The following is a 110,541-nucleotide window of genomic DNA, read 5'->3' on the forward strand; positions in this document are numbered from 1 at the left end:
CTGACCATGGCTGGCAAGCAGTTCGACTACAGCCGCCGCATGGAAAGCATGCTCACACAGCGCGTGCACAACATCCTGCAACCGGTATTGGGCAATGACCGCTACAAGGCGGAAGTGTCTGCCGACGTTGATTTCAGCGCCGTCGAGTCGACGTCCGAGCAGTTCAACCCGGACCAACCGGCGTTGCGCAGCGAGCAGTCCACCAATGAACAACGCACCGCCAGCAATGGCCCGCAAGGTGTGCCGGGCGCATTGAGCAACCAGCCGCCAGCGCCTGCTTCGGCGCCGCAACAAACCGGTCAGGCAACCGCCGCCGCAGGCATGGTGCAGCCGGGGCAGCCGCTGCTGGACGCCAACGGTCAGCAAATCATGGACCCGGCCACGGGCCAGCCGATGCTGGCGCCATACCCGGCCGACAAGCGTTCGCAATCGACCAAAAACTTTGAGCTGGATCGCTCCATCAGCCACACCAAGCAGCAGCAGGGTCGAGTCAATCGCCTGTCGGTCGCGGTGGTGGTGGACGATCAGGTCAAAGTTGACCCGGCCACCGGCGACGTCACCCGTGAGCCGTGGAACACCGATCAACTGGCGCGTTTCACGCGTCTGGTGCAAGACGCCGTGGGCTTTGATGCCAGCCGTGGCGACAGCGTGAGCGTGATCAACGTGCCGTTCTCCGCCGAGCGTGGCGAAGTGATTGCCGACATCCCGTTCTACTCGCAGCCCTGGTTCTGGGACGTCGTCAAGCAAGTGTTGGGCGTGCTGTTCATTCTGGTGCTGGTGTTCGGCGTGCTGCGCCCGGTGCTCAACAACATCACCGGTCACGGCCGCAACAAACAAATGGCGCTTGGCAGTGATGCCGAGCTGGGCGGTCTGGGTGGCATTGGCGGTCTGGATGGCGAGTTGGCCAACGACCGCGTCAGCCTGGGTGGCCCACAAAGTATTCTGTTGCCTAGCCCGAGCGAAGGGTATGACGCTCAGTTGAACGCAATCAAAAGTCTGGTAGCAGAAGACCCGGGCCGCGTGGCTCAGGTCGTGAAAGAGTGGATCAACGCTGATGAGTGACAACCGAGCCGCCACCAACCTCAAGCTGACCCGGGTCGACAAAGCCGCGATCCTGCTGCTGTCCCTGGGTGAAACTGACGCGGCCCAGGTGCTGCGGCACATGGGGCCTAAAGAAGTCCAGCGCGTGGGTGTGGCGATGGCGCAAATGCGCAACGTGCACCGTGAGCAGGTTGAGCAGGTGATGAGCGAGTTCGTCGAGATTGTCGGCGACCAGACCAGCCTTGGCGTTGGCTCTGACAGCTACATCCGTAAAATGCTGACCTCGGCACTGGGCGAAGACAAGGCCAATGGCCTGATCGACCGCATCCTGTTGGGGGGCAACACCAGTGGCCTGGACAGCCTGAAATGGATGGAGCCGCGCGCAGTGGCAGACGTCATCCGCTTCGAGCACCCGCAAATCCAGGCCATTGTGGTGGCGTACCTCGACCCCGACCAGGCAGGCGAAGTGCTTGGCCACTTTGACCACAAGGCGCGGCTGGACATCATCCTGCGCGTCTCGTCCCTCAATACCGTGCAGCCTGCCGCCCTTAAAGAGCTGAACCAGATTCTCGAGAAGCAATTCTCCGGCAACTCCAATGCCGCCCGTACCACCTTGGGCGGGATCAAGCGTGCGGCCGACATCATGAACTTCCTCGACAGCTCGACCGAAGGTCAGCTGATGGACTCGATTCGCGAAATCGACGAAGACCTGTCCGGTCAGATCGAAGACCTCATGTTCGTGTTCAACAACCTGGCCGATGTCGACGACCGTGGCATTCAGGCGCTGTTGCGCGAAGTGTCCTCGGACGTGCTGGTACTGGCGCTCAAAGGCTCGGACGACAACGTTCAGGAAAAAATCTTCAAGAACATGTCCAAGCGTGCGTCCGAACTGCTGCGCGACGACCTCGAAGCCAAAGGCCCGGTGCGTGTCAGCGACGTCGAAACGGCGCAGAAAGAAATCCTCACCATTGCCCGCCGTATGGCCGAAGCCGGAGAAATCGTTCTCGGCGGGAAGGGCGGCGAAGAGATGATTTAAGTGAGCAATGCCAAGGGTGAATCGCCCAGTGATGTGATTCGCGCCCGCGATGTCGGCGGTTTTGACGTGTGGTCATTGCCCAGCTTTGACCCGTTTCGCGAAGCGCCGGAACCCGAGCCCGAACCGGTCGAAGAACTGCCGGTCGAGAGCGAAGAAGTGCCGCTGGATGAAGTCCAGCCACTGACCCTCGAAGAGCTCGAAAGCATCCGTCAGGAGGCCTACAACGAGGGCTTCGCCACGGGCGAGAAAGAAGGGTTTCACAGCACGCAGCTCAAGGTCCGCCAGGAAGCCGAAGTGGCTTTGAACGCCAAGGTTTCAAGCCTTGAGCGTCTGATGGCCAGCCTGTTTGCGCCGCTGGCCGAGCAGGACGTGCAACTTGAAAAGGCCATGGTGGGGCTGGTCGAGCACATGACGCGTCTGGTGATCCAGCGCGAGCTGAAAACCGACTCCAGCCAGATTGAGCAGGTCCTGCGCGAAAGCCTCAAATTGTTGCCAATGGGGGCTGACAACATTCGCCTGTTCATCAACCCGCAGGATTTTGACCTGGTCAAAGCACTGCGCGAGCGGCATGACGCCGCGTGGCGGATCCTCGAAGACGACACCTTGCAGCCGGGCGGTTGCCGCGTCGAAACTGAACACAGCCGGATCGATGCCAGCATCGAAACCCGTATCAAGCTGGCCATGAGCCAGTTGTTTGATCAATTGCACGAACAGGCGCTGCACCCGTCTGCGCCGGACATTGACGTCGACCTGGACGCGCCTGATGCACCTTAAACGCACCAGTTTTGCCAAGCGCCTGAGCACGTATTCGCCGGCCATCACCTTGCCCGGCCAGCCGATTGTCGAAGGCCGCTTGCTGCGCATGGTCGGCCTGACCCTTGAGGCCGAAGGCTTGCGCGCCGCCATGGGCAGTCGTTGCCTGGTCATCAACGACGACAGCTTTCATCCGGTGGAAGTCGAAGCCGAAGTGATGGGCTTCTCGGGCAGCAAAATTTTCCTTATGCCGGTGGGCAGCGTTGCGGGCATTGCGCCGGGTGCCCGGGTGGTGCCACTGGCAGACACCGGGCGTTTGCCCATGGGCATGAGCATGCTCGGCCGCGTGCTGGATGGCGCCGGGCGGGCGCTGGACGGCAAAGGCGGGATGAAAGCCGAAGACTGGGTGCCAATGGACGGCCCCACCATCAACCCGCTCAAACGCAACCCGATCAGCGTGCCGCTGGACGTGGGCATCCGCAGCATCAACGGTTTATTGACGGTCGGCCGTGGCCAGCGCCTGGGCCTGTTCGCCGGTACGGGCGTGGGCAAGAGTGTGCTGCTGGGCATGATGACCCGCTTTACCGAGGCCGACATCGTGGTGGTGGGGCTGATCGGGGAGCGGGGCCGCGAAGTAAAGGAGTTCATTGAGCACATCCTCGGTGAAGAAGGCCTCAAGCGCTCGGTGGTGGTTGCATCCCCGGCGGATGACGCGCCCTTGATGCGGATGCGCGCCGCCATGTATTGCACGCGGATTGCCGAATACTTTCGCGACAAAGGTAAAAACGTCCTCTTACTGATGGATTCGCTGACCCGTTTCGCCCAGGCGCAACGGGAAATCGCCTTGGCGATCGGCGAGCCGCCCGCGACCAAGGGCTATCCGCCTTCGGTGTTCGCCAAACTTCCAAAACTGGTGGAACGGGCGGGTAACGCCGAAGCGGGCGGCGGGTCGATCACTGCGTTCTATACGGTGCTGTCCGAGGGGGATGACCAGCAAGACCCGATTGCCGACTCGGCGCGGGGTGTGCTCGACGGCCACATCGTATTGTCCCGGCGGCTGGCCGAAGAGGGCCATTACCCGGCCATCGATATCGAGGCGTCCATCAGCCGGGTCATGCCTTCGGTGGTCAGTGAAGAACACATGCGCCGTGCGCAGCAATTCAAGCAGCTGTGGTCGCGCTTCCAGCAGGCGCGGGACTTGATCAGCGTTGGCGCCTACGTGCCGGGCGGTGATCGCGAAACCGATACCGCGATTGCCCTGCAACCGGCGATGGTGGCGTACCTGCGCCAGGGGTTGAACGACAACATCAGCCTGGGCGAAAGCAGTGGCCATCTGGGGACCATTTTTGCCCCGGCGCCGGGCGGCTAATCCCCTATGGCCGGCGGTGGAAGAGCGGCGCGTCTGGCGCCAGTGGTGGACATGGCCGAAAGCGCTGAAAAAGCCGCGGCGCAGCGCCTCGGTCATTTTCAGGGGCAGGTGAACCTGGCCAACAGCAAGTTGGGCGACCTGGAAAACTTCCGCGCCGAATACCAGTCGCAATGGGTCGACCGTGGCAGTCAGGGTGTTTCGGGCCAATGGCTGCGCAGTTACCAATACTTTCTCAACCAGCTTGAAACCGCCGTTTCCCAGCAGCGCCAGAGTTTGGTCTGGCACGAAAACAACCTCAATAAAGCCCGCGAAACCTGGCAGCAGGCCTACGCGCGGGTCGAAGGTTTGCGCAAACTGGTGCAGCGCTACGCCGACGAAGCGCGGCAGCTGGAAGACAAGCGCGAACAAAAGCTGATGGACGAACTGTCCCAGCGCCTGCCGCGCCGCGACACGCTTTAAGCCCGCCGGATTCCCGTCAGGGGATGTGAAATTGTCATCGACGTCTATAGTTCTGGGCACTTGACCTCAGATAAGGATGCGTGCGCATGGCTGTGACAGCTGAACTCACTCCGGATGGTAAAAAACTGACGTTAGCGATCAAGGGTCGTTTTGATTTCGGCAGGCATCATGATTTCAGGGATGCCTACGAACGGCTGGAGCACACGCCTGATCAGTACGTGGTTGACCTCAAAGACACGACTTACGTCGACAGTTCCGCGCTGGGCATGCTGTTGCTGTTGCGTGACCATGCGGGGGGCGATGAGTCGGATGTGCGTATCGTCAATTGCAATCCTGACGTGCGCAAAATTTTCGCCATCTCCAACTTTGGCAAGCTGTTTGATATCAGTTGAAAGGGCCAGAATCTGATCTCCAGCCGCTCACCCTGCTGATCGCAGAAGACAGTGCGGTCGACCGGTTGCTGCTTTCGCGCATTGTCGGCAAACAGGGGCATCGCGTGCTGCTGGCAGCCAATGGCGCCGAAGCCGTGACGCTGTTTGCCGAGCAGCGCCCGCAAATGGTGCTGATGGACGCGCTGATGCCGGTCATGGACGGCTTTGAAGCCACCAGGCAGATTAAGGCGCTAGCGGGTGAGACGCTGGTACCGATCATTTTCCTGACCTCGCTTGAGCACACCGACGCGTTGACCCGGGCGCTGGAAGCGGGGGGCGACGATGTGCTGATCAAGCCTTATAACCCGCAGGTGCTGGCCGCCAAAATCATCGTCATGGACCGTATGCGGCGTTTGCAGGACACCGTGTTGCAGCAACGCAACCTGATCGCTCGGCACAACACATACCTGCTCAACGAACAGCGGGTGGCCAAGGCGGTGTTTGATCGGGTGGCGCACTCTGGCTGTTTAAAGGCACCGAACATTCAGTATTTGCAGTCGCCGTATGCCTTGTTCAACGGCGATTTATTACTTGCAGCCTACACCCCGACCGGCGATATCCACGTGTTGCTGGGCGACTTCACTGGCCACGGGTTGCCTGCCGCAATCGGCGCCATGCCGCTGGCGGAGGTGTTCTACAGCATGACGGCCAAAGGCTATGGCCTGGCGGAAATCCTGCGCGAGATGAATGCCAAGCTCAAACGCATCCTGCCCGTGGACATGTTCTGCTGCGCCACACTGGCCTGCGTGAGTGCCCAGCGGCGCATTGTCGAACTCTGGAATGGCGGCATGCCGGACGGTTATCTGCAGGTCCGGGCGACCGGCGAACGCACCCCGTTGCCCTCCCGGCATTTGCCGCTGGGCGTGCTCACGTCCGACGCCTTTGATGACGCCACCGATGTGCTGCCCATGGCGCCGGGCGACCAGCTGTTTTTACTCTCGGACGGCGTTATCGACACCCCGGGGCCTGATGATCAACTGTTTGGCGTGCAAGGGCTGGAGCGCGTGTTTGCCCGTAATCAGGACCCGGCGCGGTTGATCGATGAGGTGGTACAGGCGCTGCGCGATTTTCAGGGGCACAAGCGCGATGACGTGAGCCTGGTGCACATCACGTCGCAACTGCCGCAACCCTGGAACATACCGCCGATTCTCTATGCCGACAGCGGACGTTGCAGCCCGCTGGACTGGTCGGCCAGCTTTGAGTTTAGGGCCCAATCCCTGCAACAGTTCAACCCGTTGCCCTACCTGCTGCAGTTGCTGATGGAGGTCCATGGGCTGCGTGTGCAGGGGGCAGTGATCCATGCGGTTCTGGCCGAACTGTACGCCAATGCCCTGGAGCATGGCGTTTTGGGCCTTGACTCTCGAATCAAGCGCAACGCCGCCGGGTTCGCGCAGTATTACCTGAGCCGGGAAGCGCGGCTGGAAGCGCTCAAGGAAGGATTTGTCCGGCTGCATCTGCGGGTTGAGCCTATGCTCAATGGTGGACGTTTAGTGATACAGGTTGAAGACAGCGGAAAAGGATTCGATGTCAGCAAGGTATTGGCGCGTCCACTGGACAAAGGGCGCCTTTCAGGGCGCGGCGTGAGTCTGGTGCGTCAATTGTGCCCCGCGGCGCGTTGGTCAGACGATGGTCGCAGCGCGTACGTGGAGTTTTCGTGGGAGGCTCTGGCATAATCCGCCCATTCTTGATCAAGGAGTGAACAAGTGTCTGACTTACATATGGACCCAGCCGTAGTGAACGCGTTACGCGACGTGATGGAGGGTGGGTTTGCCGACCTGCTGGACACCTTTATCGCTGACTCGGACGAACGTCTGCAACACTTGCATCTGGCGCGCGGTCCTACAGAGCTGATGGGGGTTGCCCACAGCTTCAAAGGTAGCAGCTGCAACATGGGTGCCACTCGTTTGGCGCGGTTGTGCGGCGAACTTGAAGCCCGGGTGCAAAAAATGCCTTTGGTCGGCATCGAAGAGCTGGTGCTGAAAATCGACCATGAATATCAAACCGTGCGCCGGCTGTATTGCGCCGAACGCAAGCGCTGCGGGGCTGTGCACGTGGTTTCCCACTGATGCTGGCAAAGCTGGCCCGAACCTTGCTCTGAATCTCTCACCTGTACCTACGCCAGCCCGTACAGTGGAGACCTGACATGCCGCTTGCCGCCAACCCGCTTCTTCAGACACCTGCCGCCGCTGCGTCCAAAGCCGCGGCGGGCAATGCGTCCCAGACTGCCGTTGAGCCCAATAAAAACGGGGCTCAGCCCTTCTCGAAGGTGTACGCCAAGGCGTCGCAAGGCACGGCCTTCAATGCAGCCGATAAAGTGGCAAAACCGACCCGGGACAACCCTGCGCACGCGCCTGCCAAGCCAGACCTGCGCACTGACAAAGATGGCGTAAAACCTGCGAACGTTGCCGATAGCGGCAAACCCTTGCCTGGCGGCAAGCGCACGGACAACGCCGCTGCTGATCAGGACGACAGCGTGGCGAAACCGGTCGACGACGCGGCATCGACCGATCCCTCAGCACTGACGCCGGTCGCGCCGACGTTGCCCGTTACGCCGCCGGTGGTAGACATGCCGGTTGAAACAGTGCCGCAACAGCCACCAGCCGATGCGTCGCAACTGGCAGCGGCCGCCACTGCGGCGGCTGCGGTTCAGCCTCAACCGGTGGCCGATGACAATTTCGACCCCGAGGCTGATCCCCTCGACGACCTGCCTGCTGTGCGCCTGGCCATGGAGCAGGGCGGGCACGTGTCCGCCAGCAGTCAGGCACCCGCCAAAAGCGCTCCCGCCGAGAACACCGTCCCGACTGCCCAAACCCAGGGGCAGGCCAGCGGCACTGCCATGCTGATCGAGCCGAAGACCGATTCACACACCTCGGGCGAGGGCGGCGAAAAAGCCTTCAAGGGGTTGGTGGACGATGGCCTCAAAGACCTGAAAAGCGCTTCCAGCGACACCCGTGTCGATGACTTCGCCAATCGGCTGGCGGCATTGACCCAAGCGGCGGTGCCTAAAACGGCCAATGCCTTGCCGGTCAACCAGCCCTTGGCCATGCACCAGAACGGCTGGTCTGAAGAAGTGGTCAACCGGGTGATGTACCTGTCCAGCGCCAACCTCAAATCGGCTGACATTCAACTGGAGCCCGCCGAGCTTGGGCGACTGGACATTCGCGTCAACATTGCCGCCGACCAGCCGGCGCAGGTCAACTTCATGAGCTGTCACGCGGGCGTGCGTGAGGCGCTGGAGGGGCAAATGCACCGTTTGCGTGAGATGTTTGCCCAACAGGGCATGGGCCAAGTTGACGTTAACGTGTCGGATCAATCGCGTAATTGGCAGGGACCAGGTCAGGAGCAGCAGGGCCAGAACCGCGCCAACGGCACTGCCAACGGTGGGCGAGCGGACGGCGTTGAGCAGGACGAGCTGTCCGTGGCGGGCGTTGAAGCGGCTGCGCCCAGTGTGATTCTGGGCTCCAGTGCGGTGGATTATTACGCCTGATAACCAGGTTCGCAGCCTTGAGCGATGGCGACAGGTAAACGCGGTCGTCGCTGTCGCCCACAGCGCGGTTATCGCCGCGTTATCGCCCTCCAGCACCGCTGAAGCTAAACAATGCCCGTCCGACCCTCACTTCTGGCATAACACTTGCTCTTGCCTAGCCATGCACCTGTGAAAACCGAATAGTGACGGATTATTGGCATGGCGAAGAGCGACGCAGTGAAAGACCCCGCCCAGAAAGGCAAACTCAAGCTGATTATCCTGATCGTCGTGGCGTTGCTGCTGGCGATTGGTCTGTCGGTAGGCGCTACCTGGTATTTCATGCACAGCGCCCAGAGCACGCCTGAAGCAGTGGTCGACCCGAACGTTAAAGTCGCGGCGATCTACGAGCCGATGGCGCCTGCGTTCGTGCTCAACTACAACGCCAATGGTCGCCAGCGCTATATGCAAGTGAGCATGACCCTGCAAGCCCGTAACCAGGCCGACCTGGACGCGCTCAAGGTGCACATGCCCATGATCCGCAACAACCTTGTGATGCTGTTTTCCGGGGAAACCTTCGACAGCATCGCCACGCCGGTGGGTCAGGAAATGTTGCGTCAGAAAGCCACTGCCAGTGTGCAGGCCGTTGCGCAAAAAGAGCTCGGCAAAGTGGTGATCGATCAGGTGCTCTTTACTAACTTCGTATTGCAGTAGGATCACGACATGGCCGTGCAAGACCTGCTGTCCCAGGATGAGATCGATGCGCTGTTGCATGGCGTCGATGACGGTCTGGTACAGACCGAAATGGCTGCCGAACCCGGCAGCGTCAAAAGTTACGACCTGACCAGTCAGGACCGTATCGTTCGCGGGCGCATGCCGACCCTCGAAATGATCAACGAGCGTTTCGCGCGCTATACCCGCATCAGCATGTTCAACATGCTGCGTCGCTCTGCCGACGTGGCAGTGGGCGGGGTGCAGGTGATGAAGTTCGGTGAGTACGTGCATTCGCTGTACGTGCCGACCAGCTTGAACCTGGTCAAGATCAAGCCGCTGCGCGGCACGGCGCTGTTCATCCTGGATGCCAAGTTGGTGTTCAAGCTGGTGGACAACTTCTTCGGCGGTGACGGACGTCACGCCAAGATCGAAGGCCGTGAGTTCACGCCGACCGAGTTGCGCGTGGTGCGCATGGTGCTGGAGCAGGCCTTCATCGACTTGAAAGAAGCCTGGCAGGCGATCATGGAAGTCAATTTCGAGTACATCAACTCGGAAGTGAACCCGGCCATGGCCAACATCGTCGGCCCGAGCGAGGCGATTGTGGTCTCCACCTTCCACATCGAGCTGGACGGCGGTGGCGGCGATCTGCACGTGACCATGCCGTACTCGATGATCGAACCGGTGCGCGAGATGCTCGACGCCGGTTTCCAGTCCGACCTCGACGATCAGGACGAGCGCTGGAGCAAGGCGCTGCGTGAAGACGTGCTCGACGTCAGTGTGCCCCTCAGCGCCACGGTGGCCCGTCGTCAGTTGCGTCTGCGGGACATTCTGCACATGCAGCCCGGCGACGTGATCCCCATCGAGCTGCAGGACGAACTGGTCATGCGTGCCAATGGCGTGCCGTCGTTCAAGGTCAAACTGGGTTCGCACAAGGGCAATCTCGCCCTGCAAGTGGTTGAACCCATCGACCGGCGCTAAGCGCCGGTTTCAAGAATTCGCTCTGTAACTGATTGACTGCCCGCCGAGGACAAATGATGGCTGACGAACACGAAATGACTTCCGCCGAAGATCAGGCTCTGGCCGATGAATGGGCGGCTGCGCTGGAAGAAACCGGCGATGTGGGCCAACACGACATTGACGCGTTGCTGGCGGCCGATGCGGCCAAGGCCCCGTCGTCCAACCGCGTGCCCATGGAAGAATTCGGCAGCGTGCCGCGCAACAATGAGCCGGTTACGCTGGACGGCCCCAACCTGGACGTGATTCTGGACATTCCGGTGTCAATCTCCATGGAAGTGGGCAGTACCGACATCAACATCCGTAACTTGCTGCAACTCAACCAGGGGTCGGTGATCGAGCTGGACCGTCTGGCGGGTGAGCCGCTGGACGTGCTGGTCAATGGCACGCTGATTGCGCACGGCGAAGTGGTGGTGGTGAACGAAAAGTTCGGCATTCGCCTCACGGACGTGATCAGCCCAAGCGAACGCATCAAGAAGCTGCGCTAAGTGAAGCGGCTACTCGGCGGTTTACTGGCGTTACCGTTCAGCGTGCTGGCGGCCGAGCCGCTGGCCACTGCGACTGCGACTGCGGCGGCTGCGCCAGTGGTCGGTAGCGGCATTGGCGGTCAATTGACCCAGCTGGTGCTGGGCCTGCTGCTGGTGCTAGGCCTGATTTTCGGCCTGGCCTGGCTGTTGCGTCGGGTTCAGCACGCCGGGCCGCGCCAGGGGCAGGTGATTGAACTCATCAGTTCGCGTGCGCTGGGTGCACGTGATCGCCTGGTGCTGGTGCAGGTGGGCAATGAGCAGATCCTGCTGGGCCTGACGCCCGGTCGCATCACGCCATTGCATGTGCTCAAGGAGCCGGTGACGTTGCCGCCCACCCCGCAACCCGCCACGCCGGAATTTGCCAAGCGCCTGATGGAACTGATGGGCAATCAGAAGGACAAGCCGTAATGCGTTTAGTCGTTGCGCTGTTGTTGGCGCTGGCCGCGCCGTTGGCGTTCGGTGCCGATCCGTTGTCGATCCCGGCCATCACGTTGGGCACGGGTGCCGACGGCCAGCAAGAGTATTCGGTCAGCCTGCAAATCCTGCTGATCATGACGGCGCTGAGCTTTATCCCGGCGTTCGTCATGCTGATGACCAGTTTCACGCGGATCATCATTGTGTTTTCCATCCTGCGTCAGGCGTTGGGGCTGCAACAAACCCCGTCCAACCAGATCCTGACCGGCATGGCGTTGTTTCTGACCCTGTTCATCATGGCGCCGGTGTTCGACAAAATTAACGAAAACGCCTTGCAGCCGTACCTTGCTGAAAAGCTTTCGGCGCAGGACGCGATTCTCAAGGCCGAAGGCCCGATCAAGGACTTCATGCTGGCGCAGACCCGCACCAGCGACCTTGAGCTGTTCATGCGCCTGTCCAAGCGGACCGACATCGCCACCCCGGATGCCGCACCGCTGACCATCCTGGTGCCTGCATTTGTTACCTCGGAACTGAAAACCGCGTTCCAGATCGGCTTCATGATCTTCATTCCGTTCCTGATCATCGACCTGGTGGTGGCCAGTGTGCTGATGGCCATGGGCATGATGATGCTGTCGCCGCTGATTATTTCGTTGCCGTTCAAAATCATGCTGTTTGTACTGGTGGATGGCTGGGCGCTGATTATCGGCACGCTGGCCAGCAGTTTTGGCGGTGTGTAACGCCATGTCCGGGAGTAAGGCGCAATGACCCCAGAAGTCGCGGTTGACCTGTTTCGCAGCGCGTTGTGGCTCACCACCATCATGGTGGCGGTGCTGGTGGTGCCCAGCTTGCTGGTGGGCCTGATGGTCGCCATGTTTCAGGCCGCTACGCAAATCAACGAACAGACCCTGAGCTTCCTGCCGCGCTTGCTGGTTATGCTCGTGACCCTGATCGTGGCCGGGCCGTGGCTGGTACAGACGTTTATGGAATACATCCTGTCGTTGTACGGCAGCATTCCGCAGTTGATCGGCTAAATGTCGCTGCTGGCCCTGACGGACGCGCAGATCAGTACCTGGGTCGCCAGCTTTATGCTGCCGCTGTTCCGGGTTGGCGCGCTGTTGACCACCATGCCGATCATTGGCACGACGCTGGTGCCCAAGCGCATCAAGCTGTTTTTGTCGCTTGCCATTACGTTGGCCATCATGCCCAGCCTGCCGCCGTTGCCCACCGTCAACCCGCTGGACCTGAGCGGGCTGATGCTGATTGCCGAGCAAATCATCATCGGCGCGTTAATGGGTTTTTCGTTGCAGCTGTTTTTTCAGGCGTTCGTGGTGGCCGGGCAGATCGTCGCCATCCAGATGGGCATGGGCTTTGCGTCCATGGTCGACCCGGCCAACGGGGTCAATGTGGCGGTGATCGGGCAGTTTTTCACCATGCTGGTGACGTTGCTGTTCCTGTCCATGAACGGGCATTTGGTGGTGTTCGAAGTGCTCACCGAAAGCTTTACCACGTTGCCGGTCGGTGGCGGTTTATTGACCCTGCATTTTTGGGAAGTGGTCGGCAAACTGGGCTGGGTGTTGGGCGCCGCCCTGATGCTGGTGCTGCCGGCGATTACCGCGCTGCTGGTGGTCAACATTGCCTTTGGCGTCATGACCCGGGCGGCACCGCAGTTGAACATCTTCGCCATCGGCTTTCCGCTGACGCTGGTGCTGGGCATGGTGATCCTGTGGATCAGCCTGGCGGACATTCTCAATCAGTATCAACCGCTGGCCAGCGAGGCCTTGCAGTTCTTACGTGATCTGGCACAGGCGAAATAGCCATGGCCGAAAGCGAGAGTGGCGCCGACAAAACAGAAGACCCCACGGAGAAACGAAAAAAGGACTCCAGGGAAAAGGGCGAAATCGCACGCTCCAAAGAGCTGAATACGCTGGCCATCATGCTCGCCGGTTCAATCGGCCTGATCATCTTTGGTGGCGCGCTGGCGCAGGACATGATGGAAATCATGCGCTACAACTTCAGCATCAGCCGCGAAGTGTTGCTCAACCCGGATTCCATGGGCGCCTTCCTGCTGCATTCGGGCAAGATCGCGCTGATTGCGCTGCAACCTGTGCTTATCACCCTGCTGATTGCCGCGCTGGTGGGGCCGATTGCGCTGGGGGGCTGGTTATTCGCGGCGGGCAGCCTGGCGCCCAAATTCAGCCGTATGAACCCCGCAGCGGGGATCAAGCGCATGTTCTCGGCCAAGGCGCTGGTTGAACTGCTCAAAGCGCTGGCCAAATTCTTCATCATTCTGATCGTGGCCTTGTTGGTGCTTAAGGCCGACATCGACGACTTGCAGCGCATCGCCCATGAACCGCTGGAACTGGCGGTGATCCACAGCCTGCAAGTGGTGGCGTGGAGTGCGTTGTGGATGGCCTGCGGGTTAATCCTGATTGCCGCCGTGGACGTGCCCGTGCAGCTGTGGGAAAGCCACAAAAAATTGCTCATGACCAAGCAGGAAGTGCGCGACGAACACAAGGACCAGGAAGGGCGCCCGGAAGTCAAACAACGGATCCGCCAGACCCAGCGCGAGATGAGCCAGCGGCGCATGATGAGCGCCATCCCGGATGCGGATGTGATCATCACCAACCCGACCCACTTCGCCGTTGCCCTCAAATACGACCCCGAGAAAGGCGCTGCGCCGATGCTATTGGCCAAAGGCAGCGACTTTCTGGCGCTAAAAATCCGTGAAATCGGCGCCAAGCACGACATTCTGCTGCTCGAGTCCCCGGCGCTGGCGCGTTCGATCTACTACTCCACCGAGCTGGACCAGGAAATCCCCGCCGGCTTGTACCTGGCCGTGGCCCAAGTGCTGGCGTACGTCTACCAGATCCGCCAGCATCAGGCGGGCAAGGGCAAGCGGCCTGATCCGCTCAACGACCTGCCCATCCCGCCGGATTTACGGCGCGATGAGTGACGTGTTTTTCTGCGGGTCTAGAGTTGAGTCTCTCTAATCCTCGCGCCGGTCTCCGCAACTTCCGTGTATCTATGGACTTCAGGTAAGTTATTTATTCTGACTGTCACTTTTCGAGGTGTTGTCACTTCCTGTGCCTGGCTGATGGGGGTGTACTCAGGGACTTTGCCACGAGGCCCGCGCTGTATTTCAAGCGGCAAACTCTCAAACGTAGGAAGCGATGATTGTCGACTGTGTTGGGACGAAAATTGAAAGCCAGGGCGGGGGGGTAGATAGGGCGGAGAAGGTTCGAAATTGCGGTTAGGTATAAATCTGCTTGAATCATTTAAGGCCCCTTCCATTTCGTCCAGTGAGCTGAGTGAGGCCCGACTTGACAGCCCACGAAAACCTTGGCGGCTCGCACGTGCACCCGTCGTCATGGAGATAGCACCGAGCGTCGCGCTGGTGCCAGCCATGATTGCGCCAAGTCGTGTTCCCGGCAATCTGGCTGCAACGCCGCCACACAGCACCCCAAGCGCCCCGCTAAAATAAGCGGCCAGCGCTGGGCCGCTTGTGCGGGCAGGGCTACTGAGAGCAAGGGCTATGCCTCCCATCGATGAAGAAATACCCTGGACAGCCAAGAGGGTATTCCCGGAGGCAATAAAGTGCCCTGACGGGTCTCGATAGTTGATCGGATTATTCAAGCAGTAGCTGTAGCAATTGATCCCGCCCTTACCAAACGGACTCCAACTGTCGGGGCTGTTAAAGCGCATCAACACGGGATTAAACGCCCGATACCCGTTGCCCAATAAATAATGCCCGGTCACAGGGTCTGCGCATTCACCGTTAAATGCCAATAGATGCTCATTGGCGCCTGCTGTTGGATGGTGACCATAGGGTGAATAAGCCATTGCCCGTTGTTCTGAACTGCCCACCGTATGCAGCACGGAGTGCTGCGTGTCGGTGGCGAGCAGGGTGCTGGCGGTTGATGTTGAATCACTGCGCTGTTGCGCAAGCAACTGGTCGCCGTGCTGCAGGATGGTGTGCCGCACGTCGCCCTGGATGTCCGTGGCGAGCCTGTTTTGCCGATAAAAGCGTTGGCGTGGCGCCTGGGGGTGGGGTAGCAAGCCCGCCAGCCGATCAAGCGGGTCGTAGTCATAGTGGCACAGCAGTGCTTTTTTCATGGAAGCTCTCGCGCGCGTGGAGGAATGCTTGATGATGAGCGCGAGCAGGCGTCACGGGTACTGGCAGTTCTATCAGGTGGTCACCCTGTCAATGTTGCCAGTAGTCGGTTTGCCCAAACCTGCTTAACTAGGGATAGAGCGCGCCCTGGCGTTTGTTGACCGGCAATGGAGATGCGCGATGCCTATTGAGTTAACCCTGATTCCTGATGCGTCTGTCAAAACCTATGCGTTGAGTGATGCCCACGGTTTGGCCATGGCCGAGCTGGAGGGGTTGTTTCCGGCGTTCCCCGCGCTGGAGGGCACGTTTGCGATTTTTTGGCTGGATCAGGCGCTCGATCAACATGTGGTGGGGTTCAGCACCGAGGGCGCCAACCTGCTGGCGGTGATTTCGCTGCCGACCGTGCCGCAGGGTTGTGGCCACGAGGCGTATTACGCCGCCGTGCTGGAGCGGTGCGAGAAAGAGCGCGAAACGATTTTGCGATTTTTGCGCAAGTCATTGAGTTCGGAAGGGATCAATGGGATCTGTGCACGCAGTTTTATCCTGTGCAACCTGGTGCGCCCGTTGAAGCTCGACAGTGTGCCGGTGTGGAAGGATCGGCCGCACACGCGGGACGGGCGCTGCGGGGATATTCTGATTGGCGGGCGCGGGTCGGAGCGCTATCAGCCCAACCGCAAGATTGATGTGGTGTTCGGGGCCAGCAGCAGTGCGTGCCTGGTCATTGATTTGGGGGAGTGGCGCTGGAATTGAACCCTGCGTGAGTGTGCGGGGTCGGGTGTCTGGCGTGTGCATGCGGTCGCGTCGGCCCGCAGCATTATCAGCCCCTTCAGACAGGTTTGCTGCTTGCCGCGCCTCTGCGCAGGCGCTTATAGTCCGCGCTCGCCCACATGGCGACCGGGTTTGGCGACTCGGAACTTAACCGTAGATGCAGAAGCGTCATGAGTCTTTGCGCGTACAATCCGTGCCCTGTAGGACTTTATGGCGGTTGTGCGTGGGAGACTTTCGAGTCTGCCGGGTTTTTATGGTTAACCGGTTCGCCAACCCGCGCACAGCTGCCACCCCTTTGTTTGGCGACGAAAGGTGGCTTATGCATCTAACCATTGGACTTTCCTCATGCCGAACGCTCCCTATATCCCGCTGACTGCCATCGATTGCACCATCCCCACCTTACTGATTGACCGCAATGCTCCGCTGGACGTGCTTCATGCCAACGCCGCTGCACGCGTATTGGCCGTCACGCAGTTGATGGAAACCTTCGCCGCTCGCGATGTGGAAAACGCAGACGCGGTGGATCTCAAGCACCTGGCCACCACGGCCATGCTATTGCTGCGCGATGGGTGTGACCTGCTGGATGTGCTGGGGTGGCGGCTCAGGCCGGCGTAACGGCCCACCCCAGGCCCATGCGCGGGTGAGCGGCTATTTCACCCGCGCACGCCCGGTGCCTGCACCGGTCGTCAGTGGATCAGGGAGCAAGCGCGGGCGCTGGAATTCAGGGCTTTTTCATTCTGATGTGGCCATTTGCCAAAGTTGGAAGGGTTCTTGCAAAGGCAGGCTCCACGGCGCACATGGCGTCAAAAGTTTGCTAAAGGTTTCCCGCAATGTCATTGGATCGCTCTCAGTTAATCAACACCGCACGCAACGGTCTGACCGGTTTGGGTCAGGGGCAGTTGGGCGTGCCGTTGTTGTTGCTGGTGATGCTGGCCATGATGATGTTGCCTATTCCGGCATTCCTGCTGGATGTGTTCTTTACCTTCAACATTGCCCTGTCGATTGTGGTGCTGCTGGTTTGTGTGTACGCCTTGCGTCCGCTGGATTTCGCGGTATTCCCGACCATTCTGCTGGTGGCGACACTGATGCGCCTGGCGCTCAACGTGGCGTCGACCCGGGTGGTGATGCTCCACGGTCAAGAGGGGCACGGCGCCGCCGGTAAGGTGATTCAGGCCTTCGGTGAAGTGGTGATCGGCGGCAATTACGTGGTCGGTATCGTGGTGTTCGCGATTTTGATGATCATCAACTTCGTGGTGGTCACCAAGGGCGCCGGGCGTATCTCGGAGGTCAGCGCACGTTTTACCCTCGATGCCATGCCCGGTAAGCAAATGGCCATTGACGCCGACCTCAACGCCGGTTTGATCGATCAGAACCAGGCCAAGGCCCGCCGTCAGGAAGTCGCGCAAGAGGCTGAGTTTTACGGCTCGATGGACGGTGCCAGCAAATTCGTACGCGGCGACGCCATCGCCGGTCTGTTGATTCTGTTCATCAACTTGATCGGTGGCATGGCCGTCGGCATGTTCCAGCACGGCATGTCGTTTGGCGAGGCCGGTAAGGTCTATGCGCTGTTGACCATCGGTGACGGTTTGGTGGCGCAACTGCCTTCGCTGTTGCTGTCCACGGCCGCCGCGATCATGGTGACCCGTGCGTCGGGCTCCGAAGAGATGGGCAAGCAGATCAGCCGCCAGATGTTCGCCTCGCCCAAGGCGCTGGCGGTGTCCGCCGGGTTGATGGCCGTGATGGGCGCCGTGCCCGGCATGCCGCACTTCGCGTTCTTGAGCCTGGCCGCCGTCTCCGGTGGCGTGGCGTATTTGATGTGGAAGAAGCAAAACGTGGTCAAGGCTCAGGCGCTGCAAGAGGTTCAGCGCCAACAGGAACTGCTGCCGTCGCCTGCCCGTGCGCAAGACACCAAAGAGCTGGGCTGGGATGACGTAACCCCCATCGACATGATCGGTCTGGAAGTGGGCTACCGCTTGATCCCGCTGGTGGACCGCAACCAGGGTGGCCAATTGCTGGCGCGGATCAAGGGCGTGCGCAAGAAGCTGTCCCAGGATCTGGGCTTTTTGATGCCGACCGTGCACATCCGCGACAACCTCGACCTGGCGCCCAGCGCCTACCGCTTGACCCTGATGGGGGTGATTCTGGCCGAGGCTGAGATCTACCCCGACCGCGAGCTCGCGATCAACCCCGGTCAGGTGTTCGGCACGTTGAACGGCATTACTGCCAAAGACCCGGCCTTTGGGCTCGAAGCGGTGTGGATCGAAGTCAGCCAGCGCAGTCAGGCGCAATCGCTGGGCTACACCGTGGTGGACGCTAGCACCGTGGTGGCCACGCATTTGAACCAGATCCTCTACAAGCACTCTCATGAGCTGATTGGCCATGAAGAAGTGCAGCAGTTGATGCAGTTGCTGGCCAAAGCCTCGCCTAAACTGGCTGAAGAGTTGGTGCCGGGTGTGCTGAGCCTGTCGCAGCTGCTCAAAGTGTTGCAGGCGCTGTTGGCCGAACAGGTGCCGGTGCGCGACATTCGTAGCATTGCCGAAGCTGTCGCGAACAATGCGCACAAGAGTCAAGATACCGCCGCTTTGGTCGCGGCCGTGCGCGTTGGTTTGTCCCGCGCCATCGTCCAAAGCATTGTAGGCGTTGAGTCTGAGCTGCCAGTTATCACGCTGGAGCCAAGGTTGGAACAAATATTGCTCAATAGTCTGCAGAAGGCAGGGCAAGGTCAGGAAGAGGGCGTTCTGCTGGAGCCGAGCATGGCTGAAAAACTGCAGCGTTCGTTGATCGACGCCGCACAACGCCAAGAGATGCAAGGCAATCCGGTGATCCTGCTGGTGGCCGGCCCGGTCCGCGCGATGCTGTCGCGGTTTGGCCGTTTGGCCGTGCCGAACCTGCATGTGCTGGCGTACCAGGAAATCCCTGACAACAAGCAAGTCACCATCGTTGCGACAGTAGGCCCGAACGGCTGAGGTTTGGTTTATGCAAGTGAAGCGTTTTTTCGCCGCCGATATGCGTCAGGCCATGAAACTGGTTCGTGATGAGCTGGGGGCTGATGCCGCCATTATTGGTAACCGCCGCATTGCCGGCGGTGTCGAGTTGACCGCTGCGCTGGACTACAAATTGTCTGCGCTGGCGCCCCGTGTGCCGAATGTCGAACTTGAAGAAGAGCTGCGCAAGACCCAGTCGCGCATCGTGTCGGCCCAGGCCGAGTTGAGCATGCGTGCCGAGGGCGAGTCGGATGTCAGTCGGCAGTTGTTTGCCGGTCTGCCCCTGACCGCTGCTGAGCCGCTGATTGAGCCGACCTTCGAAGAGCCGCCGCGTCCCGCAGCCCCGGCCGCGCCGAGCATGGATCAACGCGCCTTCGACACCATGCGCTTTGAGCTCAATGGGTTGCGCGAGTTGCTGGAAGTGCAGTTGGGCTCGTTGGCCTGGAATCAGTTGCAAGGCAGCAAACCGGCGCAAGCCAATTTGTGGCGCCGTTTGCAACGCATTGGCTTGTCGGGCCCGCTGGCCCGTGACTTGCTGGAGCAAGTGACCGAAATTGACGAGCCGCGTCAGGCCTGGCGCATGCTGTTGGCGCATTTGGCCCGCATGATCGCGACCCCTGAAGTCGAGCCGCTCGAAGACGGTGGTGTGATCGCCATGGTCGGCCCGGCCGGCATGGGCAAGACCACCACGCTGGCCAAGCTGGCGGCGCGTTATGTACTCAAGTACGGCGCGCAAAACATCGCGTTGGTGAGCATGGACAGCTACCGGATCGGCGCGCAGGAGCAACTTAAAACCCTGGGCCGGATCCTCAATGTGCCGGTCACGCACGTGGCGCCCGGCCAATCGTTGGGGCAAACCCTGGAGCCGCTGGTGCGCAAGCGCGTGGTGCTGGTGGACACCGCGGGCCTGCAAGCCAGTGACCCGGCGCTGCGCTTGCAGCTCGAAAGCCTGGCGGGGCGCGGCATTAAATCCAAAAACTATCTGGTATTGGCCACCACCAGTCAGAAACAAGTGCTGGCGGCGGCGTACCACAGTTATAAACGTTGCGGGCTGGCCGGTTGCATCCTGACCAAACTGGATGAAACGGCGAGCCTTGGTGAAGTATTGAGTCTGGCCATCAGCCACGAGCTGCCAGTGGCCTATCTCACGGACGGTCCGCGTATCCCGGACGATCTCCATTTGCCGCGTCGTCACCAGTTGGTGAGCCGTGCGGTGAGTGTGCAAATGCAGGAAGAACCCAGCGAAGAGGCCATGGCCGACATGTTCGCTGATATCTACCACAGCCCTTCCAAACGGGTCGGCTGAGGCATTGATGATTACGTTGGAATGTACCTACATTGATGGTCTGCACATCCTGTTCCCGTTGAGGAACCCGCAGCCAACCTGTGTAGCCGCGTCTAAGTAAGACAAGGTAAAGAAAGATCATGGGCAGCATGCATCCCGTACAGGTGATCGCAGTGACCGGCGGCAAGGGTGGCGTCGGTAAAACTAACGTTTCAGTCAACTTGTCGCTGGCTCTTGCCGAGCTGGGCAGACGAGTGATGTTGCTGGATGCTGACCTGGGGTTGGCAAACGTCGACGTACTGCTGGGGCTGACCCCCAAATACACCCTGGCCGATGTGGTCGAGGGCCGTTGCGAGCTACGCGATGTGCTGCTGCCTGGCCCTGGCGGGATTCGTATCGTGCCGGCGGCGTCGGGCACTCAAAGTATGGTTCACCTGAGTCCGGCCCAGCATGCGGGGCTGATTCAGGCCTTCAGCGAGATCGGTGACAACCTGGACGTGCTGGTGATCGACACGGCCGCCGGGATTGGCGACTCAGTGGTCAGCTTTGTGCGCGCTGCGCAGGAAGTGCTGTTGGTGGTCTGCGACGAACCGACCTCGATCACTGACGCCTATGCGTTGATCAAACTGCTCAACCGGGACTACGGCATGAACCGCTTCCGCGTGCTGGCCAACATGGCGCAGAGCCCGCAGGAAGGGCGCAACCTGTTCGCCAAGCTGACCAAAGTCACCGACCGCTTTCTGGACGTAGCCCTGCAATACGTGGGCGCCGTGCCGTACGACGAAAGTGTGCGCAAGGCTGTGCAAAAGCAGCGCGCTGTGTACGAAGCGTTCCCGCGCTCTAAATGCTCGCTGGCGTTCAAGGCCATTGCGCAGAAAGTTGACACTTGGCCATTGCCTGCCAATCCCCGTGGGCACCTGGAGTTCTTTGTTGAGCGCCTGGTGCAGCAAACCAATGTAGGTACGTCTCCATGACAGCAAGCGGCTATCGCATGTACAGCAAGTCATCGCGCGACAGTCAGTACGAGCTGATCGAACGCTACGCCCCTTTGGTCAAGCGCATTGCCTACCACCTGCTGGCGCGTCTGCCGGCCAGTGTGCAAGTTGAAGATTTGATTCAGGCCGGCATGATCGGCCTGCTCGAAGTCTCGACCAAATACGACGCCAGCAAAGGTGCAAGTTTCGAAACCTACGCGGGTATTCGCATCCGTGGCGCGATGCTTGATGAAGTGCGAAAGGGTGACTGGGCTCCCCGCTCGGTCCACCGCAACACACGCATGGTCAGCGACGCAATTCGGGCAATTGAAGCAAAAACCGGCTGTGACGCTAAAGATCACGAAGTTGCGGCCGAACTCAATTTAAGCCTTGATGATTATTACGCCATTTTGAATGACACCTTGGGCAGCCGCCTGTTCAGCTTCGACGACCTGTTGCAGGACGGCGAGCATGAAGGGCTGCACGAGGACGGCGCCAGTGCGCACCTTGAGCCGTCGCGGGACCTGGAAGACGAGCGTTTCCAGGCTGCGTTGGCCGAAGCGATCGCCAACTTGCCGGAGCGCGAGCGGCTGGTGCTGGCGCTGTACTACGACGAAGAACTCAACCTCAAGGAAATCGGTGAGGTGCTGGGCGTGAGCGAGTCGCGTGTCAGCCAGTTGCACAGCCAGTGTGCCGCGCGTTTGCGCGGGCGCCTGGCGGAATGGCGAGCGCGCTGATACGCCGCCGTCCACACGATTTACCCCCTGTAGCCGCTGCCGCAGGCTGCGATAAGGCCGCAAGACCTTCTGTCACAGACGGTCGCTGCATCCGCGTCGCGGTCGGCGGTGGCGGCTACAGGGTTAAGGTTTACTGAATTGATTGAATGGCGCGCCCAGGTGCTGGGCGCGTTTTAAGACTGCTTGGAGGTCGAATTGGACAAGAATATGAAAATCCTCATCGTTGATGATTTTTCGACGATGCGGCGGATCATTAAAAACCTGCTGCGTGACCTGGGGTTCACCAATACCGTCGAGGCCGATGATGGCACCACGGCGATACCGATCCTCAATCAAGGTCATATCGACTTTCTGGTAACGGACTGGAACATGCCGGGCATGACCGGCATTGATCTGCTGCGCCACGTGCGCGCGGATGAAAAACTCAAGCACATGCCCGTGCTGATGGTGACTGCCGAAGCCAAGCGCGAGCAAATCATCGAAGCGGCGCAAGCCGGTGTTAACGGCTATGTCGTCAAGCCGTTCACTGCCTTGGCACTCAAAGAGAAGATCGAAAAGATCTTCGAACGCATCGGTTGATCGACTCGCCACGGGGGCGTTATGGAGCATAAAGAGGCTAGCCAGGGCGATTTTGAATCGACCTTGAAAAAACATGCTCGCGAGTTGGTCGACAGCCTTGAAAAAGGCCAGTTTGGCGACGCTGTGCAGCTGATTCACGAATTGAACCAGACCCGCGACCGGGGCCTGTACCGCGAAGTCGGCAAGCTGACGCGCGAGCTGCACAGTGCAATCGTCAACTTCCACATTGACCCGCACATGCCGCAAGCCGAAGAAGTGTCGCAGATCACGGATGCCACGGAACGTTTGTCGTATGTTGTGCGTTTAACGGAAGCGGCGGCCAACCGCACCATGGACCTGGTGGAGAACAGCACGCCCGTGGTCAACAGCCTGGGCGCCGAAGCCAAAACCTTGAGTGCGGAGTGGGGGCGCTTCATGCGTCGCGAGCTCAGTGCCGAGGAATTTCGAGATCTGGCGCGCCGGGTTGACGGTTTTCTGACGCGTAGCGAAGAAGAAAGCCACGTGGTCTCCGCCAACCTGAACGATATTTTGTTGGCTCAGGATTACCAGGACCTCACCGGTCAAGTGATCAAACGGGTCACGCAGCTGGTAACCGAAGTTGAAAGCAATCTGCTCAAACTGGTGCTGATGGCCAGTCAGGTTGACCGTTTCGCAGGGATCGAGCATGACCGCGAAGCACTGCGGGCTGAAAATAATCCGCAAAAAAACCTGGCGCAGGGTGAAGGTCCGCAGATTCATGCCGATAAGCGTGATGACGTCGTGTCCGGTCAGGACGATGTAGACGATTTGCTTTCAAGTCTTGGATTCTAAGGAGCACGTACATGAGCTTCGGCGCCGATGAAGAAATCCTTCAGGATTTCCTGGTTGAAGCCGGCGAAATTCTAGAGCAGTTGTCCGAACAACTGGTCGAGCTGGAAAGCCGACCGGATGATGCCGACCTGCTCAATGCAATTTTTCGCGGTTTTCACACTGTAAAAGGGGGCGCCGGCTTCCTCCAGCTCAACGAGCTGGTGGAGTGCTGTCACATCGCCGAGAACGTGTTCGACATCCTGCGCAAGGGTGAACGGCACGTCGATTCGGAGCTGATGGACGTGATCCTGGAAGCGCTGGACGCGGTCAACGGCATGTTCAGTGAAGTGCGCGAACGCGCACCGATCACGGCCGCGACGCCGGAGTTGCTGGCTGCCCTGGCGCGTTTGGCCGAGCCTGCGGCGGCACAAGCTGCCCCGGTGGTTGAGCCAGCCGCCGTGGCGCCTGCACCGCAACCGGTGGCCGAAGACAGCGGTGACATCACCGATAACGAATTCGAGCTGTTGCTGGACTCGCTGAATGCGGTCAAAGCTGAAGCAGCGGCTGGCGGGTCTGCGGTTGCTGCGGCGCCCGTTACCGCGCCTGGACAGTCGGCTTCATCTGCCCCTGCCAGCGACGAAATTTCTGACGCCGAGTTTGAGTCGTTGCTGGACCAGTTGCACGGCAAAGGTCAGTTTGCACCAGACGCCGTGGCTGCCACGCCTGCGGCTCAACCCGCAGAACCGGCCGCGACTGCCAGTAACGAAATCACCGACGACGAATTCGAAGCGTTGCTCGATCAGTTGCACGGTAAAGGCTCGTTCAGTGCCGATGCGCTGGATGCCTCGGCCTCCGTGGCGCCTGAGGCACCGGCGGCTGCCGCACCGGCCAACCCGGACCACATCACCGATCACGAATTTGAATCGTTGCTCGACGAGTTGCACGGCAAGGGCAAGTTCACCGAAGTCCCCGCCCAGCCTGTCGCGGCCAAACCCGCTGCGGCGCCTGCGGCAGCGGCCGCTGTGGCCAGCAAGCCTGAACCGGCAGCACGCCCGGTCGCCCCGGCCCGCGCGGCAGCGGCCCACCCGGACAAACCGGCCGCCTCGGAAGCGGAAACCACAGTGCGGGTCGACACGGCGCGCCTGGACGACATCATGAACATGGTCGGTGAGTTGGTGCTGGTGCGTAACCGTTTGGTGCGCCTGGGCCTCAACAGCAATGACGAAGCCATGTCCAAGGCGGTCTCCAACCTCGACGTGGTGACCGCAGACCTGCAAACCGCGGTGATGAAGACCCGGATGCAGCCCATCAAGAAAGTGTTCGGTCGCTTCCCGCGACTGGTTCGCGATCTGGCCCGTCAGCTCAAGAAAGAAATCACCCTTGAGCTGGTGGGCGAAGAAACCGACCTGGACAAGAACCTGGTAGAAGCCCTGGCCGACCCGCTGGTTCACTTGGTGCGCAACGCGGTCGACCACGGCTGCGAAACCCCGGAAGAGCGCGAAGCGGCAGGCAAGTCTCGCTGCGGCAAGGTAATCCTTTCGGCCGAACAGGAAGGCGACCACATCCTGCTGTCCATCTCCGATGACGGCAAAGGCATGGACGCCAATATTCTGCGCGGCATTGCCGTGAAGAAAGGCCTGATGGACAAGGACGCCGCCGATCGCCTGAGCGAGTCCGACTGTTACAACCTGATTTTTGCGCCGGGGTTCTCGACCAAAACCGAGATTTCCGACGTGTCGGGCCGTGGCGTGGGCATGGACGTGGTGAAAACCAAAATCGCCCAGCTCAACGGCTCGCTGAACATCTATTCGACCCTGGGCCAGGGTTCGAAGATTGTGATCAAGGTGCCGCTGACCCTGGCGATCATGCCGACCCTGATGGTGATGCTGGGCAATCAGGCCTTCGCCTTCCCGCTGGTCAACGTGAACGAGATTTTCCACCTCGACCTGTCGCGCACCAATGTGGTGGACGGCCAGGAAGTGGTGATTGTGCGCGACAAGGCGCTGCCATTGTTCTACCTCAAGCGCTGGCTGGTGGCGTCGGCTGCCCACGAAGAGCAGCGCGAAGGGCATGTGGTGATTCTGTCGGTGGGCACCCAGCGCATCGGCTTTGTGGTCGATCAGTTGGTCGGTCAGGAAGAAGTGGTCATCAAACCGTTGGGCAAAATGCTCCAGGGCACGCCTGGCATGTCGGGCGCCACCATTACCGGTGATGGCCGTATTGCCTTGATTCTGGATGTTCCGAGCATGCTCAAACGCTACGCCGCACGGCGTATTTGATTCTGGTGGAGCGGGGCGGTTGCGTCCCGCGCCGCCTAACGGAGTGTTTATGGTAGTCAAGGTCCTGGTGGTGGATGATTCCGGTTTTTTCCGCCGCCGTGTCTCGGAGATTCTGTCCGCTGACCCGACGATTCAAGTGATCGGCACCGCCACCAATGGCAAAGAGGCGATTGATCAGGCGCTGGCGCTCAAGCCGGACGTGATCACCATGGACTACGAGATGCCGATGATGGACGGCATCACGGCCGTGCGTCACATCATGCAGAAGTGTCCGACCCCGGTGTTGATGTTCTCTTCCCTGACCCATGAAGGTGCCCGCGTTACGCTGGATGCACTGGACGCCGGGGCAGTGGATTTCCTGCCGAAAAATTTCGAAGACATCTCGCGCAACCCCGAGAAGGTCAAGCAATTGCTGTGCGAGAAGGTGCACACCATCTCGCGCAGCAATCGCCGGTTTTCCGGCTATGGCGCTTCGCAGCCGCCAGCGCCGTCGCCTGCACCACGTCCGGCGGTCAGCGGTTTCGCGCCTGCGGCCACGCCTGCGTCCCCGGCACCGACCCGCACCACGCCGATTGCCAGCCGCAGTGCACCGGCGGCAACCCCGACTTCGCCAGCGCCCAAGCGCAAAGCCTACAAACTGGTAGCGATTGGCACCTCCACGGGTGGGCCTGTGGCCTTGCAACGGGTCCTGACCCAACTGCCGGGCAACTTCCCGGCGCCCATCGTGCTGGTGCAACACATGCCTGCAGCGTTCACCAAGGCGTTTGCCGAGCGGCTGGACAAGCTGTGCCGCATTAGTGTGAAAGAAGCCGAAGACGGCGATATGTTGCGTCCGGGCCTTGCGCTACTGGCGCCGGGCGGCAAGCAGATGATGATCGACGGCCGTGGCGCGGTACGCATCCTGCCGGGCGATGAGCGTCTGAATTACAAGCCGTGTGTGGACATCACCTTCGGTTCAGCGGCCAAGTCCTACGGCGACAAAGTGCTGGCAGTGGTGTTGACCGGTATGGGGGCCGACGGCCGTGAAGGCGCGCGCTTGCTCAAGCAGGGCGGCAGCAATGTCTGGGCGCAGGACGAGGCCAGTTGTGTGATTTACGGCATGCCCATGGCCATCGTCAAAGCCAACCTGGCGGATGCGGTGTACAGCCTGGATGACATCGGCAAGCACTTGGTCGAGGCGTGTCACTGATGGATGTACTGAGCCTGATCGGCATCATCATGGCCTTCGTGGCCATCATCGGTGGTAACTACCTCGAAGGCGGCCATCTGGGCGCGCTGGCCAATGGCCCGGCGGCCCTGATTGTGCTGGGTGGCACCATCGGCGCCGCGTTGTTGCAGTCGCCGCTGAGCGCGTTCAAGCGCGCCATGCAAACCGTGGTGTGGATTTTCTTCCCGCCGCACATCGATCTGGCTGGCGGCGTGGACCGCGTCGTCAACTGGAGCCTCACGGCGCGTAAAGAAGGCCTGTTGGGGCTGGAAGGCGTTGCAGATGCCGAACCCGACGATTATTCGCGCAAAGGCTTGCAATTGCTGGTCGATGGCGCTGAGCCCGAAGCCATCCGCAGCATTCTGGAAGTCGATTTCATGACCCAGGAGAGCCGCGATATCGAAGCCGCCAAGGTGTTCGAAAGCATGGGCGGCTATGCGCCGACCATCGGCATCATCGGTGCGGTGATGGGCTTGATCCACGTGATGGGCAATCTGGCCGACCCGACGCAGTTGGGCAGCGGTATCGCCGTGGCCTTCGTTGCCACTATCTATGGCGTGGCCAGTGCCAACCTGATTCTGTTGCCCATTGCCAGCAAGCTGAAGTCGATTGCCATGCGCCAGTCGCGTTACCGCGAAATGTTGCTCGAAGGCATTCTGTCGATCGCTGAAGGCGAGAACCCGCGTTCCATTGAGTTGAAGCTTCAGGGCTTCATGGATTAATGGAGAGTTTGCGCTATGTCCCGTCGCCGTCGGCAGCCTGAAGAACACGTCAATCACGAGCGCTGGCTGGTGTCCTATGCGGACTTCATCACCTTGCTGTTCGCGTTTTTCGTGGTCATGTATTCGATCTCTTCGATCAATGAAGGCAAATACAAAATCATCTCCCAGGCACTGGTGGGGGTGTTCAACGATGCCGAACGCACGATGAAGCCGATCCCGATTGGTGAGGAGCGGCCATTGACCACCCAGCCCGCCAAGCCTCTGGTCAAAGACAGCGAGCAGACGGATGCCGGCATCGGGCAGATCACCAGCGACCCGCTGAAAACCATTGCCGATGACATCACCAACGCGTTTGGCGACTTGATTGCGTCCAACCAGTTGACCGTGCGCGGCAATGAGTTGTGGGTCGAGATCGAGCTCAATTCCAGCTTGCTGTTTGGCAGCGGCGATGCGATGCCCAGCGATGTGGCGTTCAGCATCATCGACAAGGTGGCGGCGATCCTCAAACCGTTCGATAACCCGATCCACGTCGAAGGGTTTACGGACGACTTGCCGATCCGTACGGCGCAGTACCCCACCAACTGGGAACTGTCGTCAGCCCGTTCAGCGAGCATCGTGCGCATGCTCGCCATGCAAGGGGTCAACCCGGCCCGCATGGCGTCGGTGGGCTATGGCGAGTTTCAGCCAGTGGCCAATAACGCCACGCCAGAAGGCCGTGCACTGAACCGGCGGGTGGTGCTGGTGGTCTCGCGCAACCTGGATGTGCGCCGCAGCCTGACCGGCACCGGGACCGCCCATGCCACGCCGGATGCAGCCTTGAAGCGGGCTGGCACACAAACTGCACCGCCGGTATCAACGCCGCCGGTTCGCGGGAATGCCGTCAATTCTCCGTCGCCGGCCCTTTAACTGAATGCCAATTCTCGGCCAGGGTTTTTTGCCGCCGGGAGGAACACGCTAATGAGAGTCTGGGCAGTAGCCAATCAAAAAGGTGGCGTCGGTAAGACCACCACATCCATTGCTCTGGCCGGTTTGCTGGCCGAGGCGGGCAAGCGCGTGGTGGTGGTCGACCTGGACCCCCACGGCTCGATGACCAGTTACTTCGGTTACGACCCCGATGCCCTTGAGCACAGTAATTACGACCTGTTCCTGCACAAGGGGCAGGTGCCGGAAGGCTTGCCGGGGCAACTGTTGCTGCCGACCAGCCATGACCATATTTCGCTACTGCCTTCGAGTACGGCGCTGGCTACGCTGGAGCGCCAGTCGCCGGGCCAGAGCGGTCTGGGGCTGGTGATTGCGCGCGCGCTGGCGCAGCTTTGGCAAGACTACGATTACGCGATCATCGACAGCCCGCCGTTGCTGGGGGTGTTGATGGTGAATGCGCTGGCGGCCAGCCAGCAATTGGTGATTCCGGTGCAGACCGAACATTTGGCGGTCAAGGGCCTGGAGCGCATGGTCAATACGCTGGCAATGATTAACCGCTCGCGCAAGCAGGCGCTTCCGTTCAGCATCGTTCCGACCTTGTTCGACCGACGCACCCAGGCATCCATGAGCACCTTGCGGGTGCTGCGCGATTTGTACCCCGACACCATCTGGCAAGGTTACATCCCGGTGGACACGCGCTTGCGCGATGCCAGCCGGGCGGGCCTGGCACCCTCGCAATTTGACCCCAAGAGCCGTGGCGTGGTTGCGTATCGCGCCTTGCTCAAGCATTTGCTCAGCCGCCAGCTTTCACCGCAGGTGGCCTGAGGTGCCCATGCATTCAAGTAACAAAGTGATGCGGCCGATAACCTTCAAAGGTCACGCAAGCGCGTACGGGATGTGGGTCACGTTATGAAGCAACCTGTAATGATTCCTACGCGTCCGCAATTGGCGTTGCAGTCTTACCTCGACGGTTTGTTGCAAGAGGCCACTGAAGAGCTGTTGCTGGTCGAGCTTGAACCGATCATGCCGGTGCCGGTGCCGTTGGCAGAGCCGGTTGAGCGCGATGATTTTGCCGCCGCCGTGCTCGAAGAGCAGGTGCGCGATGCGGTGCCGTTGCGCACGCCTGAGGTTGTGCCTGCCGAGATTGCGCAGGTGGTCGACACGCAAGGCGCTGTGGCCCAGCCGCTGGTCGAGGTGCACCTGCCCGCCACGCCGGGCGGTAACGCGCCGCTGCGCAGCGACGGACGCCCGGCCTGGGCTGCCGAGCCTTTTGAATGCCTGTTGTTCGATGTGGCAGGGCTGACACTGGCCGTGCCGCTGGTGTGCCTGGGGTCGATTTATTCACTGGCCGGGCGTGAGTTGACGCCCTTATTCGGCCAGCCTGAATGGTTTCTCGGCATTCTGCCGAGTCAGAGTGGCAACCTCAAAGTGCTCGACACCGCGCGCTGGGTGATGCCCGACCGCTACCGCGACGATTTCCGCGAAGGTTTGCAGTATGTGATTTCGGTTCAGGGTTACGAATGGGGGCTGGCGGTGCATCAGGTCAGCCGTTCGTTGCGCCTGGACCCCAATGAAATTAAATGGCGCACCCAGCGTGGCCAGCGGCCATGGTTGGCGGGCACCGTGATTGAGCACATGTGCGCGCTGCTGGATGTGTCCGAACTGGCCGAGCTGATCGCCAGCGGCGCGGTCAAGCACATGAGCAAAGCGGCGCCCGTGCCACACACATAACACAACATTAACGACCGGGTCTCGGCGCGGTCAGACAGCACACTCGCCGCTTAAGCGGTATTTAGTCAGGGGTTTGGGGTATGAATCAGTCAAGTGCAAAGGCGTCGTCCGAAGATCCGATCCTGCAATGGGTTACCTTCAAGCTGGACAACGAGACCTACGGCATCAACGTGATGCAGGTCCAGGAAGTGTTGCGCTACACCGAAATCGCACCCGTGCCGGGTGCGCCTTCCTACGTGTTGGGCATCATCAACCTGCGCGGCAACGTGGTGACGGTGATTGACACCCGCCAGCGTTTTGGACTGTTGAACGCCGAGATTACTGACAACACGCGCATCGTGATCATTGAAGCCGACAAGCAAGTGGTCGGGATTCTGGTCGACAGCGTGGCGGAAGTGGTTTACCTGCGCCAGTCTGAGATTGAAACAGCGCCGAACGTGGGCAACGAAGAATCCGCCAAGTTTATCCAGGGCGTGTGCAACAAAAACAACGAACTGTTGATTTTGGTTGAGCTGGACAAAATGATGAGCGAAGAAGAATGGTCGGACCTGGAGAACATCTGATTGATGCTTGAGGGAGCGGTACTCGTCCTGGGCTTGTTGTGGTTGCTGACGGTGTGGATGTTCGTGTCCTACGTTCGCGGCCAGCGCCTGATCGCGGCACAACAGGCCGCAGGGGATGCGCTGCGCGATCAGCGCATCAAGGAACTGGGGCGGCGGCTGGACACTTACCAGAACGGCAGCGTGCAAATGGGCGAAGAATTGCATGAACTGCGCGCCGTGGTGGCACCGTTGCCTGAGAAGTTGACCCAGCTGGAACAGCGCGACCCGACCAGCCTGTCGTTTTCCCAGGCGGCGCGTCTGGTGGGCATGGGTGCCAGCATCGACGAACTGACCGAGTCCTGTGGCTTGACCCAGGCAGAGGCTGAGTTGATGAGCAAGATGCACAAAGGCTAGGCGTTCTGGATCTGGCACAGGTTTGCCCCGCGCTCTGCGGGGCAGGCGTGGGTCATTCGGGGGTGATGTCGCGCTCTTGCATGGGCGGGTTCGAATCAAAGCCAGTCGGAAATTTCCCTTTAAGCTGCCAGGCAAAGGCGATGATTTCAGCCAGTGTGCGGTACAACTCTTGCGGGATGCTGTCCCCCAGCTCCATGCGCGCCAGCAGTTTCACCAGCTCGGCATTCTCGTAAATCGGGACTTCATACTCGCGGGCGAGTTTGAGAATGGCTTCGGCCAGTTCGTCGTCGCCCTTGGCGGTGAGGGTCGGTGCCTGTTTGCCGTCATATTTGAGGGCAATCGCCTGACGCGGCGGGTTCGGTGTGCTCATGCGGTTTCGTCCACCCAGCGTTGTTCCAGTGGCCTGTGGTTGCCCTGAGGCGGTGTGCCCTGATGGCAGTCGAGGTCGGTCACGCTCAGGCCAGCGTCGTTCAGGCGCTGGCGCAAGAGGCCGAGTTGGCTTTCGATCAGGTCTGCGGTGAAGGCGTGTTGCGCCCAGAGTTGCCCCGACAGGTTGCCGCGCAACAGTTGCGCCTGCACGTGCAGCGGCCCGAGCGGGGCGAGGTCGAAGGCGAGTTCCACGCGCCACAGCGCGTCTTTGATTTCGCGGGTTTCACGCTTGTCTTCCGGGGCTTGTTCGGGCGGGTCTTCGCGCTGGAATTTCACTTGCAGTGGCACGATGTCGTGGGCGTTGCGCATGGGGATTTCCAGCTGCCAGGTGGTGAGGACGCCGCCGTCCGGGGTGCGACCGCTTTGTTCCAGACTGGAGAGTTGGTGGCTTTGCAGGCGGGAAATGGCGGCCGCCGCCAGTTTTAACAGGCTTTCGAGGCTGTCGTCACCTTCTGCGCTTTGCAGGGTACGGCCAGGCAGCGGGAAGCCGCCCGGTTGGGGCTTGGCACTGACCTGACCGAGCATGCCCAGGGCGTTGCGCACAAAGGTGGGCATGGCTTGGGCCTGTGCGCTGGCGGCCATGCCGGGGTTGAACGCACTGCTGGACGGAATGCCCGGTGCGATCTGGGCAATCAGGCGCAGCAAGGTGGCTTTGAGGTCGGGGGCCAGGCTTTGCGCTTGGCCGCCCAGCAGCTTGGCCTCAAGAAACCCTCCGCTGTTGAGCAGGGCATCGCTCAGGCCTTTGCCGGTGCTTAAGTGCGCAGGTGTTGGCAAGCTTGCGAGCAGTTTGTCGATGGACGCTCGCACGTCGGCGGGCAACGTGTCGCCGGGTGGCAGTTTTTGCAAGGCATTCAGCAGCCCTTCGAGCGAGCCCTGCGCGCGCTGTTGTGTGACCAGTTGTTGCGCAATCGCCAGTTGATCCTGTCGCCCGCTCAGGGGCACGAAATTGAGACTTTGCTCGCCTTGCACCCTGGCCGTGAGCAGGCTGCCGATGCGCAAGGGGTGCGGGCTGTCCAGTGCCAGCGTGGTGCCGCTCAGCGCGGTGTTGAGCAGGGTCACCAGTGAGCGGTAAAGGGCGGGCTGGCCCGTGGGTTGCGGCACGGGTTGGGTGGTCAGCACTTTGCCTTGCAGCAAGGTGCCTACCGGCAGTTGCCCGGTGTCGAGGCGGGTGAGGGTGGCGACACTGCTACTCAGTGCCTGCTGCACGCTGATGGCCAGGCTGCCGGAGGTCGGTTGGGTGACGGCCAGTTGCGTGCCTTGCGGCAAGGGAAACGGGCTGTTGGCTTGCACATGGGTTTGGCGCCCGCCCGCCAGTGTGAGTTTGAGCAACAGTTGAAACGCGAGGTTGTCCTGCTTGAGCGATAGCACTTCGGCCTGGGCGCTTTGGCCGGGGCCAATCAAGCCATCGAGGGGCTGCAACAATTTCAGCAGTTCACCGCCCACCACGCCTGCACGTGCACCGTTTGCCACGGCGGCTGGGAGCGGAGGAATATTCATGTCGCCTTTCATCGTTACAACCTGTCGAAATTGCCCTCTTTAGAGTAGGACATGGCATGTATAATGCCGCCCCGTCGTTCAGAGGGCAGCAAAACTTCAAAATTGTTTGATCCAGCTCTCTGAAACAGGCCGCAAATGCATTTATCCTGCATCACTTTAACGGCCGCGCCTGAGCCGACTTGAACCGTGAAGGCCTCAATTACGTGACCAGCCCTCTTCTAGAAGCCGTAGCGCTCGCCTGTGAGCGTGACTGGCGGATGTTGTTCGAAGACCTCGAATTGCGTCTGGCCAGCGGTGACATGTTGCAAATCAGCGGCCCCAACGGCAGCGGCAAAACCAGCCTGCTGCGCCTGTTGGCCGGATTGATGCAACCGACGGCGGGTGAAATTCGCCTCAATGGCCAGCCTTTGAGCGGCCAGCGCACTGAACTGGCCAGCAACCTGCTGTGGATCGGGCATGCGGCCGGGATCAAAGACCTGCTGACGGCCGAAGAGAACCTCAACTGGCTGTGTGCCTTGCATCGCCCGGCCTCGCGCGATGCCATTTGGGCCGCGCTGGCCGCCGTGGGCCTCAAAGGCTTCGAGGACGTGCCGTGCCACACCTTGTCGGCCGGTCAGCAACGGCGTGTCGCGCTGGCCCGCTTGCACCTCGACAGCCCGCCGCTGTGGATCCTCGACGAACCCTTTACCGCGCTCGACAAACAAGGTGTCGCCCAGCTTGAAGAACAGCTGGCCCGTCACTGTGAGCAGGGCGGCATGGTGGTGCTCACCACGCACCACACCTTAAGCCGCCTGCCTGCCGGGTATCGCGACATTGATTTGGGGCGTTGGGCCGTATGAGTGTGTTTGCTGTGCTGGTGGCGCGCGAGGCGCGCCTGTTATTCCGTCGTCCGGCTGAACTGGCCAACCCGCTGGTGTTCTTCGCCATCGTGATTGCCATGTTCCCGTTGGCGGTCGGACCCGAGACTCAATTGTTGCAAACCTTGTCTCCGGGGCTGCTCTGGGTGGCAGCCCTTTTATCGGTCCTGCTCTCGCTGGACGGGCTTTTCCGCAGTGATTTCGAAGACGGATCGCTGGAGCAGTGGGTCCTTTCGTCGCACCCCCTTGCTCTACTGGTGTTGGCCAAAGTACTGGCACACTGGGCGTTTTCCGGATTGGCGCTGGTGATTCTCTCACCCGTGCTGGCCTTGATGCTGGGGTTGCCGGTGGCGTGTCTGCCGGTATTGCTGATGTCGTTGTTGCTTGGCACGCCGGTCCTGAGTTTGCTCGGTGCCGTCGGCGCTGCACTGACGGTGGGTCTCAAACGGGGCGGTCTGTTGCTCGCGTTGTTGATCCTGCCCCTCTATATCCCGGTGCTGATTCTGGGCAGTGGCGCTTTGCAGGCGGCACTCCAGGGGATGCCCGCGACCGGTTATCTGCTGTGGCTGGGCAGCCTGACGGCCCTGGCAGTAACCCTGACACCGTTTGCGATAGCGGCCGGCCTGAAAATCAGCGTCGGCGAATAATGAGGTCTGGCCATTCATTGGCCAGTAAAGACCCTGGCTGGGATGGCACTCAACCTGCCGTGACCGGCACCGTGATGGAAACAGCGTGATGAACTGGACTTGGTTTCACAAACTCGGCTCGCCCAAATGGTTCTATGCCATCAGCGCACGCCTGCTGCCGTGGTTGAGCATCGCCGCCGTGCTGCTGATCGTGAGTGGTGTGGTGTGGGGGCTGGCCTTCGCGCCACCGGACTACCAGCAAGGCAATAGCTTTCGCATCATCTACATCCATGTGCCCGCCGCGATGCTGGCCCAGTCCTGCTACGTGATGCTGGCGGTCTGCGGCGTGGTGGGCCTGGTATGGAAGATGAAAATCGCCGATGTCGCGTTGCAGGCCGCCGCCCCGGTGGGCGCCTGGATGACCGCGGTGGCGCTGGTGACTGGCGCGGTCTGGGGCAAGCCGACCTGGGGCTCTTGGTGGGTGTGGGATGCGCGCCTGACCTCAATGCTGATCCTGCTGTTTCTGTATTTCGGCCTGATTGCCCTGGGCAATGCCATCACCAATCGTGACAGCGCAGCCAAGGCCTGCGCCGTGCTGGCGATTGTCGGCGTGATCAATATCCCGATCATCAAATACTCGGTGGAGTGGTGGAACACCCTGCACCAGGGGGCGACGTTCACCCTCACCGAAAAACCGGCGATGCCCATGGAAATGTGGCTGCCACTGCTACTGACCGTGGTGGGGTTTTATTGTTTCTTTGGCGCCGTGGTGCTGCTGCGCATGCGTCTGGACGTGCTCAAGCGCGAAGCTCGCACCCATTGGGCCAAAGCTGAAGTGTTGAAAGCGCTGGAGGGTGCGCGATGAGTTTTGCTTCTTTTGGCGACTTTATCGCCATGGGCCATCACGGTGTGTATGTCTGGACCTCTTATGGCATTTGCCTGGCGGTACTGGCGCTGAACGTGGCGTTGCCGATCATGGCGCGTCGTCGTTATCTGCAACAAGAGGCGCGTCGTCTGCGCCGGGAGAACACGAAGTGAATCCGCTGCGTAAAAAACGTTTGATCATCATTCTGGCGATTCTGGTCGGTGTCGGCGCTGCCGTGGCCTTGGCCTTGAGCGCCTTGCAGCAGAACATCAACCTGTTTTATACCCCGACCCAGATTGCCAATGGCGAAGCACCGCTGGACACGCGCATCCGTGCGGGTGGCATGGTGCAGGACGGCTCGCTGAAACGCTCCGGCGATTCGCTGGACGTCGAATTCGTGGTGACCGATTTCAACAAGTCAGTGACCATTCAATACCGCGGCATCCTGCCGGATCTGTTCCGCGAAGGGCAGGGTATCGTGGCGCTGGGCAAGCTCAACGCTCAGGGCGTGGTGGTGGCAGATGAAGTGCTGGCCAAACACGATGAAAAATACATGCCGCCTGAAGTGACCAAGGCGTTGAACGAAAGCGGTCAATCCGCGCCTGCACCGGCCAACGAGGTTAAGTGATGACGTTCGGACTGTTTATTCCGGAATTGGGCCAGTTGGCCATGATTCTGGCACTGTGCATTGCCATCGTGCAGGCCATCGTGCCGCTGCTCGGGGCGTGGCGTGGTGACAAGTTGTGGATGAGTCTGGCGCAGCCAGCGGCCTGGGGCCAGTTCGCCTTTTTGCTGTTTGCCTTTGGGTGCCTGACCTGGTCGTTCATGGCCGATGATTTCTCGGTGGCGTACGTGGCCAGCAACTCCAACAGCGCGCTGCCGTGGTACTACAAATTCAGCGCGGTGTGGGGCGCCCATGAGGGTTCGCTGCTGTTGTGGGCGATGATTCTCGGTGGCTGGACCTTCGCCGTGTCGATCTTCTCGCGCCAGTTGCCGCACGTGATGCTGGCGCGGGTGCTGTCGATCATGGGCATGATCAGCGTCGGTTTCCTGCTGTTTCTGATCCTGACCTCCAACCCGTTCACCCGCCTGCTGCCGCAAATGCCGGCCAACGGCAATGACCTCAACCCGTTGTTGCAAGACATCGGCCTGATCGTGCACCCGCCGATGTTGTACATGGGCTACGTGGGCTTTTCGGTGGCCTTTGCATTTGCTATTGCTGCCTTGCTGGGCGGGCGACTGGATGCAGCCTGGGCGCGCTGGTCGCGGCCGTGGACCATTGTGGCGTGGGCGTTCCTGGGCATCGGCATCACCCTGGGCTCGTGGTGGGCTTATTACGAGCTTGGCTGGGGTGGCTGGTGGTTCTGGGACCCGGTGGAAAACGCCTCGTTCATGCCTTGGCTGGTTGGCACGGCACTGATTCACTCGTTGGCCGTGACTGAAAAACGCGGCGTATTCAAAAGCTGGACCGTGTTGCTGGCCATTGCTGCATTCTCCTTGAGCTTGCTGGGCACGTTCCTGGTGCGTTCGGGTGTGCTGACGTCGGTTCACGCGTTCGCCTCGGACCCTGAGCGCGGGGTATTCATCCTGATCTTCCTGCTGTTTGTGGTGGGCGGCTCGTTGACGCTGTTTGCATTGCGCGCGCCGGTGGTCAAGAGCCAGGTCGGCTTCAACCTGTGGTCCCGTGAAACGCTGTTACTGGGCAACAACCTGATTCTGGTGGTGGCAGCGTCGATGATTCTGTTGGGTACGCTGTACCCGATGGTGCTCGATGCCCTGACTGGCGCCAAGATGTCGGTCGGCCCGCCGTATTTCGATGCGCTGTTTATCCCGTTGATGGCGGTGTTGATGGTGGTGATGGCGGTGGGCGTGCTGGTGCGCTGGAAAGACACGCCGGTCAAGTGGCTGCTGGGCATGCTGACCCCGGTGCTGCTGGGCAGTGCGGCGTTGTCAGCGATTGCCGGTGTGGCGTATGGCGATTTCAACTGGGCAGTCATGACCACCTTTATGCTGGCCTCGTGGGTACTGTTGGCCGGGGTGCGCGACATTGGCGACAAAACCCGCCACAAAGGGCTGTTCAAAGGCCTGCGCAGCCTGACCCGCAGTTATTGGGGCATGCAGATTGCGCACCTGGGCATTGCTGTATGTGCCATTGGCGTGGTGTTGTCGAGCCAGAACAGTGCCGAGCGCGACCTGCGTTTGGCGCCGGGCGAGTCCATGGAGCTGGGCGGTTATCACTTCATTTTTGAAGGTGCCCAGCATTATCAGGGCCCGAACTTCACTTCGGACAAAGGCACCGTGCGCGTGGTGCGCAATGGCAAGGAAGTCAGCGTATTGCACCCGGAAAAACGCCTGTACACAGTCCAGTCGTCGATGATGACTGAGGCCGGTATCGACGCCGGTTTCACCCGTGACCTGTATGTGGCGCTGGGTGAACCCTTGGGTGATGGCGCGTGGGCTGTGCGGGTTCACGTCAAACCGTTTGTGCGCTGGATCTGGCTGGGTGGCTTGCTTACCGGGTTTGGCGGGTTGCTGGCGGCGCTGGACCGCCGTTATCGGGTCAAGGTGAAAAGCCGCGTGCGAGAAGCGCTGGGCATGACAGGAGCCACCGCATGAGACGCTGGTTGATGCTGATTCCGCTGGCCATTTTTCTGGCCATGGCGGGTTTCCTCTATAAAGGGTTGTACCTGGACCCGACCGAGTTGCCGTCAACCCTGATCGGCAAGCCGTTTCCGGCGTTCAGTCTGCCCTCGGTCGAGGGTGACAAAACCCTCACCGAAGCCGACCTCAAAGGCAAGCCGGCACTGGTCAACGTCTGGGCCACGTGGTGCATTTCATGCCGTGTCGAGCACCCGGTGCTGACCAAACTGGCCGCCCAGGGTGTGGTGATCCATGGGGTTAACTACAAGGACGTCAACGCCGATGCGCAAAAGTGGCTCAAGGAATTCCACAACCCGTATCAACTGGACATCAATGACGAAGCCGGTTCGCTGGGTCTGAATTTGGGCGTGTACGGCGCCCCGGAAACGTTCCTGATCGACAGCCAGGGCATCATTCGTCACAAGTTCGTCGGCGTGATCGACGAAACCGTGTGGCGTGAACAACTGGCGGGCAAATACCAGGCGCTGGTCGACGAGGCTAAACCATGAAGCGCTGGTTTGCGGCCCTGGTCTTTGGCCTGACCCTGACAGGGGTGGCCCAGGCGGCCATCGACACCTATGAGTTCAAGAACGACGCCGAGCGCGACCGTTTTCGCGAGTTGACCAAAGAGCTGCGTTGCCCCAAGTGCCAGAATCAGGACATTGCCGATTCGAACGCACCCATTGCCACCGACTTGCGGCGCGAGATTTTCCGCATGCTGGGCGAGGGCAAGGACAACCAGCAAATCATCGACTTCATGGTCGACCGCTACGGCGATTTCGTGCGTTACAAACCGGCGCTGACCGGCAAGACCGCGATCCTGTGGTTCGGGCCGCTGGTCTTGCTGCTGGGCGGGTTTGTGGTCATCGGCGTGATCGTAGGGCGCCGTCGCACCCGCCGCGCCACCCGCACGGACACCCTTTCTGCCGAGGAGCGTCAGCGCCTCGACACTTTGCTGGATAAAACCAAAGATGATTGATTTCTGGCTTGCAGCCGGTTTGCTGCTACTGATCGCCCTCAGCTTTATCTTGATCCCCGTCTTGCGCGCTCGCCGCGCCCAGCGTGAAGAAGACCGCACTGCACTCAACGTCGCGCTGTATCAGGAGCGTGTGGCCGAGTTGCAGGCGCAACGCGATGACGGCGTGTTGACCGACGCGCAATTGGAGGCAGGCCGGGCGGAAGCTGCGCGTGAACTGTTGGCCGACACGGAAGGTGCTGCTCCGGCGCGGGTGTCCAGCCTCGGTAAATTGGTGCCCCTGCTGGCTGCCTTCATGGTGCCGGTGCTGGGCGTGGCGCTGTACATGCATTATGGCGCGAGCGACAAGGTCGAGCTGACCCGTGAGTTTGCCCAGCCGCCGCAGTCCCTTGACGAAATGGTGGCCCGCCTGGAGCGTGCTGCGGTCGCGCAGCCCGAATCGGCCGAAGGCCTGTACTTCCTCGGTCGTGCTTACATGGCGCAAAACCGTCCGGCCGATGCCGCCAAGGTGTTTGAGCGCACCGTAGCGGTGGCCGGTCGCCAGCCTGAACTGCTGGGGCAGTGGGCACAGGCGCAGTACTTTGCCGACAACAAGCAGTGGAGCGACAAGACCCAGGCATTGACCGATGAAGCGCTGAAGGCGGACCCCAAGGAAGTCACCAGCCTTGGGCTGCTGGGCATCGCGGCGTTTGAAGCCAGGCGCTATCAGGAGGCCATTGGCTACTGGCAGCGGCTGATGAACGAACTGCCTGAAGGCGATGCATCCCGCGCCGCCCTGGAAGGCGGCATTCAGAAAGCCCGCGAGCAGTTGCAGGCCAGTGGCGAGAAGGTTGAAGCGGCACCTGTTGCCAAGGCCGAAGCGTCGATCAACGTCAGCGTGGACTTGGCCGACGCGGTGAAAGCCCGTGTGCTGCCCACCGACAGCGTGTTCATTTTCGCCCGTGCCGTGACCGGACCGCCCGCGCCATTGGCGGTCAAGCGGGTGACGGTTGCTGATTTGCCGATCACCGTGGCGCTGGGTGACAGCGACGCGATGATGCCGCAATTGAAACTGTCGAACTTTCCTGAAGTCCAACTGGTTGCGCGCGTCTCTCGTGCTGGCCAACCGACAGCAGGCGAATGGGCCGGGCGCAGCAAACCGCTGTCCAGCAGCACCACTGCGCTGCAACAGCTGATCATCGACAGCCCGGACCAGTAGCCGGTCCACATTGTCCCCGCGGGCACGCGCGTGCATCGCGAAGCACCTGCGCGCCGGCGGGGACAATTAACGACAAGAGAACACCGTATGAGACCGCTTGCCCGCATCACCCTGCTCAGTTTCGCCTTAGGCCTGAGCGCCTGTGCGGTTCATCAGCCTTCGGATCAGCAGGCTCCAACCGCGCCTGCGCGCGTGCCGCAGCCGTCATCGCCCGCGGCAAAGCCGTTGCCCGACATGCCGATTCCCAAGCCGCCAAAACCGCTGCCGCGGACGTCGGCCACTTTTGCTCCGCCACCGGGCGGGCCAAGCCATTGGGATGCGCGTTTGGGGGTGTATGTCTTGGACGCTCAGCCGAACACGTTCTATCGCCAGCGCACGTACTACCGCTGGAGCAACGGCTGGAGCCGTTCTGTCAGCCCGAACGGGCCGTGGGAAGAGACCGACATCAGCGGCGTGCCGCCGGGGTTGAGCCGGCAGTTCAAGTAAGTTGAACGGCGACCTGCACAGGTCGCCGTTTTTTTATGGCGCGTCGTTAAAACGCGGCTTTGCCCACCGATGCACCGCCGTCAACGAACAGGGTTTGGCCCGTGATATAGCCGCTGTTTTCAGACAGCAAAAACGCAATCGCAGAGGCAATCTCGTGGGGTTGGCCCAGGCGCGCCATGGGTACGCCTGCCAGATAACGGGCTTCGCCTTCGGACCCCGGCGGGTTGTTGGCGCGGAACAGCTCGGTTTCGGTCGGGCCGGGTGCTACGGCGTTGACGGTGATCCCGGTTTGCGCCAGTTCCAGCGACCACGAGCGGGTGAAACTGACCAGCGCGGCCTTGGCTGCCGCATAGGCCGTGCGCTGCGTGATGCCCAGCACGGTCAAGCTGGAAATGTTCACGATACGTCCCCAACCCCGGGTGCGCATGCCTGGCAGCAGGGCTTGAGTGGCTTGTAAAGCCGAATGCAGGTTGACCCGCATGACGTCGTCGAAGGCTTCCAGATCAATCTCGCCCAACGCCTGCGGGCGCACCAGCCCGACGTTGTTAACCAGCCCGTCAAATGCAAAGCGTTCGCTCAGTTCGGCCAGGACCTGCGCACTGCGCGCACGGTCCGCCAAGTCCAGCGCCACCAGCGTGCCGGGGAAGGAAGGGTCGTCGGCATGGCGCGCAATGCCGACGACGGTGTGGCCTGCTTCTGACAGATAAATCGCCAGCGCGCGTCCGATTCCTTTACTGGCGCCGGTGATGAGAAAGGTACGTGCGGTCATGCTGAACTCCAGAGTGAAAACTGGCGGGGATAATACCTTGTCACGTGGGGCGCGAGATTCTATGTTGCGGGCTACCCGACCCAGCACCCGTGCGGGCACTGCCATGGGGGTGCGTATTTGACAGGAGTTGCGTGTGAATCAATTCGAATTCAAGCAAGTGGATGTGTTCAGCAGCAGTGCGCTCAAGGGCAACCCCGTGGCCGTGGTGTTAAACGCCGACGGCCTGAGTGATGCGCAGATGGCGGACTTTGCCCGCTGGACCAACCTCAGTGAAACCACCTTCGTACTCAAACCGCGCAACCCATTGGCCGATTATCGCTTGCGCATCTTCACCACCCTGCGCGAATTACCCTTTGCCGGGCACCCGACGTTGGGCAGTTGCCATGCCTGGCTTGAAGCCGGGGGGCAGCCCAAGGCACAAGAGATTGTCCAGGAATGCAGCGCCGGCCTGATCGGCATTCGGCGCGAGGCTGGACAACTGGCCTTCAAGGCGCCGCCCTTGTTGCGCAGCGGGCCGGTGGATGAGGCTCTGATGCAGCGCATCTGCTCGGGTTTGCGGATTGAACCGCAGGCGGTGGTGCGCGCGAATTGGGTCGACAATGGGCCGGAATGGGTGGCCATCATGCTGCGCGACCGGGCGCAGGTGCTGGCTTTGGAGCCGGACTACCCGCAACTGTTGGGGCTGGCTTTGGGGGTGATTGCGCCGTGGGACAGCGAGAAGGACGGCGATGACGCTCATTTTGAAGTGCGTGCCTTTATCGCCGGGGACGGTATGCAGGAAGACCCGGTCACCGGCAGCCTGAACGCCGGTCTGGCGCAGTGGCTGATGGCCGAAGGGCTGGCGCCGGAGCGTTATGTGGTGAGCCAGGGCACCGCGATGGCCCGGGCGGGCCGTGTCGCTATTGAGCGCGTCGGTGCAGATATTTGGGTGGGCGGCGCTGCCGTGACGTGCATCTCGGGCCGCCTGGCGCTTTAAGCACAAGGCTTGCAGCACAGGTGCCCGATCAGGCGCCTGTGGCCTTAACGGCACGTTTGGCCTTGGGTTTGCCTGCGGCTGCCTTGCGTTTTTTCTTCCACGGGGGGGCGCCCCCCGCCGGGCTGGCCGGGCCGCGCAGGGTCATTTGCAGGCCGCTGCAACGTTCGATGTGTTTGCTCATCCATGCCGCCTGTTTGGCGACGAAGATGTCGAGGCTCATTTCGCCGCTTTGCACCATGTCTAGCGCTTGTTCCCAGATCGCCGTGGTGCCGGGGTCTGCGATGGCGCGTGGCACGGCGTCGATCAGGCTGAAGGCCGCTGGCGTGGCCGCCAACGCCTTGCCGTTTTTGTTCAGATACCCGCGGTCCAGCAAGCCCTGAATGATCCCGGCGCGGGTGGCTTCGGTGCCGATGCCGGTGGTGTCCTTGAGTTTTTGCTTGAGCAGCGGGTCCTGGACCCACTTGGCGACGTTTTTCATGGCCTTGATCAAGTCGCCTTCGGTGAACGGCTTGGGCGGCTGGGTCCACAGGTCTTTGAGCAGTACGTTCGCCACAGCGCAATCGAGGCCCTCGTTCAGGCGCGGCAACGGCTGAGGTGCCGGGGCTTCGCGGCCCTTGGCAGGGGCGAGGGCTTCAGGCAGGGCGCGCTTCCAGCCCGGTTCGACAATTTGCTTGCCCACCGCTCGCAGCGCATGCCCCGCGCAGTCGAAATCCGCCTGAGTGCGATCGTACTCATGGTTGGGCAGGAATTGCGCCAGATAGCGCGCGCGAATCAATGTGTAGACGGCCCGCTGCTTACCGCTCAGGCGTTCGAGGTTTTTTGCGGCGGCCGTGGGGATGATCCCGTGGTGAGCGCTGACCTTGGCGTCGTTCCATGCCCGAGAACGGCGTTGCGGGTCCAGAAAACCTGCCAGCGGCTGCAAGGCTGGATCGGCCTGCTGCAACGCCCCGAGGATTGAAGCGGCTTCCGCGTGCTGGCTTTGTGGCAGGTAGCCGCAGTCGCTGCGCGGGTAGGTGATGACTTTGTAGGTTTCATACAGTGACTGGGCGATGTCGAGGGTTTCTTGCGCGCCCAGCCCCAATTTCTTGGAACATACTTCTTGCAACGTGCCGAGGTCGAACGGCAGCGGCGCGACTTCACGCATGCGCTCGGTGCGCAGTGAGATCACCCGTGCGGTGCTGGCGTTTTGCATTGCCATGGCGGCTTGCTGCGCGTGGGCCTGATTTAGGCAGCGGTCCTGATCGTCGCAGGTGTCAGGGGCGGCGCGCCATTGCGCGATAAACAGGTGCCCGTCATGGTTGAGTTGCACATCAATGGCCCAGTAGGCGACGGGGATGAAGTCGTTGATGCTGCGGTCGCGGTCCACCACCAGGCGCAAGGTCGGGGTTTGTACGCGGCCAACAGGGAGCACACCCTGGTAGCCCGACTGACGCCCGAGCAGGGTAAACAGGCGGCTCATGTTCATGCCGATCAGCCAATCGGCCCGGGAGCGCCCCAAGGCCGCGTGATACAGGTTGAAGGTCTCGGCGCCGGGCTTGAGCGCGGCCAGTGCCTTGCGGATCGAGGCGTCGTCCAGTGCCGACAGCCACAGACGCTGGATCGGCCCGCGATAGCGGCAGTGTTCGATCAGCTCGCGGGCGATCATTTCGCCTTCACGGTCGGCGTCGGTGGCGATTACCAGCTCCCGGGCTTCGCCCAGCAGGCGCTTGACGGCCTTGAACTGGCTGGCGGTTTTGGGTTTGACGCGCATCTTCCACTGCTGCGGCACGATGGGCAGGTCGGCCAGCACCCAGCGTTTGTAGCGCTCGTCGTAGGCGTCGGGCGGAGCGGTTTCGAGTAAATGACCGATGCACCAGGTGACGGTGGCATTGGGGCCCACCCAGCAGCCGTCACCGCGACGGCTGGCGCCGAGCACGGCCGCAATATCTTTGGCCTGGGAAGGTTTTTCACACAAAAACAGCCGCATCGTTTCACTCGTTCATGCTGCGCAGAAGGTGCACAGCATGGCAGAGATTGAAATCGGGGCAACTGTTTTTACTGTATTTATGTACAGCTCAAGGTGCAGGTGCTGTTGTCGCTGATGAGGCGCGAGGTGTCGATCAATGTCGAAGCCTCGCGTCACCTGACAGCCGTTGCGGCCGTGTCGCAGGGGTTAATTGGGCGAGTAGACCTGATCGAACACGCCGCCGTCATTGAAGTAGGTTTTTTGCACCTCGCGCCAGTCGCCGAAGGTTTTCTCCACAGAGAGAAAGTCGACTTTCGGGAAACGATCGCTGTACTTGGCCAGAATCTCCGGGTTACGTGGGCGCAGGTAGTTTTTAGCTGCGATTTCCTGACCTTCAGGCGACCACAAATACTTCAAATAGGCTTCAGCCACCTCACGCGTGCCTTTTTTGTCGACCACTTTGTCGACCACAGTCACTGGCGGTTCAGCTTCGGCCGAAACGCTGGGGTAAATCACTTCGAACTGGTCGCGGCCAAATTCACGGGCGATCATTTCCGCTTCGTTTTCAAAGGTCACCAGCACGTCGCCGATCTGGTTGGTCATGAAGGTGGTTGTCGCTGCACGGCCGCCGGTGTCCAGAACGGGCACTTGTTTGAACATCTTGCCGAGGAAGGCTCTGGCTTTTGCTTCATCCCCGCCGTTTTTCAGGACATAGCCCCAGGCGGACAGGAAGGTGTAACGGCCATTGCCCGAGGTTTTTGGGTTCGGCACGATCACTTGCACGCCATCCTTGACCAGGTCCGGCCAGTCTTTCAGGGCTTTGGGGTTACCTTTGCGCACAATAAACACGGTGGCCGAGGTGAACGGTGCACTGTTGTTCGGCAAGCGGGTGACCCAATTCTCAGGCACCAGTTTGCCGTTATCGGCCAGGGCATTGATGTCGGTGGCCATGTTCATGGTGATGACGTCAGCGGGCAGCCCGTCGATCACCGAGCGTGCTTGTTTGCTGGAGCCGCCGAACGACATTTGCACCAATTGCTTCCCGTCGTGTTGCGCCTCCCAGTGTTTTTGGAACGCCGGGTTGTAGTCTTTGTAGAAATCGCGCATGACGTCGTATGACACGTTCAGCAGCGGCTTGGGAGCGGCTTGGGCGATGCCCATAAACGCCAGGCTGGCGGCGAGCACAGAGGCGCTAAAAAGGTTTTTCACTGCTCATTCCTTGTTGTCGGTGCAAATTGCCAGCAACTATAGCCGCTGACGTTTAGTGCTTAAAAGATTAAAAAAATCAGTGCTTATGCATTTTTGGTAAAAAGTGCATTGCCGCAGCGCGAGCAAAAAGACGCCGATTGTTCATGGCGTTCTTTTTTGCAGGTGGGGCAGTTGTGTTTGAGCTGTTCGCCGCGCATGGCGTTGGCCAATTCGGCGGTGAAAATCCCGGTGGGCACAGCGATGATCGAGTAACCGGTGATCATCACCATGGCCGAGATAATTTGCCCGAACGGGGTCTTCGGCACGATATCGCCGAAGCCCACCGTGGTCAGGGTGACGATGGCCCAATAGATGCTGACCGGGATGCTGGTAAAACCGTTTTCAGGCCCCTCCACCACGTACATCAGGGTGCCGAATACTGTGACCAGCGTGGAAACGCTGACCAGAAACACGATGATTTTCTGCTTGCTGCCGCGCAGGGCCGAGAGTAGGTAATTGGCCTGACTCAAGTAGGGCACCAGCTTGAGTACCCGAAAGATTCGCAGCATGCGGATGATGCGAATAATCAACAGATACTGCGCATCGCTGTAATAGATCGCCAGAATTCCCGGCACGATGGCCAGCAAATCCACCAGCCCGTAAAAGCTGAACGCGTAGCGCAGGGGTTTGGGTGAGCAATACAGACGCAGGCCGTATTCCACGGCAAAGACAAACGTAAAACCCCACTCGATGTAGGCCAGCAGGTTGGCGTAATCGCGGTGGATGCTGTCGATACTGTCAAGGATCACCACCACCAGGCTGCACAAAATAATCAGCAGTAATGTGGTGTCGAAACGGCGTCCGGCGGGGGTGTCGGCTTGAAAAACCATCACGTAGAGCCGCTGGCGCCAGTCGTTGTTATTCATGTACGAAGCTCGAATCTCAAAGGTAAGAAGATTCGGGGATTAGCGCTCAATGCGCAACCGTGATTGCTCATTTGCCGGTTTTAAAAGGCGCACGCTGGCGTGTACCAGCCAGCAACTGAGAATAAATGGCGCGGTCAGCGCAGGCAGCCCGAGCGCGGCAAAACCGGGCGTGAGCAGTACGGCAAGCAGGATGCCAGCCAACGGTCGCCAGGGCTGACGCGTGTGCTGGCTCAACGCCAACGCTGCCAGCGCCGGGTTATAGCCCGCCAGTCCGCTTAATGCAGGGGCCGGGTCGTGCTGTAGCAGATGCAACCCCATCCCCGCGAAAGCGCCTGCCAGCGCCCACAGGGCAGCGCGGCGGCTGCTCAGCCACAGCCCGGTCACTATCAACAGGCCAGCGATGGGGGATTGCAGCAGCATGACTTGGCCGATGCCACTCAACAGCCCTTGCGTGAGCGTGAGCCCGCTCAGTTCTGCTACGGGGAGGGTCGCCGTTACGGATGCTGGATTGACGCTGAGCAGCAGCCACCCAAGACCGACGAAAGGCGCCGTATAAGCCATGAGGCGATTACCGTCAGGCGCCCGTTTGAGCCATTGATGGACCAGCATGGCGCTCAGTCCGGCACTGGCAATGATTAGCAAGGGCAGCATGGGCGACCACGGCAGTTGATGGCTCAGGAGCAACCCCAGCAACACGCCGTTGTAACTGTAGAGCCCGGCCTGCCGCTCGGGTTTGGGGTAACCGCGCCGTTGTGCGGTCAACAGACCGCTGATCCCGCCCAGCAGCGCGCCACCCAACAGCGCAGGCGCGCCGACCACAATGGCCAGCAAACAGAGCACGCCGCAGAGCGGGTGGCGTTGCAGGAAAATCTGGCTGAAGCCGTTGCACAGGGCCGTCGCCCAATCCGGACACGGCTGGCTGAATGAAGGGGCGTGCATGGTGATGACACACTTCAGAGGGGAAAGAGGTGTGCAGCCGCCGCAGGGGGCGGGCGGCGGCTACACGGGTGGCGTTACTGCTCGCGGATCGAGAAGTTGGCCATGTGTTCCAGGCCTTTGATCAGCGCCGAGTGATCCCAGTTGCTGCCACCGATGGCAGCGCAGGTGCTGAACACTTGCTGTGCGTTGGCCGTGTTGGGCAAGTTGATCCCCAGTTCGCGGGCGCCTGCCAGGGCCAGGTTCAGGTCCTTCTGGTGCAGGCTGATGCGGAAGCCAGGATCGAAGGTGCCTTTGATCATGCGTTCGCCGTGTACTTCAAGGATTTTGGAAGACGCAAAGCCGCCCATCAGTGCCTCACAGACCTTGGCCGGGTCTGCACCGTTTTTGGCGGCAAATACCAGCGCTTCAGCGACGGCCTGAATGTTCAGGGCCACGATGATCTGGTTGGCCACTTTGGCGGTCTGGCCGTCGCCATTGCCACCCACCAGGGTGATGTTTTTGCCCATGTTTTGCAGCAGGGGCAGGGCGCGCTGGAAGATCTGCTCCTGACCGCCGACCATGATGCTCAGGGTGCCCGCTTTGGCCCCGACTTCACCGCCAGAGACGGGTGCGTCCAGGTAGTACGCGCCTTTGGCAGTGATTTTTTCAGCGAACGCTTTGGTCGCGGTGGGCGAGATCGAACTCATGTCGATCACCACTTTATTCGGGCTCAGGCCTGCCGCGATCCCGTCTTCGCGGAACAGTACGTCTTCCACCTGTGGGGTGTCCGGCACCATGACGATGATGAATTCGGCTTCCTGGGCCACTTCTTTCGGGCTGGCCAGGGCGATGGCGCCTGCAGCCACCAGGTCGGCGGGGGCCGCGCCGTGGTGGGTCGACAGGAACAGGCTGTGGCCAGCCTTTTGCAGGTTGCTGGCCATGGGCGAACCCATGATGCCGGTGCCGATAAATCCGATTTTAGCCATGACAAATCCTCTTGTTTTTATTGGATAAACAGCCGTAGTCGCTGCTGTGGGCTGCCAAGGGGTGTGCAGCAGCCCGTGATACCGAAAGCCTTACACCGCGTTATGCGTCTTGAGCCAGCCCAGCCCGGCTTCGGTGCTGGTTAACGGCTTGTATTCGCAGCCAACCCAGCCTTGATAGCCGATGCGGTCAAGGTGTTCGAACAGGAAGCGGTAGTTGATTTCGCCGGTGCCCGGTTCGTGGCGGCCCGGGTTATCGGCCAATTGGATGTGGTTGATCTGCGGCAGGTGCGTTTGCAGGGTGCGCGCCAAATCACCTTCCATGATTTGCATGTGGTAGATGTCGTATTGCAGGAACAGGTTGGCGCTGCCGACCTTCTCCTGAATGGCCAGCGCCTGACGCGTGTTGTTGAGGTAGAAGCCGGGGATGTCGCGGGTGTTGATGGCTTCCATCACCAGTTTGATGCCCACGGCGTGCAGTTTTTCGGCGGCGTATTTGAGGTTGCTGACGAAGGTTTTTTCAATCAGTGCCTCGTCTATGCCCTGTGGGCGAATGCCTGCCAGGCAGTTGATTTGGTCGTTACCCAGTACTTGGGCGTAGGCGATGGCCAGATCGACCCCGGCGCGAAATTCTTCGACACGGTCCGGCAGGCAGGCAATCCCGCGCTCACCTTTGGCCCAGTCGCCCGCGGGCAGGTTGAACAGCACCTGGGTCAGTTTGTTGGCATCCAGTTGGGCCTTGATTTCGGCAGAGCTGTAGTCGTACGGAAACAGGTATTCAACGCCGTGGAAACCAGCGTTGGCAGCCGCTTGAAAACGGACAAGAAAATCCTGTTCGGTGAACAGCATGGACAGGTTGGCGGCAAAACGCGGCATGGTGGACTCCTGCAATTTTGGTGTCCCCTCTCCCCGTGGGAGAGGGGCAAGGCTTAACGTTAATCGAGCATCGAAATAGCGGTCGGGGCGTCGTTGCCCACCAGTGCCAGGTCTTCGAACTCGTTCACGGCGTTGATTTCGGTGCCCATGGAAATGTTGGTCACGCGTTCGAGAATAATCTCAACCACCACCGGTACGCGGAACTCTTTGATCATTTCTTGCGCCTGGCGCAGCGCCGGCTGGATCTGGCCCGGCTCGAACACACGCAGCGCCTTGCAGCCCAAACCTTCGGCCACGGCCACATGGTCAACGCCATAACCGTTCAGTTCCGGTGCATTGAGGTTGTCGAACGACAGCTGCACGCAGTAATCCATTTCAAAGCCGCGCTGTGCCTGACGGATCAAGCCCAGGTACGAGTTGTTCACGACTACGTGGATGTAAGGCAGGTTGAACTGCGCGCCCACGGCCAGCTCTTCGATCATGAACTGGAAGTCATAGTCGCCGGAGAGCGCCACGACGTTGCGGTTCGGGTCAGCCTTGACCACGCCCAGCGCAGCCGGAATGGTCCAGCCGAGCGGGCCAGCCTGACCGCAGTTGATCCAGTGGCGCGGCTTGTAGACGTGCAGGAATTGCGCACCGGCAATCTGCGACAAACCGATGGTGCTGACGTAGCAGGTGTCTTTGCCAAATACCTGGTTCATCTCTTCATACACGCGCTGCGGCTTGACCGGCACGTTGTCGAAGTGGGTCTTGCGGTGCAGGGTGGCTTTGCGTTGCTGGCAGTCTTGCAGCCATGCGCTGCGGTTTTTCAGTTTGCCGGCGGCTTTCCACTCGCGGGCTACTTCAAGGAACACGTTGAGGGCTAAACCGGCGTCGGAAACAATGCCCAGATCCGGGGTAAAGACGCGCCCGATTTGCGTCGGCTCGATGTCCACGTGAATGAAGCGGCGGCCTTCGGTGTAGACCTCGACCGAACCGGTGTGGCGGTTGGCCCAACGGTTACCGATGCCCAGCACCACGTCGGATTTGAGCAGGGTCGCGTTGCCGTAGCGGTGCGAGGTTTGCAAGCCGACCATGCCCACCATCAGCGGGTGATCGTCAGCAATCGAGCCCCAGCCCATCAGGGTCGGAATGACCGGAATGCCGGTCAGCTCAGCGAACTCCACCAGCAGTGCGCTGGCGTCGGCATTGATGACGCCGCCGCCGCTGACCAACAGCGGGCGCTCGGCCTGATCGAGCATGGCCAACGCCTTTTCGACCTGCACGCGGGTAGCGCTCGGCTTGGCCAGTGGCAGCGGTTCGTAGGCGTCGATGTCGAACTCGATCTCGGCCATTTGCACATCAAATGGCAGGTCGATCAGCACCGGGCCGGGGCGCCCGGAGCGCATTTCGTAAAAGGCTTTCTGGAAGGCATATGGCACCTGGCCCGGTTCCAGCACGGTGGTTGCCCACTTGGTCACGGGTTTGACGATGCTGGTGATGTCGACCGCCTGGAAATCTTCTTTGTGCATACGGGCGCGGGGGGCCTGACCGGTGATGCACAAAATCGGGATCGAATCGGCCGAGGCGCTGTACAGACCGGTGACCATGTCAGTGCCCGCAGGGCCTGATGTGCCGATGCACACGCCGATATTGCCGGCCTTGGTACGGGTGTAACCCTCGGCCATGTGCGAGGCGCCTTCCACGTGGCGAGCAAGTACGTGATCGATGCCGCCGACCTTTTGCAGGGCCGAGTACAGCGGATTGATGGCGGCGCCCGGGATACCGAATGCGGTATCGACACCTTCGCGACGCATCACCAGAACGGCGGCTTCGATTGCTCTCATTTTGCTCATTGCTTTGTGCCTCTTACGTTTTGTAATTGTATACAAGTGGCTGTGGGCTGAGTGTATTCATCCGCCCCGGTGCAGGTCAATGGCTTTTGTTCAATCAATTGTTGATAGACCGACACCCTTGTATTAGGCAGGTTTAGAGATTTTTAAGGGGAAAGCCGCCAAATAATTGTATACAAGATGAATATTTATTGTGTTCTATTGGTGTTGTCGAGACGTCTTCCAAGACGCCCTAAAGGCTTTCCAATAACAAGACGAAGGACGGCAACCATGAGTGCGTTAACTTTGAAACTGGCGTTAAACCTGGCCACCCAGGCCCTTGCGGCCGGGCGTCAGATCGCGGCTGCGCCGCTGGCGGTGGCGGTGCTTGATGGCGGTGGACATCTGGTGGCGTTGCAACGTGAAGACGGCGCGAGCCTGCTTCGCCCCAGTATTGCCATTGGCAAAGCTTGGGGCGCAATCGCCCTGGGCAAAGGTTCGCGCCTGTTGGCGCTGGATGCGCAGCAGCGGCCAGCGTTTTTTGCGGCACTCAATGGCATGGGCAAAAGTGATGTTGTGCCCGCGCCGGGTGGCGTGTTGATACGCGACGAGCACGGGCAGGTAATTGGCGCGATGGGGATCAGCGGCGATACATCGGACATTGATGAGCAATGCGCGATCAGCGCCATCGAGGCGCAAGGCTTGCGGGCAGATGCAGGGGTGGTGGTCTGACCGGCGTTGTGTAATGGCTGGCGCAGCCTGCGCCAGCCATTAAGGACTGAGCGGTATTAGTCGGGCGTACAGCCTTTGAGCACCAAGCGAATGATGGTCCGGGTCGCCGCCTCGTAGTCGCCGTCGTCGAGTTTGGCTTTGCCGGTGATGGCGGAAATCTGCCAGTCGAAGTCAGCGTAAGTCTGGGTGGCGGCCCATATGCTGAACATCAGGTGGTGCGGGTCGATGGGGGCGATCTGGCCCCGGTCGATCCAGATCTGGATGCATTCGATGTTGTGTTTGGCCTGGGCATTGAGCAACTCGACCTGTTTTTCACTCAGGTGCGGAGCGCCGTGCATGATTTCGCTGGCGAACACCTTGGAGGCAAACGGCAGGTCGCGCGAGATCATGATCTTCGAGCGGATGTAATTGCTCAGGACTTCGTTCGGTTCACCGTCGGCATTGAACGGGGTCGAGGCCCGCAGAATAGGGTCGATGATGCTTTCGAGGACCTCGCGGTAGAGGTTCTCTTTGGATTTGAAGTAGTAATACACATTGGGCTTGGGCACGCCTGCCTTGGCCGCGATGTCGCTGGTTTTGCTGGCGGCGAAACCCTTGTCAGCGAATTCTTCGCTGGCGGCGCGCAAAATCAGCTCTTTATTACGTTCGCGGATGCTGCTCATAAACCCGTATTTCCTTGCCTGCTGGGGCGGTCGGGCATGGTAGCACCGGGCTTGCAAGCGGCTCAAGATTGCCGCTTGAGGGGTGCCACGCGTTATGCTTGACGTCATTCAATTCACAAGGGACTGACACCCATGGCAGGCAGCAGTTTGCTGATGTTGCTCGACGACATCGCCGCCGTACTCGATGACGTTGCGCTGATGACAAAAATGGCCGCCAAAAAGACCGCCGGGGTGCTGGGCGATGACCTGGCATTGAACGCGCAGCAAGTCTCCGGCGTGCGGGCTGAACGGGAATTGCCGGTGGTGTGGGCAGTCGCCAAGGGCTCGTTTCGCAACAAGCTGATTCTGGTGCCCGCTGCGCTGGCGATCAGCGCGTTTGCGCCGTGGGCCGTGACGCCGTTGTTGATGGTCGGCGGCGCCTATTTGTGCTTTGAAGGCTTTGAAAAACTGGCGCACAAGTTCTTGCACAGCAAGGACGCCGATCATCAAGCACGTGCGGCCTTGTCTGACGCCGTGGCCAACCCCGATATCGACTTGGCGGCGTTCGAGAAAGACAAAATCAAAGGCGCGATACGCACCGACTTCATCCTCTCGGCGGAAATTATCGCAATCACCCTGGGCACCGTGGCGGACGCGCCGTTGATGCAACAAGTGGTGGTGTTGTCCGGGATTGCCATTGTGATGACGGTCGGGGTGTATGGCGTCGTGGCCGGTATCGTGAAGATGGATGACGGCGGTTTGTACCTGACCCAAAAGACCGGGGAGGGCAGTTGGCCGCGTTTTCAGCGCAGTTTCGGCCAAGGGGTGTTGAATGCCGCACCGTACATGATGAAAGCGCTGACGGTGATTGGCACGGCCGCGATGTTCATGGTCGGTGGCGGGATACTGGTGCACGGGGTGCCGCTGTTGCATCACTGGGTTGAAAGCGTGGCCCTGAGCAGTTCGCCGTTTGTAGGGCCGCTGTCGGTTATCGTGCCAACCCTGCTTAACGCCGTGGCCGGCATCCTGGCCGGCGCGGTGGTGTTGGCGGGTGTGACGGCGGCCAGTGCAGTATGGCGCGCCATCAAGGGCTGAGGATCAGTGGCTGAGGTTGTCGAGCAGGGCGCTGACGTTCAGGCTGGCGCTTTCCATGTCGTTGATCTCCAGCAGCACCTGGCTCCAGTTTTTCTCCTGAGCCGCGTGCAGGGCGTTGTGCGCGGTTTCATGCACAATCCGGTGCGGCTCGTTGAGTTGCTGGAAGTCGCGGTTGTCGCCATAGCGCGCCTGGGTTTCAGGCGCCAGGTACCATTTGCCGAGGCGGCATGTGGTGTGGGTCGACAGGTGCAGGTTCTCGTCCTGTTTGAACAGGCGCTGGTAAACCATCAATTTGAACAGCAAGTGATCGAGCTTCACCGACTCGCAGAACGAGCGCAGGGCGATGCCTTCAATCAACTGGCCCATGTGTTCGCCCAGGGTCATCATCTCGTCGAGGGTTTCGGCCGAGCGCGACACATCGCCTGACAACCGCGAGGCTTCATCCGACAGCACGCCAATGGCGTTGCTCGCGGCTTCGGTCTCCTGGTTGATGCTCGACACCAACTGGCTGATTTCCTGGGTTGCGCCGTTGGTGCGTTGGGCCAGGGCGCGCACTTCGTCAGCGACCACGGCAAAACCACGGCCCTGTTCTCCGGCGCGCGCGGCTTCAATGGCGGCATTGAGGGCCAGCAGGTTGGTCTGGTCGGAAACGGCCTTGATCAGCTCGACAATGCGGCTGATTTCCCCGACTCGTTGGCGCAGCACGCCGACGCTTTCGACGCTGCTGACACCCTGACCGGCCATATGCCCCAGCGAACTGGAAAAGCCGGCCAGCAGGGCCGAGGTTTGCGCAAACACGTTGCTGTTGTCGCGCAAATGAACGACTTCGCCTTGCAGGCTTTCGGCCTGGGCCACCACGCCATCGCGGGTTTTTTGCAAGGATTCGTCAAAACGCTCCAGCTTGCTGTGCAAGTCTTGTTGGTAGCGTTCGTAGTGTTCCAGCACTTGCTGCTGGTCGTGGTCTTGAATCACCTGTGCACGCAGGGCTTGAACCTCCTGTTCAAGGGCCTGTTTATCCTGCTCTAACGCATTGAGTTGCGTTTCAAGGTTGGCGCAGCGTTGGCGCCATCGGCGGTTGAACATCCGTTTGTACTCCCGAGGCTTGAGACAGAGCGTCTGATAAAAAAATACAGCACCCTGTTTATCGGCCGTTTGGGGGTAAACATAATAGCCACAGTAAACGCATTGTCTTTGTTGAATCGATGCGCCTGACAGCGCGCAGGCGCATCGGTGTGTATCAGGCCAGACGGGCCCCCTGCGGCACGGTGCTGTTGCTGAGCAGGCGATAGCCCAACACGGCGAACACCAGCACCCCGCATCCCGCCCCCAATGACACTGCGAACCCGGCTTGCGCCCCGTAAGCGTCAATCACCCAGCCGCCGAGTACGGCCCCCAGCGCAACACCGATGCCGAGTCCGGTAATCATCCACGTCAGGCCCTCGGTGAGCTTGGCGGCAGGTACGATGTTTTCCACCAGCCCCATGGCCGTGATCAGCGTCGGGGCGAAAAACAGCCCGGCGACAAACATGGCAGCGGCCAGCGTGGCGATGCTATTCACCCACATCAGCGGCAGCACGGTGATCGCGGTGGCCAGGGCGCCGATCAGGAACTGTCTGGGCAGCGGCATCTTCAGTTTCAGTGTGCCGAAAACCAGCCCTACCACGCAGGAACCCAAGGCATACACCGAGAGCACGATACTCGCAGCGGCGGGCTGACCCTGTTGTTGGGCGAAGGCGACACTGACCACGTCCACCGTTCCGACAATGGTGCCCATGCCCAGCAGTACCATCAGCAAAATCACCACGGCGCCCTGACGCAGCACGGTGCCACGCTGTTCAGTGCTGCGTGGGTGAACCGGCGGTTCGGTGCTGCGTTGCAACACAAACGTGGTCACGCCGATGGCCAGTAGCAGGGCAGCGGCCAATGGCCCGGCCTGAGGGAATACTGCGACGCTCAGGCCAACGGAAATCGGCGGGCCAATGATGAAACTGACCTCGTCAAGCACCGACTCCAGTGAAAACGCCGTGTGCAGTTTGGGCGAACCCCGGTACAGCTCGGTCCAGCGCGCCCGCACCATGGCCGGCATGCTGGGGATGAAGCCTGCCAACGCGGCAAACACGAACAGCGTCCAGTCGGGCGTACCCAAATGGCTGCACAGCAGCAGGGCCAGCAGCGAACTGACGCCCACCGCCGTGACGCCAGGCAACACGCGGCGTTGACCGTAGCGGTCAACCCAGCGGGAAATCTGCGGGGCGATCAATGCCATCGCCAGGGCAAACGTCGCGGCCACGGCACCCGCCAGCCAATACGATCCGCGCAGTTGCGCCAGCAACGTGATGATGCCGATCCCGGTCATGGAAATCGGCATGCGTGCGATCAGGCCCGCGGCGCAAAAGGCCAAGCTGCCGGGGGCGCGGAAAATCTCGCGATAAGGGTTAGCCATACACGCTCCGAAACAAAAGTGAGCCGCGTGTTCCTGCCCGCTGCTTGATGCAGCGGCACTGTAGACATCTGACATACGCGGCGTATGCAGAAATATACGCATACGTGACGTATGTCAATTAACATACGCGGTGTATCTAAAAATGCAGGAGGCCGACATGGCGCCCAAAGCGCGTTCACAAATGATAGAAGAAACCCGCAACAAGTTACTGGAGGCGGCACGCCAGGCCTTCGGCGCAGTGGGGTACGCGCAAACATCGATGGATGAACTGACGGCCTCGGCAGGGTTGACCCGCGGTGCGCTTTATCACCACTTTGGTGACAAAAAGGGGCTGTTGCAGGCGGTTGTGCAGCAGATCGACGCTGAACTGGACGCGCAATTGGCAACAACGTATGAGCAGGCGGCCAGTCCGTGGGAAGGCTTCAGGGGGCGCTGCCGGGTGTTTCTGGAAATGGCCACGCAAATCGAGGTGCAACGCATCATGTTGCGCGATGCACCCTCGGTGCTGGGCTCGGAATACTTGCAGAGTAGCCAGTCGGCGTGCAGCGCATCGCTGGCGGCGATGTTGCGCGACCTGATGGACACCCACGTGATTCAACACACTGACCCTGAAGCGCTGGCGCGTTTGATTCAGGGTGGGTTGATGGATGCATCGTTCTGGATCGCGGCCGATCAGCAACCGCCGCAGCGCCTGACCTCGGCGCTGGACAGTCTTGACTTGATGTTGCGCGGGGTATTGCGGGCGCCTCAGCCGTGAGGGCAGGCTGAGGCCCGTGTATTAGAAGTGGTACTTGACCAACAGGCTGGCAGTGTCTTGGTTGGTTTTGAATGAACCGCTGTCTTCGATGCCGTACTTGTTCTTCCAGTAGTCGTACTCGATACCGACGTACAGCTGTTTGGCGCCCCAGTTCAACGCTTTGCCCAGGTCGTATTTGACCTGCGGGTTGAAGTGCAGGTTGGCGTGGTAGGTGCCGCGCGAATTCTGGTCGTTGTCGACCACCCAGTCCATGTAGCCGTCGATCACCACATCGGAATTGCCCAGCGGCAGGGTGTAGGACCATACCGGGGTGATCTGCCATACGCCCTTGCCGGGCCGATTGCCTTCGGGGAAGCGTTGGTAGAAGTTCAGCTGGAAATAGTCGAAGCCCGGCACATTGAGGTCGAAGCCCGGGCCGATCAGGTAAGCCTCGGTGTCGCCTTCGCCGTACTCATACGTCATGGCCAGCAAAACATCTTTGATCGGGCCGAACTCAAACTTCTGGTCGAAGATTTTGCCGAAGGACAAGCGTGGCGTGAACTCGCCGTAATAGGTGTTCGGGCCGACGTTGCCGTCTTCCTTGCCGTTATAAAAGATACGGTCGAGGAAAAAGAAGTTATCGCCGTACTTCCAGCTGTCTGCGTGTTCGAACGTCAGGGTTTGTTGAATCGACGGATTGACCTGAAAGTTCTTGCCCCACAAGTAAGTCAGGCTGTTGGTCTGCCATTGCAACAGGTCGCCGGCAACGGCCGGGGCCCCGCCCATCAAGCTCCCCGCGAGCATCAGGCCGGTCAGTGTGCGCTTCATTCGGTTGCTCCAAAAAATAAGTGTTCCGCAGTGAATGGAACGCAGTGCTCGGTGTTGGCACTTTGGTTCCGTGTTTAAAAGTTGGCTCTTCGGTCAACTTTATTAGCCTGAGCAAGTCTCGGGCCACGCCTGACAATTGGCCAAGGAAAATCCCTCGGCTGCTATGGGCAGTTGAGTCCTAAGTTGCGTAACTACTTGATCTTACTGAATAAAGTTGGCTTTAAAGTCAGCTTCGAAACAGCGCCCATATGTGAGCGCGGCGCAGAATACTGGCTCTGCCTGCGGTACTCAAGCGTTGCGTCACCACCGTTGGGCGGACGGTGACGCAATGTGCACTGAAAAGGCGCTAGAAGTGGAACTTGATCAGGGCACTGGCGGTGTTTTGGTTGGTGTCCAGGCGGCTGCTGTTCTCAATCCCGTATTTGTTCTTCCAGTAGCTGTATTCGAGCCCGACATACAGCTGCTTCTCCCCGATATTCAGCGCTTTGCCCAGGTCGTATTTCACCTGCGGGTTGAAATGCAGGTTGGCGTGGTAGGTGCCGCGTGAATTGCGGTCATTGTCGACCACCCAGTCCATGTACCCGTCGATCAGCACGTTGGAGCGGCCGGCGGGGATGGTGTAGGAAAACGACGGTGTGATCTGCCATACGCCTGTACCCGGCCGTGGGCCTTCGGTGTGGCGCCGATAGAAGTTCAGGGTGAAATAGTTGAAGCCGGGCACGGCCAGGTCGAATCCGGGGCCGATCAGGTAGGCCTCGCTGTCGCCTTCGCCATACTCATAGGTCATGGCCAGCAACACGTCCTTGACCGGGCCGAACGCCAGCGTGCGGTCGAGGATCTTGCCGAATGACAGGCGCGGGCTGAACTCGCCGTAATAGGTGTGCGGGCCTTTGTTGCGGTCGGGTTTACCGTTGTAAAAGATGCGGTCGACGAACAGAAAGTTATCGCCGTACTTCCATTTGTCTGCGTGTTCAAAGGTCACGGTTTGCTGGATGGACGGGTTAATCGCAAAGTTCTTGCCGTAGAGGTAAGTGAGGCTGTTGGTTTGCCACAGGAACACATCCCCGGCCATGACCTGACCGGCAACCAATAACCCACCCGCGAGCGTAGCGCCCCAGTGTATGCACTTCATGAGTAACTCCTTTTTTATTATTTTTGCAGAGCTCAAGCCCTTCACCCTGAGCGTCTGCGGCATAGAAACGCTCAGGGTGAAGGTGGGTACATCAATGCTGGTGCACGTGGCCACTCAAGGCAGCGCGCTCGGCGCCGCCCAGCACGTTGAACAGCAAGTTGAGGCAGACCGCGCTGACGGCGGCCATGGCGATACCGCTGTGGGTAATAGGACCCATCCACAACGGCAAGTGGGCGAAGAACTCGGGACGGACCACGGGGATCAGGCCCATGCCGATGCTCACAGCCACCAGCAACTGGTTGCGGCGGTCAGCGATGTCGGCTTCCTGAAGGATCTTGATACCCGTTGCGGCGACCATGCCGAACATGGCAATTGCCGCGCCACCCAGTACAGCAGGGGGGATCGACGCCACCAGAAAGGCTGCTTTGGGCAGCAGGCTCAAGGTAATCAGGAACGCGCCGGCCATGATGGTCACTGATCGGCAGCGCACCCCGGTCATTTGCACCAGGCCGATGTTTTGGGCGAAGGAAGAGTGGGTGAAGGTGTTGAAGAAACCGGCGATAAACGAAGCGCCCGCGTCACACAGCAAGCCGCGACGCAACATGCGCGGGGTGACTTCCTGACCGGTGATTTTGCCCAGTGCCAAAAACATCCCGGTGGACTCAACGAAGATGATCACCACCACCAGGCACATGGAGAGAATGGGTGCCAGATGAAACTCGGGCATGCCGAAATGCAGGGGCGTTACCACTTGGAACCACGGCGCGTTGCCAATACCGGTCAGGTCGACCATGCCGATAGCACCCGACAATACATAACCCAGCGCCATGCCGATCAGCACCGAGATATTGACCCAGAACCCGCGCATAAAACGGTTGATCAACAAGATCGTGCCCAGTACCAGCGCGGCGATGCACAGAAACACCGGCGAACCGAATTGCGCGGCAGCACTGCCGCCACCGGCCCAGTTCACGGCGACCGGGAACAGCGACAAACCAATCGATGTGATCACGGTGCCTGTCACCAGTGGCGGGAAGAACCGCACCACTTTGGACATGAACGGCGCGATGACCATGCCGAAGAAGCCCGCCGCAATGGTGGCCCCGAAGATGCCGGTCATGCCAATCCCCGGCATCCCCGCCATGGCCACCATACTGCCGACGGCCGCAAAACTGGCCCCCATCATCACGGGCATTCGGATGCCCATGGGGCCGATGCCCAGCGATTGAACAATGGTTGCGATCCCCGCCACCAACAGGTCGGCGTTGATCAGAAACGCAATTTCTTCACGACTCAGGCCCGCAGCTTGTCCGATGATCAGGGGCACGGCGACAGCGCCACCGTACATCAGCAACACGTGCTGCAAACCCACCAGAATCAACTGTAACAACGGCAGCCGCTGGATGGGCGGCGGGGCGGTCACGGCGGGTATGCGCGGTTCGGTTAGATCGGACATGCAACACCTCGGTCATTTTTATTGTTGTGAACTAGTGGTGTGGTTTTGTAGCCGCTACCGAAGACTGCGACAGACCCGACAGACTGCAAAACGCATCGGATCGGGCACCCGTCAAGGGCGGTCGCAGCCTTAGGTAGCGGCCACAAAGTGTGTGTATCAGTTAGTTTGGGCTCCTGTGTTAATCCAGGAACCGATGAGTTCACGCTCTTGCTGGGTCATTTGCGTAATGTTGCCCAGCGGCATGATTTGACTGGCGACAGCCTGTGCCTGAATGCGCGGTGCCATGAGCTTGATCTGTTGCGCGGTGTCAAACATCACCCCGGCAGGCGCTGCGCTGAACAGCGGGCTGGTGGGTTTGGAGGAGTGACACACGGTGCAGCGCTCTTGAATCACGGCATGCACTTGTTCGAAGTCAACTGTGGCAACCGGGGTAGCCGGGGCGGCGGGTGCAGTGACCGGTGCCGGGGTGGCGTCGGGCTTGGCACCGCTGACAGCGGTTTCCGGAATCGGTTGGTACTTGATGACCTTGGCGGTTTCGGGGGCTGTCGGCGCCGTGTTCGGGCCGGTGACATACGCCAGGCAGATCATGCCCAATGCGGCGACCGGCAAGGTCCAGGCATATTTATGGCTGTCGTGGCGGGTGTTGAAGTAGTGACGAACCAACACGGCCAGCACCGCGATACCGGCCAGAATCAACCAGTTGTACTGGCTGCCATAGGTGCTCGGGAAGTGGTTGCTGATCATGATGAACAGCACGGGCAAGGTGAAGTAGTTGTTATGACGTGAACGCAGCAAGCCTTTGGCCGGCAGGGCCGGATCGGGGGTGCGGCCTTCCTTGATCGCGGCCACCAGTGCACGTTGGGCCGGCATGATGATGCGGAACACGTTACCCACCATGATGGTGCCGATGATGGCGCCCACGTGCAGGTACGCGCCACGGCCACTGAACACCTTGCTCAGGCCGTACGCCGCCGCTACCAGCAGCACGAACAGGATGAAACCGAGCAACGCCGGGCGTTTGCCGAGGGCGGAGTCGCACAGAAAGTCGTAAACAAACCAGCCGGCAATCAACGAGCCGATACCGATGGCCACCGCTTCAGGCCCGCTCAGGGTGCTGCCGGGGGCGATCAGGTACAACGCCGGGTTGAAGTAAAACACCAGGCAAAGCAGGGCGATCCCTGACATCCAGGTGAAATAGGCTTCCCATTTAAACCAGTGCAGGTTTTCCGGCATGGAGGGTGGCGCCAGCTTGTATTTTTCGAGGTGATAGATACCGCCGCCGTGGATGGCCCATAAGTCGCCGGACAGGCCGTCCTTGGGGTTGTTGCGGTTAAGGTTGTTTTCCAGCCATACAAAGTAAAACGACGCACCGATCCAGGCCACGCCCGTAATCATATGAATCCAGCGCACGCTCAGATTCAGCCATTCCATCAAATGTGCTTCCACAGTCTTTACCTCTACCCGTCGCTCTTTTTTGAGCGTTTGGGCCTTCTCTTATTGGTGGGGGGCGAGGATCAGCAACTCATCCTCTTTAAAGAAATGCTCATCGCAGTTATTGCCTGTGCCACTGCGATCAACCACCAGGAAGTCATCCCGCTTTTCGATCGTCAGCACCGGGTGGTGCCAAACGCCGCGATGGTAATTAATGCCCTGCCTGCCGTTGGTGACGAAGGCGCGGACCAAGCCTGATACAGGTTCATCGCCAAGTGGCGCGACCACGATCAGAAAAGGGTGGCCGAGCAGCGGAATAAAAGCCTGGCTGCCCAACGGATGTCGCTCCAGCATGCGCACGGTGAACGGCATGTCCTGCGCATCGGCGCGGAAGATGCTGATGATCGCCTTGTCTTCTGGAGTGGCTGTTTCAACTTCGGCCAGACGATGAAAGCGCATGGTCGAACCGTTATTGATCATGAAGTGGTCGCTGCCGTCGGTTTCGATCACGTCACCGAACGGGGCAAAAGCTTCTTTGGTCAAGGGTTCAATCGTTAATGTGCGCATGGTCTGTCTTCTTGTTCTGGTTTCTGTGGTGTGTAGCGTGTGCCGTCGCTGCCGCGGGTGGCGGCAGCGACGGCAGGTCAAGCCTTACTTCGCGACTTTGCCCAGTACGCGCAGGCGGCTTACACCGCCGTCCGGGAACAGGTTGAGGCGAATGTGGGTGATCGGGCCGAGGTCTTTCAGTTGCTCGCTGTAAGTGTGCTCAGCGTGCATTTCCATCTTCTGGCTCGGCAGCAGCTCACGCCAGAACAGGCTCTGGGTTTCGATCTGGCTGTCGGTACCGCCTTTGACGTAGGCGCCCTGGATCGAGCAGCTGTCCGGGTAGTTGCCCTTGAAGTGCAGGGTGTCGACGATGATTTTTTCGATCTCGCCCGGATGGCCCAGCGCCACGATGACCCAGTCATTGCCCGGTGTGCGACGGCGCGCAGTTTCCCAGCCATCGCCCATGTTGATGCCGCGGCCCGGGTTGAGGATGTTGCTCATGCGGCCGAAGTGTTCATCGGAGCAAGCCAGGGCACGACCGCCGTTCAGGGCAGCAGCCAGGTCAACCTGTTCGTTGTCGCCGATCGAAGACCAGTCGCGGAACGGCACACCGTACACGCGCAGACGGGCTACGCCACCGTCCGGGTAAATGTTGAAGCGCAAGTGGCTGAATGCCTGATCGTTGCTGATCTCGTGGTAGTGATGGCTGTTGCCTTGCAGCTCAACGGCGGACAGCACTTCAACCCACTGGGTGGTTTCAGTCGGCTCGCCTTCGGCCAGGAAGCAGGCTTCCAGCGAGGCAGACGGCGGGAAGTTGCCGGTGAAGAACGAAGTGTCGATGTCCACGCCTTTGATCGAGCCGGGAACGCCCAGGCGGATCACTGCGCTGTCGTAGCCTTCAAAGCGCTTGCGGCGTGACTCCCAGCCGTCCATCCACTTGCCGTTGTCATCGAAAACGCCCTCCTTCCATACGGCCGGGGTCGGCTGGAACATGCGGTTGGCGTCAGCAAACCAGTCATCGGTCACGGAGATGATTTTGGTACCCAAGCGGGCGTCGGCCAGGTTGACGAACTTCTCGAACGGTACGGCGTAAGCTTTCATTCTTCTTGTCTGCCTTTGAATAAGTGGCTGGAGATGCCTATCCGGCAAGTGCCGGTTCGGCTTAGAGCTGGAGTAATCGGAACAGGGCTATTTTGTTGATTTCTGCCAACGCGCACGTGAACTCGGCGTCTGCCTCGTTGTGGATGCGGGTTTCGAACGCGGCGAGGATCTGATGCCGGTCGCTGCCTTTTACCGCCATGATGAAGGGAAACTTGAACTTGGCCTTGTAGGCGTCGTTCAGCTCGGTGAAGCGTTGGAACTCTTCGGCCGTGCATTGGTGAATACCGGCGCCAGCCTGTTCATGGGTGCTGGCTTCGGTCAGTTGGCCCTGAACGGCAGCTTTGCCGGCCAGGTCCGGGTGAGCGTTGATCAGTGCCAGCTGACTGGCGTGATCGGCGCTCAACAAAATGTCACTCATACGCTGGTGCAGGCTTTCGATCTGATCGACGCTGGCATCCAGGCCCAGGTCGTAAGCCTTTTCAGCGACCCACGGCGAGTGCTCGTAAATATCGGCAAAGGCCTGGACGAATGCTTCGCGGCTCAGGGTTGAAGGCGTGAGGGTCTTGAAGGTGCTCATCGGGCATTCTCTGCTTTAAACGGGTGTGTGGCTTGCCAGTGGCGGGCGATGTCGACACGGCGGGTGATCCACACGTGGTCATGGCCTTTGACGTACTCAATGAAGCGCTTGAGGGCAGCCAGGCGGGCAGGGCGGCCGACCAGGCGGCAGTGCAGGCCAATGGAAAGCATTTTTGGCGACTCGGCACCTTCGGCGTAGAGCACGTCGAACGCGTCCTTGAGGTACTGAAAGAACTGCTCGCCGTTATTGAAGCCCTGCACCTGGGTGAAGCGCATGTCATTGGTATCCAGCGTGTACGGGATCACCAGGTGCGGCTTGCCGGTCGGGTTGTTGGGTTCCCAGTACGGCAGGTCATCGTCATAGGTGTCGCAGTCATACAGAAAACCGCCTTCTTCCATCACCAGACGGCGCGTGTTCGGGCCGGTGCGACCGGTGTACCAGCCCAGCGGACGTTCACCGCTGATTTCAGTCAGGATGCGGATGGCTTCGAGCATGTGTTCACGCTCTTGGGCCTCATCCATGTACTGGTAGTCGATCCAGCGGTAGCCGTGGCTGCAAATCTCATGGCCGGCGGCAACCATGTCTTTGATGACTTGCGGGTGACGCTGGGCTGCCATGGCCACAGCAAACACTGTCAGCGGCAGGTCGAATTCCTTGAACAGCTTGAGAATCCGCCAGACGCCGACACGGCTGCCGTATTCATAAAGCGATTCCATGCTCATGTTGCGCTCGCCTTGCAGCGGTTGCGCAGAGACCATTTCCGAGAGGAAGGCTTCAGATTCTTTGTCACCGTGCAGGATGTTGCGCTCGCCGCCTTCTTCGTAATTGAGGACAAACGACAGGGCAATGCGGGCGTTGTTCGGCCAGTGCGGGTGGGGAGGGTTGGGACCGTAACCGATCAGGTCGCGTGGGTAATCAGCGCTCACTACAGTCTTCCTTATTATTCGTGTTGACAGTCGATCGGCCACATCTGGCTTCACTGCGATGGCCTGATTGTATACAACTTAATAAACACTTTGTAAGCCTGATTTTTTGCTTTTTTAACATGAATTGTGCTCGATGTGTACAAGCAAGAAACCTGCCTGATCGGTCATGCCGTGAATATAAAGTCGTGGAGAGGGGCGTCGTTGACAGGAAATCGCTGTGAGGCCGCGTGAACCGGGGCCTGCGTAAATGTGTGATTTTAATTGTGTACAATTTTTTTGATAAATGTCTTAATCATGGCTTCGCTGGTGCCCAATCGTGCTCCATACGGGTGCAGCGGCCCTTTTTATCAACTGACACCGGGAGGCGCGAGGCCTGCACGATCGACGATTCGGCAGGCGCGCAGAATCAATGGGACGTTTGACCACTCACGTTTTGGATGCCGCACACGGTTGCCCTGGCAGCTCGATCAAGGTCGAGTTGTTTCGGGTTGAAGGTTCACAGTTGGAACTGGTTGCCACGGCCCTGACCAACAGCGACGGTCGTTGCGACGCGCCGCTGCTGGAGGGTGATAATTACCGCTCCGGGGTCTACCAGGTGCAGTTCAGTGCCGGCGATTACTACCGCGCCCGCGGTGTGCAATTGCCAGAACCGGCCTTTCTGGATGTTGTGGTACTGCGCTTCGGTATTGATGCCGAACAAGCGCACTACCACGTACCGTTGTTGATTTCCCCTTACAGCTATTCCACGTATCGCGGAAGCTAGTTTCACCCTGCGCATGTGGTTTTTTGCCCGCTCACACTGCGGGCTTTTTTTATTTCACGGCCCAATCATTCGTATGCCTTGAACACGCACCAGTACGCGTATCGGGCAGCGCCAGGCAGGGTCCAGACTGTCGCGCGCTTCGAGTTGGAATTCCCCCCAGTATTCGCCCATGCGCAAAGAGCCATTGTCACTCAGGTGGTACTCCAGGGTGAAAAACAGACTGGATCCCTCAGGGCAAGGCTGGTTGTTATTCATTGGGCTTTTAGCGCACCCGCCTATAGATCTGGAGGCTCTGAGTTTAACGCTCGTTTGGGCGCCTGAAGGCCCTGTCACGCTAACGTTCAGCAAGGTGAAATTTTGATCCTCGGCCCGATCAGTCAACTGGGTGGGGCCGACTCCCGAATTTAAGGCAACGACACCGGATTGGCTGAGTGCAGGTCGGGGAATCTTGATTTGAGCAGCGCTTAGAGGGCTGTTATCTGTGCTGAGTCGCGAGAGCACCATCAATTCTGTAGTGCTTTGATTCAACGGCTGCCATGTGCTGTTGAGCAGGGTGAAAACCACAGAGTCATTGTTACGTAATGCATAGCGAGCGCCTTCCGGGGCCACGATGTCGGCAGGCAATTGGGCGGAAGAAACCGCATGGATAACGGCATGTTCAGGCGTATTGGCCGGTAGCAGGACTTCTCGCGAATAGTGTCGATTCGACATCTTAAACGCGAGGGTTGGGTAGCGTGATGTGAGTGCGTGCACAGTATGGCGATCTGACTGGGTCGGATTCTCCACGGGGGAATGTAGTTTCCACCGCCGCAGTGCACCGTCATAGATAAAGAAAAAACAAAGGCCATTACTTAATGGCAGGTGCTCAACATTCAGGTCCAGATTGCTGCCATTGATAAGCGTGACGCGTTGGGCCGTTGACGTGATAACGATCGTGTCATTGTGTGATGCACTGCTGGAGAAGAATACTTCCCGGCACCATTGACCATCGTGGAGCACTATCGTCAGTGCCCGGTGCTCGCCGGGCATAATCCCTTTAACAAAATGACTGCTATCGGGGCTTAATTGCACCGCTGGCCTTAATGCAGCCACCTTTATCAGATTGGCATGTCGGCAATTACCCACGATGTAGCTTCTTAATGTCCAGTCCGTATTGATTATTCTAAATGTTTGAATGTAGCTGTTGATATCCTTCGAGGCGAACCATTGACCGACTTTGTCGGAGAAATCATCGGGTGTGGGTGGGAATTTATTATATTTTGCGCATTGGATGGAGCGTAATTCTCCCTCGGGTATGGTCTCCTGCGCGACGCTGTCCATGAACGTTTTCAACGCATCGGTCGAAGGGGAGAAGTCACCTTTCCAACGCTGATTGACACCCCCCCAAAATAGCGCGTCGCGCAGGCCTCTGTTATAGGCAATTACCGTATTCATGGGGCCTCTGGATTGAATCTGTTTTAGCGTAAAGGATCTGTAATGCGCAGGAATGAGCGCGTCAGTTCCCAGAGTCGTTTTAATAAGCGTAGCCAGTTCGGCATGTGCATCAGGGGTGAAATGTTCAAAGGTGTGGAAGTCCAGAATAACCAGTTCTTTGCCACCGGTGCGCTGGTGGAAACTGTTCAGTGCATCCAGAATGTCTCTTTTAATATTTCTTCCGGACCTTATGTGGTGAACCAGTAAGAAACGCTCTTGCTGCGTGCGTGCGGTCGGGTCGAACTCCACGCGCAAATCCAGAACGCGAACACCCCGGATAAGTTGGTTGAAGGGAGAATAATCTTGGCAGGTTCCGAAACTGGACGTATATAAAGCCTCACTGTCGACGCCCGAATTATGAGTGCCTGGCAATATAAGGTCTTCGATTCTTAAGTTCTGAATATCTGGCGTTTCTGAAATCCAGCGGTCCCAGCGATCAAGTTCAGTAATTTGAACACTTTGTGGTGTCATGGTTTCGCACGTCCTTGTGGAGAGAAAAACCATCATGGAAATGCGTGAGCGATTGCTCAACTGCCAATATGTAAGTTTGACGTGATTATAAGTCACAGCATATGTATTGCACGGTTAACGAAAAAAACCGTCGGGTTCAGGAAGGAGGGCACAAGCCAGACAATCTATGTTCTGGCTTGTTTGAAGTACTTAATGAATCAGCGGCTCAACAGTGACGCTGTTCCCGCGATACTGAACAGCCCTGCACTGACCCGGTTGAACCAGCTTTGGCCCTTGCCGCTGCGCAAGTACGACGCAGCCCCGTGGGCGCCCAGGCCATAGGCCAGTTTGCAAAGCAAGTCGAGTACGGTCCAGGTCGCAATCATCACCAACAACTGATTAAGGAACGGCAAGTCGGGATTGAGAAATTGCGGCAGAAAGGCGGCAAAAAACAGGATGTCTTTCGGGTTGCTCGCACCCAGCACAAACGCGCGCCCGAACAGTGCACTGAAGCGTGGCTTAGGGGCGGCTTCAGGCACAGTGGCTACTTGTGCGGGCTGGCGCGACTGCTTCCAGCTTTGCCACGCGAGGTAGAACAGGTAGAGCGCGCCCACGATCTTAAGCGCGCTGAACAGTTGCTCCGAGGCCAGTAGCAATGCGCCCAACCCCAGCGCCGATGCGCTCAACAGGCAAATCGAGGCGAATACCCCGCCCAAAAAGGCCGGGTATGAACGGCGCAGGCCGTAGTTCAAGCTGTTGCTGATCATCAATAACGACAACGGCCCCGGAATCAGGATTACCACTAATGCCGCGCTGCTGAACAGCAGCCAGGTTTCCAGACTCATCACTTCCTCCATGTCACATGCGCCCCGCACAGCGGCGGGGCAGGTTGATATCACCCCGTTTACAGGTAAATAAACTTGGCGACGAAAATGGCGCACAGCACCCACAGGCTGATAGAGATTTCACGGTACTTGCCCGTACCGGCCTTGAGTGCCACGTAGCTGATGAAGCCCAGGGCAATGCCATCCGCTACTGAAAAGGTCAAAGGCATCATGATCATCGTCACGATGGCCGGAATGCAGTCAGTCGGCTCGTCCCAATTGATGTGTTGCATGCCGCCTACCATCAGCATGGCGACGTAGATCAGCGCACCGGCTGTGGCATACGCGGGGATCATGCCTGCCAGTGGGGCGAAAAACATGGCGGCAACAAACAGCACGCCCACGGTCACGGCTGTGAGTCCGGTACGTCCGCCTGCCGCCACGCCGGCAGCACTTTCAACGTAACTGGTGACGGGGGGGACGCCCACCACGGCCCCGAAGACGCTGGAGGCGCTGTCGGCCTTGAGCGCGCGGGACAGGTTTTCGATTTTGCCGTCAGCGTTCACCAGCCCGGCGCGTTGGGCCACGCCCATCAACGTGCCCGCAGTGTCAAACATGTGCACAAACAAAAAGGCCAGCACCACGCTGATCATGCTGATATTGAACACACCCTTGAGGTCCATGGCCATCCAGGTCGGCGCCAGGCTCGGTGGGGCAGAGAGAATGCCGTTGTAATGCACCAGATCCAGCCCCCAGCCGGCCAGCGTCACGGCGATAATGCTGATCAGGATCGCGCCAAACACGCGGTGATAACTGAGCACGGCAATCATCAAGAAGCACACGGCGGCCAGTAGCGGCGCGGGGTCACGCAAGGACCCAAGTTTGATCAGGGTCGCCGGGCTATCGACAATAATGCCCGAGGTTTTCAGGCCAATTAGGCCCAGAAACAGGCCGACGCCGGCACCCATGGCGTAGCGCAGGCTAACGGGAATGCTATTGAGCAGCCATTCGCGGACGCGCGACAGGGTCAAAATCAGAAAAAGTACCCCGGACACGAACACGGCGCCCAGCGCGGTTTCCCAGCTGTAGCCCATGGTCCCGACCACGGTGTAGGTGAAAAACGCATTCAAGCCCATCCCTGGGGCTAGGCCTACAGGCCAGTTGGCATACAGGCCCATGAGCAGGCTACCGAGTGCGGCAGCAATGCAGGTGGCGACAAAGGCCGCGCCATGGTTGATGCCAGCGTCAGCCATGATGTTGGGGTTGACGAAGATGATGTACGCCATGGTGATAAACGTGGTCAGCCCGGCGATCAATTCCGTTTTGACTGTGGTGCCATGCAGCGACAGTTTGAACAGGCGTTCTAGCCAGCCACGTTGAATGGGCGGCGATAGATCCAGGGCAGGGGCGTGCGGTTTAGGGCTGTCCACAGTGATTTCCTCAGGCTTTTATTGTTTTTGAGTGCGCTGGTTGAGGCAAATGACGCAAGAAACAACAGCTTCCTGACTGAAGGGTCAAGAAAGTGCGTGAGGTGAATTATGCTTTTGTATACAAATAAAGCAAATAATGTTTTCAGAATTGTGCGGGGGATTGAGCGGGCAGGTGTGGGGTCGCGATGACTCAGGCCCGGGTTTGACCCAACGCATGATTGATGGCCAGCCATCCATTAACGGCGTCTTCACCCTCTTGGGCGAAGACACGCTGCAAAAGTTTGACTTGTTCGCGACGCAAATTTCTTTCAAAACGCACACCGTCCGGGGTCAGTTCCAGCAGACGTTTGCGTTTGTCGGTTTCGGGCGCGACGCTGCGGACCAGGTTCATTTCAATCAACTGACGCAATGGCGTGTTCAATGCTTGCTTGCTGACCCCTAGCAGGGTCAACAGCTCTTTGACGCTCACGCCGGGGTAATGGGCGATAAAAAACACGATGCGCTGATGCACCCGGCTCAGCCCGCGACGCGCCAGCATTTCATCCGCCTTGGCGGTAAATGCTTGATAGCCAAAGAAGAAGGCTTGCATGGCGGCACGCTGGGTGGTCGGATTTTTAAGGTCAAGCATATTGACGTATCTAGGCTGCGCGGCGTAATTTCGGTCAAGCAGTTTGACTTATTTCTAATTACTTCCGCTACCGGTGATCTGTATGGCCTTCTCCGAACGTGTTTCCCGCCTGAAAAGTTCTTTGATTCGCGAAATTCTGGCTGCGGCCCAACGTCCGGAAGTCATGTCGTTTGCAGGCGGTCTACCGGCTGAAGCAATGCTGCCCAAAGTCGACTGGGCCGACATGCCGGCCTCGATGGGGCAATACGGCATGAGCGAAGGCGAGCCGGCGCTGCGTGAAGTGCTGGCGGCCGAAGCGCGTGCCTTGGGCGTTGACTGCGACGCCAGCCAGGTCATGGTGCTCAGCGGTTCGCAGCAAGCCCTTGATCTGGCGGCCAAGCTGTACATCGACAAGGGCACTGAAATCATGCTCGAAGCGCCGACCTATCTGGCGGCCTTGCAGATCTTTCAATTGTTCGGCGCGCAGTGCCTGACCTTTCCCTTGCAGGCTGACGGCCCCGATTTGGCGGCACTGCGCAGCGAGCTGGAAAAACACACCCCCGCCTTCATCTACCTGATCCCGACGTTCCAGAACCCCTCGGCCGTGCGCTATAGCGAAGCCAAGCGCGATGCCGTAGCAGCGCTGCTGGATGAGTTCGGCGTGACATTGATTGAAGACGAACCCTACCGCGAGCTGAATTTCGACGGCGGCAGTGCCACACCGATTGTCAGCCGCTTGAAAAAGGCCAGCTGGATCTACACCGGTACGGTCTCCAAAACCCTGCTGCCGGGTCTGCGCGTGGGTTTCCTGATCGCCAGCCCAGATTTGTTCCCCCACTTGCTGCGCCTCAAGCAATCGGCGGACCTGCACACCAACCGTGTAGGGCAGTGGCAGGCGTTGCAGTGGATCGGCACTGAAAAGATGCGCAATCACTTGGCCGAACTGCGTGACTTTTACCGCGTGCGCCGCGATGGTTTTCAGTCTGCATTGCAAGAACACTTCGCGGACCTGGCCGACTGGCACGTGCCGCAGGGCGGGTTGTTCTTCTGGCTGACCCTCAAGCAGCCGCTCGACACCCGCACCTTGCTCAAACCGGCGCTGGACCAGAATGTCGCGTTCATGCCGGGTGAACCGTTCTTTGCCGAGCCTGACCAAAACATCGGTAGCTTGCGTTTGAACTTCAGCCACATCGATCCGGAGCGTTTGCACGAGGGCCTCAAGCGTCTGGCCAACGTCATTCGTCAAGCACAGGCCGCCGAGGCGGCATAGAGGGTTCGGGATGCTTAAGGTTTATGGCGATTACAACTCGGGCAACTGCTACAAAATCAAGCTGATGCTGCACCTGTTGGGGCTTGAGTACGAGTGGCAGTCAGTGGACATCCTCAATGGGGAGACTGAAACCCCGGCGTTCCTGGCGAAAAACCCCAACGGCAAAGTGCCGGTCCTTGAGCTTGAGGACGGGACGTGCCTGTGGGAATCCAACGCGATCCTCAATTACCTCGCGGACGGTAGCGAGTTTCTGCCGACAGAGCCGCGTTTGCGCACCCAAGTGTTGCAGTGGCAGTTTTTCGAGCAGTACAGCCATGAACCCTACATCGCCGTGGCGCGCTTCATTCAGTTCTATCTGGGGCTGCCTCAGGCGCGTATTGAGGAATACCGCGCATTGCAAAAGCGCGGTTATAAAGCGCTGGACGTGATGGAGCAGCAACTGGCCCGCACCCCGTATCTGGTGGGTGAGCACTACTCGATTGCCGATGTGACGCTGTATGCCTACACCCACGTCGCGCATCAGGGTGGCTTTGATCTCGCGGCTTACCCGAGCATTCAAGCCTGGTTGGCACGCGTAGCCAGTCACCCGCGCCACGTGACCATGCTGGGTTAAACAACCGCGTACAAAAAAACCGGCCCTGTGCCGGTTTTTTTGTGCCCGTCGGGAGCCGCCGGTGTTGGCGTGTTACACGTTGGCGAAACGGTTGTTGAGGTAATCAATGATGACGTTGGACTCGTACATCCAGGTGGTCTTGCCATCTTCCTCGATACGCAAGCAAGGGACTTTGATTTTGCCGCCTTGTTCCAGCAGGGTTTGACGGTCCTGCTCGTTGTTTTTTGCATCCCGCAACGCGACCGGTACATTCAGGCGGCGCAACGTGCGACGGGTCTTCACGCAAAATGGGCACGCGTGGAACTGGTACAGGGTCAGGCCTTGGGCGGCTTGGTCGACCTGCGCCTGAGCGGTGGCGGGGCGCTGTTTTTTGCTGGGGCGGGTCAGGAAATCGCCAGCGATAATCAGCTGGCCCAGGCCTACGCGGAGCGCTTTGATAAACACAGTAATAGCCTCATGGGCAAGAAAGAAGGCCCGCAGCTTACCTGAAAACCGGGTGCGAAAAAAAACCGGCGATGAGCGCCGGTTTCTTCAGGGAGCGGATTTCACTTGATCAGGCTGAGAAACTCGCTGCGCGTGGCGGCATTGTCGCGAAACTCACCGAGCATCACAGACGTGATCATCGACGAGTTCTGCTTCTCGACACCGCGCATCATCATGCACATGTGCTTGGCTTCAATCACCACGGCCACGCCGAGTGCGCCAGTGACTTGCAACACTGCATCAGCAATCTGGCGGCTCAGGTTTTCCTGAATCTGCAAGCGGCGCGCATACATGTCCACGATACGTGCGACTTTCGAAAGCCCGAGCACTTTGCCACTCGGAATATAAGCCACATGTGCTTTGCCGATAAAAGGCAGCAAGTGGTGTTCGCACAGCGAATACAGCTCGATGTCCTTGACCAGTACCATTTCGCTGTTGTCCGAGCTGAACAGGGCACCGTTGGTGACTTCTTCCAGCGTTTGCTCGTAACCGCGGCAAAGGTACTGCATGGCCTTCGCTGCACGCTTTGGCGTGTCCAGCAGGCCTTCGCGCGAGACGTCTTCGCCAAGCTGACCGAGGATGGCGGTGTAGTTTTGTTCCAATGTCACAGGGCTATATTCCGTGCGGATTTCATCGTGGTACCTCATCGGGTTGTACCAAATTTGTACCAATCATGCTGTTGGCGAGTGTCCCGAGCTCGCTCCAGGGTGTACTGGAATTCAGCCATATTGCGGCAGTGGATCACACACTTTGTACGCGGTGGCCCAGATGATTGGCGATAAACGCAGGGTTCATGCCTGCCAGGGGGCACATGGTAGCCCAGGAGTGCGTGCAGGTGTATTGGCGGTGTGACCTGATTTTCATTTTGCGGGGGCGTACTACGTAATCGAAGGGTGTGAATGCGTAGAGCGAGGGAGAAAAGCTTCACGCATTCAGTGCAAACCCGCTGGAGTCCACTAATCTGGTGCATCAGGCGTTGATTGCCCCTCGCGCATGTTCGGGCTGTGTGGGGCCTGGAGCCGAGTGACGAGAGAATGACTCACAGGAGGATGCCCATGAAAAAACGAATAAAGGCCGGGCATATCCTTGCTCTGGTTGTGGTCGGGTTTGCTGTGTTCAGTTTTCTGATGATTAATTGGGATCAATCCCTGTAACCCTAAATGTCCAAGGTATGAGGTACGGCATGTCTGCTTGTTCTCATCTGCGCGCGGCGTGTTTCATCGAGCGTGAGGAACACCCTGTCTGCACCTGTCATTCGCCCCAGATCCAGGCATTTCATGATCGAATCATGACTGATTGTGCCCGCAAGCAAGCGTATGGCGGCACGGGTGCAAACCGCGTTCAATCCCCCGCGCCGATTCCACTGGGGCACCTCGCAGGTGCCGACGCCTCAATCAACCCCATGATCCGGCTCACCCGACTGCGCTTATTTGATGGCACGTCCACGCTTCGCGAGCACGTGGACGTCCTCATAAAGGGGGCGGCCATCGAGGCGATAGTGCCGGCAGGGACGTCGATTGAGGACGCGGTTGTCATTGATTGCCGAGGACTGGTGCTCATCCCCGGGCTGATTGACGCGCATTGGCACACCACCTTGGCAGGCATCACCCAGATGGATGCGATGACAGCCGATCCTGCTTATGTGCACCTGGTCGCTGCACGTGAGGCCGAGGACACCTTGATGCGCGGTTTTACATCTGTACGCGACCCGGGTGGGCCTGCATTCGCATTGAAACGTGCAATCGACGAGGGGATTGTGGTGGGCCCCCGTATTTACCCTTCAGGTGCCATGATTTCGCAGACTTCGGGCCATGGCGATTTCAGGCAGCGGTCGGAAGTGCCACGCAGTGGTTTGACCCCTGTCAGCGTTGCCGAACAGATGGGCGCCGCCTCGATAGCAGATGGCGATTCAGAAGTACTCCGGCGTGTGCGTGAGCAACTCATGCTCGGCGCGTCGCAGATAAAGCTCATGGCGGGCGGCGGGGTGGCATCCTTTCACGATCCTCTGGACAGCACTCAGTTTCTGGAGTCGGAATTGCGCATGGCGGTTGAGGCCGCTGCGGACTGGGGGACGTATGTCATGGTGCATGCCTACACGCCGCGCAGTATTCAGCGCGCCATACGGGCCGGGGTTAAATCCATCGAGCACGGACAGCTCGCGGATGAGGACACCGTGCGAATGATGGCCGATCACGACATTTGGTGGAGCCTTCAGCCTTTTCTTCAGGATGAGGATGCCAATGTGTACCCCGACCCGGCGCGTCGGGAATCACAGCGGGTGGTGGCCACCGGGACACTGCGTGCTTATGAATGGGCGCAGCGGTTTAATATCAAAACGGCGTGGGGAACGGATGTGTTGTTCAATCCGCAAAATACCGTCACCCAGGGCAGGCAACTTGCAAAAATGACCCGCTTTTATGCGCCGCATGACGTGCTGAACATGGCAACGCGCGACAATGCTGCGCTGCTGGGCATGTCGGGAGCGCGTAATCCTTATCCTGGCAAGTTGGGCTGTATTGAAGTGGGTGCATTGGCCGATTTGTTAATCGTCGATGGCGATCCCACCGTGAGCCTGGATTTTTTGAAGACGCCGCAAACCAGCATCAAATTGATTATGAAAGGCGGAAAGTTATACAAAAAAAACGTTTAGGGCATCGGGCCTGGGTGCGTGGTGTGTCGCGCTTGCGGCCCTTTTGTTGAGCGCCTACTCGTCGCGGCCTTCCATCATGGTGCGCTTGAGCATGACGTAAACCGCACCTGCGCCGCCGTGTTTGGCCTGGCACGAACAAAAGCCCAGTACTTTGCTGTGCTGGCGCAACCACGTGTTGACGTGGCTTTTGATCATGGGGCGTTTGCCGTCAAGGCGCACCGCTTTGCCGTGGGTGACGCGCACGCAGCGCACTTCAAGCTGGGTCGCTTCGGCCAAAAAGGCCCACAACGTTTCGCGGGCTTTTTCGACCGTCATGCCGTGCAGGTCAAGGCTGCCTTCAAAGCTGATCTGGCCCAGTTTGAGCTTACGCATCTGGCTTTCTTGCACGCCGTCTCGCGACCAGTGCAAGTGGTCTTCAGGCCCGACATCGATCACAAACTGATCGGACAAACCGTCAATGATCGTTTCATTGCTGCGCACAATCGCGTGTTGGCGCAACTTGGCCAGTTGCGCCCGGTCGGCTTTGGGTTTGCCTGTGTCAGCGCGATCGTGCTTGATCGGCTTAACGCCGCGGATCTCGTTTTTGAACAGGGAAAAATCGTCGTCTTGCATGTCAGCCTCCGCGAAGGGCCGCTAGTTTACCCAAGTCGACACCCTGCGTGCGGCAGATCTGGCCTAATCGTGCTTTTTCATCAAGTGTGCAGACATACTCAACCCGAGCGGTTGGCGCATGTAGCGACGGCGTCGACGCCACATCCAGATCCCCAACCAGGTGACCAACAGGCCCAGCCCCGTGATCAAGGCAGCGCCCGCCGGGCTGGCGTTGAGCTCACCCAGCGCCGGTGAGTGCCCGATCAGGCTTGCCATGCCGGTCAGTGCCATCAGCAAGCCACATACCGTGATCAGCGCAGCAATCGTCAGTACGACGCGAGAACGCCAGTTGCTGGGGCTTTTGGGGCGTAAACGTCGCGCATCAAAACCATCGGAGATCTTCATTCCGATCTTTCCTTAAAGAGTATCGGGCCTTCGACAGGGAGAGTCGCATCTTGTTCCTGAGTGGGATAGGAAATAGATGTTATACGTGTAGGAAAGGAGGCTTACAGATAGGCGGTCAGCATCCGCCGCCTATCAGCAGAACGTCAGATCAAATCAGATCAAGCGTGCGGGCAAGGGTGGCGAAGTTGTCATTCATGATGGCCATTTCGGTGCGTTGCACGTCGGCGGCCGGGATGATGCCGTCGCGGGTCGGCAGGTCGCGGGTGGCGCAGGCGTCCTCCACCAGGGTGCAGCGAAAGCCGTAGTCCTTGGCCGCCCGCACCGTGGTGCTGACGCTGGAATGACTCATGAAGCCGCAGACGATCACGTCCAGAGACCCCAGGTTCTCGAGCGCTTTTTGCAAACCGGTGTCGTTGAACGCATTGGGCATGCGTTTTTCGATAATGACCTCGTCACCTTGCGGCTCCAGGCCTTTGATGAATTCACCGCGCTCGCCTTGCGGGTCAAACATGCCGCCAACCGTGCCCAAATGGCGAATATGAACCACGGGGCGTTTGGCTTTGCGGGCGGCGTCCAGCAGAAGCGCGATGTTGGCGGTGGCAGCGGGCATGCCGGACAAGGCCAGCGGACCGCTCAGGTACTCGTTTTGCGCATCGATGATCAGCAGGCTGGCATTGGTCAGAGTGGCGGCGGCATAACCACGTCCAGTCAGTTGAAACATCGTTTTTAAAGCAGGCATTCGGGGCTCCTTTGAGTGGGGCTTTTGCGACATTCTCCACTGGCGGAGCGTTTATGTGAATGGCCATTCTTGAAAGCAGCGTGGTTGCTGGGCTGTAGCCAAGTCAATAGCTACATTCCCGGCCACGCAATGTGCAAAACAGGGCAAGGTTGGGTGTGGAGACGGGCAATTGCGCAAGTACGTTCGACCGCCGGGCACAACTTTGGCCGCGCCGTGTTTTGGCTGATAGAATCGTCGGTCGATTTTGAGGAGTAAGTCCGTTGATCACTTCCCGTCTGCGCACACTGCGCGACCATATTCGTTGGGCCGTCAGCCATTTTCATGGGGAAGAGCTGTTCTTCGGTCATGGCACCGATAACGCGTGGGACGAAGCCCGCCAACTGGTGCTGGGTGCGTTGAACCTGCCGTGGGAAATCGCTGACAGCTACCTGGACTGCCGTCTTGAAGACGACGAGCTGGTCAACCTGCAACATTTGTTGAAGCGTCGTATTGAAGAGCGCGTACCGACCGCTTACTTGTTGGGCGAGGCCTGGTTTTGCGGAATGTCTTTCATCGTCGACGAGCGCGTCCTGATCCCGCGCTCGCCGATTGGCGAGTTGATTGAAAAACGGTTTGAGCCATGGCTGGCAGCCGAACCTGCGCGCATTCTGGATCTGTGCACGGGCTCGGGCTGTATCGGCATCGCTTGCGCCTATGAGTTTCAAAAAGCGGAAGTGGTGCTGGCGGATCTATCGTTCGAAGCCCTTGAAGTGGCTAATCAGAACATTGAACGTCACGGCGTCGATGAGCGTGTCTACACCGTTCAGGGCGATGGCTTCGACGGCCTGCCGGGTCAGCGCTTCGACCTGATTGTGTCCAACCCGCCGTATGTGGATGCGGAAGATTTCGCTGACATGCCAGCGGAATACCAGCACGAACCCGAGCTTGGGTTGGCATGCGGAGACGATGGCCTGAATCTGGTGCGGCGCATGCTGGCCGAGGCTGCCGATCACTTGACCGAAAAAGGCCTGTTGATCGTGGAAGTGGGCAACAGCCAGGTTCACGTTGAATCGCTGTACCCGGAAGTGGATTTTGCCTGGCTCGACTTTGAGCGCGGCGGTCACGGCGTGTTCATGCTTACTGCCGAACAGTGCCGCGATCATCAGGCGTTGTTCGCCTCGCGGGTGTAACCCGGCCCAAGGGTTGCTGGCGGCATCAGGCGGGGTGTTTCCCCGCCGATGTGGCCGGCATTCACAGGGTGTGCTCAGCGGTGTGTTGCAATCCAGATCAACAGCCCCGCCTGAAACACCGCGAAGGCCACCAGGCAGGTGATGGTGAAACGCAACCCCGTGTCTTCGCGCTGGAACTTGCTGACTTTCTCTTCTTTCTCCCGCAGTTTGACTTCCTGTTCCTGCAAGGTTTGCTCGGCCTGTTGCAGCATTTGTGCGGCTTCAAGGATTTCCACGAACTGCACTTTTTCAGTGTTCCAGTTGTTCAGCAACTCGCCCACCTGTACGTCTTCGATGCTGGCTTTCAAATGCTGGGCATCGGCATACACCACATCAAATCCATGCATGCGTAAAAAATGGTCACGACGCAGACGCGTGTCTTCGTTCAGCGCGTCTTTGCTGGCCAGCGGCATGCCGTCGACGCGGTATTTCGACCATTTTTTCTGGCTCCACAAAATGCCTTGGGCCATGAGGAAGCGGCCGATGCCGCGGTTCCACGGCTCCACTTGCAGGCCACTGTCAGGGCTGATGCTGACACGCTGGGTCTCATGGTTGACCCAGATGTCGAGCTGGTTTTGTTCTTTGCGCACGCGTTGCCCCGGCAACAGGATGCTCATGCGTAACAGGCTGTGTTCTTTGTTATGGCGCTCGGCATAGCCGAACTGCACGAAGCGCAGCGGCCGTCCGCCGGTGTTACGGTCCGTTTGCAGGGGGGCAAGCCGCAGCATTTTGAACTGCTCGGGTTGCACCTCTGCCCACGGCAATGGCGGCGCTTGTGGGGGCGCCGGCTCTTGAGTTTCAGCGGGTTTTTGTGGGGTGTCGGTCATAACGGCAAAATCCTGTGCAAGCCCGGTATGCCGGCAAAGCAAAGGCTGCCGACATAAACGTATCGGCCGTTATGCGCAGGACTGGAGGGCGGTCGGCTCAGCGATCGATGACTTTAGTGACAAAGCGCACAATTTTGTCACCCAGTTCGCTGGATAATCGCTGGTTGGGGTCGTTGTAAGACTGCACTTGACGCTTGATGTCCATCGGGACGATGCGCATCACATGGTTCATGCCGTCGATCAGTGCCAGATCGGCATCAGGCTTGGCCACCTTTAGCAGGCGCGCATCGTTGACGTCGACCTGAATGTCATGGGTGCCCTGAATAATCAACGCAGGCATTTTCAGTGCGGCGAATGCCTTGGCCGGGTCGTAGCGCAACAGGCTGATCAGGTAGGGCTGCACGCTGGGACGGAAAATCACGTGCAGGGCTTCAGGCACGTTGTCGTCAGTGCGTCCGCTTTCGAGGGCGTGAATCAGTTCGAAGCTACGTTGCAGCAAGGCAGGGGGCATATTGTTGCGTTGCAATTGTTCGCGCAACACCTGGCCCACAGGCCGCGCCGTGCCGGCAATGGAGATGACCCCAGCGGCGTCCATGCCGGGTGCCGCGAGGCTGGCAATCAGTGCGCCTTCGCTGTGCCCGAGTATAAATACATCGGCAAAGCGAGGATCGGCCTTGAGCTTGTTGCCCCAGGCCACAGCGTCGGTCACGTATTGGTCAAGGTTGAGGGTGCGCTCGTCAGGGGCGGCGGGCCGGCTTTCGGCGATCCCGCGCTTGTCGAAACGCACGCTGGCAATATTGTTTTGCGCAAGGTGCCACGCCAGTTTCTTCAGGCTGTCATTGCGACCGCCCTGGGTATTGTTGCCGTTGCGGTCAGTGGGCCCCGAACCGGCAATGATCAGTACCACGGGCACCGGCTTGTCGCTTTTGGGCAAAACCAGCGAGCCATACAGCGTGCCGGTGGGCGTGTTCAGCTCGATAGGGCGCAACAGCACCGAGGGGGCAGCGGCAGTTGCCACGCCACTGAAAAGGGTGAGTACCACTAGCAGAATCCTGAGCATCATTTCGCCATCTATAACGGAGTGCCGGTTGGACAAACCCGGATGAATAAGGTTCGAGGATGAACTACTGGGGCAGCCTGCGTATACTGGCGCGCTTAGTTATCCCGGCTGAGTCCGATCGGCTGATTTTCACGGAGCGTCCTGCATGTCCGGCAATACCTACGGCAAGCTGTTCACTGTCACCACCGCTGGCGAAAGCCATGGCCCGGCGTTGGTCGCCATTGTCGATGGCTGCCCGCCAGGGCTTGAGCTGTCCCTTGAAGATTTGCAGCGTGACCTGGACCGCCGCAAGCCGGGCACCAGTCGCCACACCACGCAGCGTCAGGAAGCAGACGAAGTCGAAATCCTCTCCGGCGTTTTTGAAGGCCGCACCACCGGCTGCGCCATTGGCCTGCTGATCCGTAACACCGACCAGAAGTCCAAGGACTACTCGGCGATCAAAGACCTGTTTCGACCGGCCCATGCCGATTACACCTATCACCACAAGTATGGCGAGCGCGACTACCGTGGCGGTGGCCGCAGTTCGGCCCGCGAAACCGCCATGCGCGTGGCTGCCGGTGCTATCGCCAAGAAGTACCTGGCCACCCAGGGCATTGTGATTCGCGGCTACATGAGCCAACTGGGTCCGATTGAAATCCCGTTCAAAACCTGGGATTGCGTTGAAGAAAACGCCTTCTTCAGCCCTGACCCGGACAAGGTGCCCGAGCTGGAAGCCTATATGGATCAGTTGCGCCGCGATCAGGACTCGGTCGGGGCTAAAATCACCGTCGTGGCTGAAGGGGTAATTCCGGGCTTGGGCGAGCCGATCTTTGACCGTCTGGATGCTGAGCTGGCCCATGCATTGATGAGTATCAACGCCGTGAAGGGCATTGAAATTGGCGCCGGGTTTGCCAGCGTCGCCCAGCGTGGCACCGAACACCGCGACGAGATGACGCCTGAAGGGTTCCTCAGCAACAATGCCGGGGGCATTCTGGGCGGCATTTCCTCCGGCCAGCCCATCGTCGCGCATTTGGCCCTCAAACCGACGTCGAGCATTACCACGCCGGGCCGTTCGATTGACGTGCACGGCAACCCGGTGGATGTCATCACCAAAGGCCGTCACGACCCCTGTGTTGGCATCCGCGCCACGCCCATCGCAGAAGCAATGATGGCCATTGTGTTGATGGACCATTTGTTGCGTCATCGTGGGCAGAACGCCGACGTGCGTGTCAGCACGCCTGTGTTGGGCCAGTTGTAATGCCGGAACTGTTGAGCGCCACGGTCTGACGACGGTGGCGACACTTCCTTACTGGCGACTGTCCGGTTTCTATCTTTTCTATTTCGCGTTACTGGGCGCCACGGCGCCTTTTTTGGCGTTGTATTTCCATTACCTCGGTTTCTCCAGCGCGCGCATTGGCGAGCTGGTGGCGATCCCCATGCTGATGCGCTGCGTAGCCCCCAATCTATGGGGCTGGCTGGGGGACTACACGGGCCAGCGCCTGTTGATCGTGCGCGTGGGTGCACTCTGTACCTTGCTCAGCTTTGCACTGATTTTTGTCAGCAAGAGTTATGCCTGGCTGGCGCTGGTCATGGCCCTGCATGCGTTCTTCTGGCACGCAGTGCTGCCGCAATTTGAAGTCATCACCTTTGCTCATCTGCGTGAGCAACCCGAGCGCTATAGCCAGATCCGCTTGTGGGGGTCAGTGGGTTTCATCCTGACGGTGGTGATTCTGGGGCGGGTGTTTGACGGCCTAAGCCTGGATGTGTACCCGGTGACGCTGATCGTGGTGATGGCCGGGATTGTGCTGTGCAGCCTCTGGGTACCCAATGCGCAACCGTCCAGCGCCGGCCGCACGCCGTTGGCTGGCGGTTTTTTGAAGCAGTTGCGCAGCCCCGGGGTACTGGCCTTTTATGCCTGTGTGGCGCTGATGCAATTAAGCCATGGCCCGTATTACACCTTCCTGACCCTGCACCTTGAGTCGCTGGGCTACAGCCGTGGAATTATCGGGCTGCTGTGGGCGCTGGGTGTCGTGGCCGAAGTGCTGATGTTCATGGCCATGCGCCGGATCCTGTTGCGTTTTTCGGTACGCCGTGTGCTGCTGTTCAGTTTTTTGCTGGCTGGCGCACGCTGGCTGTTGCTGGGCTCGTTTGCGCAATACCTTTGGTTGCTGTTGCTCGCGCAGGTTCTGCATGCCGCGACCTTCGGCAGTTTTCATGCGGCGGCCATGACCTTTGTGCAGCGCAGTTTCGGGCCGGGCCAGCAAGGGCAGGGGCAGGCACTCTACGCGACGCTGGCCGGTATCGGAGGGGCCGCAGGCGCGCTCTACGCCGGGTACAGCTGGAACAGCCTCGGCCCGACTATCACCTTTAGTATGGCCAGCGTCGCAGCGCTGGCCGCAGCCGTTATCATTGCCACTCGACTGCAAGAGGACAGGCCATGAGCCTTACCCGTGAACACCTGAGCCTGGAAATCATCGAAGCCGGGCGCTTTTTATATGGCCGCGGTTGGTCCCCAGCCACCAGCAGCAACTATTCCACCCGGCTCTCGGCAAGCGAAGCGCTGCTGACCGTATCAGGTAAACACAAAGGCCAGTTGGGCCTTGACGATGTACTGGCGACAGATATGGCGGGCAACAGCCTCGAACCCGGTAAAAAACCGTCTGCCGAAACCTTGCTGCACACTCAGTTGTATAACTGGCGACCGGAGATTGGTGCGGTGCTGCATACCCACTCGGTGAATGCGACCGTGCTCTCGCGCTTGACGCCCGGCGACAGCATCACGTTTGAAGATTACGAACTGCAAAAGGCGTTCAGTGGGGTTTCGACTCACGCCTCACGTGTGCGGGTGCCGATCTTCGATAACGATCAGGACATTCCCCGCCTGGCCGGTAACGTTCAGCCTTGGCTGGATGCGCATCCGGACTGTGTGGGTTACCTGATTCGCGGGCATGGGCTCTACACCTGGGGGCCTTGCATGAGCGACGCCCTGCGCCAGATCGAAGCCTTTGAGTTTTTATTTGAATGTGAACTGAAAACCCGCGCCGTGCTCCACCGTTGATGCGACGTCGCCCATTAGCGCCGTCCCCCAGATTTGAACGGCACGCCGAACGGTTTGTAAAAGCTGTGCGCGTGCCGCAGCCGAGGAATTACACCCTATGAGCAGTCTGTCCGTTTATCACGTTTCAAGCCCTGAGCTGCCGAACAAAGTGTTGACCCACTTTGATGACATCGCCGCCACGCTCGCCGAGCAGGGCGTGCGATTCGACCGCTGGAAAGCGGCGGCGCCTATTCAGCCGGGTGCCAGTCAGGACGAGGTGATCAGCGCCTATCGTCCGCAGATCGATCAGTTGATGAGCGAGCGGGGGTACATCACCGTCGATGTGATCAGCCTCAACAGCGATCATCCGCAAAAAGCAGAACTGCGCGCAAAATTCCTCGATGAGCACCGCCATGCTGAAGATGAGGTTCGCTTTTTCGTTGCCGGACGTGGCCTGTTTACCCTGCACATCAATGACTATGTGTACGCGGTGTTGTGCGAAAAGAATGACCTGATTTCGGTCCCGGCAGGCACGCCGCACTGGTTCGACATGGGTGAACACCCGCATTTTGTCGCGATCCGCCTGTTCAATAACCCCGAAGGCTGGGTTGCGAACTTTACCGGTGAAGACATCGCCAGCCGCTTTCCGCGCCTCGAAGATTAAGGAGTTCGCATGCCCATCAAAGCCATCCTGACCGATATTGAAGGCACCACCAGTGCAGTGAGTTTCGTCTTCGACGTGTTGTTTCCCTACGCGGCCAAACACCTGCCTGCCTTCATTCGCGAGCACGCAGAAGACCCGGATGTCGCGATGCAGCTGGGGGCTGTGCGTCTGGACAGCGGGGAGCCCGAGGCCGACGTGGAACGGGTGATTGAAATCCTGCAGCAGTGGATCGCCGAGGATCGCAAGGCCACGCCGCTTAAAGCGTTGCAAGGGATGATCTGGAAGCAGGGCTATGAAGCGGGCGAGCTGAAGGGGCACGTTTACCCTGACGCCGTAGCGGCGCTCAAGGCCTGGCACGATCAGGGGTACGCGCTGTACGTCTATTCGTCGGGTTCGATTCAGGCGCAGAAATTAATTTTTGGCTGCTCGGAGGCGGGCGACCTGACCCCGCTGTTCAGCGGGTACTTCGACACCACGTCGGGGCCCAAACGTGAGGCGCAATCGTATCGCCACATTACCGAAGCCATTGGCTGCCCGGCGGGGAAAATTCTGTTTCTCTCCGACATCGTCGAAGAGTTGAATGCCGCGCAAGAGGCAGGCATGCAAACGTGCGGCCTGGCGCGTGACGGTGGCGAGCTGACGGGACATAAAACAGTGCGTAGTTTTGCCGAGATCGACCCGCCAAAGGTCTGAAGACGAGCGGGGCAATAAAAGCGAGGCAATAAAAAGCCAGCAGGCGCTTTGTTAGCGTGTGCTGGCTTTTTAAGTTCTGAGGGGGACTCAGGCGTTGTGGTACGTCGGCAGAGCAAAGCGGTTCTGGCTTTGCAACAGCGAAATCGTTGGCAATTCACTGGCCTGGCCCGCGAGGTCACGGCGAATCGCGCTGATCACCCACGTCAGTTGCTCGGCTGTGTGCAGTTGAGCGTAAGAAATAGAGCGCTGGGTCTGCTTGCCATCACTGTCACACAGCGTCAGCAACACACCGCCATCCGGGCGGGCTTTGGTGGTGACGGTGTAGTTCGAGAACAGCGATGCGAATTTTTCTTGAATCATGCTCATGTCTTTCAGCTCCATTAGCTCATGAAGGGCTTGCATGGAGTAGGTATTGCAGTGATTGTGCCACTATCGATATTTTATAAATTCCTTATAAATCAATAGGTTGGGATTGTGTCAAAAACTGCTCGTCGTGCATTCTGCATGAATGGCCATCGTGCATCCTGCATTTTGCCCAATTTCTGAAGGGGTAACCCGATTCAGATTTTTGCTGAAGGGAAAATGACGGCTGATAATTTTTGCCTATCGCTGCTTTGCGTAAAAAAGGGATGACACACCCGGCACGTCTCAGGAAACTACATTCTTTTTGTAGCGCATCTGGAGCCTCAAATGTCAGACACCACCCCAGCAGATCAACCCCGGCAGATGACCCCGGAAGAAGCAGCCGATTTTGCCGAACAGGTGTTCAATAAAGCCCGCGAAGGGGATGCGGCCATGCTGGCGGCACTGCTGAGCAAAGGCTTGCCGGCGAACCTGCGCAATCACAAGGGCGACACCTTGCTGATGCTCGCCAGTTACCACGGGCATGTGGATGCAGTGAAAGTGCTGCTCGAACACAAGGCCGATCCTGAAATTCGCAACGACAATGGTCAGAGCCCGATTGCCGGTGCTGCGTTCAAAGGCAATCTGGAGATGGTCAAAACATTGGTCGAAAACGGTGCTGACATTGAAGGTGCTTCGTTCGACGGACGTACTGCGCTAATGATGGCGGCGATGTTCAACCGCACCGAAATCATTGAGTACCTGATCGGTAAAGGTGCAGATCCAAAAGCCAAGGACGCCAATGGCATCACCGCGCTGGATGCGGCCAAAACCATGGGCGCGACCGATTCGGCTGCCCAACTTGAAAAGCTGTTGGGCTGATGCCCTGCCTTGAGGGCCGCAATTGATATATCCTGCGCGCCCTCAAATTTCCCTGCGACAGGCCGTGCCCATGAAAACCACACTCGTTGAACTCATCAGCAAAATCAGCTCGGGGTGCATGGGCGAGGACGAAATCATCAAGATCGCCGACGAAGCGGCTCAGGCTTACGCCGACCCTGAGGCGTTTCTGGCTGCTAATCCGGATATCAACTACGACGACACCTTCCCGATTCCGCTGGGTGAATGGGTGGTGATTGGCAGCCTGCCAGAGACTGTTTTGTTTCAGGCTGACACCTACATGGATTTGTTCGCACAGATCGTGGCGTCTTTTGGCCCTGGCGTGGCGTTCAACATCAAGCCCAAGCAGTTGGCTAAGACTGAAGCGTTGACGGCCTTGAATCGTATTCAAATACAAATGGGCAGCATGAATCCGGAAAACGGCGGCTATGTGCTGATGAACCTCAGTCAGTTGCTGGATGATGAAATTCAGGTGGTGCTGGTCTACGGCAATGATGTGCCACGCGTACTCGCCTTGTGTGCCGAAATCGGTATCCATGCCGAGCCGTCGCTCGAAGCACTGAAAGTGGCGGTTCACGTTTAAGCCCTGAGAGGGAATAAATAACGGAACCCTTGCCAAGCCTGACTATCCTAAGTGAACAAGCCCTTCACTCAGGAGCGTCATCATGGGTTCCACGTTCAACGGCCTGATTGGCCTGATCATTCTGGCTCTGGATATTTGGGCCATCATCAACGTGCTGAAAAGTGGCGCTGAGACCGGGATGAAAATTCTCTGGGTGTTGCTGATCATCTTCCTGCCGGTGCTGGGGCTGGTGATTTGGGCCATTGCCGGTCCGCGTGGCAATGTCAGGATTTAACCCTGGCTGAGTGAGCTGTCGCACAAAAATGCGGCAGTTCACTGCGTTTGTCCGCGTCAAGGTTCGACCTGTCATCTTCCCCGAAGTAGAATGCGCGCCTTTCTTGGGCAATTGAACGTGTGTGCCGCAGTGCGGCGTGCAGTTTGGCTGTCGATCATGGGCGGGTGACCGTCCGTTGCCACCAGCATTCAAGGGGACTTCCCATGACCGAAGTTAAAAACGACTATCTCGAAACGCTCTACGAAGGCTATGGTCAGCGTTTCCGTATGGACAAGTTGCTGCACGAAGTGCGCACTGAACACCAGCATTTGGTGATCTTCGAAAATCCGGTTATGGGCCGCGTGATGGCCCTGGACGGCGTCATTCAGACCACTGAAGCGGATGAATTCATCTACCACGAAATGCTCACCCACGTGCCGATCTTGGCCCACGGTACGGTCAAGCGCGTGCTGATCATTGGTGGCGGTGACGGCGGCATGTTGCGTGAAGTGACCAAACATCGCGGCATTGAACACATCACCATGGTCGAGATCGACGGCACGGTCGTGGACATGTGCAAAGCGTTTTTGCCTAACCACTCCAAAGGCGCCTATGACGATCCTCGCCTCAATCTGGTGATAGACGACGGCATGCGTTTTGTGGCCACCACTGAAGAAAAATTTGACGTGATTATCTCGGACTCCACCGACCCGATCGGTCCAGGTGAAGTGTTGTTCTCGGAGAATTTTTACCAGGCTTGCCATCGCTGCCTGAACGAAGGCGGTGTTCTGGTCACGCAAAACGGAACGCCCTTCATGCAATTGGATGAAGTGAAAACCACAGCCGGGCGCATGCGCAGCCTGTTTGCTGACTGGCACTTTTATCAGGCCGCCGTACCAACCTACATTGGTGGGGCGATGACGTTCGCGTGGGGCTCCACCGACAGCGCGTACCGCAAGCTCCCGCTTGAAACCCTGCGTCAGCGTTTCGCAGGCAGCGGCATCGTGACGCGTTACTACAATCCCGAGGTCCACATGGGTGCATTTGCCATGCCGCAGTACGTGTTGCAGGCCATCAACAAGCCCAGTAACGATTAAACATCTGAAACACAAGAAAGGGCCTTAAGGCCCTTTCTTGTGTTTCAAAATATGCTTTAAACGAAATTTTCACGTTTCATTTAAGAGAATCCGCGCCAGTATTGCCGCGCCTAAATTTGCTTGCAGGGCTCTGGGTCGGTGCTTTTGCACCGCGACGGAGCCGGATTCTGCGCTGCTCCCGCACCTCTCCAGTGGTAAACCACCGGGGATCGTGCAACATTTGCCCACCGCGCATGACCACTCCACGGCACTGCCTCGCGGCAGCGTTGCCATGGGGCAAGATGCGCACTCGATGTCACACCAACCGAATCAATGGGTCCTAAAACGACATGGCAAACCCGGACGCCCTAAGACAACCCAACGCTGGCATGCGTGTGTTGCAACCGACCGTCAAATCGCATCTGGCTTTTACGCTGTTATGCGCGTTGGTCATGATGGTGATGTTTACCCTGCTGAGGGTTGCATTGCTGGTTTATAACCGTGAAATGATCCTCGACACACCCGCGTCGACTTTCCTGGAAGCGTTCGCTAACGGCTTGCGTTTTGACCTGCGAATCGTGGTGTACCTCAGCATTCCGCTGCTGTTGGCTTTGCTCAGCGTGAAAGCGATGGCCCTGCGCGGTGTGATGCGCTTCTGGTTGACGGCGGCGTCAAGCCTGGCGCTGTTTTTGGGCCTGATGGAGATGGACTTCTACCGTGAATTCCACCAACGGCTTAACGGTCTGGTATTCCAGTATGTGAAGGAAGACCCCAAAACCGTGATGAGCATGCTTTGGTATGGCTTCCCGGTAGTGCGTTATTTGCTTGCGTGGGCGGTGGGCACTTGGGTGCTGTACGTTGCATTCCGTGGTGTGGACCGCGTGACGCGTCCGCCAATGCCTGCCGCGGGTACAGGCGCGGTTCGCGCTGCCGCCCCTTGGTATGCGCGCATTGCTGTGTTCGTTGTGGTGCTGTTGGTGTGCGTGGTCGCAGCACGCGGCACGTTGCGTCAAGGTCCTCCGCTGCGTTGGGGAGATGCCTACACCACTGATTCCAACTTCGCTAACCAGTTGGGTCTCAACGGTTCGTTGTCATTGATTGCCGCAGCCAAAAGCCGGTTCTCAGACGAGCGCACCAACATCTGGAAGGCCACGCTTGAAGACCCCGTCGCGGTAGGCACAGTGCGTGACATGCTGCTGACCGAACACGACAAGCTGGTCGATCCCGATACCGCCCCTGTGCGTCGCGACACTACGCCACCGGCAGAGCAAACGCTGCCGATCAAGAACGTGGTGGTGATCCTGATGGAAAGTTTTGCAGGCCATTCGGTCGGTGCGCTGGGTCGTCCGGGCAATATCACGCCTTACTTCGACGCGCTGTCGAAAGAGGGGCTGCTGTTTGAGCGCTTTTTCTCCAACGGTACGCACACCCATCAGGGCATGTTTGCCACGATGGCGTGCTTCCCGAACCTGCCGGGTTTTGAATACCTGATGCAGACCCCTGAGGGTAGCCACAAGCTGTCGGGCTTGCCGGAGCTGCTGGGCGCCCGTAACTTTGATGACGTGTATGTCTATAACGGCGACTTTGCCTGGGACAACCAGTCCGGTTTCTTCAGCAACCAGGGTATGACGACCTTCGTTGGGAGGAACGATTTCGTTGATCCAGTGTTCTCTGATCCTACATGGGGGGTGTCCGATCAGGACATGTTCAACCGTGGGCTTGAAGAGCTGAAAAAACGTGAAGGCAAAGCGCCTTTCTATGCACTGCTGCAAACATTGTCCAACCACACGCCTTATGCGCTGCCAACCCCCTTGCCGGTTGAGCCCGTTACTGATCGCGGGTCGCTGAACGAGCATTTGACGGCCATGCGCTACTCGGACTGGGCGTTGGGCCAGTTCTTTGAGAAGGCCCGCAAGGAACCGTACTTCAAGGAAACCCTGTTCGTGATCGTAGGCGACCACGGCTTTGGTAATGAGCAGCAAATTTCCGAAATGGATTTGGGTCGCTTCAACGTGCCGCTGCTGTTCATTGGCCCGGGCATTCAGGAGAAATTCGGTCAGCGTAGCGATATCGTCGGTACTCAGGTCGACATCGTGCCGACCATCATGGGGCGTCTGGGCGGCGAGTTCCGCCAGCAATGCTGGGGACGTGACCTGCTGACCCTGCCGGCGGGCGACAAGGGCAGTGGTGTGATCAAACCTTCGGGTAGCGATCAGACGGTCGCCATCATTAGCGATGACCATCTGCTGGTTCAGCCCAAAGACATGCCGGCCAAGGTGTGGCAATACACGCTGGGTGCCAATCCTGAGGCCAAGGTAGTGACGGACTCTGCACAGGAAGCCGCGCTCAAGCAAAAGCTCGAATCATTCTTGCAGACAGCGACCAAAAGTTTGCTGGATAACACTGCTGGCGTAGCAGATCCCAAGTAAACGATGACGCAATAAAAAAGAGGCCCAAGGGCCTCTTTTTTATTGCGCGTGTCGCAGGGTGAAGCGCTAGATCTTGCCCAGTAACAACAGAATCAAAAGCACGACCAGTACGGCACCAATAATCCCTGAAGGTCCATAACCCCAACTTTTCGAGTGAGGAAACACGGGCAGACCGCCTACCAACAGCAGAATCAGGACGATGAGAAGAATCGTGGTCATGATGAATTCCTTATTAATGTGATCAAGCAACATGCAAGGTTCAAAGGGCGCTGCTTGAGAAACAAGGTTGTGCAGTGCTTATAACGTCCGACTGTGGCGATGGTGGATTAATTCAAACTTATTTAAGTTGATTCAAAAGAAACGGGTATTGCCCAGGCCCGGGCGCGCAGGTAGGGTGGCGCGCCTGCCCATCGACAGAGGTTGCATATGCTTAATTACGTCTGGTTTTTTTTGGCCGCGCTGTTTGAGATTGCCGGTTGTTATGGCTTCTGGATGTGGCTGCGGCAGGGTAAGAGTGCGTGGTGGATTGTGCCTGCGGTGTTGAGCCTGACGCTGTTCGCCTTGTTACTGACCAAGGTGGAAGCGTCGTATGCAGGCCGCGCTTACGCCGCTTATGGCGGTATTTACATCATCACGTCCATCGCCTGGTTGGCAGTGATAGAAAAAGCCAGGCCGCTGACCACCGATTGGGTCGGGGTAGGGCTGTGCGTAATCGGTGCGACCGTCATTTTGCTGGGGCCGCGTTTCACCAGCGCTTGAGCGGACGTTCAGGTGGGTGCTTTACGAGCCAGTGTGTAGGTCTTTGGGTTTTTCTAGGTAGGAATTGTTCGGTGTAGAAGTAGGGCGCGGATGTTTTTTGTTGTAGGGATTGAAGCGTGTTTTTGCGCGATGCAGTCTTGATGGCCACCCATCAAGCAGAGATGAGCGCCATGCTGATTTTGAGCCGTTCAGTCGGCGAATACATTTCGATCAACCAAGACATCACGGTCCGGATTGTTGCCGTCAATGGCAATCATGTGCGCTTGGGTATAGAAGCGCCTAAAGACGTGAATGTGCATCGGTCCGAGGTCTATGAACGTATTCGTCAACAGCAGGATGGTGGGGTATCCAGTCACCCACCGCACAAAGGTTAATCAAAGAACTCTTTGGGCACGGCATGCTTGGCCATTAACTGGCATTGCTGGCTTTCAAGGTCAAAAAAAATCACCGCCTGACCTTTGTTCAAAGCTTGTCGAACGCGCAGCACGCGGGTTTCTTGAGGGGTATCGTCGCCATTGTCAGTGCCATCGCGGCTGACGAAATCTTCGATAAGGTGGGTCAGTGTGTCGGGTTCAAGCTGGTCGTAAGGGATAAGCATGAGGTGTTCTCTTGATCAATGCGCAGATGCTACTGGCACCCGCCGCCCGGTGCCAGTATTGAAACGTGCTTAAGCGCTAGCGAGTAAAAATTCCGCTTCCCTTCAAGCGCTCACGGTCGTGGGCTGCGGTAATACTCAGATCTGGCCCATTGGGGATGATTCCTGTGGGGTTAATCGTGCGGTGGCTGGCGTAGTAATGACCTTTAATGTGAGTGAAATTAACGGTTTCACTGATACCGGGCCATTGGTACAGCTCGCGCAGCCAATTGGACAGGTTGAGGTAATCGTCGATTCTGCGCTCATTGCATTTGAAGTGGCTGTAATAGACCGCGTCGAATCGGATAAGGGTGGTGAACAGACGGATGTCTGCTTCCGTCAGGTATTCACCGACCAAATAGCGATGTTCTGCCAGGTGCCGTTCGACGTGGTTGAGTTCGCTGAACACATCGTCGAATGCGGTTTCATACGCCGCTTGGGACGTGGCAAAACCGGCGCGATATACGCCGTTATTGAGAGCCGGGTAGATACGTTCATTCCAGCCATCGACGTCGGTAGCCATTGAGATCGGGTATAGGTCCAGCCGGTTGCCCGTCAGGTGGTCAAAGGCGTTGTTGAACATGCGAATGATGTCCGCCGACTCGTTGCTGACGATGCGCTTTAGATGGGTGTCCCAAAGCACCGGTACGGTTACGCGGCCCGTGTAATCGGGGGTATCCCGGGTGTACAACTGATGCAGGAAGTCAGCGTTGTACAAGGGGTCGCCGCTGGAACCGAACGCAGGATCAAACGTCCAGCCATTTTCCAGCATCAGCCAGCTGACGACCGACACGCCGATCAATGATTCGAGGCCCTTAAGTGTGCGGGTTATCAGCGTGCGATGAGCCCATGGGCAAGCCAGGGAGACATAGAGATGATAGCGACCTGCTTCGGGTATGAAACCGCCAGTCCCAGTTGGGCCGGGCGCACCATCAGGCGTGATCCAGTTTCTGCGCTGTGCCTGCTCTCGTTGGAACGCGCCGTCTTTGCTGCTCTCATACCATTGGTCATGCCAACGGCCATCGATCAATAAGCCCATGTGAAGCTCCTGGCGGTTTGGCTTTGGCGTTCAGTCTAAAGGTCTGAGTTCGAGCGAATAGCGCAAAACCTGGGCTTTACCTATCGATTAAATCGATTTGTTGCGGTTTTCCCAGTACGTGTTGGCTGTCACAAAAGCCTGTTCTCGGGGCATACCAAGGCCGCGCAACGCCAGAGCCATGGTCGATAACAGTGCCTTTTTCGCATAGCTGTCTTCTAGGTCGCCGCGCCAAAACGCGTTGAGCTGTCGGGTGTCCAGAAAGGCGGGTTTTACGTGTCGCTGTGCCGACAACGCTGGCCATTCTTCGTCCCAGTGGACGCCCGACTCCGTGCCGTAAAGGTGGCTGATGGCGTCGGGGTTAATCTCGATTTCACCGCCATCGCCTTTAACCACAATGCAGGTATCCCCTAGCAGCGCGCTGGCTTCCCGATGCACGCTTTGATAGCCCGGATGGAAAATGCTTTGCAGTCCACAGCGGGCCTCGAGGGGATTCAGCAGGCGCGCCAATGAGTGGATTGGCGAGCGAAGGCCTAGCGTGTTGCGCAAGTCGATCATGTGTTGCAACTGCGGTGCCCAGTCCTGCAAAGGGAAAAAGGCCAGATTGCACTGCTGCAACGCGTCCTGCACCTGTGCCCAGTCACGGCACAACGGGATGTTCAATTCGTCGAGCAGCTGCTCGCTGTAAAGTCGGCCGGCCGTGTGAGCGCCACCGCCATGCATCAGGATGCGCACACCGTTTTGTGCCAGGCATTTGGCGCAAAGCAGGTACCAAGGTAGGTGACGTTTTTTGCCCGCGTAGGTGGGCCAGTCGATATCGACATGAATTTTCGGCGCGCAAAGCCGCTCGCGCACAGCGTCCACAAAGCCAGCCAGCTCTTGAGGGCTTTCTTCCTTATGCCTGAGCAGCATCAGGAAGGCGCCCAACTGTGTCTCTTCGGTTTTCTTGTCGAGTAGCATCCCCATGGCTTCACGCGCTTCATCGCGGGTCAGGTTGCGCGCGCCGCGTTTGCCTTTGCCCAAAATGCGTACGAATTGAGCGAAAGGGTGTTCGGCGGGCGTGGTGAGCGTCAGCGGAGCAAGTATGTTCATAGGCAATTGGTCGGTTTGGGCAGGCCCGCCAGTTTTGCGGCGAGTTTGGCAGGGGTGCCATTGAACAGGCGATTGAGGTGCAAACTGTTGCCTTTTTCAGCACCCAGTTTGAGCGCGGTGTATTTGATTAAAGGCCGCGTGGCGGGCGAGAGCTGAAACTCTTGGTAGAAGTTGCGCAGCAGCTGCAGAATTTCCCAGTGTTCCGGGGTCAACTCGATGTCATTTTGCACCGCCAGTGCCGTGGCAACCTCGGGCGACCAGTCATTCAAATCGGCCAGATAACCGTCCTTGTCCAGCTCAATGGTTCTGTTATCGAGAGTGAGGACCGTCATAGCCAGGTGTTGACCTTGTCATAGTGAAGGGACAGCGCGACAAATGCCGGGTAGTCGATGCGGGTGACCCACTCCGGGTGCAGGAGGTTGCGCGCTTGAAGGTCTTCATCGAGCACGTACAGCTTGAGCGCCGGGCTCATTTTATCGAGCGTCTCGCGTGGAAGGGTGCCCGGTTGCAGGGCATATACCGCATCGCCGCAGAGCAAAAGGCCGTCATTAGCCGAGAGTAGGCGCAGGCAACTTCCGAGACGCGTATCAGAAAAGGGAGATTGGCTCAAAACGTGTAAGGTCGACATCAAAGGGTTATCACCTGGTCATGACGGGCGATGAGATCGCTGATTTGTGTCGGGGACAGCGTCTGCACGCCCTCCACAGCCAACGTTGTGTTTACGAGTCCGCGCTCGTTCAGGCTGGAATCGCATGCGAACAATTCGTCAACGCCGAACATCGACAAAGCCTGCAAATTGGCCGTCAGGTTCTTTTGCTCAAGGGCGGTGGGGTGTTGCCAGGGCAACAGTTGAAATACGCCGTCGTCGAGAAATAGAAGTCCAATAGGGAGGTCGAAGGCGCCGCCCGCAAGCGCGATGTCCAAAGCTTCGCGCGCTCCCAGACCAGACCACGGGGCTTGTCGGCTGATAATCAGTAAAGACTTGGGCATTTTAATCCCCTCCGAAGCAAATCAGTCGATCCGCGGTCTGAATGGCATCGTGCAATTGCCCCAGGCCGGACAAATCCCAAGGCGCTTTCAAGTTCACTGCAGAGCGCTGATAGCGGGTGGCCTCTGCATCATTCAACACACCTCGACGCAAGGCGGCGGCAATGCAGACCACGCCATCCAGTTGGTGCCGAGTCACAAAAGCGGCCCATTGCTGTGCGAAATCAGGCTCATCTTGGGGTGTCACGATGTTGCTCGACGCGCTGTGCACCCCGTCCTGATAGAAGAAAAGACGCACAATTTCATGCCCACCCGCCACAACGGCTTCGGCAAAGCGCAGGGCTCGACGGGAAGATGGGGCATGGGCCGCAGCATATAGGGCGATAGCAAATTTCATGGGTGGCTCTCTGCAAAACTCGCACAATGATAAAGCCCCAAAGCTAAACATGCTTGCACAAGGCAACAAAAAGCCCGCCGAAGCGGGCTTTTGCCAAACGTTGGTTCAATCAGTCGTCGCGGCTCATGATGCCGAAAATTTGCAGCAAGCTGATGAACAGGTTGTAGATCGAAACATACAGGCTAATGGTCGCCATGATGTAGTTACGCTCGCCGCCATTAATGATGGCGCTGGTCTGGAACAAAATGCAGACCGAAGAGAACAGAACAAACCCGGCGCTGATAGCCAACTGCAAGCCGCTAATCTGAAAGAAGAAGCTTGCCAGCGTTGCGCCCAGCAGAACAAAGAAACCGGCAGTGATGAAGCCGCCCAGGAAGCTCATGTCTTTACGGGTGATTAATACGTAAGCAGACAGACCGCCGAAAACCAGTGCCGTCATCGCAAAGGCAGAAGCTACAACCTCAGCGCCGCCTTGCATGCCCAGGTAACGGTTAAGGATCGGACCGAGCAGGAAACCCATAAAACCGGTCAGTGCAAACGTCGACACCAAACCCCATACCGAGTCACGCAGCTTGTTGGTGAGAAAGAAAAGGCCATAAAAGCCGATCAATACAACGAAAATGTTTGGGTAGCCGACGCGCATCTGCTGCGCTACGAACGCCATCACACCGCTGAAAGCCAGGGTCAAAGCCAGTAAACCATAAGTGTTGCGCAGGACGCGGCTAACCTCTAGCTGCTCGGCCTGCACGCTGTTATTAACTGCGTAATCCTGTTCGCGCATGGCGATACTCCTGTGTATTGAAATGTTAAGTAGCAAAGATCATAGCAGAGGCTCTGCAACAAGCGATCAAGAGAGTTTGACAACGTGTTTCGTTCAGGTATTATGGCGCCCGCAACAACGTTAGGAGGTGTGGCCGAGTGGTTTAAGGCAACGGTCTTGAAAACCGTCGACTGTAACAGGTCCATGAGTTCGAATCCCATCGCCTCCGCCATATTGCTACACCGACAGAGCCCGCCCTTGGCGGGCTTTGTCGTTTCTGGGGTTTGGGGAAGACGGCGCCGGACTGCTAGGCGTTCCGAAACTAGCGCTATTTTGAAGGCTTCGCGGTAGTACCAAGCCGCCTGTAAACCCGTTTTGTAATGTCGCTTTTTGTGTGTCCCAAAAGCATGCTGGCGTCTTCAATATTCTTGATTTCAGAGGCAGCTTTAGGGCGTATGTCCCGGAAATGGAAAGCAGCAATCCGGCCGGCAAGCAATAGATCCTCTCCCTCAATCGCAGCTTTCTTGGCTTGCTCTCTCGCTTCATCCCATCGCTTACGCAACATGGCTGCGGTCATGCGCTTGCCATGCTTGCTCACTACAAGGTAGCTCGAGCTGTGCTAAGCATTGCGCTCAGCAATCACGCGAAGTAGGGCTCCCAGACTATTCTCCATCCCGTCATCCCTTCGCATCATGAGTACGTCATCAGGCCTTTGCCCTGTGAGGTAAGCCAGATCCATCGCTTCCTTCAGTGCTGGCGGCGCTTTTTTTATACACCGCGTCCCACACAGCATCGTTGGCATAATAGTCGCGCGGTTTCTCGCGGTTCTTGCGCACGCCTTGGCACGGATTCTCTTTGGTAGTGATGCCCCACTCTCTGACCATGTTGAACACGTGGGACAAAGTGGCGATCTCGCGGTTGGTCCGAACCTTGGCAGTCCGGGCGTCCCGGTATCCGGCAATTGTCGCCGGCGTGATCGAGTCGATCGGGGCATCATCGAACAGCTCGCGCAGCTTTTTCAGTTCTGCCAAGTTGTCCTTCTGCGTTCGGGGAGCCTTCTTCAGATTGATGTCGCGGGTGCAGACGCTGTTAGCGTTGGCGGTTCGATGCCCAGCTTCATGCGGGTGAACATCTTGCCCACCAATGGCCGGCCACCACGGCTTTCTAAGAACACCCAGCCGCGACCTTTCAACCATTAGCGCTAATAGCCCCGAGTTTTATAGCCTGTCAGCTCGGCCAACTCTTTCTCGGACAGGAATTCAGTTTCCATCGAAGCCCCTTGGACGCCGGACTGTGAAAAAAGACTGATCGTTGCGAGAACGCATAATCTCGGGAGCGTGCGCATACCCCACCACAAGCTGCGCGAGCGGGCGGTTTTGAGTGTTTAGCGTTGCATCAACACGCGCTGCCCGGCGCCGCGTTACGTGGGGTATAAGCACTCTCGCAGTGGCGCGAAGGGCTTTAATAACGCCGGTGATGACAATAAGGAAGGTTGCAAGGGCTCCTAGGTCCTGGCCCTCGCTGAGATCGGGTTGAAAGTGTTCGGCGGTAAAAAAGACGGTGATGACGATAACGAGCAAGGCGGCAGCGAAGACTCGGGGCCGTAAAGGGTGTTTGTGGTCAACGCCGCCGCCATGGCCTACATGGAACATCTGCAGTCGGGGTTGAAGTACCTGACTGCAGCGGGGGAAACCGGGCGTCGTAGCCTGGACGGCATGCTTGGGCCGGTGAACGGCGCCATTGACGAAATCACCGGCGCCGGCTCCGAACTGAGCGACTTGCCGTTCATTGGCCCTGCGGTCGGGGCCAAGGTCGGCGCGGTGGTGGCCACCTACAACAAAGCCACACGGGCGGCCTCGCAAATTGTGGAGCGCCTCGGCGTGCTGAAAGAGCAGGTGTGCAAGGCCGCGACTGCGATCAACAAAATCGCAGGCAAAGTCAGCCCGTCACTGAATAACATCCTACCCACCGGCGCGCTGGGGGCAGACGCGACCCCGGGCGCCGAGGCGGTGAAGCCATTCCCGCACCTGCTGATCATGCAACCGCTCAAACCCGGATCGACACCGTTCTACTTCAACCTGGACACCGCCGCCTTCGACGAACTCAAGCGCTCCAGCGAATTCCGCTGGGCCTCGCAAGAGCGCCTGAGCCGCTGCCCGGCGCAGCAAGCCGTGGGCATGGGCGAAGAACGCATCACCCTGACGGGCGCGATTTTTGGCGGGTTCAAAGGCGGCATCCAACAACTCGACACCCTGCGCAGCATCGGCGCCCAGCTTCAACCACTGGGCCTGACCACCGGCTATGGCGACGACCTGCAGAACGGCTGGCGGCGACGTACTCGACACCCTCTGCCAGAACTACTACGGCCACCTCAATGGCGCGGTCGAGGCCGTGCTCGATGCCAACCAAGGGCTGGCCGAAGAGGTTCAGCCATTCAAGGCCGGGCTGGTGATTTACCTGCCGGATTTGCCCGCGCCGAGTAATGAGGGGTGATGTTGTGGGGGTAGATTAAAACGGGGTGCTGGTAGATTCAGACTGTTCCTACAAAGTGCGTCTAACCCTGCGTAGTAACATCCGCAGATGACTCAAGCGCTGAGGGAATATGTGTTTAATGAAAAGCACTGCTCGCGGGGCCAGTGATGCAGAGCCGTCACACTCTGCCGAGAGCACTGTTAGAAAAATGCTGGAGGGCAATCGGTCAAACCTCGAAGGGCTGGATGAACTCTTGCGGGAGCATTACACAATCAACAGTAATCAGGACATTCTCAATGCCGTCAGAAACGGTGATTGGGTACTGGTTACAAACAGTTCCAATACGGCGGGCGGCGGTGGTTTTTTCTGTCCCATACCTGAGCCAGATCCTGTTTACATGTTGAAAGAGGAATGGCCAGCCCCCAAAAATCGGACTGATCTGACCTTCGCCAAGTCCATCAGCACGGCCCCTTGGGGTACTACCCACGCCGGTACCGGCAGTGAGCCCGCGACGAACTTCGGCAAAACCATGATTATGGCTTCCTCCGCGACCGAGGTCGGGTTGAGGAGAGTCGCGGGAGAACTCATTCTAAGAAGTTTCGTCTGGTCACTTGAAATGGCGGGGATGGCGCTTAAAACCGCGGCGGGGCCTGTAGGGCGCGTGCTGATAATGGCCATGACCCCGACAATGCTCGGGGACGATTCTTTCTATACAGAAGAACAATTGCGCGACATGCGTACTGCCACGACGCGAGTTCGCTTCCAGTTTCGCAATGACACTAATGGGGCATTGCAGGTCTACGGTATCCACACCAGCGCCCAGTCAGGTCAAGACTCGGTACCGGTGATCAAGGCCAAATGGAACGCCGATAAAAGTGCTATGGAAGCCCATCTCGGCTCGATCACTATCATCTGGACGCCGAACAAAGGAGCCGTGGTAACGGCACCCACCCGTTACCCAGGCGTGACCGATGAACTGGCGAACATTTTGGTTCACCCGATCAGTGAAGGGGGCGACAGCAAAATCGAGGGCTCGCCTATTGATGAGTTCACAGTCGAGGACTGCATCATCACTTTCCCGGCGGACTCCGGGATCAAGTCGCTGTACCTTGTTTTTGCAAAGCCGATGGTCAATCCTCTGGAGGTCGGCCCAGCTAATGACCTTTCCAGTCGGAGTGCAAAGGACGGTCTCGACATCGATCACATGCCGTCGCAAAGAGCTTTAAGGGAGTATGTGGTTGCAATCGATCCACGCATACTTCCAGATGACCTGAAAAAATCCTGAAAAATGCGCCAAGTATTGCTATTCCACGTGAGGCGCACCAAAAGTACAGTGAGACATATGGCGGTAGAAATACCAAAGCTAAGCAAATTATGGATGCCGCTGACCTGCGCGCAGCTGTAGATTCCAATCTCAACGCCATTAAGCCTTATCTACTCGACGAAGGTTTTACCGATGAGCAGATCGAAACAGCACGTACCGACCTGCACAACCTCCATCAGCTACAAGGCTGGTATTAATATGAGCGCAGCAATGATTGATGACTTGGTTAAAAGTCTTGGCCGCACTTACTCCGAATTGATTGCCTCCGGCATGTATCTTCCGGGCGGGCCTCCCAAAGGTATGTTTGATGGTGATGAGGCCTCGTATATGTCGCCTGCGCCTGGGATAGATTTGGGATTTTCAGCGAATAAACACCTTGGGTCTGTATATATTTATTTGCATAAAACTTCGAACGACGGCCCAGCATATGAAGGGAGCTTGCCATACCAGCTCCAACGTCAAATGGATCAAGCGTGGGTAAGATCTCATTACGGCGAACCTTTAGAGTCTAAGGCTCCTTTCAGAATGCCAGTACTTGGAATGACGGGGGGCTGGGATGCATACCGCCTTCCGAATACAGCTAAAAATATCGAGACGGTATTCCAGTACAATCCCGAACTGGAGGTGAAAGGAGTCGTTTTCAGCATAATAGGCCAGGGCACGTAGGCAGATACGATCATAGGTATTTGAGGGCGAAAATTTTCCCGGCGCGCAGATCAAAACTGCACGCCTCGACTTTCGAAAACATCATCAACAACAAGGCCTATGTTGATATGAATGCTGCAATGATTGATGACTTGGTTAAAAGTCTTGGATGTACTTACTCAGAATTGACTGCATCCGGAATGTATCTTCCGGGCGGGCCTCCCAAAGGTATGTTTGATGGCGATGAGACCTCGTATATGTCGCCTGCACCCGGGATAGATTTGGGTTTTTTAGCCAATCAACACCTCGGATCAATCCATATCTATTTGCTTAAAACCTTCAATGACGACTCGGTATACGAAGGGTGTTTGCCATACCAGCTCCAACGTCGAATGGATAAAGCTTGGGTAAGATCACATTACGGCGAGCCTTTAGAGTCAAAAGGGCCTATCAAAATTCCAGTGATTGGGATGACGGGGGGGTGGGATACATATCGTCTTTCAAATACAGTTAAAAATATCAAAACTGTATTCCAGTACAGCCTCGAATGGGCTGTGAGTGGACTGGTGTTCAGCCTCATAGGTCAGGACACTTAGGCAGATACGATTATACGTATTTGCGGGCGCAAATTTTACCGACGCGCAGATCAAAACTGCACGCCCCGAATTTCACAAATATCATCATCAACAACAAGGCCTATGTTGATATGAATGCAGTAATGATAGAAGGCTTGGTTAAAAGTCTTGGACGCACCTATCCTGAAATGGTCGCGTCAGGTCTTTATCTTCCGGGCGGTCCGCCAAAAGGCATGTTCGACGACAGTGACACCTTATCAATGATGACGGCGCCGGGCATTGAACTTGGTTTTTGGGCCAGTAATAAACGATTTGAAAAAATTTTTATTAGTTTGCTGGAAAGTTTCGAAGGAGAATCCCTTTATAAGGGAATATTACCTTATGAGCTTAAAAGCTATATGAATCAGGGGTGGATTATTTCCAAGTTTGGCACGCCGTTGGAGTCAAGGGTACCGTTCAAAGTTCCCGTTCTCGGCATGACGGGTGGACACGATATCTATCGTCTTCCAGGAATGCTCAAAAATGCCAAAGTTTTTTAAATACAACTTAGAGATGGAAGTGGACATGGTGGTGTTCAGACTTAACGAAGTATCACATGCCTAGTATTTTGGCAGTGAACGACTATTGCCTCTGTTATGGCGACCGCATAGAAGTCTACAGCGTGGACGAGATCTAGCCGCAACGGCAGTTAGCAGGGGGAGCTTGGCCAGCATCTCACGTTGCGGCGGGTCGCCGGTGTATCTGCATAATGCTTTGTTGCGAAGTGCTCGATGCCAATCTAAAACTGGCGGGCGAGGGGTGATGCTGAGGGGGGTATGAAGTGCTATCAATATAATATCTCTGATTTTCATGTAGTCTATTTTCAGCGTTCTCGTGCTGAAAAATTCGCTTACGATGAATTGAGTTCTTAAGGTTGATAGTTTTGCTTGGAGGGCGCATGTTTATTCGGCAAGTCCAATAACTCAATAAAGGAATATTGATGATGATTGTCGAAACTAAAGACTGGAAAGCTCAAATTAACCGTATGCCTGGCGATAATTTTTTTCGTGTCGAGGGCGTTGTTACTATTCCTCATTCAGCCGTGATACCCAAGCTGGTCATTGCTCCGGTACAAGATAAATCTTTCGATTTGCGAATGGAATTGATTTTAGATGTCCCTCTGGATATTGCTTTGAATGTATTAACTGATAAAAAAGTTACTTATAAGGTCTCTGGCAACCCTAATGTAACTGGCGTGAGCATATTCTTTGAAGGTGATAGGGTGCACCACATTGACGAAATTTACATAACTGATTGATAGGTTCCGCATTCCGCGAATTATTAAGTGTTGCCGCGTAACGAAATCAGTTAACTATAAGGTTGTTGGGGGTTGAGGCTTTTGGGTCTCAGTGTTTTACCTAGAACGCTCTATTAAGCCCGCGCCGTGCGGGCTTTTTAGTTCTTGCAGTTTGCTGATACCCCCAAGTTGCCGCATCGCCGCAGACAGCAGTGTGCCATTGTCAAGCCTCGGGAATTTGGTAAATGCGGTCGATAACGGGTCAATTTAAGGATATGGAAACGGTCATCTGGGTATGACCGTCCTGTACAACCTGCGCGTATGGGGGGTTATAGCTCGCCTCCGAAGGAACGTTGGAAGGTTGTAGCGTCCAACTCCCGCTTCCACATACCGAGGGATTTCGATGGCGTAAATTTGCGGCTTTGGGGCAGTGATTGAAGCCTGCGCGCCCGAGGCAAGAAAACGAAAGAGGAGTTCCGTGCAAAGTCGCTACCGTGAACCAGTACCAAGCCTTAAAGGAATAGGCTGCACTCACCTTTCCGGATTCGAGCGGAGCATGTGCTGTCCCGCTTTGTGTCTGTATGAGTAGGGGGAGCGGTAGCGCGAGAAACAGGGGACCTTCACGACGCGTCTTATAGAATTGCGACGCAAGAGGTCAGGCCGTGTGCAGTAAAAGCACTGTCCGACAGCGCCGAGCAGCGCTTGACGGCGCAGAAAAAAGAAAGCATAGGGTTGAGTACTGATTACAGGCCTCAGCCTTGGGAGTGATTGGCGTGACGCGTAACGCATGTGAGGTATGAATTTTTTGCAGTATAAGTGCTGCGCAATAGCTCCACCGTATGAGCTCAGGGCTGACATCAATACATCAGCATGCGGAATATGAAAACATATAAGAAATTGAGCTATTAGACGTTTGCGCAAAACGTCAAGCTCTGAGTCCCCTTTCCGCAGCCCACTCCATAAGTGCGCAGTCATGGCGTAGCCCGAGCTTATTCATTGCCGTGCGTTTTTGGCGACTGATAGTTTTTTCACTGCGACTGAGCCGTGTAGCAATTTCGCGGCCGGATTGTCCTTGGACAAATAACCTCACCACTTCAATTTCTTTGGGCGACAGTACCAACAAAGAGCCGTTTGGCAGGTTTTTAATAACCTTGGATTGCTCATCGAGTGCTTTTGCAAAGGAAGGGCTGATGTAGTGTTTGCCTTTGCTTACGACGCGCACGGCCTGTACTAACTCGGACAAATCATTGTGTTTGTCAAAAAGGCCTGCGACGCCCAGCTTCGACAGCGCTTTCAAAGCAGAGGGATTATTGAGCATGGTCATAACGATAATCTTCACCGATTCGAAATGCCGACGGATGTAGCTGATGAGTGCCAGCCCGTCCGGTTGGTCTCCACGGGGCATAGAGTAATCGGTGATGAGAAGTTGACATGAATGCTGCCCAAGCTTCTCGATCAGCTCATCTGTGCCGAACGCATAGCCTGTGATGGTGTAGGTGGAGTCTAGGTGTTCGGATAACGTCATCATTGCCCCTCGCACAACCACTGGGTGGTCATCCGCCACAATGATGTTCAACATTGGCGGGCTCCAGAATGGCTCAACGTCATTAAAAAAAACTGACCAGCCCCAGTTGCACAGCCTTGAGAGCTGCACTGTGACGCGACGATACCCCGAATTTTTTTCGCAGGTTGGAAAAGTGAAAATTCACACCCGCCTCTGTGCAGCCTACGATGCGGGATATATCCCATGAAGATTTTCCAAGCAAACACCACAGTAAAACCTCCTTTTCCCTTGGGGTTAATCTGACATCCTCCGCAGCCTTTTTATTGTCGTAAGAATGAACAGGCAGAATGCGTTGCTCTGAATCGAGCGGACGTTGACGGATCATGTGGTTCTCTCCCTCGTACCTGGATGCGGAATCGTCATCCCCGCGCTGCCGGGCTGTATTTGGCAGGAGTGGAGAGTGTCGATGTGAGGGATTTATAACGCGCTCATTTGAACCTTGTAACCTGTCAGAAATTACAGGTCGCCAAGGTTACTCGGCTTTGCGGGACGTTTCCTTCTGACTTCTGGATAGATGTTGTAGGAGATATCAATAAGATAGAAGGGAATTTAAAAGTGTTACTGAGGTAATGTTTTTTGAAGCTTCGTAAGCTGCTTCAGCGAATAGTCATTGAGTCTCAAAATCCGCATGCAAAAGTCCCGTCTTAATCCAATTCGTAGCGGATAAGACATACCGAAATGCAACAGCGGTCGGGTGCCGCATCAGGCTGATCCATAGGGCTATAGCCGGACTGAACAGCCTGCACCACACGGTGGCGCAGGCCTGACTCACCGATACCTGAGGGCTTACGGCTGTGAGGGAAGGTGCCGCCTAGAAACCACTCAGCACGGCCATCATTGCAGGAAGTCACGTGTGCAGGGCATATGTTTCACTGAAGAGCGCATGCCACACCCAGCCATGCTCCCCTGTTGCCACATCAGTCACAGGCCGTTCACTGAACGTGATTCAAATCCCTGAGCGCGTCATAGGACTGATCAAGCGGCTGCCCAGGCTCAATGCCTCTGTCACCAGGCCGCGCAGGCGTTCGGTATTTTCTTCTTTGATGCTCTGCATCATCTTCTCGCCCAGGGTGCAGCTTTCATCGGCCGACAGCGGCGCTGCTCGCAAGATCAGTAAGCCGTGGTTGGTCAGGATGACTTCGAAAAATGACACCCCGGTCATACCGTCGAAGTGGATGTAACCGACGTCGGCCAACCACTTGATGGTGGCAAGGAAAAGGCTTTCTTCCTTCTCAAGTGCCTCACGGGTCCCGGCGCGCAACGTTGTGTAGTCGATGAAGTCTTCTGCGCTGATACTCACGGGCAAAGGAAAGCTGCGGTACAACTTGCCAAGAACCATTCCGGTGTACCAATCGAACAGTTCAATGTTGTTTGATGGCAGGGCATTGAATGAATGGACGTTTTTATCTTTCAAGTGACTGGCGAGTACGTTGAACATGCGAACCTCTGTCAGTGAAGTCATTGACTGCTGCAAATACGTACCCATGGGTATAGCACAGGGTTGCGTACGGCGTTTTTTAACGTTGAATCAGGGGCGGGTTCTGTTCTTTGCGTGGCATGAATGGATGACTGGATGTTTAAAAATACCCACAGAATCAGGCGCCTGGCTGGCTATTTAAAGCAGTGCTGCTTAACTACTCGCGTTAGCTCCGCGGCCACTTATTTTTGGAGGACGAATGTCCAAGCCTGCATGGATGCGCGCAACATGGATCACCGTTGCCTTGCTGGGTGTACTGGCTACGCCTGTGTACTCAGCGACTGAACGGACGTTGAAACTGGCCATCGGCGATGAGCCCACTGAAGGGTTTGATCCCATGCTGGGGTGGAGTCATGGCAGTTATTTGCTATTGCATAGCCCCTTGCTGAAACAGAATGAAGACCTGTCCTGGAGCAGCTTCCTGCTCAGCGGTTATCAAACTGACGAGGACGGTAAAACCTGGACCCTGACGCTCAAACCGGGATTGAAGTTTTCCGACGGCTCAGCGCTGGAGGCCAAAGACGTTGCCTACACGTACAACAATGCGGCTGCCAGCGGCGGCAAAGTCGATATGGGCAACTTTCTGAAGGCAGAAGCGGTTGATCCATTGACGGTGCGGATGACTCTCAAGGCCCCGCAAAGCACCTTCATCAATGTGCTGGGTTCCTTGGGCATCGTGTCTGCAGACCAGTACGACGCTAAAACCTATGCACAAAAACCGATTGGTGCCGGGCCTTATCGTTTGGTCAGCTATCAACCGGGTCAGCAACTGATTGTTGAAGCTAACCCTTATTACGCTGGGCACAAGAATGATTTCGCAAGGCTGGTGTTTGTGTTTCTCGATGAAGACAGCGCCTTTGCAGCAGCACAAAGCAAACAACTGGGCATTGTGCGGATTGCCCCCGCACTGGCGGTCACACCTGCACAAGGCATGAAGCTCTGGATACGCCCCAGTGTCGAAAACCGCGGCATTGTTTTGCCAACGGTGCCTTCTGGTAAAAAAGACGCGCAAGGCTACCCCATCGGCAACGATGTAACTGCCGATGTGGCCATTCGTAAAGCGATCAACTACGCGATCAACCGCCAGTTGCTGGCCGATCAGGTGCTGGAGGGGCATGCGACCCCGGCCTTTACAGGGGTTGAAGGGCTGCCATGGAATCACCCGGATGCTGCCTTCAAAGATGGCGACAGCGCCAAAGCCCGGCAGATCCTCGAAGACGCCGGGTGGGTAGAAACCCCCAGTGGTGTGCGCGAAAAAAACGGTCTGCCCGCCAAAGTGACCCTCTGGTACGCCAGCGGTGATGCCACGCGGCGTGACCTGGCTCAGGCCGTACGCGCCATGCTCAAGCCGGTCGGCATTGATGTGGACTTGCAGTCCGGCAGTTGGGAAACCGTCGAACGCAATATGCACGCCAATCCAACACTCTTCGGCTGGGGCAGCCTTGACCCGATGGAGCTTTACCACCACTACAGCAGCAAGGCGGCGGGCGTGGAGTATTACAATCCCGGCTATTACCGCAATCCGGTGGTGGATCAACACTTGCAGCAAGCTTTGGATGCGCCGAACTGGCAACAGGCTGTGCCGTTCTGGCAGCAGGTGGAGTGGGACGGCAAGACCGGCGTCGGGGTCAAAGGGGATGCCGCATGGGCGTGGTTGCTTAACGTGCAGCATACGTACCTGACCGATGAATGCATCGACTTGGGTAAGGGCGCGCCCGAAATTCACGGTTCATGGTCATTGCTCAATAGCCTTGATGGCTGGAAATGGACTTGCCAGTGATCCGGGAGGTCGTGTTTTTCGTGGTGCGCTTACTGGGGTTGTTGCTGGTGACGGCCGCAGGCACGTTCACATTGCTCAGCTTTTCTCCGGTTGACCCCATACGCGCTTATATCGGTAACGATTTGTTGCATGTCCCGCCCGAACAATACCCGTTGATTGCAGCGAGATGGGGCTTGGACCTGCCGTTGTGGGAGCGTTTCTGGCATTGGTTCACGCAAATGCTGCACGGCGATTTCGGCTATTCGATGCTGTACAACGCTCCGGTCTCACAGGTGATTGGCGAACGCTTTTCGACCTCGTTCGCGCTGCTGTTATCGGCGTGGCTGTTCTCGGGAATCGTCGGGTTGGCGATGGGCCTCACGGCTGGCCGTTATTTGAATCGCTGGCCAGATCGGCTGCTCTCGACCGTGTCCTACGTCTTGTCATCTTTGCCGACGTTTTGGATCGGTTTGTTACTGCTGTCGCTGTTTGCCGTGACCCTCAACTGGGCGCCGATTTGTTGTGCATGGACGCCCGGCAGCGACGCCGAAACTGCGACCTGGCGCGACAAGCTGCATCACCTGATCCTGCCCATGCTGGCGCTGGGATTATTGGGGGTTGGCAACATTGCGCTGCACACTCGCTCGCGAGTGGCTGAAGTCATGGGCAGTGAATTCATTCGTTATGCCCATGCTCAAGGGGACAAAGGTTGGCCTCTGGTCACGTTCCATGTGCTGCGTCACGCGTTGACGCCTGCCGTGTGCCTGCAATTTGCGTCGGTGGGCGAATTGATTGGCGGATCGTTGCTGGCCGAAAAAGTCTTTGCGTATCCGGGCTTGGGTCAGTCCACGATTGATGCGGGTTTGCGCGGTGATATCCCGCTGCTGATGGGCATCGTGATGTTTTGCGCGGTGCTGGTCTTTACCGGCAACAGCATTGCCAACGCGCTATTGCTGCGCCTCAATCGCGGGGCGGCGCGCCAGTCATGACTTTTAACCCTCAACGCGCCCTGTTACGCCTCAGTGCCTCGCTGTTACTGCTGATCCTGCTGATTGCCTACGGTATTTCGGTATCGGGCGAGGATGTCTCCATGGACTTGCTGGCGCGACGTCAAGCGCCCTCGATGCAGTTCTGGTTCGGGACCGACAGCCTTGGCCGTGATCTGTGGTTGCGTTGCTTTCAGGGCATGACCACCAGCCTGCACATCGGCCTCATTGCTGCGTTCAGCAGCGGCTTGCTGGCCATGCTTGCCGCGAGCCTGTGTGCAGTGAATAAAACCCTGGATTTCCTGATTCGTGGGCTGATCGACAGCGTCCTGTCCTTGCCTCATTTGTTGTTGCTGGTATTGATCTGCTTCACGCTCGGTGGCGGCAAACAAGGCGTGATCCTGGCAGTGGCACTTACCCACTGGCCACGTCTGGCGCTCATTCTGCGCGGGGAGCTGTTGCGAATCCGCGAGAGTGACTTCGTCATGTTGTCGCACAGGCTGGGCAACAGCAGTTTTTATCGCTGGCGCCACCATTTGCTACCGTTATTGCTGCCGCAATGGATCGTAGGCACCTTGCTGATGTTTCCCCATGCGGTTTTGCACTCGGCGGCCCTGAGTTTTCTGGGTTTTGGGCTGGCGCCCCATGACCCGTCGTTGGGTTTATTGCTGGCCGACGCCCTGCGTTACCTGAGCAGTGGCGCGTGGTGGTTGGCGTTTTTTCCGGGTTTGATTCTGGTGAGTCTGGTGCTGGTGTTCGACCAGTTTGCGCGGGCTTTGCAGCAGTTATGGATAAGGGTCACCTGATGCTGACATTCAACCGGTTCGCCATCGATATTGCCCACTACCATTGGTTTGGCCGTCCATCCTGGCATCCGCTGCTTAACAATATTTCCCTTGAGGTTCACCCCGGTGAATTGGTGGCGCTGGTGGGTTCAAGTGGTGAAGGCAAAAGCCTGCTGCTGCAAAGCACACTGGGCTTGCTGCCCGACAACATGCGTTGCAGGGGTGAGATCTGGCTGGACGGGCAATGCCTGAGTGACGCAGACAAAATCGATCAGCGGGGCAAAGACCTGTGCTATGTCCCTCAAGGCGTAAGTGCCCTCAATCCCTTGATCAAAGTAGGGCCGCAGTTACAAAGGGCTGGGCAATTAAGTGGCAGCGCCCTGGGCCTTGAGGATGTCGCCCGACAGCTGCAGCATTACAACTTGCAACCTGAACTGGTGGACGCGTATCCGCGCAGGTTGTCCGGCGGAATGGCCAAGCGGGTGCTGGCCAGTGGTGCTGCGTTGTCCCATGCCCGTTACATTCTTGCCGATGAAATCACCTCGTGGCTTGATGATGAACACGCCTGCCAACTGTTGGATCACTTTAAAAGCCTTTGCCTGCAAGGACGTGGAGTTTTATGGGTGACCCATGATCTGGCGCTGGCCGCACGGTTTGCCGACACCATTGCGGTGTTGCACCACGGTGAGCTGCACGAAACCGTGAGTGCGCAGGCGCTGCGCGACAACCGTGGCAGCCCCTGGTTGCAGTCGCTGTGGGCGGCACTGCCCGAGCAGCAATTCATTCACCGGCAAGTGCCGCAGCCGGAGTGCTCGCCCCATGCTTGATGTTCAGCAACTGACCATCGTGCAAAACGGCCAGCGGCTGTGGGACTCGGTATCGTTTCAAGTCAGCGCCGGGCAACGCCAAGGTATTTCGGCCCCCAGCGGCTATGGCAAAACCACCTTGGGCCGGGTGCTGGCGCAATGGCAAGGCGCGACGTCGGGGCGCATTACCGTGGACGCGAAACCGCTGGCGAAAAAGGGTTATTGCCCGATCCAGTTGGTGCCCCAACACCCCGAGTTGACCTTCAATCCGTATCGCAGCACGGGCGATAGCGTACGCGATGCGTGGTCTCCAACGGCCGCATGGCTAGAGAAGCTGGCGATCAGTCCGGCTTGGCTAAGTCGACGTCCTGACGAATTATCCGGTGGCGAACTGGCGCGTATTGCGTTGCTCAGGGCGCTGGACCCGCGCACGCGTTTTCTCATCGCCGATGAAGTGACCGCTCAGTTGGATGCGCATGTTCAGGCGCAGGTGTGGCAGGTGTTGCTTGAAGAAGTCGAGCGCCGTGAATTGGGGTTGATTGTGTTTAGCCACAACCAGGCGCTGCTGGACAAAGTCTGTTCAAACATCTGGTACCCGCAGGCTGAGGCCAATCAGTCCGGGTTGGCAACGATGCCATACAGCTCACAATAATCGGCCCACGCCATGCCTGCCATCTGCGCCACTTCACGGTGCACTTCCAGCCGTTGAGCGTCGAAGGCCTGATCGCTGTCAGAGGTCAGCTTCAGGGTCAATTCCCAGGCAAAAAATCCCAGCCGCTCAGCCTCGGCTTCAAACGCTTCGTTCAGGCGCTCCTGACGGTATTCTTGCTGCGACTGCCCAATGGCGCGGGCCTCAAGCGGGTTGAGCCGATCGAGTTGCTCCTTAAGCTCGGGGTGTGCTGCAAGAAAACGATCCAGGGCTTGTTGATGGATAGGGCCGGGTTCGGTCACGGGTGTCTCCTGGGGGTAAACGAATAGGGATTA

General features: G+C 58.3%; 124 protein-coding genes, 1 tRNA gene and 3 pseudogenes (2 of these 128 running past the window's edge). 78 read left to right on the forward strand and 50 right to left on the reverse strand.

Annotated features, from left to right (window positions below; translation table 11 throughout):
- The 17 genes from fliF to flhB all read left to right on the forward strand — a co-directional run.
- Window positions 1–1,062 carry the 3' portion of a flagellar basal-body MS-ring/collar protein FliF gene (fliF, locus tag HBN68_RS07670; RefSeq protein ID WP_169963522.1) on the forward strand. The gene continues 732 nt to the left of window position 1, outside the view, so only the last 1,062 of its 1,794 coding nucleotides appear in the window; the start codon falls outside the window, past its left edge; its stop codon occupies window positions 1,060–1,062.
- Window positions 1,055–2,077, forward strand: coding sequence for a flagellar motor switch protein FliG (gene fliG / locus HBN68_RS07675; RefSeq protein WP_047275955.1), 1,023 nt, complete (start codon window positions 1,055–1,057; stop codon window positions 2,075–2,077). The genes fliF and fliG overlap by 8 nt, the downstream gene beginning before the upstream one ends.
- Entirely contained in the window at window positions 2,078–2,851 is a 774-nt protein-coding gene (gene fliH / locus HBN68_RS07680) for a flagellar assembly protein FliH (protein ID WP_169963520.1), read from the forward strand.
- Window positions 2,841–4,199, forward strand: a complete 1,359-nt coding sequence (gene fliI / locus HBN68_RS07685) for a flagellar protein export ATPase FliI (protein WP_094992286.1) — start codon at window positions 2,841–2,843, stop codon at window positions 4,197–4,199. The genes fliH and fliI overlap by 11 nt, the downstream gene beginning before the upstream one ends.
- A gap of 6 nt (window positions 4,200–4,205) precedes the next feature.
- The gene (fliJ, locus tag HBN68_RS07690; RefSeq protein ID WP_169963518.1) at window positions 4,206–4,658 is read left to right on the forward strand and encodes a flagellar export protein FliJ; all 453 of its coding nucleotides are present in this window, start codon (window positions 4,206–4,208) and stop codon (window positions 4,656–4,658) included.
- Between the two features lie 86 nt (window positions 4,659–4,744).
- Window positions 4,745–5,050: an STAS domain-containing protein gene (locus HBN68_RS07695; protein ID WP_169963515.1), complete on the forward strand. Its 306-nt coding sequence runs from the start codon at window positions 4,745–4,747 to the stop codon at window positions 5,048–5,050.
- Complete coding sequence (locus HBN68_RS07700) at window positions 5,047–6,762, forward strand: fused response regulator/phosphatase (RefSeq protein ID WP_094992283.1); 1,716 nt, start codon at window positions 5,047–5,049, stop codon at window positions 6,760–6,762. Before HBN68_RS07695 ends, HBN68_RS07700 begins: the two co-directional genes overlap by 4 nt.
- A 30-nt stretch (window positions 6,763–6,792) precedes the next feature.
- Window positions 6,793–7,155 carry an Hpt domain-containing protein gene (locus HBN68_RS07705; protein WP_169963513.1) on the forward strand — a complete coding sequence of 121 codons (363 nt, stop codon included), beginning with the start codon at window positions 6,793–6,795 and terminating at the stop codon, window positions 7,153–7,155.
- 77 nt (window positions 7,156–7,232) lie between these two features.
- On the forward strand, window positions 7,233–8,576 hold the full coding sequence (locus HBN68_RS07710) for a flagellar hook-length control protein FliK (RefSeq protein WP_169963511.1): 1,344 nt from the start codon (window positions 7,233–7,235) through the stop codon (window positions 8,574–8,576).
- Between the two features lie 198 nt (window positions 8,577–8,774).
- A complete protein-coding gene (fliL, locus tag HBN68_RS07715) occupies window positions 8,775–9,266 on the forward strand; it encodes a flagellar basal body-associated protein FliL (RefSeq protein ID WP_094992280.1) in 492 nt (163 codons plus the stop codon).
- A gap of 9 nt (window positions 9,267–9,275) precedes the next feature.
- Complete coding sequence (gene fliM / locus HBN68_RS07720; RefSeq protein ID WP_047275940.1) at window positions 9,276–10,244, forward strand: flagellar motor switch protein FliM; 969 nt, start codon at window positions 9,276–9,278, stop codon at window positions 10,242–10,244.
- Window positions 10,245–10,300: 56 nt separating this feature from the next.
- A complete protein-coding gene (gene fliN, locus HBN68_RS07725) occupies window positions 10,301–10,768 on the forward strand; it encodes a flagellar motor switch protein FliN (protein WP_094992279.1) in 468 nt (155 codons plus the stop codon).
- On the forward strand, window positions 10,769–11,215 hold the full coding sequence (gene fliO / locus HBN68_RS07730; protein WP_169963509.1) for a flagellar biosynthetic protein FliO: 447 nt from the start codon (window positions 10,769–10,771) through the stop codon (window positions 11,213–11,215).
- Window positions 11,215–11,958 carry a flagellar type III secretion system pore protein FliP gene (gene fliP / locus HBN68_RS07735; protein ID WP_094992277.1) on the forward strand — a complete coding sequence of 248 codons (744 nt, stop codon included), beginning with the start codon at window positions 11,215–11,217 and terminating at the stop codon, window positions 11,956–11,958. Before fliO ends, fliP begins: the two co-directional genes overlap by 1 nt.
- Before the next feature lie 24 nt (window positions 11,959–11,982).
- Window positions 11,983–12,252, forward strand: a complete 270-nt coding sequence (gene fliQ, locus HBN68_RS07740; protein ID WP_094992276.1) for a flagellar biosynthesis protein FliQ — start codon at window positions 11,983–11,985, stop codon at window positions 12,250–12,252.
- Window positions 12,253–13,035, forward strand: coding sequence for a flagellar biosynthetic protein FliR (gene fliR, locus HBN68_RS07745; RefSeq protein ID WP_094992275.1), 783 nt, complete (start codon window positions 12,253–12,255; stop codon window positions 13,033–13,035).
- Window positions 13,036–13,037: 2 nt separating this feature from the next.
- Window positions 13,038–14,174 carry a flagellar biosynthesis protein FlhB gene (gene flhB, locus HBN68_RS07750; protein WP_094992274.1) on the forward strand — a complete coding sequence of 379 codons (1,137 nt, stop codon included), beginning with the start codon at window positions 13,038–13,040 and terminating at the stop codon, window positions 14,172–14,174.
- Window positions 14,175–14,191: 17 nt separating this feature from the next.
- Here the strand turns inward: flhB and HBN68_RS07755 are convergent, their stop codons facing one another.
- Window positions 14,192–15,334 carry an RHS repeat-associated core domain-containing protein gene (locus tag HBN68_RS07755; RefSeq protein ID WP_169963507.1) on the reverse strand — a complete coding sequence of 381 codons (1,143 nt, stop codon included), beginning with the start codon at window positions 15,332–15,334 and terminating at the stop codon, window positions 14,192–14,194.
- A gap of 178 nt (window positions 15,335–15,512) precedes the next feature.
- On the opposite strand from HBN68_RS07755, the gene HBN68_RS07760 reads away from it, so the two are divergent.
- From HBN68_RS07760 to HBN68_RS07835, 16 genes are all read left to right on the forward strand, one after another.
- Entirely contained in the window at window positions 15,513–16,082 is a 570-nt protein-coding gene (locus tag HBN68_RS07760; RefSeq protein WP_094992272.1) for a hypothetical protein, read from the forward strand.
- 363 nt (window positions 16,083–16,445) lie between these two features.
- The gene (locus HBN68_RS07765) at window positions 16,446–16,715 is read left to right on the forward strand and encodes a short-chain dehydrogenase (protein WP_169963505.1); all 270 of its coding nucleotides are present in this window, start codon (window positions 16,446–16,448) and stop codon (window positions 16,713–16,715) included.
- Between the two features lie 221 nt (window positions 16,716–16,936).
- The gene (flhA, locus tag HBN68_RS07770; protein WP_094992387.1) at window positions 16,937–19,066 is read left to right on the forward strand and encodes a flagellar biosynthesis protein FlhA; all 2,130 of its coding nucleotides are present in this window, start codon (window positions 16,937–16,939) and stop codon (window positions 19,064–19,066) included.
- 10 nt (window positions 19,067–19,076) lie between these two features.
- Window positions 19,077–20,390, forward strand: coding sequence for a flagellar biosynthesis protein FlhF (flhF, locus tag HBN68_RS07775; RefSeq protein ID WP_169963503.1), 1,314 nt, complete (start codon window positions 19,077–19,079; stop codon window positions 20,388–20,390).
- A 119-nt stretch (window positions 20,391–20,509) separates the two neighbouring features.
- The gene (gene fleN, locus HBN68_RS07780) at window positions 20,510–21,343 is read left to right on the forward strand and encodes a flagellar synthesis regulator FleN (protein ID WP_094992269.1); all 834 of its coding nucleotides are present in this window, start codon (window positions 20,510–20,512) and stop codon (window positions 21,341–21,343) included.
- A complete protein-coding gene (gene fliA, locus HBN68_RS07785; RefSeq protein ID WP_048366258.1) occupies window positions 21,340–22,080 on the forward strand; it encodes an RNA polymerase sigma factor FliA in 741 nt (246 codons plus the stop codon). Before fleN ends, fliA begins: the two co-directional genes overlap by 4 nt.
- Before the next feature lie 207 nt (window positions 22,081–22,287).
- Window positions 22,288–22,659: a chemotaxis response regulator CheY gene (locus tag HBN68_RS07790; protein WP_162199707.1), complete on the forward strand. Its 372-nt coding sequence runs from the start codon at window positions 22,288–22,290 to the stop codon at window positions 22,657–22,659.
- Between the two features lie 21 nt (window positions 22,660–22,680).
- The gene (locus HBN68_RS07795) at window positions 22,681–23,469 is read left to right on the forward strand and encodes a protein phosphatase CheZ (RefSeq protein WP_094992268.1); all 789 of its coding nucleotides are present in this window, start codon (window positions 22,681–22,683) and stop codon (window positions 23,467–23,469) included.
- An 11-nt stretch (window positions 23,470–23,480) separates the two neighbouring features.
- Window positions 23,481–25,727, forward strand: coding sequence for a chemotaxis protein CheA (locus tag HBN68_RS07800; RefSeq protein ID WP_094992267.1), 2,247 nt, complete (start codon window positions 23,481–23,483; stop codon window positions 25,725–25,727).
- 49 nt (window positions 25,728–25,776) lie between these two features.
- Window positions 25,777–26,916 (forward strand): chemotaxis response regulator protein-glutamate methylesterase, encoded by a 1,140-nt coding sequence (locus HBN68_RS07805; protein WP_094992266.1) that lies wholly within the window; start codon window positions 25,777–25,779, stop codon window positions 26,914–26,916.
- Entirely contained in the window at window positions 26,916–27,656 is a 741-nt protein-coding gene (locus tag HBN68_RS07810) for a flagellar motor protein (protein ID WP_094992265.1), read from the forward strand. The genes HBN68_RS07805 and HBN68_RS07810 overlap by 1 nt, the downstream gene beginning before the upstream one ends.
- Window positions 27,657–27,671: 15 nt before the next feature.
- Window positions 27,672–28,562, forward strand: a complete 891-nt coding sequence (gene motD / locus HBN68_RS07815) for a flagellar motor protein MotD (protein ID WP_169963501.1) — start codon at window positions 27,672–27,674, stop codon at window positions 28,560–28,562.
- A gap of 51 nt (window positions 28,563–28,613) precedes the next feature.
- On the forward strand, window positions 28,614–29,402 hold the full coding sequence (locus tag HBN68_RS07820) for a ParA family protein (RefSeq protein ID WP_169963499.1): 789 nt from the start codon (window positions 28,614–28,616) through the stop codon (window positions 29,400–29,402).
- An 84-nt stretch (window positions 29,403–29,486) separates the two neighbouring features.
- Complete coding sequence (locus HBN68_RS07825) at window positions 29,487–30,308, forward strand: CheW domain-containing protein (protein ID WP_169963497.1); 822 nt, start codon at window positions 29,487–29,489, stop codon at window positions 30,306–30,308.
- A gap of 80 nt (window positions 30,309–30,388) precedes the next feature.
- Window positions 30,389–30,871, forward strand: a complete 483-nt coding sequence (locus HBN68_RS07830; RefSeq protein WP_094992261.1) for a chemotaxis protein CheW — start codon at window positions 30,389–30,391, stop codon at window positions 30,869–30,871.
- Window positions 30,872–31,264 carry a DUF2802 domain-containing protein gene (locus HBN68_RS07835; RefSeq protein ID WP_094992260.1) on the forward strand — a complete coding sequence of 131 codons (393 nt, stop codon included), beginning with the start codon at window positions 30,872–30,874 and terminating at the stop codon, window positions 31,262–31,264.
- Between the two features lie 52 nt (window positions 31,265–31,316).
- Here the strand turns inward: HBN68_RS07835 and HBN68_RS07840 are convergent, their stop codons facing one another.
- Together HBN68_RS07840 and HBN68_RS07845 are read right to left on the reverse strand one after the other, a co-directional pair.
- Window positions 31,317–31,634: an EscU/YscU/HrcU family type III secretion system export apparatus switch protein gene (locus HBN68_RS07840; protein WP_094992259.1), complete on the reverse strand. Its 318-nt coding sequence runs from the start codon at window positions 31,632–31,634 to the stop codon at window positions 31,317–31,319.
- Window positions 31,631–33,202 (reverse strand): flagellar hook-length control protein FliK, encoded by a 1,572-nt coding sequence (locus HBN68_RS07845; RefSeq protein ID WP_169963495.1) that lies wholly within the window; start codon window positions 33,200–33,202, stop codon window positions 31,631–31,633. The genes HBN68_RS07840 and HBN68_RS07845 overlap by 4 nt, the downstream gene beginning before the upstream one ends.
- A 191-nt stretch (window positions 33,203–33,393) precedes the next feature.
- Here HBN68_RS07845 and ccmA point away from each other — a divergent pair, with 191 nt between their 5' ends.
- The 10 genes from ccmA (at window position 33,394) to HBN68_RS07895 (ending at window position 40,838) form a co-directional block, all read left to right on the forward strand.
- Window positions 33,394–34,029, forward strand: coding sequence for a cytochrome c biogenesis heme-transporting ATPase CcmA (gene ccmA / locus HBN68_RS07850; protein ID WP_169963631.1), 636 nt, complete (start codon window positions 33,394–33,396; stop codon window positions 34,027–34,029).
- Entirely contained in the window at window positions 34,026–34,694 is a 669-nt protein-coding gene (gene ccmB / locus HBN68_RS07855; RefSeq protein ID WP_094992257.1) for a heme exporter protein CcmB, read from the forward strand. The genes ccmA and ccmB overlap by 4 nt, the downstream gene beginning before the upstream one ends.
- A gap of 85 nt (window positions 34,695–34,779) precedes the next feature.
- On the forward strand, window positions 34,780–35,538 hold the full coding sequence (locus HBN68_RS07860) for a heme ABC transporter permease (RefSeq protein WP_169963493.1): 759 nt from the start codon (window positions 34,780–34,782) through the stop codon (window positions 35,536–35,538).
- Entirely contained in the window at window positions 35,535–35,711 is a 177-nt protein-coding gene (gene ccmD, locus HBN68_RS07865) for a heme exporter protein CcmD (protein ID WP_094992255.1), read from the forward strand. The genes HBN68_RS07860 and ccmD overlap by 4 nt, the downstream gene beginning before the upstream one ends.
- On the forward strand, window positions 35,708–36,166 hold the full coding sequence (gene ccmE, locus HBN68_RS07870; RefSeq protein WP_094992254.1) for a cytochrome c maturation protein CcmE: 459 nt from the start codon (window positions 35,708–35,710) through the stop codon (window positions 36,164–36,166). The genes ccmD and ccmE overlap by 4 nt, the downstream gene beginning before the upstream one ends.
- Window positions 36,166–38,154, forward strand: a complete 1,989-nt coding sequence (locus tag HBN68_RS07875) for a heme lyase CcmF/NrfE family subunit (RefSeq protein WP_094992253.1) — start codon at window positions 36,166–36,168, stop codon at window positions 38,152–38,154. The genes ccmE and HBN68_RS07875 overlap by 1 nt, the downstream gene beginning before the upstream one ends.
- A complete protein-coding gene (locus tag HBN68_RS07880; protein ID WP_094992252.1) occupies window positions 38,151–38,687 on the forward strand; it encodes a DsbE family thiol:disulfide interchange protein in 537 nt (178 codons plus the stop codon). Before HBN68_RS07875 ends, HBN68_RS07880 begins: the two co-directional genes overlap by 4 nt.
- Window positions 38,684–39,157 (forward strand): cytochrome c-type biogenesis protein, encoded by a 474-nt coding sequence (locus HBN68_RS07885; RefSeq protein ID WP_094992251.1) that lies wholly within the window; start codon window positions 38,684–38,686, stop codon window positions 39,155–39,157. Before HBN68_RS07880 ends, HBN68_RS07885 begins: the two co-directional genes overlap by 4 nt.
- A complete protein-coding gene (ccmI, locus tag HBN68_RS07890; RefSeq protein ID WP_169963491.1) occupies window positions 39,150–40,352 on the forward strand; it encodes a c-type cytochrome biogenesis protein CcmI in 1,203 nt (400 codons plus the stop codon). Before HBN68_RS07885 ends, ccmI begins: the two co-directional genes overlap by 8 nt.
- A gap of 87 nt (window positions 40,353–40,439) precedes the next feature.
- Window positions 40,440–40,838 (forward strand): hypothetical protein, encoded by a 399-nt coding sequence (locus HBN68_RS07895; RefSeq protein ID WP_094992249.1) that lies wholly within the window; start codon window positions 40,440–40,442, stop codon window positions 40,836–40,838.
- Between the two features lie 46 nt (window positions 40,839–40,884).
- Here the strand turns inward: HBN68_RS07895 and HBN68_RS07900 are convergent, their stop codons facing one another.
- Window positions 40,885–41,607 (reverse strand): SDR family oxidoreductase, encoded by a 723-nt coding sequence (locus HBN68_RS07900; RefSeq protein ID WP_169963489.1) that lies wholly within the window; start codon window positions 41,605–41,607, stop codon window positions 40,885–40,887.
- Between the two features lie 133 nt (window positions 41,608–41,740).
- Here HBN68_RS07900 and HBN68_RS07905 point away from each other — a divergent pair, with 133 nt between their 5' ends.
- Complete coding sequence (locus HBN68_RS07905; protein ID WP_094992247.1) at window positions 41,741–42,583, forward strand: PhzF family phenazine biosynthesis protein; 843 nt, start codon at window positions 41,741–41,743, stop codon at window positions 42,581–42,583.
- 28 nt (window positions 42,584–42,611) lie between these two features.
- Here HBN68_RS07905 and HBN68_RS07910 read toward each other — a convergent pair whose 3' ends face one another.
- The 7 genes from HBN68_RS07910 to gcl form a co-directional block, all read right to left on the reverse strand.
- A complete protein-coding gene (locus HBN68_RS07910; protein WP_094992246.1) occupies window positions 42,612–44,549 on the reverse strand; it encodes a DNA topoisomerase III in 1,938 nt (645 codons plus the stop codon).
- 186 nt (window positions 44,550–44,735) lie between these two features.
- Entirely contained in the window at window positions 44,736–45,737 is a 1,002-nt protein-coding gene (locus HBN68_RS07915) for a sulfate ABC transporter substrate-binding protein (RefSeq protein ID WP_094992245.1), read from the reverse strand.
- 83 nt (window positions 45,738–45,820) lie between these two features.
- Window positions 45,821–46,642: an ion transporter gene (locus HBN68_RS07920; protein ID WP_094992244.1), complete on the reverse strand. Its 822-nt coding sequence runs from the start codon at window positions 46,640–46,642 to the stop codon at window positions 45,821–45,823.
- A 39-nt stretch (window positions 46,643–46,681) separates the two neighbouring features.
- Entirely contained in the window at window positions 46,682–47,581 is a 900-nt protein-coding gene (locus HBN68_RS07925; protein ID WP_094992243.1) for an urea transporter, read from the reverse strand.
- A 74-nt stretch (window positions 47,582–47,655) separates the two neighbouring features.
- Entirely contained in the window at window positions 47,656–48,546 is an 891-nt protein-coding gene (locus tag HBN68_RS07930) for a 2-hydroxy-3-oxopropionate reductase (protein ID WP_169963486.1), read from the reverse strand.
- 90 nt (window positions 48,547–48,636) lie between these two features.
- Entirely contained in the window at window positions 48,637–49,419 is a 783-nt protein-coding gene (hyi, locus tag HBN68_RS07935; protein WP_094992241.1) for a hydroxypyruvate isomerase, read from the reverse strand.
- A gap of 59 nt (window positions 49,420–49,478) precedes the next feature.
- Window positions 49,479–51,254, reverse strand: a complete 1,776-nt coding sequence (gcl, locus tag HBN68_RS07940) for a glyoxylate carboligase (RefSeq protein WP_169963484.1) — start codon at window positions 51,252–51,254, stop codon at window positions 49,479–49,481.
- A 267-nt stretch (window positions 51,255–51,521) separates the two neighbouring features.
- On the opposite strand from gcl, the gene HBN68_RS07945 reads away from it, so the two are divergent.
- Entirely contained in the window at window positions 51,522–51,962 is a 441-nt protein-coding gene (locus HBN68_RS07945) for a heme-binding protein (protein ID WP_094992239.1), read from the forward strand.
- Window positions 51,963–52,018: 56 nt separating this feature from the next.
- Here the strand turns inward: HBN68_RS07945 and HBN68_RS07950 are convergent, their stop codons facing one another.
- On the reverse strand, window positions 52,019–52,624 hold the full coding sequence (locus HBN68_RS07950) for a TetR/AcrR family transcriptional regulator (protein ID WP_094992238.1): 606 nt from the start codon (window positions 52,622–52,624) through the stop codon (window positions 52,019–52,021).
- A gap of 132 nt (window positions 52,625–52,756) precedes the next feature.
- Between HBN68_RS07950 and HBN68_RS07955 the strand changes: the two genes are divergently transcribed.
- Window positions 52,757–53,698: a DUF808 domain-containing protein gene (locus HBN68_RS07955; protein ID WP_169963482.1), complete on the forward strand. Its 942-nt coding sequence runs from the start codon at window positions 52,757–52,759 to the stop codon at window positions 53,696–53,698.
- Window positions 53,699–53,701: 3 nt separating this feature from the next.
- Here HBN68_RS07955 and HBN68_RS07960 read toward each other — a convergent pair whose 3' ends face one another.
- The gene (locus HBN68_RS07960) at window positions 53,702–54,781 is read right to left on the reverse strand and encodes a methyl-accepting chemotaxis protein (RefSeq protein WP_094994616.1); all 1,080 of its coding nucleotides are present in this window, start codon (window positions 54,779–54,781) and stop codon (window positions 53,702–53,704) included.
- 154 nt (window positions 54,782–54,935) lie between these two features.
- On the reverse strand, window positions 54,936–56,141 hold the full coding sequence (locus HBN68_RS07965; RefSeq protein WP_169963480.1) for an MFS transporter: 1,206 nt from the start codon (window positions 56,139–56,141) through the stop codon (window positions 54,936–54,938).
- Window positions 56,142–56,298: 157 nt separating this feature from the next.
- Here HBN68_RS07965 and HBN68_RS07970 point away from each other — a divergent pair, with 157 nt between their 5' ends.
- Window positions 56,299–56,898 carry a TetR/AcrR family transcriptional regulator gene (locus HBN68_RS07970; RefSeq protein WP_094994618.1) on the forward strand — a complete coding sequence of 200 codons (600 nt, stop codon included), beginning with the start codon at window positions 56,299–56,301 and terminating at the stop codon, window positions 56,896–56,898.
- Between the two features lie 21 nt (window positions 56,899–56,919).
- Here the strand turns inward: HBN68_RS07970 and HBN68_RS07975 are convergent, their stop codons facing one another.
- From HBN68_RS07975 to puuE, 8 genes are all read right to left on the reverse strand, one after another.
- The gene (locus tag HBN68_RS07975; RefSeq protein ID WP_169963478.1) at window positions 56,920–57,705 is read right to left on the reverse strand and encodes an outer membrane protein OmpK; all 786 of its coding nucleotides are present in this window, start codon (window positions 57,703–57,705) and stop codon (window positions 56,920–56,922) included.
- A 346-nt stretch (window positions 57,706–58,051) separates the two neighbouring features.
- A complete protein-coding gene (locus HBN68_RS07980; protein ID WP_169963476.1) occupies window positions 58,052–58,837 on the reverse strand; it encodes an outer membrane protein OmpK in 786 nt (261 codons plus the stop codon).
- 91 nt (window positions 58,838–58,928) lie between these two features.
- Entirely contained in the window at window positions 58,929–60,293 is a 1,365-nt protein-coding gene (locus HBN68_RS07985) for a nucleobase:cation symporter-2 family protein (protein ID WP_094994621.1), read from the reverse strand.
- Window positions 60,294–60,449: 156 nt separating this feature from the next.
- Complete coding sequence (locus HBN68_RS07990; protein ID WP_094994622.1) at window positions 60,450–61,739, reverse strand: urate hydroxylase PuuD; 1,290 nt, start codon at window positions 61,737–61,739, stop codon at window positions 60,450–60,452.
- Window positions 61,740–61,787: 48 nt separating this feature from the next.
- Window positions 61,788–62,291, reverse strand: coding sequence for an ureidoglycolate lyase (locus tag HBN68_RS07995; RefSeq protein ID WP_094994623.1), 504 nt, complete (start codon window positions 62,289–62,291; stop codon window positions 61,788–61,790).
- A gap of 84 nt (window positions 62,292–62,375) precedes the next feature.
- Window positions 62,376–63,371, reverse strand: a complete 996-nt coding sequence (gene alc / locus HBN68_RS08000) for an allantoicase (protein ID WP_094994624.1) — start codon at window positions 63,369–63,371, stop codon at window positions 62,376–62,378.
- A gap of 61 nt (window positions 63,372–63,432) precedes the next feature.
- Window positions 63,433–63,948 carry a 2-oxo-4-hydroxy-4-carboxy-5-ureidoimidazoline decarboxylase gene (uraD, locus tag HBN68_RS08005; protein ID WP_094994625.1) on the reverse strand — a complete coding sequence of 172 codons (516 nt, stop codon included), beginning with the start codon at window positions 63,946–63,948 and terminating at the stop codon, window positions 63,433–63,435.
- Window positions 63,945–64,874, reverse strand: a complete 930-nt coding sequence (gene puuE, locus HBN68_RS08010; protein ID WP_169963474.1) for an allantoinase PuuE — start codon at window positions 64,872–64,874, stop codon at window positions 63,945–63,947. Before puuE ends, uraD begins: the two co-directional genes overlap by 4 nt.
- 409 nt (window positions 64,875–65,283) lie before the next feature.
- On the opposite strand from puuE, the gene uraH reads away from it, so the two are divergent.
- Complete coding sequence (gene uraH, locus HBN68_RS08015; protein WP_169963472.1) at window positions 65,284–65,637, forward strand: hydroxyisourate hydrolase; 354 nt, start codon at window positions 65,284–65,286, stop codon at window positions 65,635–65,637.
- A 54-nt stretch (window positions 65,638–65,691) separates the two neighbouring features.
- Here uraH and HBN68_RS08020 read toward each other — a convergent pair whose 3' ends face one another.
- From HBN68_RS08020 to HBN68_RS08035, 4 genes are all read right to left on the reverse strand, one after another.
- Window positions 65,692–67,581 carry a hypothetical protein gene (locus tag HBN68_RS08020; protein WP_169963470.1) on the reverse strand — a complete coding sequence of 630 codons (1,890 nt, stop codon included), beginning with the start codon at window positions 67,579–67,581 and terminating at the stop codon, window positions 65,692–65,694.
- Window positions 67,582–67,778: 197 nt separating this feature from the next.
- Window positions 67,779–68,405 carry a LysE family translocator gene (locus HBN68_RS08025; RefSeq protein WP_169963468.1) on the reverse strand — a complete coding sequence of 209 codons (627 nt, stop codon included), beginning with the start codon at window positions 68,403–68,405 and terminating at the stop codon, window positions 67,779–67,781.
- A gap of 59 nt (window positions 68,406–68,464) precedes the next feature.
- Window positions 68,465–69,784 carry an NCS2 family permease gene (locus HBN68_RS08030; protein ID WP_178088492.1) on the reverse strand — a complete coding sequence of 440 codons (1,320 nt, stop codon included), beginning with the start codon at window positions 69,782–69,784 and terminating at the stop codon, window positions 68,465–68,467.
- A 220-nt stretch (window positions 69,785–70,004) separates the two neighbouring features.
- The gene (locus tag HBN68_RS08035; RefSeq protein WP_094994631.1) at window positions 70,005–70,442 is read right to left on the reverse strand and encodes a MarR family transcriptional regulator; all 438 of its coding nucleotides are present in this window, start codon (window positions 70,440–70,442) and stop codon (window positions 70,005–70,007) included.
- Window positions 70,443–70,524: 82 nt separating this feature from the next.
- Between HBN68_RS08035 and HBN68_RS08040 the strand changes: the two genes are divergently transcribed.
- On the forward strand, window positions 70,525–71,691 hold the full coding sequence (locus HBN68_RS08040; protein ID WP_094994632.1) for a PLP-dependent aminotransferase family protein: 1,167 nt from the start codon (window positions 70,525–70,527) through the stop codon (window positions 71,689–71,691).
- Window positions 71,692–71,701: 10 nt separating this feature from the next.
- Entirely contained in the window at window positions 71,702–72,304 is a 603-nt protein-coding gene (locus HBN68_RS08045; RefSeq protein ID WP_094994633.1) for a glutathione S-transferase family protein, read from the forward strand.
- A 72-nt stretch (window positions 72,305–72,376) separates the two neighbouring features.
- Here HBN68_RS08045 and HBN68_RS08050 read toward each other — a convergent pair whose 3' ends face one another.
- Both HBN68_RS08050 and folE read right to left on the reverse strand, forming a co-directional pair.
- The gene (locus tag HBN68_RS08050; protein WP_094994634.1) at window positions 72,377–72,748 is read right to left on the reverse strand and encodes a glutathione S-transferase N-terminal domain-containing protein; all 372 of its coding nucleotides are present in this window, start codon (window positions 72,746–72,748) and stop codon (window positions 72,377–72,379) included.
- Between the two features lie 101 nt (window positions 72,749–72,849).
- Window positions 72,850–73,395, reverse strand: coding sequence for a GTP cyclohydrolase I FolE (gene folE / locus HBN68_RS08055; protein ID WP_047276193.1), 546 nt, complete (start codon window positions 73,393–73,395; stop codon window positions 72,850–72,852).
- Between the two features lie 563 nt (window positions 73,396–73,958).
- On the opposite strand from folE, the gene HBN68_RS08060 reads away from it, so the two are divergent.
- Window positions 73,959–75,437, forward strand: coding sequence for an amidohydrolase family protein (locus HBN68_RS08060; RefSeq protein ID WP_262373481.1), 1,479 nt, complete (start codon window positions 73,959–73,961; stop codon window positions 75,435–75,437).
- 54 nt (window positions 75,438–75,491) lie between these two features.
- Here HBN68_RS08060 and HBN68_RS08065 read toward each other — a convergent pair whose 3' ends face one another.
- The 3 genes from HBN68_RS08065 to HBN68_RS08075 all read right to left on the reverse strand — a co-directional run bounded on the left by HBN68_RS08065 (window position 75,492) and on the right by HBN68_RS08075 (window position 77,172).
- Window positions 75,492–76,049: a Smr/MutS family protein gene (locus HBN68_RS08065; protein WP_094994636.1), complete on the reverse strand. Its 558-nt coding sequence runs from the start codon at window positions 76,047–76,049 to the stop codon at window positions 75,492–75,494.
- A 63-nt stretch (window positions 76,050–76,112) separates the two neighbouring features.
- The gene (locus HBN68_RS08070) at window positions 76,113–76,433 is read right to left on the reverse strand and encodes a hypothetical protein (RefSeq protein ID WP_169963464.1); all 321 of its coding nucleotides are present in this window, start codon (window positions 76,431–76,433) and stop codon (window positions 76,113–76,115) included.
- 148 nt (window positions 76,434–76,581) lie between these two features.
- Complete coding sequence (locus HBN68_RS08075; RefSeq protein ID WP_169963462.1) at window positions 76,582–77,172, reverse strand: cysteine hydrolase family protein; 591 nt, start codon at window positions 77,170–77,172, stop codon at window positions 76,582–76,584.
- A gap of 260 nt (window positions 77,173–77,432) precedes the next feature.
- On the opposite strand from HBN68_RS08075, the gene prmB reads away from it, so the two are divergent.
- Window positions 77,433–78,341 (forward strand): 50S ribosomal protein L3 N(5)-glutamine methyltransferase, encoded by a 909-nt coding sequence (gene prmB / locus HBN68_RS08080; RefSeq protein ID WP_094994639.1) that lies wholly within the window; start codon window positions 77,433–77,435, stop codon window positions 78,339–78,341.
- A gap of 74 nt (window positions 78,342–78,415) precedes the next feature.
- On the opposite strand, the gene HBN68_RS08085 is transcribed toward prmB, so the two are convergent.
- Together HBN68_RS08085 and HBN68_RS08090 are read right to left on the reverse strand one after the other, a co-directional pair.
- Window positions 78,416–79,207: a hypothetical protein gene (locus HBN68_RS08085; protein ID WP_169963460.1), complete on the reverse strand. Its 792-nt coding sequence runs from the start codon at window positions 79,205–79,207 to the stop codon at window positions 78,416–78,418.
- A 97-nt stretch (window positions 79,208–79,304) separates the two neighbouring features.
- On the reverse strand, window positions 79,305–80,270 hold the full coding sequence (locus tag HBN68_RS08090) for an alpha/beta fold hydrolase (protein ID WP_169963458.1): 966 nt from the start codon (window positions 80,268–80,270) through the stop codon (window positions 79,305–79,307).
- 142 nt (window positions 80,271–80,412) lie between these two features.
- Between HBN68_RS08090 and aroC the strand changes: the two genes are divergently transcribed.
- From aroC to mtnC, 5 genes are all read left to right on the forward strand, one after another.
- A complete protein-coding gene (aroC, locus tag HBN68_RS08095; protein WP_094994642.1) occupies window positions 80,413–81,504 on the forward strand; it encodes a chorismate synthase in 1,092 nt (363 codons plus the stop codon).
- 34 nt (window positions 81,505–81,538) lie between these two features.
- A complete protein-coding gene (locus tag HBN68_RS08100; RefSeq protein WP_169963456.1) occupies window positions 81,539–82,687 on the forward strand; it encodes an MFS transporter in 1,149 nt (382 codons plus the stop codon).
- Entirely contained in the window at window positions 82,684–83,304 is a 621-nt protein-coding gene (locus HBN68_RS08105; protein ID WP_169963454.1) for a methylthioribulose 1-phosphate dehydratase, read from the forward strand. The genes HBN68_RS08100 and HBN68_RS08105 overlap by 4 nt, the downstream gene beginning before the upstream one ends.
- 97 nt (window positions 83,305–83,401) lie before the next feature.
- On the forward strand, window positions 83,402–83,947 hold the full coding sequence (locus tag HBN68_RS08110; protein ID WP_094994645.1) for an acireductone dioxygenase: 546 nt from the start codon (window positions 83,402–83,404) through the stop codon (window positions 83,945–83,947).
- Between the two features lie 9 nt (window positions 83,948–83,956).
- Window positions 83,957–84,640 (forward strand): acireductone synthase, encoded by a 684-nt coding sequence (gene mtnC / locus HBN68_RS08115; RefSeq protein ID WP_094994646.1) that lies wholly within the window; start codon window positions 83,957–83,959, stop codon window positions 84,638–84,640.
- Between the two features lie 87 nt (window positions 84,641–84,727).
- Here the strand turns inward: mtnC and HBN68_RS08120 are convergent, their stop codons facing one another.
- Window positions 84,728–85,006, reverse strand: a complete 279-nt coding sequence (locus HBN68_RS08120; RefSeq protein WP_047276189.1) for a DUF3509 domain-containing protein — start codon at window positions 85,004–85,006, stop codon at window positions 84,728–84,730.
- Window positions 85,007–85,330: 324 nt separating this feature from the next.
- On the opposite strand from HBN68_RS08120, the gene HBN68_RS08125 reads away from it, so the two are divergent.
- The 5 genes from HBN68_RS08125 (at window position 85,331) to HBN68_RS08145 (ending at window position 90,223) form a co-directional block, all read left to right on the forward strand.
- Window positions 85,331–85,864 (forward strand): ankyrin repeat domain-containing protein, encoded by a 534-nt coding sequence (locus tag HBN68_RS08125; protein WP_169963452.1) that lies wholly within the window; start codon window positions 85,331–85,333, stop codon window positions 85,862–85,864.
- Window positions 85,865–85,934: 70 nt separating this feature from the next.
- A complete protein-coding gene (locus tag HBN68_RS08130) occupies window positions 85,935–86,465 on the forward strand; it encodes a hypothetical protein (protein ID WP_094994648.1) in 531 nt (176 codons plus the stop codon).
- A gap of 82 nt (window positions 86,466–86,547) precedes the next feature.
- Window positions 86,548–86,739: a PLD nuclease N-terminal domain-containing protein gene (locus HBN68_RS08135; protein WP_048366153.1), complete on the forward strand. Its 192-nt coding sequence runs from the start codon at window positions 86,548–86,550 to the stop codon at window positions 86,737–86,739.
- A gap of 203 nt (window positions 86,740–86,942) precedes the next feature.
- On the forward strand, window positions 86,943–87,815 hold the full coding sequence (speE, locus tag HBN68_RS08140; RefSeq protein WP_094994649.1) for a polyamine aminopropyltransferase: 873 nt from the start codon (window positions 86,943–86,945) through the stop codon (window positions 87,813–87,815).
- A gap of 329 nt (window positions 87,816–88,144) precedes the next feature.
- A complete protein-coding gene (locus tag HBN68_RS08145; protein WP_169963450.1) occupies window positions 88,145–90,223 on the forward strand; it encodes an LTA synthase family protein in 2,079 nt (692 codons plus the stop codon).
- Between the two features lie 66 nt (window positions 90,224–90,289).
- Here HBN68_RS08145 and HBN68_RS08150 read toward each other — a convergent pair whose 3' ends face one another.
- Window positions 90,290–90,442, reverse strand: coding sequence for a DUF3309 family protein (locus HBN68_RS08150; protein ID WP_047294031.1), 153 nt, complete (start codon window positions 90,440–90,442; stop codon window positions 90,290–90,292).
- Window positions 90,443–90,649: 207 nt separating this feature from the next.
- Here HBN68_RS08150 and HBN68_RS08155 point away from each other — a divergent pair, with 207 nt between their 5' ends.
- Together HBN68_RS08155 and csrA are read left to right on the forward strand one after the other, a co-directional pair.
- Window positions 90,650–90,982, forward strand: a complete 333-nt coding sequence (locus HBN68_RS08155; protein WP_094994651.1) for a YnfA family protein — start codon at window positions 90,650–90,652, stop codon at window positions 90,980–90,982.
- 170 nt (window positions 90,983–91,152) lie between these two features.
- Window positions 91,153–91,356 (forward strand): carbon storage regulator CsrA, encoded by a 204-nt coding sequence (gene csrA / locus HBN68_RS08160; protein ID WP_094994662.1) that lies wholly within the window; start codon window positions 91,153–91,155, stop codon window positions 91,354–91,356.
- Here csrA and HBN68_RS08165 read toward each other — a convergent pair.
- The 8 genes from HBN68_RS08165 to HBN68_RS08200 all read right to left on the reverse strand — a co-directional run bounded on the left by HBN68_RS08165 (window position 91,353) and on the right by HBN68_RS08200 (window position 95,909).
- Complete coding sequence (locus HBN68_RS08165) at window positions 91,353–91,580, reverse strand: YheU family protein (RefSeq protein WP_169893051.1); 228 nt, start codon at window positions 91,578–91,580, stop codon at window positions 91,353–91,355. The genes csrA and HBN68_RS08165 overlap by 4 nt on opposite strands.
- A gap of 76 nt (window positions 91,581–91,656) precedes the next feature.
- Entirely contained in the window at window positions 91,657–92,655 is a 999-nt protein-coding gene (locus HBN68_RS08170) for a glutathione S-transferase family protein (protein WP_169963448.1), read from the reverse strand.
- A gap of 87 nt (window positions 92,656–92,742) precedes the next feature.
- Complete coding sequence (locus HBN68_RS08175; protein WP_094994654.1) at window positions 92,743–93,744, reverse strand: glycosyl transferase family protein; 1,002 nt, start codon at window positions 93,742–93,744, stop codon at window positions 92,743–92,745.
- The gene (locus HBN68_RS08180; RefSeq protein WP_094994655.1) at window positions 93,741–94,076 is read right to left on the reverse strand and encodes a TusE/DsrC/DsvC family sulfur relay protein; all 336 of its coding nucleotides are present in this window, start codon (window positions 94,074–94,076) and stop codon (window positions 93,741–93,743) included. Before HBN68_RS08180 ends, HBN68_RS08175 begins: the two co-directional genes overlap by 4 nt.
- Window positions 94,073–94,372 (reverse strand): sulfurtransferase complex subunit TusB, encoded by a 300-nt coding sequence (gene tusB / locus HBN68_RS08185; protein WP_094994656.1) that lies wholly within the window; start codon window positions 94,370–94,372, stop codon window positions 94,073–94,075. The genes HBN68_RS08180 and tusB overlap by 4 nt, the downstream gene beginning before the upstream one ends.
- A complete protein-coding gene (gene tusC / locus HBN68_RS08190; protein ID WP_169963446.1) occupies window positions 94,372–94,734 on the reverse strand; it encodes a sulfurtransferase complex subunit TusC in 363 nt (120 codons plus the stop codon). Before tusC ends, tusB begins: the two co-directional genes overlap by 1 nt.
- Window position 94,735: 1 nt before the next feature.
- On the reverse strand, window positions 94,736–95,128 hold the full coding sequence (gene tusD / locus HBN68_RS08195; protein WP_169963444.1) for a sulfurtransferase complex subunit TusD: 393 nt from the start codon (window positions 95,126–95,128) through the stop codon (window positions 94,736–94,738).
- Window positions 95,129–95,237: 109 nt separating this feature from the next.
- A complete protein-coding gene (locus tag HBN68_RS08200; protein WP_047276250.1) occupies window positions 95,238–95,909 on the reverse strand; it encodes a Bax inhibitor-1/YccA family protein in 672 nt (223 codons plus the stop codon).
- Between the two features lie 123 nt (window positions 95,910–96,032).
- Here HBN68_RS08200 and HBN68_RS08205 point away from each other — a divergent pair.
- A tRNA-Ser gene (locus HBN68_RS08205) sits at window positions 96,033–96,120 on the forward strand.
- A 96-nt stretch (window positions 96,121–96,216) separates the two neighbouring features.
- On the opposite strand, the pseudogene HBN68_RS08210 reads toward HBN68_RS08205, so the two are convergent.
- Window positions 96,217–96,964, reverse strand: a pseudogene (locus HBN68_RS08210) (integrase); the annotation flags it as partial.
- A pseudogene (locus HBN68_RS22145) lies at window positions 96,949–97,158 on the reverse strand (DUF4224 domain-containing protein). The pseudogenes HBN68_RS08210 and HBN68_RS22145, both read right to left, overlap by 16 nt.
- Before the next feature lie 364 nt (window positions 97,159–97,522).
- Between HBN68_RS22145 and HBN68_RS08215 the strand changes: the two are divergent.
- The 8 genes and pseudogenes from HBN68_RS08215 to HBN68_RS08240 form a co-directional block, all read left to right on the forward strand.
- Window positions 97,523–98,197 (forward strand): annotated as a pseudogene (locus tag HBN68_RS08215) (phage tail protein); the annotation flags it as partial.
- Window positions 98,190–98,381: a tail protein X gene (locus HBN68_RS22150; RefSeq protein ID WP_262373480.1), complete on the forward strand. Its 192-nt coding sequence runs from the start codon at window positions 98,190–98,192 to the stop codon at window positions 98,379–98,381. The pseudogene HBN68_RS08215 and the gene HBN68_RS22150, both read left to right, overlap by 8 nt.
- Before the next feature lie 118 nt (window positions 98,382–98,499).
- Window positions 98,500–99,645, forward strand: a complete 1,146-nt coding sequence (locus tag HBN68_RS08220) for an S-type pyocin domain-containing protein (RefSeq protein WP_262373479.1) — start codon at window positions 98,500–98,502, stop codon at window positions 99,643–99,645.
- Between the two features lie 89 nt (window positions 99,646–99,734).
- A complete protein-coding gene (locus HBN68_RS22155; protein ID WP_262373489.1) occupies window positions 99,735–99,881 on the forward strand; it encodes a hypothetical protein in 147 nt (48 codons plus the stop codon).
- Between the two features lies 1 nt (window position 99,882).
- Entirely contained in the window at window positions 99,883–100,350 is a 468-nt protein-coding gene (locus tag HBN68_RS08225; RefSeq protein ID WP_169893061.1) for a DUF6392 family protein, read from the forward strand.
- 107 nt (window positions 100,351–100,457) lie between these two features.
- A complete protein-coding gene (locus tag HBN68_RS08230; RefSeq protein WP_169963625.1) occupies window positions 100,458–100,925 on the forward strand; it encodes a DUF6392 family protein in 468 nt (155 codons plus the stop codon).
- Between the two features lie 20 nt (window positions 100,926–100,945).
- The gene (locus tag HBN68_RS08235) at window positions 100,946–101,443 is read left to right on the forward strand and encodes a DUF6392 family protein (protein ID WP_346010203.1); all 498 of its coding nucleotides are present in this window, start codon (window positions 100,946–100,948) and stop codon (window positions 101,441–101,443) included.
- Window positions 101,444–101,883: 440 nt separating this feature from the next.
- A complete protein-coding gene (locus HBN68_RS08240; RefSeq protein ID WP_346010204.1) occupies window positions 101,884–102,201 on the forward strand; it encodes a hypothetical protein in 318 nt (105 codons plus the stop codon).
- A gap of 904 nt (window positions 102,202–103,105) precedes the next feature.
- Here the strand turns inward: HBN68_RS08240 and HBN68_RS08245 are convergent.
- The 3 genes from HBN68_RS08245 to HBN68_RS08255 all read right to left on the reverse strand — a co-directional run bounded on the left by HBN68_RS08245 (window position 103,106) and on the right by HBN68_RS08255 (window position 105,182).
- Window positions 103,106–103,759 carry a response regulator gene (locus HBN68_RS08245; RefSeq protein WP_169963442.1) on the reverse strand — a complete coding sequence of 218 codons (654 nt, stop codon included), beginning with the start codon at window positions 103,757–103,759 and terminating at the stop codon, window positions 103,106–103,108.
- 28 nt (window positions 103,760–103,787) lie between these two features.
- A complete protein-coding gene (locus HBN68_RS08250) occupies window positions 103,788–104,069 on the reverse strand; it encodes a LuxR family transcriptional regulator (RefSeq protein WP_094994476.1) in 282 nt (93 codons plus the stop codon).
- Window positions 104,070–104,690: 621 nt separating this feature from the next.
- Window positions 104,691–105,182 (reverse strand): hypothetical protein, encoded by a 492-nt coding sequence (locus HBN68_RS08255; protein ID WP_094994475.1) that lies wholly within the window; start codon window positions 105,180–105,182, stop codon window positions 104,691–104,693.
- 238 nt (window positions 105,183–105,420) lie between these two features.
- On the opposite strand from HBN68_RS08255, the gene HBN68_RS08260 reads away from it, so the two are divergent.
- Genes HBN68_RS08260 through HBN68_RS08280 form a run of 5 tightly spaced genes read left to right on the forward strand, consistent with a single transcriptional unit; the run spans window position 105,421 to window position 110,209 of the window.
- Window positions 105,421–107,001, forward strand: a complete 1,581-nt coding sequence (locus HBN68_RS08260; protein WP_094994474.1) for an ABC transporter substrate-binding protein — start codon at window positions 105,421–105,423, stop codon at window positions 106,999–107,001.
- Window positions 106,986–107,969: an ABC transporter permease gene (locus tag HBN68_RS08265; RefSeq protein WP_178088474.1), complete on the forward strand. Its 984-nt coding sequence runs from the start codon at window positions 106,986–106,988 to the stop codon at window positions 107,967–107,969. Before HBN68_RS08260 ends, HBN68_RS08265 begins: the two co-directional genes overlap by 16 nt.
- Window positions 107,966–108,772 carry an ABC transporter permease gene (locus tag HBN68_RS08270; RefSeq protein WP_094994472.1) on the forward strand — a complete coding sequence of 269 codons (807 nt, stop codon included), beginning with the start codon at window positions 107,966–107,968 and terminating at the stop codon, window positions 108,770–108,772. Before HBN68_RS08265 ends, HBN68_RS08270 begins: the two co-directional genes overlap by 4 nt.
- On the forward strand, window positions 108,772–109,578 hold the full coding sequence (locus HBN68_RS08275) for an ATP-binding cassette domain-containing protein (RefSeq protein WP_169963440.1): 807 nt from the start codon (window positions 108,772–108,774) through the stop codon (window positions 109,576–109,578). The genes HBN68_RS08270 and HBN68_RS08275 overlap by 1 nt, the downstream gene beginning before the upstream one ends.
- Window positions 109,571–110,209, forward strand: a complete 639-nt coding sequence (locus tag HBN68_RS08280) for an ATP-binding cassette domain-containing protein (RefSeq protein ID WP_169963438.1) — start codon at window positions 109,571–109,573, stop codon at window positions 110,207–110,209. The genes HBN68_RS08275 and HBN68_RS08280 overlap by 8 nt, the downstream gene beginning before the upstream one ends.
- Here HBN68_RS08280 and HBN68_RS08285 read toward each other — a convergent pair.
- Window positions 110,170–110,508 (reverse strand): DUF6388 family protein, encoded by a 339-nt coding sequence (locus HBN68_RS08285; RefSeq protein WP_094994469.1) that lies wholly within the window; start codon window positions 110,506–110,508, stop codon window positions 110,170–110,172. The two genes, HBN68_RS08280 and HBN68_RS08285, sit on opposite strands and share 40 nt — an antisense overlap.
- A 30-nt stretch (window positions 110,509–110,538) precedes the next feature.
- A protein-coding gene (locus HBN68_RS08290) for an AraC family transcriptional regulator (protein ID WP_094994468.1) crosses the window boundary here: on the reverse strand, window positions 110,539–110,541 show its 3' portion. 909 nt of this gene lie beyond the right edge of the window; 3 of the gene's 912 nt are visible here — the last part of the coding sequence; its start codon lies beyond the right edge, outside the window; its stop codon occupies window positions 110,539–110,541.

Origin of the sequence: Pseudomonas sp. WS 5078 (genome assembly GCF_012985745.1) — a bacterium.
GTDB classification, from domain to species: Bacteria; Pseudomonadota; Gammaproteobacteria; order Pseudomonadales; family Pseudomonadaceae; genus Aquipseudomonas; species Aquipseudomonas lundensis_A.

Bases quoted from the DNA above. Each gene is read 5' to 3' on its own strand.
- HBN68_RS08220 (WP_262373479.1), top strand. From the start codon at position 98,500: ATGAAAAGCACTGCTCGCGGGGCCAGTGATGCAGAGCCGTCACACTCT.
- fliA (WP_048366258.1), top strand. From the start codon at position 21,340: ATGACAGCAAGCGGCTATCGCATGTACAGCAAGTCATCGCGCGACAGT.
- HBN68_RS08170 (WP_169963448.1), bottom strand. From the start codon at position 92,655: ATGGGCTTATTGATCGATGGCCGTTGGCATGACCAATGGTATGAGAGC.
- flhF (WP_169963503.1), top strand. From the start codon at position 19,077: ATGCAAGTGAAGCGTTTTTTCGCCGCCGATATGCGTCAGGCCATGAAA.
- HBN68_RS08155 (WP_094994651.1), top strand. From the start codon at position 90,650: ATGCTTAATTACGTCTGGTTTTTTTTGGCCGCGCTGTTTGAGATTGCC.
- HBN68_RS08135 (WP_048366153.1), top strand. From the start codon at position 86,548: ATGGGTTCCACGTTCAACGGCCTGATTGGCCTGATCATTCTGGCTCTG.
- HBN68_RS07805 (WP_094992266.1), top strand. From the start codon at position 25,777: ATGGTAGTCAAGGTCCTGGTGGTGGATGATTCCGGTTTTTTCCGCCGC.
- HBN68_RS08225 (WP_169893061.1), top strand. From the start codon at position 99,883: ATGAGCGCAGCAATGATTGATGACTTGGTTAAAAGTCTTGGCCGCACT.
- HBN68_RS07800 (WP_094992267.1), top strand. From the start codon at position 23,481: ATGAGCTTCGGCGCCGATGAAGAAATCCTTCAGGATTTCCTGGTTGAA.
- tusC (WP_169963446.1), bottom strand. From the start codon at position 94,734: ATGCCCAAGTCTTTACTGATTATCAGCCGACAAGCCCCGTGGTCTGGT.
- csrA (WP_094994662.1), top strand. From the start codon at position 91,153: ATGCTGATTTTGAGCCGTTCAGTCGGCGAATACATTTCGATCAACCAA.
- uraH (WP_169963472.1), top strand. From the start codon at position 65,284: ATGGGACGTTTGACCACTCACGTTTTGGATGCCGCACACGGTTGCCCT.
- HBN68_RS08230 (WP_169963625.1), top strand. From the start codon at position 100,458: ATGAATGCTGCAATGATTGATGACTTGGTTAAAAGTCTTGGATGTACT.
- HBN68_RS07980 (WP_169963476.1), bottom strand. From the start codon at position 58,837: ATGAAGTGCATACACTGGGGCGCTACGCTCGCGGGTGGGTTATTGGTT.
- fliI (WP_094992286.1), top strand. From the start codon at position 2,841: ATGCACCTTAAACGCACCAGTTTTGCCAAGCGCCTGAGCACGTATTCG.
- HBN68_RS07925 (WP_094992243.1), bottom strand. From the start codon at position 47,581: ATGCACGCCCCTTCATTCAGCCAGCCGTGTCCGGATTGGGCGACGGCC.
- HBN68_RS07795 (WP_094992268.1), top strand. From the start codon at position 22,681: ATGGAGCATAAAGAGGCTAGCCAGGGCGATTTTGAATCGACCTTGAAA.
- HBN68_RS07760 (WP_094992272.1), top strand. From the start codon at position 15,513: ATGCCTATTGAGTTAACCCTGATTCCTGATGCGTCTGTCAAAACCTAT.
- HBN68_RS08020 (WP_169963470.1), bottom strand. From the start codon at position 67,581: ATGACACCACAAAGTGTTCAAATTACTGAACTTGATCGCTGGGACCGC.
- fliQ (WP_094992276.1), top strand. From the start codon at position 11,983: ATGACCCCAGAAGTCGCGGTTGACCTGTTTCGCAGCGCGTTGTGGCTC.
- fliP (WP_094992277.1), top strand. From the start codon at position 11,215: ATGCGTTTAGTCGTTGCGCTGTTGTTGGCGCTGGCCGCGCCGTTGGCG.
- HBN68_RS07955 (WP_169963482.1), top strand. From the start codon at position 52,757: ATGGCAGGCAGCAGTTTGCTGATGTTGCTCGACGACATCGCCGCCGTA.
- HBN68_RS08180 (WP_094994655.1), bottom strand. From the start codon at position 94,076: ATGACGGTCCTCACTCTCGATAACAGAACCATTGAGCTGGACAAGGAC.
- HBN68_RS08110 (WP_094994645.1), top strand. From the start codon at position 83,402: ATGAGCAGTCTGTCCGTTTATCACGTTTCAAGCCCTGAGCTGCCGAAC.
- HBN68_RS07845 (WP_169963495.1), bottom strand. From the start codon at position 33,202: ATGAAAGGCGACATGAATATTCCTCCGCTCCCAGCCGCCGTGGCAAAC.
- tusD (WP_169963444.1), bottom strand. From the start codon at position 95,128: ATGAAATTTGCTATCGCCCTATATGCTGCGGCCCATGCCCCATCTTCC.
- motD (WP_169963501.1), top strand. From the start codon at position 27,672: ATGTCCCGTCGCCGTCGGCAGCCTGAAGAACACGTCAATCACGAGCGC.
- HBN68_RS07960 (WP_094994616.1), bottom strand. From the start codon at position 54,781: ATGTTCAACCGCCGATGGCGCCAACGCTGCGCCAACCTTGAAACGCAA.
- ccmB (WP_094992257.1), top strand. From the start codon at position 34,026: ATGAGTGTGTTTGCTGTGCTGGTGGCGCGCGAGGCGCGCCTGTTATTC.
- HBN68_RS08275 (WP_169963440.1), top strand. From the start codon at position 108,772: ATGCTGACATTCAACCGGTTCGCCATCGATATTGCCCACTACCATTGG.
- HBN68_RS08125 (WP_169963452.1), top strand. From the start codon at position 85,331: ATGTCAGACACCACCCCAGCAGATCAACCCCGGCAGATGACCCCGGAA.
- fliJ (WP_169963518.1), top strand. From the start codon at position 4,206: ATGGCCGGCGGTGGAAGAGCGGCGCGTCTGGCGCCAGTGGTGGACATG.
- uraD (WP_094994625.1), bottom strand. From the start codon at position 63,948: ATGAGCACCTTCAAGACCCTCACGCCTTCAACCCTGAGCCGCGAAGCA.
- ccmI (WP_169963491.1), top strand. From the start codon at position 39,150: ATGATTGATTTCTGGCTTGCAGCCGGTTTGCTGCTACTGATCGCCCTC.
- hyi (WP_094992241.1), bottom strand. From the start codon at position 49,419: ATGCCGCGTTTTGCCGCCAACCTGTCCATGCTGTTCACCGAACAGGAT.
- fliG (WP_047275955.1), top strand. From the start codon at position 1,055: ATGAGTGACAACCGAGCCGCCACCAACCTCAAGCTGACCCGGGTCGAC.
- mtnC (WP_094994646.1), top strand. From the start codon at position 83,957: ATGCCCATCAAAGCCATCCTGACCGATATTGAAGGCACCACCAGTGCA.
- HBN68_RS08065 (WP_094994636.1), bottom strand. From the start codon at position 76,049: ATGCAAGACGACGATTTTTCCCTGTTCAAAAACGAGATCCGCGGCGTT.
- tusB (WP_094994656.1), bottom strand. From the start codon at position 94,372: ATGTCGACCTTACACGTTTTGAGCCAATCTCCCTTTTCTGATACGCGT.
- HBN68_RS07830 (WP_094992261.1), top strand. From the start codon at position 30,389: ATGAATCAGTCAAGTGCAAAGGCGTCGTCCGAAGATCCGATCCTGCAA.
- HBN68_RS07975 (WP_169963478.1), bottom strand. From the start codon at position 57,705: ATGAAGCGCACACTGACCGGCCTGATGCTCGCGGGGAGCTTGATGGGC.
- HBN68_RS07790 (WP_162199707.1), top strand. From the start codon at position 22,288: ATGAAAATCCTCATCGTTGATGATTTTTCGACGATGCGGCGGATCATT.
- aroC (WP_094994642.1), top strand. From the start codon at position 80,413: ATGTCCGGCAATACCTACGGCAAGCTGTTCACTGTCACCACCGCTGGC.
- HBN68_RS08060 (WP_262373481.1), top strand. From the start codon at position 73,959: ATGAGGTACGGCATGTCTGCTTGTTCTCATCTGCGCGCGGCGTGTTTC.
- HBN68_RS07910 (WP_094992246.1), bottom strand. From the start codon at position 44,549: ATGCGGCTGTTTTTGTGTGAAAAACCTTCCCAGGCCAAAGATATTGCG.
- HBN68_RS08150 (WP_047294031.1), bottom strand. From the start codon at position 90,442: ATGACCACGATTCTTCTCATCGTCCTGATTCTGCTGTTGGTAGGCGGT.
- HBN68_RS08175 (WP_094994654.1), bottom strand. From the start codon at position 93,744: ATGAACATACTTGCTCCGCTGACGCTCACCACGCCCGCCGAACACCCT.
- HBN68_RS07950 (WP_094992238.1), bottom strand. From the start codon at position 52,624: ATGAGCAGCATCCGCGAACGTAATAAAGAGCTGATTTTGCGCGCCGCC.
- HBN68_RS07985 (WP_094994621.1), bottom strand. From the start codon at position 60,293: ATGTCCGATCTAACCGAACCGCGCATACCCGCCGTGACCGCCCCGCCG.
- HBN68_RS08090 (WP_169963458.1), bottom strand. From the start codon at position 80,270: ATGATGCTCAGGATTCTGCTAGTGGTACTCACCCTTTTCAGTGGCGTG.
- gcl (WP_169963484.1), bottom strand. From the start codon at position 51,254: ATGAGCAAAATGAGAGCAATCGAAGCCGCCGTTCTGGTGATGCGTCGC.
- ccmD (WP_094992255.1), top strand. From the start codon at position 35,535: ATGAGTTTTGCTTCTTTTGGCGACTTTATCGCCATGGGCCATCACGGT.
- HBN68_RS07995 (WP_094994623.1), bottom strand. From the start codon at position 62,291: ATGCGCACATTAACGATTGAACCCTTGACCAAAGAAGCTTTTGCCCCG.
- HBN68_RS22155 (WP_262373489.1), top strand. From the start codon at position 99,735: ATGGATGCCGCTGACCTGCGCGCAGCTGTAGATTCCAATCTCAACGCC.
- HBN68_RS22150 (WP_262373480.1), top strand. From the start codon at position 98,190: ATGGCGACGACCTGCAGAACGGCTGGCGGCGACGTACTCGACACCCTC.
- HBN68_RS08265 (WP_178088474.1), top strand. From the start codon at position 106,986: ATGGACTTGCCAGTGATCCGGGAGGTCGTGTTTTTCGTGGTGCGCTTA.
- fliM (WP_047275940.1), top strand. From the start codon at position 9,276: ATGGCCGTGCAAGACCTGCTGTCCCAGGATGAGATCGATGCGCTGTTG.
- HBN68_RS07895 (WP_094992249.1), top strand. From the start codon at position 40,440: ATGAGACCGCTTGCCCGCATCACCCTGCTCAGTTTCGCCTTAGGCCTG.
- fleN (WP_094992269.1), top strand. From the start codon at position 20,510: ATGGGCAGCATGCATCCCGTACAGGTGATCGCAGTGACCGGCGGCAAG.
- HBN68_RS07885 (WP_094992251.1), top strand. From the start codon at position 38,684: ATGAAGCGCTGGTTTGCGGCCCTGGTCTTTGGCCTGACCCTGACAGGG.
- HBN68_RS08040 (WP_094994632.1), top strand. From the start codon at position 70,525: ATGGCCTTCTCCGAACGTGTTTCCCGCCTGAAAAGTTCTTTGATTCGC.
- HBN68_RS08045 (WP_094994633.1), top strand. From the start codon at position 71,702: ATGCTTAAGGTTTATGGCGATTACAACTCGGGCAACTGCTACAAAATC.
- HBN68_RS07695 (WP_169963515.1), top strand. From the start codon at position 4,745: ATGGCTGTGACAGCTGAACTCACTCCGGATGGTAAAAAACTGACGTTA.
- HBN68_RS08105 (WP_169963454.1), top strand. From the start codon at position 82,684: ATGAGCCTTACCCGTGAACACCTGAGCCTGGAAATCATCGAAGCCGGG.
- HBN68_RS08145 (WP_169963450.1), top strand. From the start codon at position 88,145: ATGGCAAACCCGGACGCCCTAAGACAACCCAACGCTGGCATGCGTGTG.
- HBN68_RS08245 (WP_169963442.1), bottom strand. From the start codon at position 103,759: ATGTTGAACATCATTGTGGCGGATGACCACCCAGTGGTTGTGCGAGGG.
- fliR (WP_094992275.1), top strand. From the start codon at position 12,253: ATGTCGCTGCTGGCCCTGACGGACGCGCAGATCAGTACCTGGGTCGCC.
- HBN68_RS07900 (WP_169963489.1), bottom strand. From the start codon at position 41,607: ATGACCGCACGTACCTTTCTCATCACCGGCGCCAGTAAAGGAATCGGA.
- HBN68_RS08280 (WP_169963438.1), top strand. From the start codon at position 109,571: ATGCTTGATGTTCAGCAACTGACCATCGTGCAAAACGGCCAGCGGCTG.
- HBN68_RS08120 (WP_047276189.1), bottom strand. From the start codon at position 85,006: ATGAGCATGATTCAAGAAAAATTCGCATCGCTGTTCTCGAACTACACC.
- HBN68_RS07875 (WP_094992253.1), top strand. From the start codon at position 36,166: ATGACGTTCGGACTGTTTATTCCGGAATTGGGCCAGTTGGCCATGATT.
- fliL (WP_094992280.1), top strand. From the start codon at position 8,775: ATGGCGAAGAGCGACGCAGTGAAAGACCCCGCCCAGAAAGGCAAACTC.
- HBN68_RS07945 (WP_094992239.1), top strand. From the start codon at position 51,522: ATGAGTGCGTTAACTTTGAAACTGGCGTTAAACCTGGCCACCCAGGCC.
- HBN68_RS08250 (WP_094994476.1), bottom strand. From the start codon at position 104,069: ATGATCCGTCAACGTCCGCTCGATTCAGAGCAACGCATTCTGCCTGTT.
- fliN (WP_094992279.1), top strand. From the start codon at position 10,301: ATGGCTGACGAACACGAAATGACTTCCGCCGAAGATCAGGCTCTGGCC.
- HBN68_RS07765 (WP_169963505.1), top strand. From the start codon at position 16,446: ATGCCGAACGCTCCCTATATCCCGCTGACTGCCATCGATTGCACCATC.
- HBN68_RS08165 (WP_169893051.1), bottom strand. From the start codon at position 91,580: ATGCTTATCCCTTACGACCAGCTTGAACCCGACACACTGACCCACCTT.
- HBN68_RS08025 (WP_169963468.1), bottom strand. From the start codon at position 68,405: ATGAGTCTGGAAACCTGGCTGCTGTTCAGCAGCGCGGCATTAGTGGTA.
- alc (WP_094994624.1), bottom strand. From the start codon at position 63,371: ATGAAAGCTTACGCCGTACCGTTCGAGAAGTTCGTCAACCTGGCCGAC.
- HBN68_RS07755 (WP_169963507.1), bottom strand. From the start codon at position 15,334: ATGAAAAAAGCACTGCTGTGCCACTATGACTACGACCCGCTTGATCGG.
- HBN68_RS07810 (WP_094992265.1), top strand. From the start codon at position 26,916: ATGGATGTACTGAGCCTGATCGGCATCATCATGGCCTTCGTGGCCATC.
- HBN68_RS08130 (WP_094994648.1), top strand. From the start codon at position 85,935: ATGAAAACCACACTCGTTGAACTCATCAGCAAAATCAGCTCGGGGTGC.
- HBN68_RS07965 (WP_169963480.1), bottom strand. From the start codon at position 56,141: ATGGCTAACCCTTATCGCGAGATTTTCCGCGCCCCCGGCAGCTTGGCC.
- HBN68_RS08035 (WP_094994631.1), bottom strand. From the start codon at position 70,442: ATGCTTGACCTTAAAAATCCGACCACCCAGCGTGCCGCCATGCAAGCC.
- HBN68_RS08255 (WP_094994475.1), bottom strand. From the start codon at position 105,182: ATGTTCAACGTACTCGCCAGTCACTTGAAAGATAAAAACGTCCATTCA.
- HBN68_RS08200 (WP_047276250.1), bottom strand. From the start codon at position 95,909: ATGCGCGAACAGGATTACGCAGTTAATAACAGCGTGCAGGCCGAGCAG.
- speE (WP_094994649.1), top strand. From the start codon at position 86,943: ATGACCGAAGTTAAAAACGACTATCTCGAAACGCTCTACGAAGGCTAT.
- HBN68_RS07930 (WP_169963486.1), bottom strand. From the start codon at position 48,546: ATGGCTAAAATCGGATTTATCGGCACCGGCATCATGGGTTCGCCCATG.
- HBN68_RS08270 (WP_094994472.1), top strand. From the start codon at position 107,966: ATGACTTTTAACCCTCAACGCGCCCTGTTACGCCTCAGTGCCTCGCTG.
- HBN68_RS07970 (WP_094994618.1), top strand. From the start codon at position 56,299: ATGGCGCCCAAAGCGCGTTCACAAATGATAGAAGAAACCCGCAACAAG.
- HBN68_RS07880 (WP_094992252.1), top strand. From the start codon at position 38,151: ATGAGACGCTGGTTGATGCTGATTCCGCTGGCCATTTTTCTGGCCATG.
- flhB (WP_094992274.1), top strand. From the start codon at position 13,038: ATGGCCGAAAGCGAGAGTGGCGCCGACAAAACAGAAGACCCCACGGAG.
- HBN68_RS08240 (WP_346010204.1), top strand. From the start codon at position 101,884: ATGATGATTGTCGAAACTAAAGACTGGAAAGCTCAAATTAACCGTATG.
- HBN68_RS07710 (WP_169963511.1), top strand. From the start codon at position 7,233: ATGCCGCTTGCCGCCAACCCGCTTCTTCAGACACCTGCCGCCGCTGCG.
- HBN68_RS07825 (WP_169963497.1), top strand. From the start codon at position 29,487: ATGAAGCAACCTGTAATGATTCCTACGCGTCCGCAATTGGCGTTGCAG.
- HBN68_RS07840 (WP_094992259.1), bottom strand. From the start codon at position 31,634: ATGAGCACACCGAACCCGCCGCGTCAGGCGATTGCCCTCAAATATGAC.
- HBN68_RS08070 (WP_169963464.1), bottom strand. From the start codon at position 76,433: ATGAAGATCTCCGATGGTTTTGATGCGCGACGTTTACGCCCCAAAAGC.
- HBN68_RS08260 (WP_094994474.1), top strand. From the start codon at position 105,421: ATGTCCAAGCCTGCATGGATGCGCGCAACATGGATCACCGTTGCCTTG.
- HBN68_RS08075 (WP_169963462.1), bottom strand. From the start codon at position 77,172: ATGCCTGCTTTAAAAACGATGTTTCAACTGACTGGACGTGGTTATGCC.
- HBN68_RS07920 (WP_094992244.1), bottom strand. From the start codon at position 46,642: ATGAATAACAACGACTGGCGCCAGCGGCTCTACGTGATGGTTTTTCAA.
- HBN68_RS07820 (WP_169963499.1), top strand. From the start codon at position 28,614: ATGAGAGTCTGGGCAGTAGCCAATCAAAAAGGTGGCGTCGGTAAGACC.
- HBN68_RS08085 (WP_169963460.1), bottom strand. From the start codon at position 79,207: ATGACCGACACCCCACAAAAACCCGCTGAAACTCAAGAGCCGGCGCCC.